The organism is Microbacterium songi (assembly GCF_042747925.1).
Classification (GTDB): Bacteria; Actinomycetota; Actinomycetes; order Actinomycetales; family Microbacteriaceae; genus Microbacterium.
The window spans coordinates 1-112,709 of sequence record NZ_JBHZIE010000001.1 but is presented as its reverse complement, the minus strand read 5'-3'; the positions used below and the strand labels follow the sequence as shown (position 1 = coordinate 112,709).

113 protein-coding genes and 1 pseudogene (1 of these 114 running past the window's edge) are annotated in these 112,709 nt (G+C 68.0%); 46 read left to right on the top strand and 68 right to left on the bottom strand.

Annotation, left to right across the window (positions count from 1 at the left end):
- The 7 genes from ACFM35_RS00570 to ACFM35_RS00540 form a co-directional block, all read right to left on the bottom strand.
- A protein-coding gene (locus tag ACFM35_RS00570) for a hypothetical protein (RefSeq protein ID WP_378837043.1) crosses the window boundary here: on the bottom strand, positions 1-196 show its start. The gene continues 383 nt to the left of window position 1, outside the view; only the first 196 of its 579 coding nucleotides appear in the window; its start codon is at positions 194-196; the stop codon falls past the left edge of the window.
- A 50-nt stretch (positions 197-246) separates the two neighbouring features.
- Positions 247-813: a hypothetical protein gene (locus ACFM35_RS00565; protein WP_378837041.1), complete on the bottom strand. Its 567-nt coding sequence runs from the start codon at positions 811-813 to the stop codon at positions 247-249.
- 81 nt (positions 814-894) lie between these two features.
- A complete protein-coding gene (yicI, locus tag ACFM35_RS00560; RefSeq protein WP_378837038.1) occupies positions 895-3,246 on the bottom strand; it encodes an alpha-xylosidase in 2,352 nt (783 codons plus the stop codon).
- Positions 3,246-4,172: a carbohydrate ABC transporter permease gene (locus ACFM35_RS00555; RefSeq protein ID WP_378838594.1), complete on the bottom strand. Its 927-nt coding sequence runs from the start codon at positions 4,170-4,172 to the stop codon at positions 3,246-3,248. Before ACFM35_RS00555 ends, yicI begins: the two co-directional genes overlap by 1 nt.
- The gene (locus tag ACFM35_RS00550; RefSeq protein WP_378837036.1) at positions 4,172-5,164 is read right to left on the bottom strand and encodes a carbohydrate ABC transporter permease; all 993 of its coding nucleotides are present in this window, start codon (positions 5,162-5,164) and stop codon (positions 4,172-4,174) included. Before ACFM35_RS00550 ends, ACFM35_RS00555 begins: the two co-directional genes overlap by 1 nt.
- Before the next feature lie 112 nt (positions 5,165-5,276).
- Positions 5,277-6,596, bottom strand: a complete 1,320-nt coding sequence (locus ACFM35_RS00545) for an ABC transporter substrate-binding protein (protein WP_378837033.1) — start codon at positions 6,594-6,596, stop codon at positions 5,277-5,279.
- Positions 6,597-6,721: 125 nt separating this feature from the next.
- Positions 6,722-7,744, bottom strand: coding sequence for a LacI family DNA-binding transcriptional regulator (locus ACFM35_RS00540; protein WP_378837031.1), 1,023 nt, complete (start codon positions 7,742-7,744; stop codon positions 6,722-6,724).
- 171 nt (positions 7,745-7,915) lie between these two features.
- Between ACFM35_RS00540 and ACFM35_RS00535 the strand changes: the two genes are divergently transcribed.
- A complete protein-coding gene (locus ACFM35_RS00535) occupies positions 7,916-8,473 on the top strand; it encodes a phosphorylase family protein (protein ID WP_378837028.1) in 558 nt (185 codons plus the stop codon).
- Here the strand turns inward: ACFM35_RS00535 and ACFM35_RS00530 are convergent.
- The 4 genes from ACFM35_RS00530 to ACFM35_RS00515 are packed head-to-tail and all read right to left on the bottom strand — an operon-like array spanning position 8,461 to position 14,542.
- Positions 8,461-9,987: an MFS transporter gene (locus ACFM35_RS00530; RefSeq protein ID WP_378837026.1), complete on the bottom strand. Its 1,527-nt coding sequence runs from the start codon at positions 9,985-9,987 to the stop codon at positions 8,461-8,463. The two genes, ACFM35_RS00535 and ACFM35_RS00530, sit on opposite strands and share 13 nt — an antisense overlap.
- 53 nt (positions 9,988-10,040) lie before the next feature.
- Positions 10,041-10,229: a hypothetical protein gene (locus tag ACFM35_RS00525; protein WP_378837023.1), complete on the bottom strand. Its 189-nt coding sequence runs from the start codon at positions 10,227-10,229 to the stop codon at positions 10,041-10,043.
- 4 nt (positions 10,230-10,233) lie between these two features.
- Complete coding sequence (locus ACFM35_RS00520; protein WP_378837021.1) at positions 10,234-13,371, bottom strand: AAA family ATPase; 3,138 nt, start codon at positions 13,369-13,371, stop codon at positions 10,234-10,236.
- Between the two features lie 16 nt (positions 13,372-13,387).
- Positions 13,388-14,542, bottom strand: coding sequence for an exonuclease SbcCD subunit D (locus tag ACFM35_RS00515; RefSeq protein WP_378837018.1), 1,155 nt, complete (start codon positions 14,540-14,542; stop codon positions 13,388-13,390).
- A 122-nt stretch (positions 14,543-14,664) separates the two neighbouring features.
- Between ACFM35_RS00515 and ACFM35_RS00510 the strand changes: the two genes are divergently transcribed.
- From ACFM35_RS00510 to ACFM35_RS00500, 3 genes are all read left to right on the top strand, one after another.
- On the top strand, positions 14,665-15,150 hold the full coding sequence (locus ACFM35_RS00510; RefSeq protein ID WP_378837016.1) for an 8-oxo-dGTP diphosphatase: 486 nt from the start codon (positions 14,665-14,667) through the stop codon (positions 15,148-15,150).
- 127 nt (positions 15,151-15,277) lie between these two features.
- Positions 15,278-16,153, top strand: a complete 876-nt coding sequence (locus tag ACFM35_RS00505) for a hypothetical protein (protein ID WP_378837013.1) — start codon at positions 15,278-15,280, stop codon at positions 16,151-16,153.
- Positions 16,154-16,167: 14 nt separating this feature from the next.
- Positions 16,168-17,178, top strand: a complete 1,011-nt coding sequence (locus ACFM35_RS00500; protein ID WP_378837011.1) for a hypothetical protein — start codon at positions 16,168-16,170, stop codon at positions 17,176-17,178.
- Here ACFM35_RS00500 and ACFM35_RS00495 read toward each other — a convergent pair.
- The 5 genes from ACFM35_RS00495 to ACFM35_RS00475 form a co-directional block, all read right to left on the bottom strand.
- Positions 17,130-17,441 carry a DUF2277 domain-containing protein gene (locus tag ACFM35_RS00495; RefSeq protein WP_378837010.1) on the bottom strand — a complete coding sequence of 104 codons (312 nt, stop codon included), beginning with the start codon at positions 17,439-17,441 and terminating at the stop codon, positions 17,130-17,132. The genes ACFM35_RS00500 and ACFM35_RS00495 overlap by 49 nt on opposite strands.
- Before the next feature lie 77 nt (positions 17,442-17,518).
- Positions 17,519-17,779, bottom strand: a complete 261-nt coding sequence (locus ACFM35_RS00490; protein WP_378837008.1) for a hypothetical protein — start codon at positions 17,777-17,779, stop codon at positions 17,519-17,521.
- Positions 17,779-17,979 carry a hypothetical protein gene (locus ACFM35_RS00485; protein ID WP_378837007.1) on the bottom strand — a complete coding sequence of 67 codons (201 nt, stop codon included), beginning with the start codon at positions 17,977-17,979 and terminating at the stop codon, positions 17,779-17,781. The genes ACFM35_RS00490 and ACFM35_RS00485 overlap by 1 nt, the downstream gene beginning before the upstream one ends.
- A gap of 79 nt (positions 17,980-18,058) precedes the next feature.
- Positions 18,059-18,517: a DUF1622 domain-containing protein gene (locus ACFM35_RS00480; RefSeq protein WP_378838591.1), complete on the bottom strand. Its 459-nt coding sequence runs from the start codon at positions 18,515-18,517 to the stop codon at positions 18,059-18,061.
- Between the two features lie 60 nt (positions 18,518-18,577).
- Complete coding sequence (locus ACFM35_RS00475) at positions 18,578-18,877, bottom strand: GNAT family N-acetyltransferase (protein WP_378837006.1); 300 nt, start codon at positions 18,875-18,877, stop codon at positions 18,578-18,580.
- A 436-nt stretch (positions 18,878-19,313) separates the two neighbouring features.
- Between ACFM35_RS00475 and ACFM35_RS00470 the strand changes: the two genes are divergently transcribed.
- The 3 genes from ACFM35_RS00470 to ACFM35_RS00460 all read left to right on the top strand — a co-directional run bounded on the left by ACFM35_RS00470 (position 19,314) and on the right by ACFM35_RS00460 (position 21,388).
- The gene (locus tag ACFM35_RS00470; RefSeq protein ID WP_378837004.1) at positions 19,314-20,087 is read left to right on the top strand and encodes a winged helix-turn-helix domain-containing protein; all 774 of its coding nucleotides are present in this window, start codon (positions 19,314-19,316) and stop codon (positions 20,085-20,087) included.
- A gap of 74 nt (positions 20,088-20,161) precedes the next feature.
- Positions 20,162-21,127 carry a DNA-3-methyladenine glycosylase family protein gene (locus ACFM35_RS00465; protein WP_378837003.1) on the top strand — a complete coding sequence of 322 codons (966 nt, stop codon included), beginning with the start codon at positions 20,162-20,164 and terminating at the stop codon, positions 21,125-21,127.
- A gap of 24 nt (positions 21,128-21,151) precedes the next feature.
- Entirely contained in the window at positions 21,152-21,388 is a 237-nt protein-coding gene (locus tag ACFM35_RS00460; RefSeq protein ID WP_378837002.1) for a hypothetical protein, read from the top strand.
- Positions 21,389-21,432: 44 nt separating this feature from the next.
- Here the strand turns inward: ACFM35_RS00460 and ACFM35_RS00455 are convergent, their stop codons facing one another.
- Positions 21,433-23,007, bottom strand: a complete 1,575-nt coding sequence (locus ACFM35_RS00455; protein WP_378837001.1) for a cation:proton antiporter — start codon at positions 23,005-23,007, stop codon at positions 21,433-21,435.
- 17 nt (positions 23,008-23,024) lie between these two features.
- Positions 23,025-24,719, bottom strand: coding sequence for a glycoside hydrolase family 13 protein (locus ACFM35_RS00450; RefSeq protein ID WP_378837000.1), 1,695 nt, complete (start codon positions 24,717-24,719; stop codon positions 23,025-23,027).
- A 227-nt stretch (positions 24,720-24,946) separates the two neighbouring features.
- Here ACFM35_RS00450 and ACFM35_RS00445 point away from each other — a divergent pair, with 227 nt between their 5' ends.
- Entirely contained in the window at positions 24,947-26,122 is a 1,176-nt protein-coding gene (locus ACFM35_RS00445; protein ID WP_378836998.1) for an alcohol dehydrogenase catalytic domain-containing protein, read from the top strand.
- Between the two features lie 32 nt (positions 26,123-26,154).
- On the opposite strand, the gene ACFM35_RS00440 is transcribed toward ACFM35_RS00445, so the two are convergent.
- Positions 26,155-29,520, bottom strand: a complete 3,366-nt coding sequence (locus tag ACFM35_RS00440) for a DEAD/DEAH box helicase (RefSeq protein WP_378836996.1) — start codon at positions 29,518-29,520, stop codon at positions 26,155-26,157.
- Positions 29,521-29,551: 31 nt separating this feature from the next.
- Positions 29,552-31,042 (bottom strand): DUF8189 domain-containing protein, encoded by a 1,491-nt coding sequence (locus tag ACFM35_RS00435; protein ID WP_378836994.1) that lies wholly within the window; start codon positions 31,040-31,042, stop codon positions 29,552-29,554.
- 137 nt (positions 31,043-31,179) lie between these two features.
- On the opposite strand from ACFM35_RS00435, the gene ACFM35_RS00430 reads away from it, so the two are divergent.
- The gene (locus tag ACFM35_RS00430; RefSeq protein ID WP_378836991.1) at positions 31,180-31,503 is read left to right on the top strand and encodes a hypothetical protein; all 324 of its coding nucleotides are present in this window, start codon (positions 31,180-31,182) and stop codon (positions 31,501-31,503) included.
- A 58-nt stretch (positions 31,504-31,561) separates the two neighbouring features.
- Here ACFM35_RS00430 and ACFM35_RS00425 read toward each other — a convergent pair whose 3' ends face one another.
- Entirely contained in the window at positions 31,562-32,407 is an 846-nt protein-coding gene (locus ACFM35_RS00425) for a helix-turn-helix transcriptional regulator (protein WP_378836989.1), read from the bottom strand.
- A 175-nt stretch (positions 32,408-32,582) separates the two neighbouring features.
- Here ACFM35_RS00425 and ACFM35_RS00420 point away from each other — a divergent pair, with 175 nt between their 5' ends.
- The gene (locus ACFM35_RS00420; RefSeq protein ID WP_378836987.1) at positions 32,583-33,545 is read left to right on the top strand and encodes an SDR family oxidoreductase; all 963 of its coding nucleotides are present in this window, start codon (positions 32,583-32,585) and stop codon (positions 33,543-33,545) included.
- 243 nt (positions 33,546-33,788) lie between these two features.
- Here ACFM35_RS00420 and ACFM35_RS00415 read toward each other — a convergent pair whose 3' ends face one another.
- Positions 33,789-34,544 carry an NRDE family protein gene (locus tag ACFM35_RS00415; protein ID WP_378836985.1) on the bottom strand — a complete coding sequence of 252 codons (756 nt, stop codon included), beginning with the start codon at positions 34,542-34,544 and terminating at the stop codon, positions 33,789-33,791.
- Positions 34,545-34,572: 28 nt separating this feature from the next.
- Here ACFM35_RS00415 and coaBC point away from each other — a divergent pair, with 28 nt between their 5' ends.
- Entirely contained in the window at positions 34,573-35,784 is a 1,212-nt protein-coding gene (gene coaBC / locus ACFM35_RS00410) for a bifunctional phosphopantothenoylcysteine decarboxylase/phosphopantothenate--cysteine ligase CoaBC (RefSeq protein WP_378836983.1), read from the top strand.
- On the opposite strand, the gene ACFM35_RS00405 is transcribed toward coaBC, so the two are convergent.
- A complete protein-coding gene (locus tag ACFM35_RS00405; RefSeq protein ID WP_378836981.1) occupies positions 35,765-36,586 on the bottom strand; it encodes a DNA alkylation repair protein in 822 nt (273 codons plus the stop codon). The genes coaBC and ACFM35_RS00405 overlap by 20 nt on opposite strands.
- 37 nt (positions 36,587-36,623) lie before the next feature.
- Here ACFM35_RS00405 and pgi point away from each other — a divergent pair, with 37 nt between their 5' ends.
- The gene (pgi, locus tag ACFM35_RS00400; RefSeq protein ID WP_378836978.1) at positions 36,624-38,303 is read left to right on the top strand and encodes a glucose-6-phosphate isomerase; all 1,680 of its coding nucleotides are present in this window, start codon (positions 36,624-36,626) and stop codon (positions 38,301-38,303) included.
- A 10-nt stretch (positions 38,304-38,313) separates the two neighbouring features.
- Here the strand turns inward: pgi and ACFM35_RS00395 are convergent, their stop codons facing one another.
- The 5 genes from ACFM35_RS00395 to ACFM35_RS00375 form a co-directional block, all read right to left on the bottom strand.
- Positions 38,314-39,306: a nucleoside hydrolase gene (locus ACFM35_RS00395; protein WP_378836976.1), complete on the bottom strand. Its 993-nt coding sequence runs from the start codon at positions 39,304-39,306 to the stop codon at positions 38,314-38,316.
- Between the two features lie 125 nt (positions 39,307-39,431).
- Entirely contained in the window at positions 39,432-40,976 is a 1,545-nt protein-coding gene (locus ACFM35_RS00390; protein ID WP_378836974.1) for an MFS transporter, read from the bottom strand.
- 118 nt (positions 40,977-41,094) lie between these two features.
- Complete coding sequence (locus tag ACFM35_RS00385) at positions 41,095-41,817, bottom strand: DUF1361 domain-containing protein (RefSeq protein WP_378836972.1); 723 nt, start codon at positions 41,815-41,817, stop codon at positions 41,095-41,097.
- A 26-nt stretch (positions 41,818-41,843) separates the two neighbouring features.
- Positions 41,844-42,659 (bottom strand): Cof-type HAD-IIB family hydrolase, encoded by an 816-nt coding sequence (locus ACFM35_RS00380; protein ID WP_378836969.1) that lies wholly within the window; start codon positions 42,657-42,659, stop codon positions 41,844-41,846.
- Between the two features lie 67 nt (positions 42,660-42,726).
- Positions 42,727-43,560: an SDR family oxidoreductase gene (locus ACFM35_RS00375; protein ID WP_378836966.1), complete on the bottom strand. Its 834-nt coding sequence runs from the start codon at positions 43,558-43,560 to the stop codon at positions 42,727-42,729.
- Positions 43,561-43,659: 99 nt separating this feature from the next.
- Here ACFM35_RS00375 and ACFM35_RS00370 point away from each other — a divergent pair, with 99 nt between their 5' ends.
- Positions 43,660-44,469: a hypothetical protein gene (locus ACFM35_RS00370; RefSeq protein WP_378836964.1), complete on the top strand. Its 810-nt coding sequence runs from the start codon at positions 43,660-43,662 to the stop codon at positions 44,467-44,469.
- A 12-nt stretch (positions 44,470-44,481) separates the two neighbouring features.
- On the opposite strand, the gene ACFM35_RS00365 is transcribed toward ACFM35_RS00370, so the two are convergent.
- The 5 genes from ACFM35_RS00365 to ACFM35_RS00345 all read right to left on the bottom strand — a co-directional run bounded on the left by ACFM35_RS00365 (position 44,482) and on the right by ACFM35_RS00345 (position 50,738).
- Positions 44,482-46,224 carry a long-chain-fatty-acid--CoA ligase gene (locus ACFM35_RS00365; RefSeq protein WP_378836961.1) on the bottom strand — a complete coding sequence of 581 codons (1,743 nt, stop codon included), beginning with the start codon at positions 46,222-46,224 and terminating at the stop codon, positions 44,482-44,484.
- A gap of 180 nt (positions 46,225-46,404) precedes the next feature.
- Positions 46,405-46,968 (bottom strand): CGNR zinc finger domain-containing protein, encoded by a 564-nt coding sequence (locus ACFM35_RS00360; RefSeq protein WP_378836959.1) that lies wholly within the window; start codon positions 46,966-46,968, stop codon positions 46,405-46,407.
- A gap of 218 nt (positions 46,969-47,186) precedes the next feature.
- The gene (locus ACFM35_RS00355) at positions 47,187-47,924 is read right to left on the bottom strand and encodes a YqjF family protein (protein WP_378836957.1); all 738 of its coding nucleotides are present in this window, start codon (positions 47,922-47,924) and stop codon (positions 47,187-47,189) included.
- A gap of 301 nt (positions 47,925-48,225) precedes the next feature.
- Entirely contained in the window at positions 48,226-48,852 is a 627-nt protein-coding gene (locus tag ACFM35_RS00350) for a DUF1684 domain-containing protein (RefSeq protein ID WP_378836954.1), read from the bottom strand.
- Between the two features lie 23 nt (positions 48,853-48,875).
- Positions 48,876-50,738: a DUF2207 domain-containing protein gene (locus ACFM35_RS00345; RefSeq protein ID WP_378836952.1), complete on the bottom strand. Its 1,863-nt coding sequence runs from the start codon at positions 50,736-50,738 to the stop codon at positions 48,876-48,878.
- A 75-nt stretch (positions 50,739-50,813) separates the two neighbouring features.
- Here ACFM35_RS00345 and ACFM35_RS00340 point away from each other — a divergent pair, with 75 nt between their 5' ends.
- The gene (locus ACFM35_RS00340) at positions 50,814-51,251 is read left to right on the top strand and encodes a MarR family winged helix-turn-helix transcriptional regulator (protein ID WP_378836950.1); all 438 of its coding nucleotides are present in this window, start codon (positions 50,814-50,816) and stop codon (positions 51,249-51,251) included.
- A gap of 16 nt (positions 51,252-51,267) precedes the next feature.
- Here the strand turns inward: ACFM35_RS00340 and ACFM35_RS00335 are convergent, their stop codons facing one another.
- The 8 genes from ACFM35_RS00335 to ACFM35_RS00300 all read right to left on the bottom strand — a co-directional run bounded on the left by ACFM35_RS00335 (position 51,268) and on the right by ACFM35_RS00300 (position 56,830).
- Complete coding sequence (locus ACFM35_RS00335) at positions 51,268-52,002, bottom strand: ABC transporter permease (protein WP_378836947.1); 735 nt, start codon at positions 52,000-52,002, stop codon at positions 51,268-51,270.
- Positions 51,999-52,718, bottom strand: coding sequence for an ABC transporter ATP-binding protein (locus ACFM35_RS00330; RefSeq protein ID WP_378838589.1), 720 nt, complete (start codon positions 52,716-52,718; stop codon positions 51,999-52,001). Before ACFM35_RS00330 ends, ACFM35_RS00335 begins: the two co-directional genes overlap by 4 nt.
- Positions 52,719-52,768: 50 nt before the next feature.
- Positions 52,769-53,059, bottom strand: coding sequence for a DUF4287 domain-containing protein (locus tag ACFM35_RS00325; RefSeq protein ID WP_378836945.1), 291 nt, complete (start codon positions 53,057-53,059; stop codon positions 52,769-52,771).
- A gap of 33 nt (positions 53,060-53,092) precedes the next feature.
- Entirely contained in the window at positions 53,093-53,701 is a 609-nt protein-coding gene (locus ACFM35_RS00320) for a TetR/AcrR family transcriptional regulator (RefSeq protein ID WP_378836943.1), read from the bottom strand.
- Positions 53,702-53,772: 71 nt separating this feature from the next.
- A complete protein-coding gene (locus ACFM35_RS00315; RefSeq protein WP_378836941.1) occupies positions 53,773-55,329 on the bottom strand; it encodes an L-serine ammonia-lyase, iron-sulfur-dependent, subunit alpha in 1,557 nt (518 codons plus the stop codon).
- A 27-nt stretch (positions 55,330-55,356) separates the two neighbouring features.
- Entirely contained in the window at positions 55,357-55,674 is a 318-nt protein-coding gene (locus ACFM35_RS00310; protein ID WP_378836939.1) for a hypothetical protein, read from the bottom strand.
- Positions 55,671-56,261, bottom strand: coding sequence for an Asp23/Gls24 family envelope stress response protein (locus ACFM35_RS00305; RefSeq protein WP_378836937.1), 591 nt, complete (start codon positions 56,259-56,261; stop codon positions 55,671-55,673). Before ACFM35_RS00305 ends, ACFM35_RS00310 begins: the two co-directional genes overlap by 4 nt.
- Positions 56,258-56,830 (bottom strand): RNA polymerase sigma factor, encoded by a 573-nt coding sequence (locus ACFM35_RS00300; RefSeq protein ID WP_378836934.1) that lies wholly within the window; start codon positions 56,828-56,830, stop codon positions 56,258-56,260. The genes ACFM35_RS00305 and ACFM35_RS00300 overlap by 4 nt, the downstream gene beginning before the upstream one ends.
- 144 nt (positions 56,831-56,974) lie before the next feature.
- Between ACFM35_RS00300 and ACFM35_RS00295 the strand changes: the two genes are divergently transcribed.
- The 13 genes from ACFM35_RS00295 to ACFM35_RS00235 all read left to right on the top strand — a co-directional run bounded on the left by ACFM35_RS00295 (position 56,975) and on the right by ACFM35_RS00235 (position 66,055).
- Positions 56,975-57,499, top strand: coding sequence for an Asp23/Gls24 family envelope stress response protein (locus ACFM35_RS00295; RefSeq protein WP_378836932.1), 525 nt, complete (start codon positions 56,975-56,977; stop codon positions 57,497-57,499).
- On the top strand, positions 57,496-57,684 hold the full coding sequence (locus tag ACFM35_RS00290) for a DUF2273 domain-containing protein (protein WP_378836929.1): 189 nt from the start codon (positions 57,496-57,498) through the stop codon (positions 57,682-57,684). The genes ACFM35_RS00295 and ACFM35_RS00290 overlap by 4 nt, the downstream gene beginning before the upstream one ends.
- Positions 57,684-58,079, top strand: coding sequence for a hypothetical protein (locus ACFM35_RS00285; RefSeq protein WP_378836927.1), 396 nt, complete (start codon positions 57,684-57,686; stop codon positions 58,077-58,079). The genes ACFM35_RS00290 and ACFM35_RS00285 overlap by 1 nt, the downstream gene beginning before the upstream one ends.
- On the top strand, positions 58,076-58,660 hold the full coding sequence (locus ACFM35_RS00280) for an Asp23/Gls24 family envelope stress response protein (RefSeq protein WP_378836925.1): 585 nt from the start codon (positions 58,076-58,078) through the stop codon (positions 58,658-58,660). Before ACFM35_RS00285 ends, ACFM35_RS00280 begins: the two co-directional genes overlap by 4 nt.
- The gene (locus ACFM35_RS00275; protein WP_378836923.1) at positions 58,648-59,274 is read left to right on the top strand and encodes a hypothetical protein; all 627 of its coding nucleotides are present in this window, start codon (positions 58,648-58,650) and stop codon (positions 59,272-59,274) included. The genes ACFM35_RS00280 and ACFM35_RS00275 overlap by 13 nt, the downstream gene beginning before the upstream one ends.
- Before the next feature lie 22 nt (positions 59,275-59,296).
- A complete protein-coding gene (locus ACFM35_RS00270) occupies positions 59,297-59,491 on the top strand; it encodes a hypothetical protein (protein WP_378836920.1) in 195 nt (64 codons plus the stop codon).
- 82 nt (positions 59,492-59,573) lie between these two features.
- Entirely contained in the window at positions 59,574-59,753 is a 180-nt protein-coding gene (locus ACFM35_RS00265; protein WP_378836918.1) for a CsbD family protein, read from the top strand.
- 102 nt (positions 59,754-59,855) lie between these two features.
- Positions 59,856-61,763 carry an alpha-amylase family protein gene (locus ACFM35_RS00260; RefSeq protein WP_378836915.1) on the top strand — a complete coding sequence of 636 codons (1,908 nt, stop codon included), beginning with the start codon at positions 59,856-59,858 and terminating at the stop codon, positions 61,761-61,763.
- Between the two features lie 183 nt (positions 61,764-61,946).
- Positions 61,947-62,186, top strand: a complete 240-nt coding sequence (locus ACFM35_RS00255; protein WP_378836913.1) for a DUF3072 domain-containing protein — start codon at positions 61,947-61,949, stop codon at positions 62,184-62,186.
- Positions 62,187-62,333: 147 nt separating this feature from the next.
- Positions 62,334-63,518, top strand: a complete 1,185-nt coding sequence (locus tag ACFM35_RS00250) for a MalY/PatB family protein (RefSeq protein ID WP_378836911.1) — start codon at positions 62,334-62,336, stop codon at positions 63,516-63,518.
- Positions 63,519-63,628: 110 nt separating this feature from the next.
- Positions 63,629-63,886, top strand: a complete 258-nt coding sequence (locus ACFM35_RS00245) for a BatC protein (RefSeq protein ID WP_378836909.1) — start codon at positions 63,629-63,631, stop codon at positions 63,884-63,886.
- Positions 63,883-65,106, top strand: coding sequence for a cupin domain-containing protein (locus ACFM35_RS00240; protein ID WP_378836906.1), 1,224 nt, complete (start codon positions 63,883-63,885; stop codon positions 65,104-65,106). The genes ACFM35_RS00245 and ACFM35_RS00240 overlap by 4 nt, the downstream gene beginning before the upstream one ends.
- A 10-nt stretch (positions 65,107-65,116) precedes the next feature.
- A complete protein-coding gene (locus ACFM35_RS00235; protein ID WP_378836904.1) occupies positions 65,117-66,055 on the top strand; it encodes a ferredoxin family protein in 939 nt (312 codons plus the stop codon).
- 50 nt (positions 66,056-66,105) lie between these two features.
- On the opposite strand, the gene ACFM35_RS00230 is transcribed toward ACFM35_RS00235, so the two are convergent.
- Positions 66,106-66,756 carry an NAD(P)-dependent oxidoreductase gene (locus ACFM35_RS00230; RefSeq protein ID WP_378836902.1) on the bottom strand — a complete coding sequence of 217 codons (651 nt, stop codon included), beginning with the start codon at positions 66,754-66,756 and terminating at the stop codon, positions 66,106-66,108.
- A gap of 76 nt (positions 66,757-66,832) precedes the next feature.
- Between ACFM35_RS00230 and ACFM35_RS00225 the strand changes: the two genes are divergently transcribed.
- Positions 66,833-67,231: a winged helix-turn-helix transcriptional regulator gene (locus ACFM35_RS00225; protein ID WP_378836900.1), complete on the top strand. Its 399-nt coding sequence runs from the start codon at positions 66,833-66,835 to the stop codon at positions 67,229-67,231.
- Position 67,232: 1 nt separating this feature from the next.
- On the opposite strand, the gene ACFM35_RS00220 is transcribed toward ACFM35_RS00225, so the two are convergent.
- Positions 67,233-67,577 (bottom strand): sugar ABC transporter ATPase, encoded by a 345-nt coding sequence (locus ACFM35_RS00220; protein WP_378836898.1) that lies wholly within the window; start codon positions 67,575-67,577, stop codon positions 67,233-67,235.
- Between the two features lie 264 nt (positions 67,578-67,841).
- On the opposite strand from ACFM35_RS00220, the gene ACFM35_RS00215 reads away from it, so the two are divergent.
- Together ACFM35_RS00215 and ACFM35_RS00210 are read left to right on the top strand one after the other, a co-directional pair.
- The gene (locus ACFM35_RS00215) at positions 67,842-68,957 is read left to right on the top strand and encodes an SDR family oxidoreductase (protein ID WP_378838586.1); all 1,116 of its coding nucleotides are present in this window, start codon (positions 67,842-67,844) and stop codon (positions 68,955-68,957) included.
- 49 nt (positions 68,958-69,006) lie between these two features.
- Entirely contained in the window at positions 69,007-69,732 is a 726-nt protein-coding gene (locus tag ACFM35_RS00210) for an SDR family oxidoreductase (protein ID WP_378836895.1), read from the top strand.
- Positions 69,733-69,767: 35 nt separating this feature from the next.
- Here the strand turns inward: ACFM35_RS00210 and ACFM35_RS00205 are convergent, their stop codons facing one another.
- Positions 69,768-70,412: a class I SAM-dependent methyltransferase gene (locus ACFM35_RS00205; RefSeq protein WP_378836893.1), complete on the bottom strand. Its 645-nt coding sequence runs from the start codon at positions 70,410-70,412 to the stop codon at positions 69,768-69,770.
- A 37-nt stretch (positions 70,413-70,449) separates the two neighbouring features.
- Here ACFM35_RS00205 and ACFM35_RS00200 point away from each other — a divergent pair, with 37 nt between their 5' ends.
- Entirely contained in the window at positions 70,450-71,940 is a 1,491-nt protein-coding gene (locus ACFM35_RS00200) for a dihydrolipoyl dehydrogenase family protein (RefSeq protein WP_378836890.1), read from the top strand.
- Positions 71,941-71,965: 25 nt separating this feature from the next.
- Here ACFM35_RS00200 and ACFM35_RS00195 read toward each other — a convergent pair whose 3' ends face one another.
- Together ACFM35_RS00195 and ACFM35_RS00190 are read right to left on the bottom strand one after the other, a co-directional pair.
- Positions 71,966-72,607, bottom strand: coding sequence for a CDP-alcohol phosphatidyltransferase family protein (locus tag ACFM35_RS00195; RefSeq protein WP_378836888.1), 642 nt, complete (start codon positions 72,605-72,607; stop codon positions 71,966-71,968).
- The gene (locus tag ACFM35_RS00190; protein WP_378836885.1) at positions 72,600-73,316 is read right to left on the bottom strand and encodes a TVP38/TMEM64 family protein; all 717 of its coding nucleotides are present in this window, start codon (positions 73,314-73,316) and stop codon (positions 72,600-72,602) included. Before ACFM35_RS00190 ends, ACFM35_RS00195 begins: the two co-directional genes overlap by 8 nt.
- A gap of 120 nt (positions 73,317-73,436) precedes the next feature.
- Between ACFM35_RS00190 and ACFM35_RS00185 the strand changes: the two genes are divergently transcribed.
- Genes ACFM35_RS00185 through ACFM35_RS00170 form a run of 4 tightly spaced genes read left to right on the top strand, consistent with a single transcriptional unit; the run spans position 73,437 to position 77,444 of the window.
- A complete protein-coding gene (locus tag ACFM35_RS00185) occupies positions 73,437-74,639 on the top strand; it encodes an ABC transporter substrate-binding protein (RefSeq protein WP_378836882.1) in 1,203 nt (400 codons plus the stop codon).
- Entirely contained in the window at positions 74,636-75,511 is an 876-nt protein-coding gene (locus tag ACFM35_RS00180; RefSeq protein WP_378836880.1) for an ABC transporter permease, read from the top strand. Before ACFM35_RS00185 ends, ACFM35_RS00180 begins: the two co-directional genes overlap by 4 nt.
- Positions 75,508-76,398 carry an ABC transporter permease gene (locus tag ACFM35_RS00175; RefSeq protein ID WP_378836877.1) on the top strand — a complete coding sequence of 297 codons (891 nt, stop codon included), beginning with the start codon at positions 75,508-75,510 and terminating at the stop codon, positions 76,396-76,398. The genes ACFM35_RS00180 and ACFM35_RS00175 overlap by 4 nt, the downstream gene beginning before the upstream one ends.
- Positions 76,395-77,444 (top strand): ABC transporter ATP-binding protein, encoded by a 1,050-nt coding sequence (locus ACFM35_RS00170; RefSeq protein WP_378836874.1) that lies wholly within the window; start codon positions 76,395-76,397, stop codon positions 77,442-77,444. The genes ACFM35_RS00175 and ACFM35_RS00170 overlap by 4 nt, the downstream gene beginning before the upstream one ends.
- A gap of 81 nt (positions 77,445-77,525) precedes the next feature.
- Here ACFM35_RS00170 and ACFM35_RS00165 read toward each other — a convergent pair whose 3' ends face one another.
- From ACFM35_RS00165 to ACFM35_RS00155, 3 genes are all read right to left on the bottom strand, one after another.
- Positions 77,526-78,899 (bottom strand): hypothetical protein, encoded by a 1,374-nt coding sequence (locus ACFM35_RS00165; RefSeq protein ID WP_378836872.1) that lies wholly within the window; start codon positions 78,897-78,899, stop codon positions 77,526-77,528.
- Between the two features lie 266 nt (positions 78,900-79,165).
- Positions 79,166-80,476, bottom strand: coding sequence for an MFS transporter (locus tag ACFM35_RS00160; protein ID WP_378836869.1), 1,311 nt, complete (start codon positions 80,474-80,476; stop codon positions 79,166-79,168).
- A 104-nt stretch (positions 80,477-80,580) separates the two neighbouring features.
- Positions 80,581-84,759, bottom strand: a complete 4,179-nt coding sequence (locus ACFM35_RS00155; RefSeq protein WP_378836867.1) for an nSTAND1 domain-containing NTPase — start codon at positions 84,757-84,759, stop codon at positions 80,581-80,583.
- Between the two features lie 112 nt (positions 84,760-84,871).
- Here ACFM35_RS00155 and ACFM35_RS00150 point away from each other — a divergent pair, with 112 nt between their 5' ends.
- Entirely contained in the window at positions 84,872-85,666 is a 795-nt protein-coding gene (locus tag ACFM35_RS00150; RefSeq protein ID WP_378836865.1) for a hypothetical protein, read from the top strand.
- A gap of 49 nt (positions 85,667-85,715) precedes the next feature.
- Here ACFM35_RS00150 and ACFM35_RS00145 read toward each other — a convergent pair whose 3' ends face one another.
- The 5 genes from ACFM35_RS00145 to ACFM35_RS00125 form a co-directional block, all read right to left on the bottom strand.
- The gene (locus ACFM35_RS00145; RefSeq protein WP_378836863.1) at positions 85,716-85,934 is read right to left on the bottom strand and encodes a hypothetical protein; all 219 of its coding nucleotides are present in this window, start codon (positions 85,932-85,934) and stop codon (positions 85,716-85,718) included.
- A gap of 192 nt (positions 85,935-86,126) precedes the next feature.
- Entirely contained in the window at positions 86,127-86,336 is a 210-nt protein-coding gene (locus ACFM35_RS00140) for a hypothetical protein (RefSeq protein WP_378836860.1), read from the bottom strand.
- A 185-nt stretch (positions 86,337-86,521) separates the two neighbouring features.
- A complete protein-coding gene (locus ACFM35_RS00135; protein ID WP_378836858.1) occupies positions 86,522-86,854 on the bottom strand; it encodes a hypothetical protein in 333 nt (110 codons plus the stop codon).
- Positions 86,855-86,909: 55 nt separating this feature from the next.
- Positions 86,910-87,650, bottom strand: a complete 741-nt coding sequence (locus ACFM35_RS00130; protein WP_378836856.1) for a GAF and ANTAR domain-containing protein — start codon at positions 87,648-87,650, stop codon at positions 86,910-86,912.
- 28 nt (positions 87,651-87,678) lie between these two features.
- On the bottom strand, positions 87,679-88,311 hold the full coding sequence (locus tag ACFM35_RS00125) for a GAF and ANTAR domain-containing protein (protein WP_378836853.1): 633 nt from the start codon (positions 88,309-88,311) through the stop codon (positions 87,679-87,681).
- A 362-nt stretch (positions 88,312-88,673) separates the two neighbouring features.
- Between ACFM35_RS00125 and ACFM35_RS00120 the strand changes: the two genes are divergently transcribed.
- Complete coding sequence (locus tag ACFM35_RS00120) at positions 88,674-89,075, top strand: ArsR/SmtB family transcription factor (RefSeq protein ID WP_378836851.1); 402 nt, start codon at positions 88,674-88,676, stop codon at positions 89,073-89,075.
- Position 89,076: 1 nt separating this feature from the next.
- Positions 89,077-89,739, top strand: a complete 663-nt coding sequence (locus ACFM35_RS00115) for an SRPBCC domain-containing protein (protein ID WP_378836849.1) — start codon at positions 89,077-89,079, stop codon at positions 89,737-89,739.
- A 168-nt stretch (positions 89,740-89,907) separates the two neighbouring features.
- Here the strand turns inward: ACFM35_RS00115 and ACFM35_RS00110 are convergent, their stop codons facing one another.
- Together ACFM35_RS00110 and ACFM35_RS00105 are read right to left on the bottom strand one after the other, a co-directional pair.
- Positions 89,908-91,758: a S16 family serine protease gene (locus ACFM35_RS00110; RefSeq protein ID WP_378836847.1), complete on the bottom strand. Its 1,851-nt coding sequence runs from the start codon at positions 91,756-91,758 to the stop codon at positions 89,908-89,910.
- A 506-nt stretch (positions 91,759-92,264) separates the two neighbouring features.
- Positions 92,265-92,945, bottom strand: coding sequence for an SDR family NAD(P)-dependent oxidoreductase (locus tag ACFM35_RS00105; protein ID WP_378836844.1), 681 nt, complete (start codon positions 92,943-92,945; stop codon positions 92,265-92,267).
- Positions 92,946-93,034: 89 nt separating this feature from the next.
- On the opposite strand from ACFM35_RS00105, the gene ACFM35_RS00100 reads away from it, so the two are divergent.
- Positions 93,035-93,889 carry a helix-turn-helix transcriptional regulator gene (locus tag ACFM35_RS00100; RefSeq protein WP_378836842.1) on the top strand — a complete coding sequence of 285 codons (855 nt, stop codon included), beginning with the start codon at positions 93,035-93,037 and terminating at the stop codon, positions 93,887-93,889.
- Between the two features lie 375 nt (positions 93,890-94,264).
- Here the strand turns inward: ACFM35_RS00100 and ACFM35_RS00095 are convergent, their stop codons facing one another.
- On the bottom strand, positions 94,265-95,179 hold the full coding sequence (locus tag ACFM35_RS00095) for a LysR family transcriptional regulator (RefSeq protein ID WP_378836839.1): 915 nt from the start codon (positions 95,177-95,179) through the stop codon (positions 94,265-94,267).
- A 71-nt stretch (positions 95,180-95,250) separates the two neighbouring features.
- On the opposite strand from ACFM35_RS00095, the gene ACFM35_RS00090 reads away from it, so the two are divergent.
- On the top strand, positions 95,251-96,183 hold the full coding sequence (locus ACFM35_RS00090) for a DMT family transporter (protein ID WP_378836837.1): 933 nt from the start codon (positions 95,251-95,253) through the stop codon (positions 96,181-96,183).
- Between the two features lie 836 nt (positions 96,184-97,019).
- Here ACFM35_RS00090 and ACFM35_RS00085 read toward each other — a convergent pair.
- From ACFM35_RS00085 to ACFM35_RS00065, 5 genes are all read right to left on the bottom strand, one after another.
- Positions 97,020-97,199, bottom strand: coding sequence for a hypothetical protein (locus tag ACFM35_RS00085; protein ID WP_378836835.1), 180 nt, complete (start codon positions 97,197-97,199; stop codon positions 97,020-97,022).
- A gap of 363 nt (positions 97,200-97,562) precedes the next feature.
- Entirely contained in the window at positions 97,563-98,624 is a 1,062-nt protein-coding gene (locus ACFM35_RS00080; protein WP_378836832.1) for a hypothetical protein, read from the bottom strand.
- A 350-nt stretch (positions 98,625-98,974) separates the two neighbouring features.
- The gene (locus ACFM35_RS00075; protein WP_378836830.1) at positions 98,975-101,719 is read right to left on the bottom strand and encodes an AAA family ATPase; all 2,745 of its coding nucleotides are present in this window, start codon (positions 101,717-101,719) and stop codon (positions 98,975-98,977) included.
- Positions 101,720-102,388: 669 nt separating this feature from the next.
- Positions 102,389-102,832 (bottom strand): HTH domain-containing protein, encoded by a 444-nt coding sequence (locus ACFM35_RS00070; RefSeq protein ID WP_378836827.1) that lies wholly within the window; start codon positions 102,830-102,832, stop codon positions 102,389-102,391.
- A 177-nt stretch (positions 102,833-103,009) separates the two neighbouring features.
- On the bottom strand, positions 103,010-103,408 hold the full coding sequence (locus ACFM35_RS00065; RefSeq protein ID WP_378836826.1) for a DUF4231 domain-containing protein: 399 nt from the start codon (positions 103,406-103,408) through the stop codon (positions 103,010-103,012).
- A 187-nt stretch (positions 103,409-103,595) separates the two neighbouring features.
- On the opposite strand from ACFM35_RS00065, the gene ACFM35_RS00060 reads away from it, so the two are divergent.
- Positions 103,596-104,303, top strand: a complete 708-nt coding sequence (locus tag ACFM35_RS00060) for a VOC family protein (protein WP_378836823.1) — start codon at positions 103,596-103,598, stop codon at positions 104,301-104,303.
- 59 nt (positions 104,304-104,362) lie between these two features.
- Here ACFM35_RS00060 and ACFM35_RS00055 read toward each other — a convergent pair whose 3' ends face one another.
- Positions 104,363-104,902, bottom strand: a complete 540-nt coding sequence (locus ACFM35_RS00055; RefSeq protein WP_378836821.1) for an RNA polymerase sigma factor — start codon at positions 104,900-104,902, stop codon at positions 104,363-104,365.
- Complete coding sequence (locus ACFM35_RS00050) at positions 104,895-105,485, bottom strand: hypothetical protein (RefSeq protein WP_378836818.1); 591 nt, start codon at positions 105,483-105,485, stop codon at positions 104,895-104,897. Before ACFM35_RS00050 ends, ACFM35_RS00055 begins: the two co-directional genes overlap by 8 nt.
- Positions 105,486-105,728: 243 nt before the next feature.
- Between ACFM35_RS00050 and ACFM35_RS00045 the strand changes: the two genes are divergently transcribed.
- Entirely contained in the window at positions 105,729-106,043 is a 315-nt protein-coding gene (locus tag ACFM35_RS00045) for a hypothetical protein (RefSeq protein ID WP_378836816.1), read from the top strand.
- Between the two features lie 100 nt (positions 106,044-106,143).
- Here ACFM35_RS00045 and ACFM35_RS00040 read toward each other — a convergent pair whose 3' ends face one another.
- A complete protein-coding gene (locus ACFM35_RS00040) occupies positions 106,144-106,557 on the bottom strand; it encodes a hypothetical protein (protein ID WP_378836813.1) in 414 nt (137 codons plus the stop codon).
- A gap of 1,476 nt (positions 106,558-108,033) precedes the next feature.
- On the opposite strand from ACFM35_RS00040, the gene ACFM35_RS00035 reads away from it, so the two are divergent.
- A complete protein-coding gene (locus tag ACFM35_RS00035) occupies positions 108,034-108,483 on the top strand; it encodes a hypothetical protein (RefSeq protein WP_378836811.1) in 450 nt (149 codons plus the stop codon).
- A gap of 714 nt (positions 108,484-109,197) precedes the next feature.
- On the opposite strand, the gene ACFM35_RS00030 is transcribed toward ACFM35_RS00035, so the two are convergent.
- Complete coding sequence (locus ACFM35_RS00030; RefSeq protein ID WP_378836809.1) at positions 109,198-109,650, bottom strand: hypothetical protein; 453 nt, start codon at positions 109,648-109,650, stop codon at positions 109,198-109,200.
- A 268-nt stretch (positions 109,651-109,918) separates the two neighbouring features.
- Between ACFM35_RS00030 and ACFM35_RS00025 the strand changes: the two genes are divergently transcribed.
- Together ACFM35_RS00025 and ACFM35_RS00020 are read left to right on the top strand one after the other, a co-directional pair.
- The gene (locus ACFM35_RS00025; RefSeq protein ID WP_378836806.1) at positions 109,919-110,164 is read left to right on the top strand and encodes a hypothetical protein; all 246 of its coding nucleotides are present in this window, start codon (positions 109,919-109,921) and stop codon (positions 110,162-110,164) included.
- 83 nt (positions 110,165-110,247) lie between these two features.
- Entirely contained in the window at positions 110,248-110,949 is a 702-nt protein-coding gene (locus ACFM35_RS00020) for a hypothetical protein (RefSeq protein WP_378836803.1), read from the top strand.
- A gap of 125 nt (positions 110,950-111,074) precedes the next feature.
- Here the strand turns inward: ACFM35_RS00020 and ACFM35_RS00015 are convergent, their stop codons facing one another.
- The gene (locus ACFM35_RS00015; RefSeq protein WP_378836801.1) at positions 111,075-111,446 is read right to left on the bottom strand and encodes a hypothetical protein; all 372 of its coding nucleotides are present in this window, start codon (positions 111,444-111,446) and stop codon (positions 111,075-111,077) included.
- 411 nt (positions 111,447-111,857) lie between these two features.
- Between ACFM35_RS00015 and ACFM35_RS00010 the strand changes: the two genes are divergently transcribed.
- Entirely contained in the window at positions 111,858-112,454 is a 597-nt protein-coding gene (locus tag ACFM35_RS00010; protein ID WP_378836798.1) for a hypothetical protein, read from the top strand.
- A 19-nt stretch (positions 112,455-112,473) separates the two neighbouring features.
- Here ACFM35_RS00010 and ACFM35_RS00005 read toward each other — a convergent pair.
- A pseudogene (locus ACFM35_RS00005) lies at positions 112,474-112,709 on the bottom strand (hypothetical protein); the annotation flags it as partial.

Here is a 112,709-nt window from a genome sequence, read left to right as displayed (position 1 = left end):
TCGCCAGCAGCCGCGTGTGATATCCGAAGTGCTGCGGAGCCTCCCGGTCGACCCGCACGTCCTTGTACTCGGCTCCGAGCTGGGCAGCGACCAGCTCTCGCGCCAGGAAGCGCCGCCGATCGTGCACACTCAGCTTCGGGTCCCACCCCAGACGTGCGCTGATGCCCTCCGGTGCGTCCAGCAGTACCGATTCCATGACCTACCCCGCGATCCGCGGCGCGCGCCGCACCTCATCCTCTCGCACCGTCACGACCGGGGGAACGGCCTGTCCTGCAGACCGATCCGATCGGGGATGTCGAACGGGAGGCCCGGGAGCCAGCTCGCCGGGCTCGGCCAGGGACGAGAAGACGGCAGTCTCGTCAGCACGGCGCGCAATGTCCGGTCGCCGGGGTTCGACGGAGCATGGGACGGCAGCACACGCCGCGGCGCGCGGTGTCCGAGCGCCCCGCACCACCAGTGCCGCCATGTCGAGTCCGCCTGATCGGGGTCGAGCACGATGTAGTAGTCCGGCATGATCGCGTCGCCCGCCTCGAACTGTGCGAGCGCGGTCTCGACCTCGAGTTCGAGTGTTCCGAGCGTCGAGCGTTCCTCGTACAGTTCGACCCAGGCCGCCGCGACGTGTTCGAGCGGGTCCGCGTCGTGCACGACCCACGGCGTCCCCGCGGCCGCGATACGGCGGGCGGCGACGGACGGGTCCGCGTCGCGAAGGGACAGGGCCTCCACGCCGGGCAATGCGCCCAGGGCCGCGAGCGCCTCGCCCGACGACGGTCCGACGACGGCCACGACTGTTCCGGTCTGAGAAAGGTGCGCCATAGCTCAGGCTACGACGCGATCCGTTTCCCGCGGGTGACACGCGCGCATCGAATGCGTATCGGCACCGCACCACGCGGGTGGTCAGATCATCAGCTCGGCGACTCCGTCCCGGGCCTGGACGCGTCCGTCGACGACCGTCCAGGGCACGGCGCCGGGCTGTGCGCTCCACGCCGATGGCGCGGCGCCCGCCTCGATCCGCGTGCCTCCGCCGCTCTGGACGACCTCGAAGACGACCTCCCGCCCGTCCAGCGCCGTGACCGTCGTCGACGTCGGCCCCGATCCGCCGGGGTACACCCGCAGCGTGACACCGTCGAGGTAGTCGTACTCGGGCCTGTCCTGGCGCGCTCCGACGGGCAGGACCGCGCCCGGGCGCACGTAGATCGGCAGGCTGGTGACGTCGTGCGTCTCACGCCGCCATCCACCGCCGGTCACCGTCTCGCCCGTCAGGAGGTGGGTCCACTCCCCCGCAGGGAGGTAGAAGTCCACGTCACCGCGCTCCGAGAACACCGGGGCGACCAGGATGTCGCGACCGAGCATGTACTGGCGGTCGAGGTAGCCCACCGCAGGGTCGTCGGGGAACTCCAGCACCATCGGCCGGAGCATCGGCGTTCCCGACCGCGACGCCTCGATCCCGGCCTGCCACAGGTACGGCATGAGCGACAGTTTGAGCTGCGTGAACCGGCGCGTCACCTCGACCGCTTCGTCGTCGAAGATCCACGGCACGCGGTAGGACGTCGAGCCGTGAAAGCGGCTGTGACTGCCGAGGAGGCCGAACGCCGTCCAGCGCTTGAAGACCGCAGCATCCGGCGTGCCCTCGAACCCGCCGATGTCGTGGCTCCAGAACGCGAACCCGCTCAGCGCGAGCGAGAGCCCGCCGCGCAGCGTCTCGGCCATCGAAACGAAAGTCGACGTGGAGTCGCCGCCCCAATGAACGGGCATGCTCTGCCCGCCCGCGGTCGCCGATCGTGCGAACAGCACGGCGTCGCCCTCGCCGCGCTCCTGCACGAGCACGTCGTGCACCGCCCGGTTGTACCGCTGCGTGTAGAGGTTGTGCATGCGCTCGGGGCTCGAGCCGTCGAAGTACTCGACGTCCACCGGGATGCGCTCGCCGAAGTCGGTCTTGAAGCAGTCGACGCCTTGGGCGATCAGTCGGCGCAGATGCGTCTGGTACCACGCCGTGGCGTCGGGATTCGTGAAGTCCACGAGACCCATACCCGCCTGCCAGAGGTCCCACTGCCACACCGACCCATCGGGGCGCTTCAGGAGGAAGCCGCGGGCCGCCGCCTCGGCGAAGAGCGGGGACCGCTGGCCGATGTACGGGTTGATCCACACGCAGACCCGCAGGTCCTTGTCGTGCAGTCGCGCCAGCATGCCCTCCGGGTCGGGGAACACGCGGGCATCCCACTCGAAGTCGCACCAGTTGAACTCGCGCATCCAGAAGCAGTCGAAGTGGAACACCGAGACGGGCAGCTCGCGTCGAGCCATCTCGTCGATGAACGACGTGACGGTGGCTTCGTCGTAGTCGGTCGTGAAGCTCGTGGACAGCCACAGTCCGTACGACCAGGCGGGCACGACGGGCGGACGGCCGGTGAGCGCCGTGTAACGGTCGAGGACGTCTTTCGGCGTCGGCCCCGCGATCACGAAGTACTCCAGCGCTTCACCGGCGACCGAGAACTGCACGCGCTCGACGGTCTCCGATCCGACCTCGTAGGACACGTGACCGGGATCGTTCACGAAGACCCCGTAGCCGCGGCTGGAGAGGTGGAAGGGGACGTTCTTGTACGCCTGCTCGCTCGAGGTCCCCCCGTCGGCGTTCCAGACGTCGACGGTCTGACCGTTCTTCACGAGAGGACCGAACCGCTCTCCGAGCCCGTAGATCAGCTCACCGACCCCGAGATCGAGCTGTTCGTGCACGTACGATCGGGCTGTCCGCGCCGGCGTACCCGCGCGGGCGTTCCGGACGATGCCGGGGTCGACCTGCGCGTCGGCCTCGAGCTGCACGTATCCCTGCGAACGCGGGCCGCTGCCCGTCACCCGGATCCCGTCGATCTCGAAGTCGAGCGCCCACGGGGCACCCTTCGCGATGCGGGCGGTCAGCGCTCCGGTACGCAGAACGCCGCCTTCTTCGGAAACGGATGCTTCGCCCGCGCCCCCTCCGTCGGCGCCCGGGAGCTCGAAGCCGGAGTCGTGCGGCCCGCCGTCGTGATGCACGATCCGCACGCGGACGATGCCTTCACGCGGCGAGGACAACGTCGTGGTGAGTACGGCGCGATTGAGCGTGTCGCCCCGGCCGCGGATCACCGCTGTCGGGGCCGTGATGACGAGGCCCCCGCCGTCCGGCGTGGCATCCGTCATGTCGATGTCGTACGCCTCTTGGGCGTAGAGCGCCGATACGCCGGGTCGCAGCTGCCAGAATCCGTCGGTGAACTTCATTACTTGACTGCTCCTGCGGTGATGCCGCGCGTGAGGGTGCGCTGGAAGATGAGGAAGAACAACAGGGTGGGGATGAGTCCCAGGAGGGCCGATGCGCTCGTCGTCGTGACATCCATCAGGCGGTCGCCTTGCAGGACGCTGATGGCGACCGGGACCGTCTGATTCGCATTGGAGACGAGGAACGTGAGCGGGATCAGGAACTCGTTCCACGTCCAGATGAAGAAGAAGATGAGCAGCACCGAGAGGGTGGGCCGGCTGATCGGGAAGATCACGCGCCAGAGGATCTGCCACCGGCTGGCCCCGTCGATCGACGCGGCCTCGAGGATCTCTTTCGGGAATGTGCCGTAGACGGACGACAGGAGGTAGGTGCCGAAGGCCGCCTGGATGACCGTGAAGACGATGATCACCGACCAGACGTTGTTGTAGAGACCCACGCTCTTGAAGATGAAGTACAGCGGGTACAACAGCGCTTCCTGCGGCAGAAGGTTCGCAAGCAGGAACAGCAGCACGATCCAACTGCGCCCCTTGATGCGCCCGATACCGATCGCGAAGGCGTTGAGCACCGAGATCAGCACCGCCAGAACGGCGACCATTCCCGATATGAAGAACGAGTTCCACACCTTCTCGGGGAAATTCACGCGTTCCCAGAACGCCGCGATGCCGTCGAAGTACAGGCTCGTGGGCAGAGACAGCGGCCCCCCGTTGGAGTAGTCCGTGGGCGACTTGAACGAGTTGACGAGGATGAGGTAGAAGGGCGCGATGATGAGGATCGCCGCGACGACGGCGAAGGCGAGCATCAGCCAGTCGACGCCCTTGGGCCGGCTCATCCCCCCGCGAGGCCGCGGGCGGATGACGCGGTTCTTCGGGCCGTCCGCCGTGGTCACGGCGCGAGTGCTGAGCACGTCGGTGGAGGTCGCGTCGACCATCACAGTCCCGCCCTTTCTTTGCGTTCCGCGCTGTTCTGGGCACGGATGAACAGGACCGAGACGACCGCGATCACGATGGTCAGGGCTGTGGCGATGGTGGCGCCGTACCCCACCTGCTGGGCCTGGAAGAACTCGCTGTAGGCGTAGTAGGCCGGCACGATCGTCGACGTCCCGGGGCCGCCGCGGGTCAGGACGTAGACGGGGCCGAAGACTTTCAGCGCCGCGATCGTACAGGTGAGCGTGACGACGTAGATCTCGGGTCGGATGATGCTCACCGTGATCGCGCGGAATCGCTGGAACCAGTTCGCACCGTCGAGCTCAGCGGCCTCGTACAGCTCGGGGTCGACCCGCTGCAGCGCGGCCATGAACACCACGACCGGATACCCGATCTGGATCCAGATCAGGACGACCATGATGCTCGCGAGTGCGGTGTCGGGGCTGCCGAGCCAGTTGTGCGTCAGGGCGCCGAGACCGATGTTCTCCAGGATCTCGTTCAGAGCGCCGTCCTGCGGCCGCAGGATCCACCCGATCACGATTCCTGCGATGGCGGCGGGGAGGATCTGCGGCAGGTAGTAGGTGGCACGCAGGAAGCTCGCGAATCTGCCGCCGAACTTGCGCCCCACGAGGTCGAACAGCAGGGCGGCGAGCAGCAGCCCCACCACGGTGGGCACGATCACCATCGCGATGATCATCCAGATGCTGTTTCCGAAGGAGGTCCAGAACTTGGCATCGCCCATGAGTTCGGCCCAGTTCTCGAGTCCGATGAACTCGGGCGGCCGGATGCCGCGGTACTCGGTGAAGCTGAGGTAGACGTTCCAGACGAGCGGGACGAGTACCACCGCGCTCAGCAGCACGAGACCGGGCACCAGATACAGCCAGTAGCCGGCGGACCCGCCACGGCCGCGTTGCGGGATCAGCGGTTCATCGGGGGGCAGCGGCGTGCGCGCCCTCTGAGGAGCTCGGGGGGCTCGCACGAACGGGACAGCGGTCATGACCGGCTCCTGAGGAGAATCGCGAAAGGGATGCGGAAGGGAGCTCGGGATGCCGCGACCGCGCGGGGCGCGGCATCCCGAGTCGATACGGCCGAACGCCGAATCGAGATGATCAGCGGAAGTCCGCCACGTACGACTCGTACTCGTCGCCCAGCGCCTGCTGCACGTCGGCCGGCGACTTCGTGCCGTTCACGAGCTCCTGCAGTTCGGCGACGATCGTGTCGTAGAACGTGGGGGTCGGCCAGTCGGGGTAGAACGCGAGACCGTCCTTCTCGTTGACGGCGTTGAACGCCTGGATGAGTTCGAGGCTCTTGGCGTCGGTGATGTCGGCCTCGTCCGCGGCCACCGGCAGGCCGCCGTTGTTGCCGATAAGCGCCTGGATCTCGGGACGCATCGTGATGTCGATGAACTCATAGGCGAGGTCCTTGTTCTTCGCGCTCTCCGGAACCACCCACATGTTGCCGGCGGAGCCCAGGCTGAGGTCGCTGCCGGGGAAGGGGAAGATGCCGAAGTCGAAGTCCGTGATCTCGTTCACGAAGCGGCCGTACCACCAGCTGCCGGACACGAAGATCGGTGCGGAGCCGTTGATGAACGACACGCCGGCATCCTCTGCCTTCTGGCCGGAGACGTCCTTCGAGATGTACCCGGCGTCGACGTAGTCCTTCAACGTCTCGGTCGCGTAGCTGATCTCGTCGCCCTGCCAGTCCACCGGGTTCTTGTAGAGCTGGTAGTCGTCCACGAAGCCGCGGTCCGCCTGGCTGAGTGCGAGCTGATACCAGAGCTGTCCGAGCGGGTACTCCAGGCCGGCCTCCGCCAGGGGCGTGACACCCTGGGCGACGAAGGCGTCGAGCACGTCGACGAATTCGTCGTAGGTGGTCGGGATCTCAAGACCGGCAGCGGCGAACATGTCCTTGTTGTAGTAGACCGTGACGAACTCGCCGTAGTTCGGCACTCCGTACCACTCACCCGAGCCCATGATGCCGTCGTCGCTGTACTTCGCCGTCGTCTGCAGAGCGGGTGCGAGTTTGTCGGCCCAGCCGTACTCTTCGACGGCCTCGGTCATGTTGGTCAGCAGGCCTTGACTGGCCAAGAGCCCCGCGGTGGCGTTGCCCTTGTTGTATTCGAGGATGTCGGGCGCCTCGTCGGAGTTCAGCACCTGACTTGCGGTCGAGCGGATCTGCTCGAAGCTCTTCTCCTCGAATTCGACGGTGGCGCCGGTCTCCTCTTCGAAGGTCTTGATGGCCTGATCCCACGCGATGCCCATCGCGCTGGTCTCGGACTCGTAGTGCCAGAGGGTGAGGGAGTTCCCGTCGCCGCTCTCGGCGGCGCCGCCGCTTCCGGAGCAACCGGCGAGAGCGAGCGCGCCGACGGTGAGGAGGCCGGCCGCCGCCGTGAGCCGCGCGCGGGTTTTCCGGGTGTGTAGCTGTGCCATCTTCGGCATTCCTTTCCTGGTGACCAACTCTGGTCGTGGGTGGGGTGGTGGTGCGGTGGTGCAGTCCGGGGAATTTGTCGAAGCGCTTCGATGATGCGCGAACGGCAGGGGATCCGTCATGAGGGTCAGTCCTCCGCCGCAGCGACCCGGCCGACGGATCCGTGATGTTGGTAGATCGGGGCGATGAGGTACACGCCCGGGGCGGGTGCCGTGTCGCCCAGGGCCCGCATGGCGAGGTCGACAGCCAGATCGCAGGATGCCGTGGGCACGAGCGGCACGCAGTCCAGGGCGATCGCGAACCGAGTGGTGTCGAAGGTGCCACCCACGGAAACGACCGAGACATCTCCCGGAACCTCGAGACCGCGCTCGGCGAGCTCGGCGAGCACCGTGATGTGCGCATCATCGCCGCAGTGCAGCACGAAGCCTGTGACCCCTGCATCCACGAGCTGACCGACGGCGGCCCTCGTGGCCGCGGCCGAGACGAGGGCGTCGCCGGTCGTGCGAAACGACGCGTCCATGTGCAGCTCGGCGGCACGCTGGACGAACCCGGCACGGACGCGCGGGGGGAAGTTCGAGTGCTCGTAGGCGGCCGCGGGGTGTCCGATCAGGCCGAGATTCTCATGCCCCGCCGATGCGAGTCGATCCACCGCGAGTGCAGCGGCGGCCTCGAAGTCGAGGTCGACGCAGATGAGCCCATCACGGTCGTCGGGGACACCGATGAAGATCGTCGTGATCTCGAGCTGACGCGCGAGATCGACGCGCCGGTCGCGCGGCGCGACGTCCAGGACGAGGATCGCGTCCACGAGACCGCTGTCGGCCACGCGCCGCATCCCCGCCGCGGCTTCCTCTTCTGTCAGGAGCAGGACGTCGTAGTCCTGGCGCCGCGCGGCAATGGAAGTCGCGAGGACGAAAGCCATGTGCGTGGGGGCGTGCGTGTCGAGCCGGAACGGCTCGGTGAGGGCGAAGATGTTGGTGCGATTTCCCGCGAGCATCCGGGCGCCGGCGTTCGCCCGGTAGCCGAGCTCCTGCACCGCGGCCTCCACCCGGAGCCTGGTCGAGTCCGACACCGGGCGCTTGCCGCTGAGTGCGTACGAGACGGTGCTGATCGAGACGCCGGCGGCGGTGGCCACTTCGTCGATCTTCACCATGGTGACTCCATCGTCGTATGAGTGTTCCGGCGGATGCGGATTCGTCGAAGCGCTTCGCGAAACGCTTCGACAGCCACTGTAGGCATTCTCGACCGCGAATGCAACGGGTATGTGGATACTCGCAACTTATCCCGGTCCGCTCCTCTCCTCGGCGTCACGGAGAATAGACGGGTGAAACTTCTCGTTGCCGCCCTCGACGCGGAACTCGTCGCCTTCCCGAACGATCTCGCGGGTTTCGACCGCCTCGTGACCGGCCCCGGAAAGCTGCAGGCCGCCTACGCGCTGACGAGAGCCCTCGACGCCGCGAACTACGACGAGATCCTGGTCGTCGGCACCGCCGGAGCGATCGACCCGCAGCTCGAGGCATCCGTCTATGACATCGAGGCAGCCATTCAGCATGACGTCACCGACATCGACGGCATCGTCGGACAGCACGTGTCGCTCCCCCGTCGCGTGGAGACCGGCCGGCCGGGCGTCACGATCGCGACCGGCGACCACTTCGTCGACGACGCGGTGGCCGCCCAGGCGATCCGCCCGCTCGGAGCGGGCATGGTCGACATGGAGACGTACGCCTACATCTGGGTCGCCGAGCAGTTCGGTGTTCCGATCCGCGTCCTCAAGTCGGTGTCGGATCGCGCCCAGGACGACGCGCACACGGACTGGCACGACACGGTGACGGCCTGCAGCGCGCAGCTGCGACAGCGCGTGCTCGACCTCTACGGAGTCTGAGCCGCGGCGGTCTTCGGCTTCTTCCCGGCCTTGCCCGAACGGCGACGAGCCGACAGGTCGACGACCGAGATGATGAACGCGCCGGCGATGAAGAGTCCGACCGAGATCATCCCGAACCCGTAGGCGTCGTGGTAGACGATGGCATCGCCGGTCGCCCCGTTCTCGCGGTAGATCGTCGCGTAGAAGAGCGCGAGCGCGACCGCGGTGCCGATGGCAGTGCCGATGCGTTGGCCGAGCTGTCCGACAGAACCCGCGAGCCCACCCTGCTTGACCGGGATGTCGGCGAGGGTCAGGGTCTGGTTCGGCGCGATCACGAGGCCACCGCCGATCCCGCCGATCACCATCACCCCGGCCATCACGAAGGGCGTGATCGAATCGGGCACGTACAGCGCCGTCAGGACCAGCCCGGCGATGCAGACGAGCACGAGCACCAACCCCCACACCACGACGGGGCGACCGTACTTGATGACGATATTGCCACCCACCCACGACGAGATGGCGCTTGCCAGCGCGAATCCGATGGTCACCATGCCGGCGAAGACGGGCTCGATCCCGAGGCCGCTCTGAAGGTAGAGCGTCGTGAGCAGGAAGAGCGACGGCGCGGCGGCGAAGTACATGGCCTGCAGCAGCGTGCCGTTGCGGAACGAGGACACGTCGAACAGACCGAACGGGATGAGAGGCTGACGGCCGGATGCCGCGTACCGGCGTTCCCACGCGACGAAACCGGCCGCGAACAGCACGAAGGCCACAAGCAGCCACCACCGCTGGGGGTTGTCGGCGGGTGAGCCGGTCGTGAACAGGAACGGCCACATCAGGGCGATGATCGTCAGCCCGAACAGCAAGACACCGACGGGGTCGAGCTCGATCTTCTTCTTCTTCCCCGCCGCCCGCGTGCTCGGCAGCACCCAGGCCGCGAGTCCGATCGCGGCGAGTCCGAGCGGGATGTTCATCCAGAAGATATAGCGCCATCCGTCGCTCGCGCCCCCCAGCGCGATCATGAGCCCGCCCAGCGTCGGACCGAATGCGGTGGCGACACCGATCGTCGCGCCGAACAGACCGAATGCCTTCCCGCGCTCTTTGCCTTGGAAGAGCTGCTGGATGAGACCGAGAACCTGCGGCATCTGGATGCCCGCCGCGATGCCCTGGATGAGCCGTGAAACCAGCAGCACGGTCGTGTTCGGGGCGAGCGCGCAGGCGAGACTCGCGAGCGTGAAGAGCGAGAGGCCGACGATGAACAGCATGCGTCGTGAGCGCTGATCACCCAAGCGCCCCATCGGAACGAGAAAAAGACCGAAGGTGAGGACGTAGCCGGAGACGATGAGCTGCAGCTCCGTCGAGCCTGCGTCGAAAGCCTGCTCGATGGACGGCAACGCGACGTTGACCTTCGACAGGTCGAGGATCGTGATCGCGGCGACCGTGACGCAGACCCAGAAGGCACGCCATCGCTTGGCGGGAGAGAGCTCGATCGTGAGCGTCTGCGGAGCGGCTGAGGCGGTATCCCGTGAGTTCGACATCACCCTCAGAGTATCGCCGTGCGACGATCTGCGCTCTTCGGGTCGCCTCGGGCTCAGGAGCGGTCGGACCGGCCGCTGACCAACGACCGCAAGAGGAAGAAGACGACCAGCGCGACGACGGCGACGATGAGGAGCTTGAAGACGAACGCGATGACCGAGAACAGGACGTTCACGAGAAACCACGCGACGACGATCGCGACGACCACGCCGACGATGGTCCACAGAGTACTGGTGTTCTTCACGGTGTCAGTTTACGCGGCCGGGAACGCCGCTCTCGACGGTGCCTGCTCCCGCCTGCTGGATGACGCTCGGCCCGTTGCGCGTCGCGGAGATGAGGAGCTGAGCCGGTATCTGCTCCTTCATCGCTTCCACGTGGCTGATGACGCCGACCGTCCGACCGCCCTGGCGGAGCTCGTCGAGGGTGCGCATCGCCAATTCGAGGGTGTCGGAGTCGAGCGAGCCGAACCCCTCGTCGACGAAGAGCGTGTCCAGACGCACGCCGCCGGCCCGCGCGGTGACGACCTCGGCGAGTCCCAGCGCGAGCGCCAATGACGCGAGGAACGTCTCACCGCCGGAGAGGGACTGGGCTGGTCGTGCCCTGCCCGTGTAGGCGTCGAGGATCTCAAGACCCAGTCCCGAGGCCGCATTGCGCGCGGCGCGGGCGTCACTGTGGGCGAGGCGGTAGCGGCCCGCCGACATGTCGTCGAGTCGGAGGTTCGCCGCCGCCACGATCTCTTCGAGTTCTGCCGCGAGGACGTACGTCTCGAGATCCATGCGCGCGGCATTACGGCCGCTGACGGCATCGGCGAGGCTCGCGACCACGGCATGATCTGCAGCGAGCGCCGCCGTGGATGCGTGATCCGTCTTCGCCCGGGCGATCAGCGCCGCCAGCGTCTCGGCGACCTGCACAGCGGACTGCGCAGCGATGACCGTCGCGTTCCAGCGCGAACGCACCACGTCGACGAGGGATTGCGAGCCGTCGAGGTCTACCAGCTCGTCCGGCACGCCCGCGAGCTCGACTTCGAGCTCCCGCAGTCTGTCCCGCTCCGTCGCGAGCAAGATCTCGTGAGCGCGGACGCGACGGTCGATCTGCGCCCGCGTCTCCTCGTCGAGGAGCGCGGCCGACGCTGCGGCGGTGTCGTCGAAATCGGATGCCGCGACCCGCGCGTCGCGCAGCGCGACGGCGTCGCGCAGCACGTCGTCGGAAGCCCGTCTCTTCTGCACCGCCGCAACCAGCTCCCTTCCGAGAGCTCGTCGGGCGGTCAGGTCTCCGATCCGCGCGCTCACCGAAGGGAACTCCCCACGGGCGGCATCGACGGCCTGTCGGGCGGCGGCGAGGCGCTCGGCGGTGACGGCGTCAGCGCGTGCCGCATCGGCGAGTGACGTGCGGAGGAGGTCGTGCTCCCTTTCGCACTCGAGTCGTTCCGCCTCGAGTGCGACACGATCGGCCTCGAGGCGCGAGCGCTCGACCGCGCGCCGCTCGGCCTCCTCGACGGCGCGGTGCGCCGCAGAGAGGCGGTCGGCCGCCTGCTCGAGATCGTCGCCTCCGGCGCGGAGCACCGCCGCGGCGTGGGCCTCTCGGGCGGCGCGTGCGGCGTCGGCCGCCGCGCCCTCCGCCTCGACCGCGGCGCTGCGCTCGTTCTCGCTTCGCGCGAGATCGGCGTCGGTGACGGGCTCGAGGTTCGGTGCTGCCGGGTGGGGGTGGTCGACCCCTCCGCAGACCGGGCATGGTTCGCCGTCGATCAGGGTCGATGCGAGTTCTCCGGCATAGCCGTCGAGGCGGTGGCGCAGCAGAGAGGTCACGGTGTGCCCGGCGTGCTCCGACGCCCTGATCCGCTCGGCGTAAATGCGCTCGAGGTCGCGAAGACTCTCGTGCAGGGTGCGTGCCTCGGTCGCCGCCGCGTGCGCCGCCTGCGCTGCCGCCGCCCCCGAGCGCGCAGACTCGAGAGTTCCGTCCGCACCCTCGAGAGGCGCGAGCGCACGCGCCACCTCGGCGAGACGCTCGGGGATGATCTCGCGGCGCGCGACGACCTCGGACAGACGTGACGTCGCTGTGTCGACTTCTGCGGACCGCAGGGCGGCGTCGTCCTCGAGGCGGACCAGCTCGCGCTCCTGGTCGGCGGCGGCCCCGGCGGTCGCGATGTCTCCCGTCAGACGGTCGATCACCCGTTCCAGCGACGCGGGATCCGGCGCCTCCGCGTCGAAGCCCCCACCGAACTCCGCGTCCATCTCCTCCCCGGCCTCCGACCACGATGCCGCTGCCGCGGCCTCGTGCTCCGCGGCCTCCGCGAGCGCGCGCGCTGCGCGTTCGGCGGCCCGGATCGGATCGCGCAGATTCTCGGCGCGACGAGCGGCGGCCAGTCGATCACGCTCGAGGGCGATCGCGGGCTCGTCCGCCTCCAGGCCGGCCAGCGACGCGCGCGCACGCGCGCGATCCGACTGACGCGCCCGCAGCGCGGTCAGGGCCGAGTGCTCTGCCGCCGCACGCGCGTGATCATCTTCGGCACGATCGCGCTCCTGCGCGAGGGTCTGTGCTCGATAGCGGGCTCGATCGACGGCGCGCTCGCCCCGTGCGATCCGCGCGCCGACGTCGTGCGCCGAGCGGGGAGAGTCGGGGACGTCCGCCTCTTCGCGGGTCTGCGCGCCGGCATCCGAGCGGGCATCCGTGTCGGCGTCCCCTTCGCCGACGGGGCGCGAGCGACCCTGCAGACCCTCCGCATCGATCAGGGATTCCGCCTCGTCGAGAAGGATCTCGACGCCGTGCCCCGCGCGAGCGAGGATCTGCTCGCCCTCCTTCCGACGGGCTTCGACCGCCGTGCGGTAGTCGACGTAGGTACGGGAGCCGAAGAGGGTCCGCAGCAGTGCCTGGCGATCGTCGTTGCCCGCCAGCAGAAAATCCGCGAAGCGGTTCTGGGCGAGCAGGATCACCTGCAGGAACTGCTGGTGGGTGAGTCCGAGGATCTCTTCGAGCAGGTGGGCGACCTCCCGGGCACGCGCTGCGCGCCCCACCCACTCCCCCGACACCGCCTCCTCGAGCAGGGCGGAGGGAGCCACCTTCGTCAGGCCCGTCCCCCGCGCGCGGGCGCGCTCGTACTCGGGTGAGCGGGTGACGCGCCAGTGCGTACCGGCCACGCTGAACTCGAGGCGCACTTCGGTGACGTCCTCCGGTGTGCAGTAGTCGCTGCGAAGACGCTTCTCGCCGCCGGCATACCGCGGCACGCTCCCGAAGAGCGCGAAGCTCACCCCGTCGAGCACGCTCGACTTACCGGCACCCGTGCGCCCGGAGATCAGGAAGATCCCGTCGTCGTCGAACGCGTCGAAGTCGACCGTCTGACGCGCGGCGAACGGACCGAACCCCTCGAGTTCCAGGCGGTGCAGTTTCACGAGCTCACCCGCGCGCTCACACGACGACGGCCGTGGCGACGCTCTCGTCGACGATCGCGCGGATCAGATCGCGCTCGGCGACCGTCGCACCGACGCCGTTGCGGACGTGGGCGAGGAATCCGTCGATGAGCTGCACGTCGTCGTGCGCCTCGCGCACTCGGTCGGCGTACGTCGCCCCTTCCCGCGTATGCAGGACGGCGGGGCTGTGAGCCACGATCGCGCAGTGAGGGAAGCGCGCCTGCAGCCGACGCATCGGATCGGGCTGCGCGGCCGTATCGGTGTAGCGCGCGAACACCCAGGCGTCCTCGAACGAGGCGAATCGCGAGTCGTGCAGCAGCTCATCGAGGGTGGCGCGCAGCGTGACCACCGCGCGCGGCACCGGAAGATCGAGCCATTCCACGCGGGCCAGGCCGTCGGCGTCGAGGTCGACGAGCCACGAGCCACGGGGTTTGCCCCCCTCGCCGAAGTTGTAGTGCAACGGCGCGCCGGCGTAGCGGACCGCATCCGACAGCCGCTGCCGGCCGTGGATGTGACCCAGCGCCATGTAGTCCATCCCCTCGAACACCGACAGGGGCACGACATCGAGACCGCCCTGCTGGATGTCGCGCTCGAGGTGCGGCGTCGGTTCGACACCCGCCGCGAAGCAGTGGGCGATGGCGACGGAGCGCCCGCCCCGGGCAGCCAGATCGGCGCGGACGAGCGACATCGCATGCGCCATCGTCTGCGCCTGGCTGCGGAGGTCGATCGGCGCCCATACGTGCCGCACGATGGCCGGCTCGAGGTAGGGGATGCCGTAGAACTGCACCTCGCCGTGGTCATCGGCGATCGTGATCGGTGTGCCGACGCCCTGCGGGTCGGTCAGCACGTGGATGCCTTCGCGCAGGAGGCGCGATTGGAAGCCGAGCCGTGCCGTCGAGTCATGATTGCCGCTCGTGACGATCACCCGCGCACCCGCGTCGCGCAGCGCGCCGAGCGCATCGCTGAGCAGTGTGTAGCACCCCGCGGCGGGGGTGGCGGAGTCGAAGACGTCGCCGGCGATCACGACGACGTCGACGTCGTTCTCTCCGACCTGCACCACGAGCGCCTCGAGCACACCACGGAGCGCGTCGAGCGTGGAGTGACCGTGGAAGGTCCGCCCGATGTGCCAGTCGGAGGTGTGCAGGATGCGCATGCTCACACGCTACGAGACACCGCCGACATCGCCGGCGAGGCGTGCGGCGGGTTCGCCCACAGCGATGACGGGACGGCATGTCGGGACACGAATCCGTAACACGCGCCGCGTAGCCTGCCGGGATGGAGCTGCCCGACGTGACCGTCGTCTACCTGCTCCGCCCGCGGGCGGACGGGGGCACCGACGTGCTGCTGGGGTACAAGCGCATGGGAATGGGACTGGGCCGGGTCGTCGGCATCGGCGGCAAGGTCGAGGAGGGCGAGACGATCCGCGGGGGCGCCGTCCGCGAGATGCACGAAGAGACCGGCCTGCACATCGAGGCATCCGATCTCGAGCCCGTCGGCGTGCTCGAATACCTCTTTCCCGCGCAGCCGTCGTGGTCGCAGCGCTCGCACGTCTTCACGTGCACGACCTGGAGCGGAGAGCCGCGCGAGACGGACGAGATCGTGCCGCGGTGGTTCACGCTCGACGACGTTCCCTACGACCGCATGTGGGACGACGCGTCCCGGTGGCTCCCGTCGGTGCTGCGGGGCGGCTCGATCGCGGCGACGTTCATCTTCGGGGACGACCTCGCCACCGTCGTTCAGGAGGAGCGCCGCACCGCGTGAAGATCCGGATGCCGCAAGATGGGAGCAGCGGAGTCGGAGGGGCGGCGTGATGAGTGTTGTGGGTGAGTCGCCCGAGCAATCCCCGCCCACCGTCGCACCCCGACGACCGGCGGGTCGTGGGAGTCGTGTGGCAGCGCTGATCCTCTCGATCGTCGCCATCGTTTGGGCGCTCCTCGCCCTCGGCACGTCCGTCCTCGCTCTGATCGGCGCGCTCGGCGGCGAGCTGTCGGCGGATGCCCTCGAGAACGCGCGGGCGGTGAGCACCGTCGCCTCGATCGCCACGAGTGTTCCCCTGGCGCTCGGGATCGTCGCGTTCGTGCTGAGCCTGCGGGGGGTGTTCCGAGCGGGCATCGTGCTGTCGCTGATCGCCGGCCTGCTCGTGGTCGCCACCATCGTCGTCGGCGGCGTGGCGGGCGCGCGCGCCGGAGAAACCATCGACGCCTCCGCCCCCGGCCCGACCGCGTCGGCCGGCCCCCGGCCGAGCGCGACAGGTGATGCGTGGCTGACGCAGCCCCTCACGTGGGAAGGGGGGCTCGATGTGCCCACGGACAGCACGCTGTCCACCCTCGACTCCTTCGCGACCCTCCCCGAATGGACGCGCTCCGCGTCGTCCGACACCGAGAACTGGACGAACGCGAGTACCGGCTGCACGGTGCAGTTCGGGCGTCTCCAGGTACCCGACGACGCGCTCGGGGCCGGCGACCGCGCGGCCAGCGTCCAGGCCATCGCCGGCTACCTGGGCACCGCGTTCGACGAGGCCGACGCCACCGACGTCCAACTCCACTACGCACCTGCGGCGACCGACACCGGACTGATCGCGGACGCCGTCGTGATCGCGGTCTCCGGTGCCGGGTTCTCGGAGTTCTACGTCAGCCGCGCGAGCACCGCGAACGCGCAGGCCGTGCTCGTCCTCAGCCGCTGCCCGTCCGATGACCTCGCCGATCAGACGCTGGGGATCATTCAGCAGAACATCGCGCTCTCGCTGGTCGCCGGCACGTTCTGATCGAAAGGCGCTCGATGACGTCCCCCGGCACACCCCCCGATCCTCTCCGGAGCACTCCCGCCGTCACGCCCACCGTTCCTGCGGAGCTGGCGCGATCCGCGCCGCTCGCGCGATGGGCATGCTTCCTCATCGGTGCGGGGGCCGCGATCGCGGGACTCGCCCCGTGGCTGGTCACCGGCATGCGGCTGCCCCTGCAGAATCTGTGGGAGGACGCCACGTCACCCGACGACATGCCGCTGGTGCTGCTTCCGTTCAGCCAGTACGCCGTCATCCTGCTCTTCAGCATCATCGTCGTCGGAGCCGCCCTCGCGGGTCTCTGCGCGCGGCCGTTGAGCGCTCGCATGCCCGTCGGCGGCCGCGCCCTCGTGATGGTCGGCGTGATCTCCGTCCAGCTGATCGCCGTCGTCCAGACCGCCGCGGTGGTGGGCGACGGCCTGCAGGACCGTACCGAGTCGGCCTTCTACCTCACGGCGCTCGTGGTCGGCACCGTCTGTTCGATGGCGGCGGGGGTCGTCGCATTCTGGCTCATCGCCCGCGCGCCGCGGGCGGGTGCGCTGCTCGGCCTGACCGTCGCGGCCATCGCCGTGAGCCCGTGGCTCACGCAGCTGGTGTCACCGTTCGGCACGGTCCCCTCCGACGTCGTCGTGTGGGTGCTCGCGGGTGCGCAGTGGATCACGCCTGTGCTGACCGGCATCGCCATCGGGTGGACCGGACTGAACACCGTGGGCCGGATGCTGTCGTCCCTGGTGGCTCTGGCACTCGTGTGGGTCGCACCGGCGCTCGTGACCGGGCTGGCGAGTGCGACGGGGACGCGCGTCCTCGCGAGCGATCTGGCCGGGATGGCCGACTACGGCGTGCAGATCTTCGTCACGGCGTTGTTCATCCCCGAACTGGCTGCCCGGCCGATCATCGCGGCTGTCGTTGCGGCGGCCCTGTCCTACGCCGTGTTCTTCATGCTCGGACGGCGACGAGCCGCTCAGCTCGCGGCTGCCACGTCCACGGCTGCGCCGACGCGCGGCGCGTAGCGGCCGGACGCCTCTGCCCGCGCCCGGGCCTTCGCGGCCTCCTCTTCGCGGTTCTTCGGCGGAGCGACGGCCACGAGATCCTGGAGGAGATGTCCGGTGATGTGGGCGATCTCGGCCACCGCGTGATCGAAGGCCGCCTGGTTGGCTTTGGACGGCTTGGTGGTTCCGGCGATCTTCCGCACGTACTGCAATGCGGCGGCCTGGATCTCGTCGTTCGACGCCGCGGGCTCGAAGTTGTGAAGGGTGTGGATGTTCCGGCACATACGTCGACGGTACGCCGACACCGCGCCCGAGAACAGGGCGGGTGCGTGGCGCACCGCGCGGGCGGGTCCGTCAGCCCTCAGGAGGACTCGGGCGTCGTTCCGCGCACTTCGTGCACCAGCGCCGTGCGCTGATCATCGGTGACATCGATACCCGTGTCGCGCAGCCGCTGGCGGAGTACCTCCTCGACCCGCTCATGGTCGCCGTCGGCGACGTCTTGACGTGTCTGCGCGACGATGCCGGCCAGTTTGTCGTCGATGGACGCGTCATGCATGTCCATCATCGGCTCCGTCTGCTGGTCCGCGGCTGCCGCGCTTCCCGTGCTCGCCGAGTCCGACATCAGGACTGCTCCTCGTGTTCCTCGTCGGTGACCAGGTCGGCATCGAGCCCGGCCGTGGCCTCTGCGCCCTCCACGGTGCCGTCATCCTCGGTCGCGGGCGCATCCCCGCCCTTGACCTCGGTGAGGCGGGTGGATCCGATCGCGTCGGCCATCGCGGCGTCGACCGCGGAATCCGCTGTCAGGTCCTTGTCGTCGCTCATGAGAGCTCCCCTCGTCTTCGACCACTCTCGCGCGTGAGACCGCGGCGGTGCCAGGGCTTGACGACCCCGGATGCCGCGACTAGGGCGTGTCAGAGAGATCCGGCGCCGCGTCGTACGACGTGCCCGAGCGCGTGCGGGCGGCGCGCGCCTTCGCGCGATCCGTCTCGATCGCGGCCCCGACGACCTGCCCACCGCTCGTCAAGAGGGCGCGGCGCCACGGCAGCACGCCCTCGATCTCGATCTGGATGGACATCGAGAGGATCGTCCGGATCAAGACGATGATGCCCAGGATCAGGGCGTCCTCGATCGACGGCTTCGACGTGATCGTGCGGATCAGATCGGCGGCGACCAGCACCTCGAGGCCGAGCAGGATGGCTCCTCCGAGGGTATTGCGGAGGGTACCGAACGCCGACGGACCGCCCTCGCCGCGGGAGAGGGCGCGGGCGCCCAGGACGACCGCGATGATGAATCCGATGACCATGGTCAGGGCGCCGATCGCCTCGAATCCGACCGCGATCGCGGTGAAACCAGGCTCCATGTCCACGACGTCAGTGTAGGGCGGTCGCACACGGCGCCGTTCCGCCTGATCCGCCGATCGTCAGGCCGAGCGACGGTGCTGCAGGATGGCGGCGCGGTCGGGGTGCGTGGCGAACCAGTCGGCCACGTACCAGCAGACGGGACTGACCTGACGGCCGCCCTTCTGCTCGAGGTCGGCGACCGCACGATCGACGAGCTCGCCCGCGTAGCCCGACCCGCGGAACGTGGGGATCGTGTACGCCCGCGTCATCGCCACCGTGTGGCCGTCATCCCGGTAGTCCAGCACGCTCACGAGGTCGTCACCGCGGTGCAGGGTGTAGCGGGAGGCGTCCTTCTCATCGGCGAAGCGGAGCTCGTTCATCCGTTAAGGCTACGCCGGGCGCGGACACCCCGCGTCGCGCGACCCGCACCCTCAGCGAACCCTTACCGCAGACTGAGCAAAGTGCGCAGCGTGGGGAGGAAAGGACCTCTGCAACATGGCGATTTGACGCATGGAGACGTATTCGGTCATAATCAGCCTCATGACTGACACCGCACGCTCTCTGTCCGCCCTGGAGGCGAACGGGACTGCCGGCATGATGATGCCCGGCAGCGTCGTCATGTGTTGTCGAATGTGCCGCTGACCAGCTGTCACGCCGGTTGCCGCGTCGTTTCTGAATACGACTCCGCACACCCCCGAGCTCTCCGGATCTGAAGCGCGAGATCGCGCGCCGGATGCCTCGTCCCCGCCCTTTCCGGGCAGACACCGTCGCACCCTCGAACCCCCGTGGGGTTCCCTCCGCAAGGACACCATCATCATGTCGAACACCGCCCTCCTCGAACGTCCGCTCCGCTCCGCGGTGGCGGCTTCCCCCGCCACAGCCGCTTCCGCCGCCGCTCCCACCGGTTCGGCGCGTCCCGCACATCTGCGTGCGGTGCCTCCACTCGCGGATGCGGCGCCCGCCGCGCCCGCCGCCCGCCACCTCCCCCCGGGGACCGCGCCGCGCGGCTTCGCGCTGTACGTCGGCATCGACGAGACGAAGGCCGCGGCATCCGGAGTGAATCTCGGCGTCCTCGTCGACGCGCTTCGCCGTACGCTCGCCGAGATCGCCCCCGACGCCGAGACGTACGCGACCGTCGCGCTCGCCCCGGTCGGCGCCGGCGGTCGGGACGTGGACGTGGTCCGTCTCGCCCTCCACGAGCCGTCGGCTGTCGCCCGCACCAAGGACGAGCCCGCGGAGGAGGACCGCGCCGGAGAAGGCGTCGTCGTGGACATCTCGCGCAAGCGCGTGCTGATCGACGGCGATTCGGCCGCGTTCACCTTCAAGGAGTTCGAGCTCCTGCAGTACCTGGTGCTGCGCGAGGGCCGCACGATCGAGCGCGGCGAGCTGGTCTCGTCGCTCTGGCAGGCCGGCGACGAGGACGCACCAGGCGAGCGCACGATCGACGTGCACGTGCGCCGGCTGCGCGCGAAGCTCGGTCGGTACGAGGACATCGTGCGGACGGTGCGAGGCGTCGGGTATCGGTTCGATCGGCATGCCGACGTGGCGATCCGGTACGGACACGGAACCCCCTCGCCCGACCGCTTCTGACAGGTCCCTCGCAGAGGGCGCCGGCGGGGGACGACGTCGCGTGGGATGTCGCGGGTCCCGCGTAGGGTGTCGGCATGACCTCGCACACCGAGGCCCCGCGCACCGAGACCGGGCGAGGGGACAGCTCTCGACTCGAGACGGAGTACCGACCGCGGCATCCCCTCGAGATGCGGCGGGCGGTGATGTACCAGCGACACGGTGCAGGCGACCCGACGATGTTCGAGCACGCCGGCGTGATCTGGCGTGCCAGCCGCACGCCACTCGGGGTCGCGACCCTCGCCATCCGCGAGAGCACGCCCGGGGTCATCCGTGGCGCCGCATGGGGACCGGGAGCGGCGTGGGCACTCGACCAGCTGCCTGCCCTGTGCGGGGCAGAGGATGACCCGTCGGGGTTCGACCCGTCGGCGCACCCGCTCATCGCCGATGCCCACCATCGGCATCCGGGCCTGCGGATCGGGCGCACCGATCTGGTGTTCGACGCGCTCGCCAGCGCGATCATCGAGCAGAAGGTCACCTCCGTGCAGGCTTTCGGTGCATGGCGGCGCATCGTGTCGTGGTACGGCGAGAGGGCACCGGGCCCGACCCCGCGCGCGATGTTCGCACCGCCGTCGACCGAGGGGTGGCGCCATGTGCCGTCGTGGGCGTGGCACCGTGCGGGCCTCGAACCGCCGCAGTCCCGGACCATCGTCGCGGCTGCGCGTCGCGGCGACACCATCGTCCGAGCGACCCATCGAGCGGAGGACGGCGAGGGACGCGACCGCGTGCTGATCTCGCTGAAGGGCGTGGGAGCGTGGACGTCGGCCGAGACGCGCATCCGGGCGTTCGGCGATCCTGACGCCGTGAGCGTCGGCGACTTCCACCTCGCGCACGAGGTCGGCTACGCCCTCACCGGGGAGCGCACCGACGACGACGGCATGGTCCGGCTCCTGGCGATGTGGCCGGGTCATCGTCAGCGCGTGATCCGCCTCATCGAGACGACGGGAGTCCGCGAGCCGCGGCGGGGGCCGCGGCTCCATCCGGAGGATCACCGCGATCGCTGAGAGCCTGGACCATAAGCTGAGTCCATGAGCACTCCCCCGTCACGGTCCCGCACCGGCTTCCCCCGAGGACGACTCGGCTGGATCGTCGGGACCGTCGTCCTGTTCGGCGTCGGTGCCCTGGTGGGCATGGCGCTCGGCAGCGTGTGGCTCGGGCTGTTCCTCGCCGCGATCGTGTCGATCGGATGGCTGATCGCCTACGAGTCCTGGCGTGGACGGACCGTCGGTCTCGACGACCCGCACGACGACGGCGCACAGATCTAGGAGGGCAGGCGCACGGCGCTCACCTGCACCTCCGCGCCGATGACTCAGCCGTCCTCCGGTTCGTGCGCTCCGAGCGACGTCTCCTCCGCGTCGATGGCCTTCAACGCGGAGACGATCGCCGGCTCCTGGTAGCGCCCCTCTCGACGGGCGCGAAGGATCGCCTCCCGCTGGGCGGCGAGCATCGCCTTGCGCAGACGCATCTGCGATTCCAGCTGCGGCCACGCGGCGTCCGGCTCATAGGCGTCGATCGTGTCGCCCAGGAACGCGGCATCCGCCCGCAGCAGTTCGACGACGCGGGTTTCGTCTGCAGGGGTGGCGACCTCATCGAGGCGCTCGATTCCCGCACGGCGCGCTTCGGCCATGAGCATCTTCAGTTCGGTGCGCTCCTGCTGGCGATTGGGCGGCGGCAGTTTGAGCGCGCGGATGATGGCCGGCAGTGCCAACCCGCCGAGGAGGCTCGCCACGACGACGATGAACGCCAGCAACTGCAGGTACGACCGCTCGGGCGTGCTCTCCGGGAGGAGGAAGACCGCCGCGAGCGTCACGACACCACGCACGCCGGCGGATGCCACGGCCACGCCGTTCGGGTATGTCCAGCTGCGCTCGCGCATGCGCTGAGGGCCGTGCCGGTAGATCACGGTCGTGGCCATGACCCAGGCGAAGCGCGACGCGACCAGCATCGCGAGGATGCCAGCCACGATCAGGACCGACGGCCAGAACCCCGGCCCCGCATCCACCGCACCGTTGAGGATGCCCGCCAGATTCAGGCCGATGAACAAAAAGACGGCGTTCTCGAGCAGGAACTGGATCGTCCGCCAATTGAGCCTGACGGTGACCCGGGATTCGGCCGACGCCACCGTGGGCGACCGGTAAGCCATGTAGATCCCGACCACGACGACCGCGATCACGCCCGAGCCGTGCAGGGTCTGGGCGACCAGGAACACCGCCCACGGCACGACCAGCACCAGGCTCGTGTCGAGGACGGGGGCACGGAGGTGCTGGCGCACGAGCGAGATGAGCCAGCCGGCGCCGAGGCCCACCCCCACCCCGACGATGATCGCGATCGCGAAGTCGATCGGGATCGTGATCGGGTCGACGACGCTCACGATCGCCGCGATCGATGCGTTCAGGGCGACGAGCGCGGTCGCGTCGTTGAGCAGGCTCTCGCCCTCGAGGATGGTGACGACGCGTCGGGGCAAGCCGACCTTGCCCGTGATCGCGGTGACGGCGACCGCATCGGTCGGAGCGACGACCGAGGCGAATGCGAAAGCGGCAGCCAGGGTGATGGAGGGCACGAGCGCCCAGGTGGTGAAGCCGACCGCGACGACGGTGAAGGCGACGAGCCCGACGGACAGCAGCAGGATGCTGTCGCGTCGGGCGCGGATGTCGATGAGCGACGTCCGGATCGCGGTCGCGAACAGGAGCGGCGGAAGGATCGCGTAAAGGATCACGTCGGGTTCGACGTGCACTTCGGGCACCCCGGGGATGAACGAGGCGACCCCGCCGACCACGACGAGGGCCACGGGTGCCGAGAAGCCGATGCGGCCGACCAGGCCCGTGACGATGACCGTGACCAGGACGAACGCGACCGACCAGGCGATGATCTCGATGGGATCCATGCAGCCAGTATTGCGGGCTACTCCATCCGTGCGATCCACGCCGTCGCGGCGGGCGGCAGCGACCCGCCCACGATCTCGGCGCTGGCGATCAGCACCTCCGCCCCGCGCAGATCGTACGACTGGTCGCCGAAGTTCGTGACGATCTCCCAGCCGCCGGGGCGGGAGAAGCTGAGGACGTCGTCATCGCCGGTCTCGATCCATTCGAGGTGCTCGGCGCTCTGCAGCTCGTGGCGGAGAGCGAGTGCCGCCCGGTACAGCACGAGCGTCGAGTGCGGGTCCTCCTCCTCCGCCTCGACGGACGCGGCGCCGAACCACGCGGGCTGCGGCAGGTGCGCGCCACCGGCGCCGAAGCCGAACGACTCGCCCTCCCGCGTCCACGGCAGCGGTACGCGGCATCCGTCCCGACCGATGTCGACCCCGGGGCTGCGGAAGTAGGTCGGGTCCTGGCGGTCGCGACCGTCGATCTCGACGACTTCGTGCAGGCCCAGCTCCTCGCCCTGGTAGAGATAGGCGGAGCCGGGGAGCCCGAGCACGAACAGTGTCGCCGCCCTGGCGCGACGCAGGCCCTGCTCCCGGTCGAGTCTCGGCGACTTCCCCTTCGAAAGCAGCCATTCGTTGCCGTGCTTGAGCGTGGGTCGCCCGTCCGGCGCCCGGTCGGGGTCGGGCAGGCCGTAGCGTGTGGCGTGCCGGACGACGTCGTGGTTGGAAAGCACCCACGTGGTCGACGAGCCGCTGGACTCTGCCAGGTCGATGTTGTCGGCGACGATCGCCCGGAACTGGGCAGCGTCGAAATCGGCCTCGAGCAGGTCGAAGTTGAACGCCTGGCCGAGCCCTTCGGCGCTCGCGTAGCGCTGACGGCGGTCCCGCGCGACCCAGGCCTCGGCGACGGCGGTCCGTGGCGGGTCGTACGAATCGAAAACCTGGCGCCACTCGGCGTAGACCTCGTGCACGTCATCGCGGTCGGTGATGGGGTGCCGTCCGTCGATCGGGATCTCGGCGAGCTCGGCACGCATGGGCAGCGGTTCGGTCAAGTCCTTCGTCAGCATGTGTGCGACGTCGATGCGGAATCCGTCCACCCCCCGATCCGACCAGAAGCGCAGCGTGGTGAGGAAGTCCTCGCGCACCTCGCGGTTGCTCCAGTCGAAGTCAGGCTGTTCGACGGCGAAGTTGTGGAAGTACCACTGGCCGTCCGCGACGCGCTCCCACGCAGGACCTCCGAACGCCGACTCCCAGTCCGTGGGCGGCTCGGCTCCGTCGGGTCCGCGACCGTCACGGAAGATGTAGCGCGCCCGCTCCGGAGAGCCGGGGTCCGCCGCCAGTGCGGCCTGGAACCACTCGTGCCGATCGGACGAGTGGTTCGGCACGATGTCCACGATGACGCGGATGCCCACGCGATGGAGCGCCCGCAGCATCCGATCGAAATCCGCGAGCGTGCCGAGACGCGGGTCGACGTCGCGATAGTCGGCGACGTCGTAGCCGCCGTCGGCGAGTTCGGACGGGTAGAACGGGCTGAGCCACACCGCGTCGATGCCGAGGTCACGGAGGTACGGCACGCGATCGGTGATGCCGGCGATGTCGCCGATCCCGTCGCCGTCGGCGTCGGCGAAGCTGCGGGGATAGATCTGGTAAACGGCCGCCTGGCGCCACCAGGTGGCGTCGCCGGCGAGGTGCACGTCACGGTCATCGGTCTCGACGCTGGGTTCGATGGTCATGCTCATCAGTCTGAGGGATCCTCGACTGCGGGATCAGCAGCGTCTCCCGCCCTCGCGTGTCATCGCCTCGCGTGTCGTGGCCTCGGGCGGCGGCGTGGGCGGCGGCGAGGGGACCCGCCGTCTGATCGGGAAGCGACCGGTTTCGGCCCGCGAGCCGTGCGGTGAACATCCCGTGAATGGCGGACCGGGGGCCCGTCCGTGTACGCGGACGCTGGCATCGTCGAGGCATGACCTCGATCGCACGTCCGCAGAGCGTCGTGCGCAGACGCGGCGACGATGCGCTGATCTCTCCCGCGCCGACCGCGATGGTGTGGGAGAAGCCGCGGGCCGCTCACGAGCCGATCGCCGTGCCCGGCATCGTGCTCGCACCCGGTGATGCACTCGTCGAGGTCGAGCTCGCGCTCATCTGCGGATCGGACGTCGAGGCGGTGTCCGGCCGACGAACCGTTCCCGCTCCGCTGGTGCTCGGTCATGAGCAGGTCGGTCGCGTCGTCGCGGTCGGCGGGGCGGCGCGGCGCTCGGACGGGACCGCTCTGGGGATCGGAGACCGCGTCGTGTGGTCGTCGACCATCTCCTGCGGGTCGTGCGACCGCTGTCGGTCGGGGATGCGTCAGCGCTGCCGCGCCCTCGCGTCGTACGGCCGGGAGCGGATGGCGCGAGGCTGGGAGCTGAGCGGCGGCTTCGCATCGCATGTGCACGTGCGTGCCGGGACGACCGTGGTCGCCGTCGACGCCGAGACGCCCGCGCCGGTGATCGCGCTGGCGTGCTGCAGCGGCGCGACGGCGGTCGCCGCGGTGGATGCCGCGGCGCAGGTCGTGCCGCTCCGAGGGGCCAACGTCCTCGTCACCGGCGGCGGGCCGACCGCGCTCACGGCGGTCGCGCTGGCCTCCCGGTCGGGCGCGCGCGTCATCTTCGCCGACGGCGACCCGGGGCAACGTGATCTCGGGCTCCGATTCGGCGCGACGCGCGCGGTGAAACCCTTCCCCGATGTGGTGGCCTCCGCGCTGTCGCCGGCACGCCGCTGCGACGGCCCGAGCATCGTGATCGAGGCATCCGGCACGTCTTCATCGACCCAGCTCGCGCTGGATTCCGCAGCGGTCGGGGGCGTCGTCGTGCTCGTCGGCGGCGGACATGCACCGGACGCGGGAAACGCGCCGATCATCCTGCCGGCGGTCGATCCGGCGGGCGTCGCGCGGCGGCTGCTGACGATCCGGGGAGTGGAGGGCTACCGTCCCGAGCATCTGGTGACCGCCGTCGACTTCCTGCAGCGGCATGGCGATGATCACCCGTTCGCGGAGCTGGTCAGCGACTTCTTCGCCCTGGAGGACCTGGATGCCGCACTCGCGGCGGCCGCATCCCTCGCTCCCACTCGGGTGGGCGTGAGCGCGGGCGTGATCACCTAGCAGGAGGGACGCGCCCGACCCGACCGCCTCCGTCACGCGAGAAGGCTGCGGATGTCCTCGGCGGTGAGCGACTCGCTGAAGAATGCATCATCGTCGAGCACCGCCGAGACCAACTCGGCCTTCTTCGCCTTCAACGCCATGACCTTCTCCTCGATCGTCCCGGCCGCGACCATGCGGTAGACCATGACCTGCCTGGTCTGACCGATGCGGTGGGTCCGGTCGACGGCCTGCGCTTCACTGGCGGGGTTCCACCACGGATCGAGCAGGAAGACGTAGTCGGCTTCGGTGAGGTTGAGACCGAAGCCGCCCGCCTTCAGGCTGATGAGGAAGACCTTCGCGTCGCCGTCCCGGAACCCGTCGATTGCGGCGTCGCGCTTGCGCGTCGCGCCGTCGAGATACGCGTACGGGATGCCGGCCGCATCGAGCCTCGCGGCGGCCCGCCGGAGGAACGAGGTGAACTGGCTGAAGACGAGCGCCTGATGTCCCTCACCGATGACATCGTCGAGCTGCTCGAGCAGGGCGTCGAGCTTCGCCGAGGGCACGTCGGCGTACGCGACCGGGTCGATGAGTCCCGCGTCGAGGCTCAGCATCCGCAGAAGGGTGAGCGAGCGGAAGACGATGAACCTGTTGCGGTCCAGATCATCGACGAGCCCCAGGATCTTCTGCCGCTCCCGTTGCAGGTGCGTGTCGTAGATGCGGCGATGCTGAGGCTCGAGGGGGATCTCCAGCACCTGCTCCTGCTTCGGGGGCAGCTCCGGCGCGACCGCTTCCTTCGTGCGCCGCATCATGAACGGGCGCACGCGGCGACGCAGACGTGCGAGCCGCTCGACGTCCTGGTTCACCTCGATCGGGCGTCGGTACTTCTCCGCGAAGTCGCGCGCCGACGGGAAGAGTCCGGGCGCGACGATCTGGAAGAGCGCCCACAGCTCCGACAGGTTGTTCTCGATCGGCGTGCCGGTCACGGCCAGCCGGAAGGGCGCGCGGATGCCCCGTGCCGCTTCATGCACCTTCGAGGCGGGGTTCTTGGCGAACTGGGCCTCGTCCAGGACCAGGCCCGCCCAGGCGCGTCCGGCGAAGTCGTCGGCGTCCAGGCGCAGGATCGCGTACGTCGTGAGGACGATGTCGGCGCCGGCCGCGGCATCCGCCATGCTCCTCCCGCCCTTCGCCCGGGTCTCGGTCACTTCCGCGACCGACAAGCCGGGCGTGAAGCGTGCGGCCTCGCGGGTCCAGTTCGACACCACCGAGGTCGGCGCCACCACGAGGAAGGGGGCGCCCTGGGCACCCGCACGGGCACGGGCATGCGCGATCAGCGCGAGCGTCTGCGCGGTCTTGCCGAGGCCCATGTCATCGGCGAGGATGCCGCCGAGCCCGTGATCGTGCAGGAAGGCGAGCCACGCGAATCCCTCCCGCTGGTAGGGGCGCAGTTCGCCCACGAACCCGTCGGGCAGGGGCGCCGACTCCTCGGCCGCGTCCGCACCCTCGGCGCGTTCCCCGACGCGCCGTAGGCCGTCGACGGTCGCACGCCACGCCACGGCGGCCTCGCTCTCGTCGGCGAGATCCTCGAAGTCACTCCACAGCGCGGTCTGGTACCGGCTGATCTGCATGCCGGCCTCCCACTCCTGCAGAGTGCCCGCCTCTTCGATGAGCTCGCGAAGCGGTTCGAACACCGGCTGGTCGAGGCGCAGATAGCTGTGGTCGATCAGCAGCAGCTTCTTCGCTCCGCGGGAGAGAGCCTTGAAAAGCGGCCCGAACGGGATGGTCCGCCCCTCCACGGTCACCATGACTCCCAGATCGAACCAGTCGTTGCGCTCGGATTCGACGGCGCTCACCTTGAGGACCGGCGCTTCGACCACCTCCCGGTAATCCGGCTTCTCGCCGACGATCTCGACGCGTACGCGGTCGAGGTCGTCCAGCGCAGGGAGCACCCGCGCCGTGAATTCGGCGGCCTCCAGCGCCCGCATGAGGGTGGTCGCGCGCAGCGCTCCGCCCGAGGTCAGCGCCGGGGAGCCGGCCGGGTCACTCCGCAGCGCCTCCGCCACGGCGGCGGCGGGTCTCCGTTCCTCCACCGGGTCGAGGAACGCCGTGTCGGGAATGCTCAGCGGAAGCCGTCGCCCGTCGGCGAGCTCCCACTGCGCATCGAAACGCAGCAGCTGCGACGGTTCGAACCTGGCAGTGAGCAGCAGGGTGGCCGGCGGCACGGGCGGCGGCGAGAAACTGTCGTCTGCGCTGGTCACCCGTACCGACCTCGCCAGCGTCGGGAAGTGCTCGCCGACGAACTCGTCGACCTCCGCCTCGGCGATCTGCACGGTGCTCGGATGCTCGATGATCGCGCGTTGCGCCCGGGTGAGCGGTGTCGCCAGACGGGCGAGCACCACGTCGGGTCCTTCCGTTCCGAACTCGTAGGCGTAGACGCCGTGCGCGCCGATCAGACCGACGTTCCCGGCATCCCGCGCGACCCCGTCGATCGTGACGCTCGGCGTCAGTCGCAGCCCGTCGCTCCCCCGATGGGCGTCGAACCCGATGATCGCGGCATCTGCGATCGTGATGAGCCCGGCTCGCGCCCTCGACGTCCCGCCCGAGCCCACGAGGGGGATGCCGAGCGCCTGCGCGTCGGTCAGCAGTGCCCAGAGCAGGCTCGATTCGAACGTGTCGAGGGTGATCCAGTCGGCGCCGTACTCGATGAAGCCGCCGAGCGACGCCCCCTTCAGCATGTTCAGCTGAGCGAACCACCGCGCATGCGCGGGGTCGTAGCCGCCCGCGGTGCCCTGGTATCCCACGTTCTGCCAGGTCAGATCGCCCTTCACCCATCCGCCGCGCGTGCCGGTCGTCACGGGTCGGACGGCGAGGCGGTCGACGGATGCCGCGTCCTTCGCGGTCTCGTCGCGTGCGGGCGCGCGCGAGCCCGCAGTCAGGCCGCCGCGACCGGGGCGGCGCGCCTCACCTCGCCGGCGCAGCTCGAACTGCAGCGCGAGCGGCCTGGTCGGCTCGCCGAAAGCCGCCGGCACCCGGTCGAGCGCGGCGACGAGCCCTCGCCAGCCCGGTTCGGCCGCTTCGTGCTGATCGGCGGTTGCGCGGGCGGCGACTCCGGCGCGGTGCAGTTCGTTGCCGGCGAAGAGCACCGCCGCGACGTGCTTGCAGTTGATGCCGATCGGGCAGGAGCAGACCGCCCTGCGCACCATCACGCGGGTGGTGTTCGCGCCCGCCAGCGTGACCGAGACGCGGTAGGGCGACGGCTCCGAGCCCTGCACGTCCGCGGTGAAGCGCTGATCTGGCGCGTCCCAGTGAAGGTGATGGACGCGCCCGCCGCTGGCGTAGGCCTTGCCCCGGCTGTGCGACAGGGGCCCGACCAGGCGGGCGATCGTCAGCTCTTCGACGAGAGGGACGAGCGGATCGGGCATCCTTCCATCGTTTCACGACCAGCCGTTCGTTTCACGACCAGCCGTTGTCGAACCACCCGTGCCACACCGCGTTGTCGAGTCCCCGACCGACGATGTCGAGCCGGTTCGTCCCCCACGATGCGATGTCGATCGACGAGCTGAATCCGCCGCCCAGCGTCTCCCAGTCGTGCCAGGTGCCGTCGAACCACTTGTGCCAGCACGCGTTGTCGAGCCCGCGCACCACGACATCAAGGCGGCGCGCCCCCCACGAGGCGACCCCCGGAGACGCGGAGAGACCGCCGCCGAGGGACTCCCAGTCATGCCATCCGCCGTCGAACCACTTGTGCCACAGCGCGTTGTCCGTGCCGCGGACGAAGACATCCAGGCGCCCCGACCCCCATGAAGCCACGGCGGGATCGCTCGTCAGACCGCCGCCCAACGACTCCCAGTCATGCCACCTGCCGTCGAACCACTTGTGCCACAGCGCGTTGTCCGTGCCGCGGACGAAGACATCCAGGCGACCGCTGCCCCACGATGCGGCCGCCGGCCCCGACGACAGTCCCCCGCCCAACGACTCCCAGTCGTGCCACCCGCCGTCGAACCACTTGTGCCACAGCGCGTTGTCCGTGCCGCGCGCGAAGACATCGAGCCGGCCAGACGCCCATGATGTCGCGGCCGGGTCCGACGTGATGATGCCACCGAGCGACTCCCACTCGTGCCAGCCTCCGTCGAACCACTTGTGCCACAGCGCGTTGTCGGTGCCCGCCGCGAAGACGTCGAGGCGGCCGCTCCCCCACGAGGCAGCGCCCGGACCAGTGTTGGTCGCTCCGCCGAGAGACTCCCACCCGATCGATTGCCGAGCACGCGAGACTCCTCCGGTCACGCGGTAATCGACACCGCTCGACGTGTACGACAGGTTCAGAGGCTGTTCGGTGAGAACGGCGACCGGCAGCGCCATCGAGCTGTCGACAGCGGCGAAGATCAGCGGCCGCACCCCCAGGAAGTCGTCGGGATCGCCCCACGACTGCAGGAAGAGCCCGATCTTGCCGATGGTCGACGGTTCGATCGCGGCCATCACGGCCTTGATGGCCTTGTCGATATCGGGCTGAGGATTGAGGAGATTGAGTTGGCCCTTTTCCACGAGGGCGGTGAGTTGTGTCCGGGTCGCGGCGATCAGGTCGTTCACCAGACCCTTGATCGCACTGAAAGGCGTGGCATCCGATTCGAAGACCAGCGCGAAGGTGCCCAGCAGCTCGGGAAAGTCACCCGCGAGAACCTGCGCCTGCGTCGGCCGGTCGACGTTGTCGAAGCGCACGATGCCCTGATTGGCCGGGATCGGCCGGGAGCCGCCGGTGTCGATGCCGTTCGCCCAGTCGTCGTTGAGCACCCCGCTCCAGAACACCTGCGTCGAACCGGGCGTGCGGAACTTCGACCGGAAGCCGATCATGATCAGGTACGGCTCATCCCCGTCGCTCAAGAAGCCGTCTTCGTCGGCATTGTTCACCTTCAACCGATCGAGCGCGATGGTCCAGGATTCGGACATGGTTCACCCCTTCGTTACGCGTCTGGTCCGTGCGATCAGGCGTCGAAACAGGAGAGGACCGCGCCACCCGTCGTGATACCGCCCCGCAGCGGAGCTCTTCTCGCCCCTCCCCCTCGACCGCACGGGAGAATGGGGGCGTGACCGCGAACACCGATGAGCCGCTCTACGTCGTCTCGATCATCGTCGATGCGCCGATCACGAAGCTCGACGCCCTCGACGTCGTCGCCTTCGTCGCCGACAGCGCGATCGAGGGGGCCGGAACAGCGCATCCCCGGGTGAGGATCGGGGCGCACGCGTGGGCCGAGGTCGAGATCCCCAAGTTCGCCGACCCGCCGCCGCTCGCCATCGACATCTATTCGCACGTCTCCCTCGCAACCGCCACCGCCGAGGCCGCCCGCCTGCAACTCGGGCTCGAGCGTGTCGGTTGGAGCGCGCGCCCGGATCGGCCGTCGATGGGCTAGCCGTTCGATCGGCGGGGACCCGTCCCTTCGGCCGTGCGGTTCCGCTGAGACGGCGTCGTCATCGCAGCGGCTGCGCTCCGATGACGGACAGCAGCTGCAGCCGCCCGTGGCTTTCGCTCCCCGGAATGGCGGTGTACACGAGGAGGGAGTGCGCGTTACCCGGGTCGACGAGTCTCTGGCAGTAGAGCTCGAGTGCGCCGACCTCCGGGTGGACGAAACGCTTGACGTCGTGCGGCCGCAGGCCGACTTCGTGCAGCGCCCAGATGCGTCGGAACTCCTCGCTGCGATCGAGGAGGAGCTGCGACAGCCGGGCCGCGTGGGAGTCGGGCCCGCGCCGGGCGGCGACCTCCCGCAGACCGGACGCGTACAGACGACTCAGGAAGTCGTGTTCCTCCGGCGCGTAGAGCCGACGCGAGTCGGCGTCGGTGAACCACCGGAAGCCGATGCTGCGCTCTGGTCCGACGCGACCCGCACCGTCACCGGTGAGCGCGACCCCCAGCCGTGACTGCCTCAGCGTCTCGCCGAGTTCGGTGACGATCTCCGCCGGCGTGTCATCGAGTCTGTCCAGCACACGCAGCAGACCTGGGCTGATGTGGTCGCTGGCCGCACCGCGCACGGGCGGCGGGTGACCGGCCAGCACGAAGAGATGGTCGCGCTCCTCATGGGTCAGGTGCAGCCCTTGGGCGATCGACCCCAGCATCTGCTCGGAGGGCTGCGGACCCCGTTCGCGCTCGAGACGGGCGTAGTAGTCGATCGACATATGGGAGAGCATGGCGACCTCCTCCCGTCGCAAGCCCGCGGTCCGGCGACGCGCGCCACGCGGCAGACCGACGTCCTCCGGCTGCAACGCCTCGCGCCGGTTCCGCAGGAACGCCGCCAGCCCCGGACGATCGATGGTGCTCATTCCTCCTGTCTACCCTTCTTCCGTGAGCGGATGCCACGGCCTGCCGATCCCCCGATCACGGTGTCGCATCCGGGGATGCCGAATCCGCGGATCGACAGGCCCTGGTTGTCTGCGTCCTCCCGCTGCACGCTGGTGGCAGGCCCGCGACAGCAGCGGTTTCCCTCAAGGAGCAGACATGACACCCGCACGATCACCTCGTACCGCCGACATCCGGTTGCCCGACCTCAACGGCACCCGGGCACTCGTGACCGGAGCCAGCGACGGAATGGGGCTCGTCATCGCGCGGCGTCTGGCCGCCGCCGGCGCACACGTCATCATGCCCGTGCGCAACCGCCGGAAGGGCGAAAGCGCCGCCGCGTCGATACGCGCGGCCGTGCCGACCGCCGCCGTGCACGTGCGCGACCTCGATCTGTCTTCGCTGCAATCGGTGGCGACCCTCGGCGACGCTCTGCGTGAGGAGGGCCTGCCCATCCACATCCTGATCAACAACGCGGGTGTCATGACCCCACCGAGCCGGCAGACGACCGCTGACGGCTTCGAGCTCCAGTTCGGCACGAACCATCTCGGTCACTTCGCGCTGGTGGGCCACCTTCTCCCGCTCCTGAGCGCGGGACGGGCCCGTGTCACGTCGCAGATCAGCATCGCGGCGCGCTCCGGGGTCATCCGATGGGACGACATCAACAGCGAACGCCGCTACAACGCCATGCAGGCGTACGCGCAGTCCAAGATCGCGTTCGGGCTGTTCGGTCTCGAGCTCGACCGGCGCAGCCGAACCGAGGGCTGGGGCATCACGAGCAATCTCTCGCATCCGGGAGTCGCGCCGACCAGTCTTCTCGCCGCCCGGCCGGAGCTTCAGCGCGACGGAGACACCCCGCAGGTGCGTGTGATCCGTTGGCTGTCAGCACGCGGGATCCTGGTGGGCACGGTCGACACCGCAGCGCTTCCGGCCCTCGCGGCGGCGACGGCGCCCGACGCGCAAGGCGGCACCCTGTACGGACCGAACGGTTCCGGACACATCGGTGGGTCTCCCGCTCAGCAGGACCTTTATCGGCCGCTGCGCGACGTCGACGACGCCACCCGCCTGTGGCAGCTGTCGGAGACCCTCAGCGGCGTCGTGCCGTCCCCCGTACGGCGGTAGACGGACGGGTCCGCCGCCCGCCGATCTGTGGGTTTTCGATGATCACGAACGGATAACGGAAAAACCCTTGCCGTCGTTATCTTCTCGTTATACAGTTCAGGAACGGTCGATGTTTTGCTGTGGCAGAGACCGGACATGTGATTGCAGGACACTCTTGGTGCAAAGGGAAAAGGGCCGGCCGGATGCCTCTCCGACCGGCCCTTCACCATTCCCGACACCAGCCGCACCCCCAGCCGCACCGACTCACCCGAGCTCGAGGGCGTTCCACCGGCCGGGCTCGGTGAGTTCGCCGTAACGCACATCCACGCCCGTCGACGCGATCGTCGCGGCGCAGACCAGCAGCGAGAGCGTCGGGTAGCCGTACGGCCGGTTGTCCCGCACGATCGCCCGCTCGTCCGTGGGGTCGAGGGCGGAGCTCCGCGCGAGGATCTCGAGCCAAGGCCGCCACCACTCCGAGCTCGCGGCATCCGGAACCTGCGCTTCGAAGGCGGGAAGCCATTCGACGATGCGCGCGGTCTCGGGGTCGTCGATGTCGTCGTGAGCGATCATGTGCGTGCCCGGCGCGAGCGGAGTCCGCCGGACCACATCACCGTCCCAGGTCACGATCGCGGCCCCGATATCAGGGGAGGCGCCTGCTGCGGTACCGGGAGAGGTGCGGGCCACCTCGACGAGGTTGAATCCGTGCATGCGCGGCCGTTCAGCAACCGACCGTCCGGCAACCGAGTCCAGCACGACCTCCCCGCGCGACCGCAGCCCCTCGGCGGGCAGCTCGGCGACGTCGGCGCGGTTCAGCAGCACGGCGAACCGGCCGGTCGAGGAGTCCGCCGCCAGCCATGCGCCGCCCGACCGCTGATCGCGCACCCCCACGACATCGGGGTACTCTTCCGGCCACCGTCGCCCCAGCGGGTCCCATGCCCGGCCCGGGTCCTCGTCTCGGATCGCGAGGACCCGCGTCGGCTCGTCGCTCGAGACAGGAACGTGGATGATCACCGTGCACACTGCAGAAATCTCCTGACAAGATCGAGGCATGTTCGTCGTCGTGGGAGTCACCGGTGGGATCGCGGCCTATAAGACCGTGCATCTCGTGCGCCTGCTGGTGCGATCCGGGCACGACGTGCATGTCATCCCCACCGAAGATGCCCTCCGCTTCGTGGGTCTGCCGACGTGGGAGGCGATCAGCCGCAACCCGGTGACGACGTCCGTGCACGACGATGTCGCGAAGGTGCGGCATGTCGCGCTCGGACGGTCGGCGGATCTCGTGATCGTCGCACCGGCGACGGCGAACTTCCTGGCCAAGATGACCGCCGGGCTTGCCGACGATCTCCTCGGAACCAGCCTACTGGCGACCACCGCGCCGGTGATCGTGGCACCGGCCATGCACACCGAGATGTGGCGCCATCCCGCCACCGCGCACAACATCGAGGTGCTGCGTTCGCGGGGGGTCCGCATCGTGGGGCCGGAGACGGGCGAGCTCACCGGTGGCGACAGCGGGCCGGGACGGATGTCGGAACCCGAGATGATCCTCGAGGCGGCGTCCGTCGTCCATCGCCGGGACCTGGCGGGACTCCGCGTGGTCGTCACGGCCGGAGGCACCCGCGAACCCCTCGATCCCGTGCGGTTCCTCGGCAACCGCTCCAGCGGCCGACAGGGCGCGGCGGTCGCCGTCACCGCCGCCGCACGCGGCGCCGACGTGCGACTGATCGTCGCGCATGTCGACGCGGGAGTGCTGGCCGAGGCATCCGCTCTGCCCTCGATCGAGATCGAGACCGTCGGCACGGCCGCTGAGCTCGCCACCGCCGCGCGGACGGCTGCGGTCGGTGCCGACGTCATCGTGATGGCTGCGGCCGTGGCCGACTACCGCCCAGCCGAGGTGTCGGAGCGCAAGCTCACGAAAGAGTCGTCCCCCGACGGTCGGCTCACGCTGGAGCTCGTCGAGACGGAGGACGTGGTCGCGGCACTCGTGCGGGAGCGTCGGGCGGGGCAGACGATCGTCGGTTTCGCCGCCGAGACGTCGTCCGATCAGGCTGATCTCCTGGCACGCGCCCGGCGCAAGCAGGCACGCAAGGGCGTCGACCTGCTCGCCGTGAACGAGGTCGGATGGACACGGGGCTTCGAGTCCACCGAGAACGAGCTGACGATCATCGGGCCGGGCGGCGAAGTGCTCGCCGATGCCGGCGGTCACAAGCGGGCGGTCTCGGATGCACTGTGGGACGCCGTGCTCAGCGTCCGGGAGCGCTGACGCGCGCACTCCTCCCCTGGATCGCCTGCCCTGCCTCACCCGTCGAACGCACGGGTCGGCGCGGAATCGCGCGCAGGCGAGCCCGCTCCGAGGGAGCGAGGTGCTCGACGGCGGAGGAGAGCATCGTGCGCGGCATCCGTCCGGCATTCTCCTCGAGGAACGCCAGCAGTTCGCCGCGGTCCACCCGTTTCCCGACCTCGCGCAGCATCCATCCGACGGCCTTGTGGATCAGCGGCTCGCGGTCTCCGAGCAGCGTCTCGGCGAGCCGCAGCGTCGGTTCGGCGTCGCCCGCCTTGATCCACGCAAAGGTGGCGATGACGGCGACACGACGCTCCCACAGCGGTCCCGCGGCCAACCGATCGAGTCGGGCGAAGGCTTCGACGTCATCCTGCTCTCGCAACCATCGCCCGACGATCTGTTCGGCGGTCGAGTCGACGAGGTCCCAGTTGTCGACCTCCCCCCGCGAGACGGCCGCCAGGTAGAGGTCGAAGATCTTGCGACGGGCGTCGTCGTCGCCCGTCCGTGCGGCGCGTTCGGCCTGGGCGACGAGCACGAGCAGCGCCGCAAGCCGGTGCTCGTGGACCGGGCTCGCGAGCAGCGCGGTGGCCTCCGCCGCGGGCAGGGCCGCGAACTCCTTGACAACGGTTCTCGTCGCCGGCACGCGGACGCCGATGAACTCGTCGCCCTCGGCGTATCCGCCCGGCCCCGTCTGGAAGAAGCGCTGCAGGATCTCCGCGTGGGCAGGGTCACCGAGCGCATCGAGGCGGGCGGCGAGGTGCGCTGCGGTCAGCTCGATCGACACGAGTGCAGGTTACGCCGCACGGCGCTAGCGTGGATGCATGACCTCTCCGATCGACCCCACGTCCACCGCTGCCTGGTCGGAGCTCGACGCTCTTCGAAGCTCGTTCACCCCTGATCTGCGCGCGTGGTTCGCCGAGGACTCCGGGCGGGTCGAGCGCTTCAGCTTCCCCCTTGCGGACCTGCACGTCGATCTGTCGAAGAACCTCGTGACCGATGAGATCCTCGCCTCGCTCGTGCGGCTCGCCGAGCAGACCGGGGTGGCTGAGCGTTACGCGGACATGCTGGCCGGCGCCCATTTGAACACCAGTGAGAACCGTGCCGTGCTGCACACCGCGCTGCGGCGGCCGGCCGGATCATCCCCCGCCCTCGTCGTGGACGGGCAGAACGTCGATCACGATGTGCAGGAGGTGCTCGATGCGCTGTCGGCCTTCGCCGATCGCGTGCGATCGGGCGAGTGGCGGGGCATCACCGGCAAGAAGGTCACGCACGTCGTGAACATCGGTATCGGCGGCTCCGACCTCGGTCCGGTCATGATCTACGAAGGACTCAGGCCCTACGCCGACGCCGGCATCCACGCGATCTTCGTCTCGAACATCGACCCCACCGACATCGCCCAGAAGACGGAAGGGCTCGACCCCGAGACCACACTCTTCATCGTCGCGTCCAAGACCTTCACGACCCTCGAGACCCTGACGAACGCGCGGCTCGCGCGCGACTGGCTGTGGGCGCAGCTCGAGTCCTCCGGCGCGATCGGGTCGGACGAGGCATCCCGCACCGACGCCGTGGCGCACCACTTCGTCGCCGTCTCGACGGCTCTCGACAAGGTGGCGGCATTCGGCATCGATCCGAAGAACGCGTTCGGGTTCTGGGACTGGGTGGGCGGACGCTATTCGGTGGATTCGGCGATCGGCCTCTCGCTGGCGATCACGCTGGGTCCTGACGCGTTCCGCGAGCTGCTCGGCGGATTCCACGCCGTCGACGAGCATGTCCGCACGACACCGTTGGCGCAGAACGTACCGGTCCTGATGGGGCTGCTCAACGTCTGGTACAACAACTTCCTCGGGGCGCAGTCGCATGCCGTGCTGCCCTACGCGCAGCAGCTGCACCGATTCGCGGCATACCTGCAGCAGCTCACGATGGAGTCGAACGGCAAATCGGTCCGGTGGGACGGCTCACCGGTCACCACCGACACCGGTGAGGTGTTCTGGGGCGAGCCGGGCACGAACGGCCAGCACGCGTTCTACCAGCTCATCCACCAGGGAACGCGGTTGATCCCCGCCGACTTCATCGCCTTCGTGAATCCCGCGTATCCGCTCGAGGACGGCGGGCGCGACGTGCACGGTCTGTTCCTGGCGAACTTCCTCGCGCAGACGAAGGCCCTCGCCTTCGGCAAGACGGCCGAGGAAGTGGAGGCCGAGGGGACGACGGGTGCACTCGTGGCGGCGCGCACCTTCCCGGGCAATCGTCCGACGACATCGATCTTCGCGGCCTCGCTCACGCCGCGGGTGCTGGGCGAGCTGGTGGCGCTGTACGAGCACATCACGTTCACGCAGGGCACGATCTGGGGCATCAACTCGTTCGATCAGTGGGGTGTCGAACTCGGCAAGCAGCTCGCCCTGCAGATTGCTCCGGCGATCGAGGGTGACGCCGATGCGCTGGCTTCGCAGGATGCCTCGACCCGCGCGCTGCTCGAGTACTACACCGCGCACCGGGCCTAGGCGAGCGGCCTCACACGCGTGCAAAGCCGCCCGAGCCGGGCTGAACCTCGGGTCCGCGCCGAACGTGAGGTCGCTGGGCGAGGAGGTCGCGCATCAGTGTGAAGAACGCGGCGGAGTCGACCTCTTCGATCGCGGTGGCGTTGGGCACGGCGTCCGCTCGCCAATCGAAGACCGTGGCACCGCGGGTGTGCTCGCCGCGCAGTTCGACGGCCACGCGGTAGGGCCGTTCTCTGCGGGTGAGTTCGGGCGCGAGGGCGATGGCCACCGACAGCGAGTCCGGGTGCGTCGACCCACCGAGACCTGCGGCGTGATCGAAGGCGAACGTCGCCCGGTTCGCTCGGACGAAGAACCTGCTGAGGGGTGTGTCGAGGGCCTCGATCTGAGCGATGCGCTCGGGTCCGAAGACCGTGGATGCGATGGTGAGCGGATCCCACGTGACGAAGCGCAGGCTCGGGAAGCCGGCGCTCACGACGATGTTCGCGGCCTCCGGGTCGACGAAGATGTTGTATTCCGCGGCGGGGGTGACATTGCCTCGGCCGTTGAGGGAACCGCCCATCACGACGAGCTCACGGACGTTGGCGGCGAAAGCGGGGTCGCGGCGCACCGCGAGCGCGATATTGGTGAGCGGCCCGATGGCGACGATGGTGAGCTCACCGGCGTGGCGGCGCGCGAGGCGGACGAGGGCATCGACCGCGTGCTCCTCAGACGCGGGCTCGGCGTTGGTGCGACGCTGTCCGCCGACACCGTCGAGTCCGTGCACCTCGGTCGCGCCGACCCACTCGCTGACGAGCGGCACGTGGGCCCCGGCGTGCACCGGGACGTCGCCGAGGCGACCGGCGAGCTCGAGGGTCAGGAAGGCGTTGTCGACCTGCTGCGCGAACCCCACGTTCCCCGCGACGATCGTGATGGCCTTGAGGTCTGCGCGGGGGTCGAGCAGTCCGAGCAGCAGCGCGAAACAGTCGTCGGCGGCGGTATCGGTGTCGATGACGAGAGGGATGGGCACGCTCGATCTTTACAGGTGGTGCGCGTTTCGACTCGCTGCTGCACGTTGAACGGCCGGATGGGGCGAACGAAGAGACCTTCGGGTAAGGGAAGACGCGGCAGCGACCGGCGTGAGGCCGTCGCCGGTCACTGATCGACGGACTCGGCGCTGCGGCGGGGGGCGCTGCGCCCGGCCGCGGTCGCGCCCTCGGACGCAGCATCCATCGCCCTCTCGCCGGCGGTCCCGCGAGAATCGCGGATCTCGCGAGTGTCCTCGAACGCGGAATCCTTGCCGTCGACCGCAGCGCCGGCTTCTTCGTCCGGCGCCGTCGCAGGCGCCGCGGCGTACGCCGCGGAGAGACGGCGGTACGGCCGCGACACGAACGCGAGCAGCACGACCACGAGAAGCACGAGACTCGCCGCGGTGAACGCGAGGGCGATGCCGCGAGCCTCCCCCTGGCCGAGCAGCCATCCGAAGGCGTCGTCGCCGGCGTCGCTCCGCATATACGGGATCAGCCAGAACTCCGCGATCGGGCCGATGATGAACGACGACACCGGCGCGGCCGCCGACTCGATGCTCGCCGCGAATCCGAACACGCGCCCCTGCTTCTGGAACGGCACGACCCGCTGGATGATGGTCTGCTCGGATGCCTCGGCGATGGGCATCAGGCACATGAACACGAGAATGCCCAGCGCGTAGACCCACCACAGTTCTCGGATCGCGAACGTCATGCCGAGCACCGCGATGCCGACGTTGACCAGCAGCATCGTCCGCACCGGATTCTTGCCGAGCCCGAACTTGGCGACCAGAAGTCCACCGATGATGAACCCCGTGCTCGTGACGCCGAGCACCACCCCCCAGAGCTCGACCGAGAACAGCGTGAGCCCGTACGGGTCCATCAGCGCCATGAAGATGCCGCCGACCAGATTGTTGAACGTGCTGAACAGGAGGAGGGCGAGGAGCCCCGGAACAGCGACGATCGCGGGGATCACGCCCCGGAAGTCGAACGACGTCGTCGCGCCCTCGACGTGGGCGATCGTGCGCTCTGGGATCGGAACGAACATCAGATGCGTCAGCGCGAGGGCGGTCGCGACGATCGCGATCACGACGGTCCATCCCATGCCGAGCAGCCCGATCGACAAACCCGAGAACACGCTCGTGACCATGAACGCGATGCCCTGCACCGTGCCGACCAGCCCGTTCGCCCGGTCGCGGCGGTCGCCGGGCACCAGCAGCGTCACGGTCGTCGACAGCGCGATGTTGCGCATGTTCTCGACCACCCCGCCGACGAGGATGACTGCGGCGAACACCCAGAACCACGGACCGCCCCAATCGACGAGCACCGATTCGGGGAAGGCGAGGTAGAGCGCCCCGGCGAGGAGATAGGCAGCGAGCGTGATGACGCTCGAGAGGACCATGACCGCCTTCTTCTTGGTGCGGTCGACGATCACGCCGAACACCACGCCCAGAAGCGCGACCAGCAGCATGTACGAGCCGCCGATGATCGCGGTCGCCAGCACCGAACGCGTCTCGAGGTAGACCCAGAACGTGAGCGCCCACCACAGATAGCTCGATGTGACGTTGGCGATCGCGGTGTTCAGCAACACCCCGTAGAAGCTGCGCAGGGTCGACGGCCCCGGCGCGAACTGGTCAGGCTCGCTCGTCGAGGCATTGCGGGGCGTATCGGACATCGTGGGTCACTCCCGGTTCGGCACAGCTCGGTCTGGCACAGCTGGATCTGGTGACGGTTCCAGGGTCCCACGACCCCCCGACATTCGGCCAGGGGCAGCCGACGACGAGCAGCTGCGCTCAGCCGCGCAGTGCCCCGAACCCGAGCAGGAAGAGCGGGACGTAGATGAGCGCGATCAGGATCGCGTGGGTCAGGACGAATCCGAAGGCCTCGAGCGCTTTGCCGCGCTGCCGCAGGTGGCCCGTGATCTTCGCGATCATCGATGAGGGGTGCCGCACATCCCAGCTGTTCACGCGCAGGTACCTCCCCATGTAGACCCCGACGGCGCCGAGGACGATCACGACGCCCGCGAACACCCACGACGCGGCCGGCGCGCCGGCGTCATCGGGGTCGAGCACGACCAGGATCACCCCGGTCTGGATCACCGCGAGGCTCAGCACGGCGTTGCCGATGCCCGACAGCGTGAGCGCCAGCGTCTGCACGATGTCGTACCAGAGCGGCACAGGTGTCTCTTCGGCTCGATGGCTGAAGTTCAGCTCGGTGATGAGGTAGACCGAATTGGGGAAGAACAGCAGCCACAGCAGCGTCCCGACCGCGATGTAGCCCCAGACGAAGGTCGCCGCGATCAGTCCGGGGATCACCGCGAGGCGGTCGAGGGCGGCGCCGAGCAGGAACAGCCCGCCGATCGCCGTCAGCGCGAGCAGCACCGGAGCGAACGACAGGCCGATGTTCAGCAGCATGGGGCGGTACAGGGACACCTTGTAGACCCACGAGCGCAGCAGGATCAGCGCCGCGGCATAGAGGTTGAGCACGACGACGCTGCTGACGGCCACGAGGATCACCCCGTCAGCTTTTCACGCGAGCGCCGTCACCCCCCGAAGACGAGCCGCTCGATCGTGGTGATCACGCCGTGCTCCAGATTCGACGGTGCGCGGTGCGCCGCCCGCGCAGCGACCTGCTCGTGCGCGTTCTCCATCGCGAACGACCACTCCGCCGCATCGAGGAGCTCGAGATCGTTCAGGTAGTCGCCGAACGCGGCGGTCTGCGATCGCGTCACGCCGAGAGCGCGCTGCAGGGTCTGCAGCGCCACCCCTTTGTTGACGCCGAGCTCCATGACGTCGATCCAGTGGTGTCCCGAGACCACCACCTGGTGGCTCTCCGCAAGGTCGGCGAGCGCCGGCGCCGTCCGTTCCTCCGCCGACCCGAAGTCGTAGATCGCGATCTTGAGGATGGCGTCGTCGGGGGCGAGCAGGTCGTCGACGACGGTGAGCCTGGCGTAGTACTTCTCGGCCTCACCGAGGAATGCGGCATCCGCCCTCTCGATGTAGGCGGACTCCTTCCCGCACACGACCACCCCGATGTCGAGGCCACCGAGCGCGAGCTCCCGGAGTCGTCGCACCAGCGCATCGACGAAGACCGGGTCCATCGCGTCGACGCTGACCTCTTCGTGGCCGCGCACGACGAACGCGCCGTTCTCAGCGATGAAGGACATGCGGTCGGATGCTGCGCCGAACGTCCTCCGCAGCGTCGCCAGCTGCCGGCCCGAAGCGGGCACGAACTCCACCCCCGCAGCGCTCAAGCGCTCGAGCAGCGGCCACAGGGTGTCGGGGACCTCGCCGTCACCGTCCAGCAGCGTGCCGTCCATGTCTGCGGCGATCAGGCGGATGTCGGGCCTCGGAGTCATCAGACCATCCTCACAGAGGCCCGACATCGCGCCGGACCGGCGCCGGACCATTCCCCGGCGTGCGTCGCTAGCGGGCGCCGCCCTGGGCCAGCAGCGAGACGTCGTTCCACTTCTCCCAGGTCTCGATGCGACCGGCGTAGTCGGCCTTCGCGATCGCGAGGGGGGCCGAGCCGAAGAACACCCGCAGGGGCGGCTCGTCCGCGTCCACGATCTTCAAGACGGCGGCCGCGGATGCCTCGGGATCGCCGGGCTGTGCCGAACGCTGCGCGCGCGACTTCTGCATGGCTTCGCGGGCGTCGTCGTACGCCGCGAGAGGGTCGGCGTGACGCGCGCTCGATCCGCCCCAGTCGGTGGAGAACCCGCCGGGCTCGATGAGGGTGACGTGGATGCCGAACGCCGCCACCTCGCCGGCGAGCGCCTGCGAGAAGCCCTCGAGCGCCCACTTCGATGCGTGATACGCGCCGATCCCGGGGAACGCGCTGATGCCGCCGATCGACGACACCTGCAGGATGTGACCGGCGCCCTGCTCGCGCAGGAAGGGGAGCGCGGCCTGGGTCACCCAGAACGCGCCGAACACGTTGGTCTCGAGCTGATCGCGAAGATCGGCCTCGCTCAGCTCCTCGACGAAGCCGAACTGCCCGTACCCGGCGTTGTTGACGACGACGTCGAGTCGGCCGAACGTCTCGTGCGCGAGCCGTACGGCCGCGAAGTCCGCCTCCCGGTCCGTGACGTCGAGCTCGATCGGCAGGATGGCGTCGCCGAACCGTGCGACGAGATCGTCGAGGGCGTCGAGGCTGCGTGCCGTGGCCGCGACCTTGTCTCCTCGCTCGAGGGCTGCGATCGCCCACTCGCGACCGAACCCGCGCGATGTCCCTGTGATGAACCAGACCTTGCTCGTCATGATTTTTCCTTTCGACGACGTACGGGTGATAGCGCGGGCGGGCGGAGGATATTCCCGCTGAAGGCGACCCGCCTCCGGTCGCGACGTAGACTGCGCCGTATGCCGTGGCTCGTACATGCGTGGTGGTGGGCCCTGGATTATCTCTACGCCGGCACCCGCCAGCTCGCGATCTTCGCGCCGCCCTGGACGCGCGGGCCCCGTCGAGCGCCGACGGCCTGGAACGAGGGTGCGTCGCGCCTCCCCGAGATCGTCCTGCTGCCCGGCGTGTACGAGCACTGGTCGTTCCTCCGGCCGCTGGGCGACGCGCTCAACGCCGCGGGCCACCGTGTGCGCGTCGTGCACGGACTGCGCACAAACCGTCTGCCGGTCGGGGCCACCGCGGCGAAGCTCGAGAAAGCCCTGGCCGCATCGCCCGCGCCGCCGGCCGGCCGTGTCCTCGTCTCACACAGCAAGGGCGGACTCATCGGCAAGCATCTGCTGGTCACGACAGGCGCGGCTCAGGATGCGGCGCGCGCGGCGGCCTCGGGCGAAGACCCCGCTGCCGCCGCCGCGAGCGCGACGCCCGCGACCGCACGGGATGCGGCATCCGCTCGCCCCCTCGGTGTGCTCGGCATGGTGGCCGTGTGCACACCCTTCAGCGGCTCAGGGCTCGCCAAATGGGTGCGGGTCCCGAGCATCCAGGCGTTCCGACCCACCGACGAGACGATCGTGATGCTCGGTCGGTCGACGTCGGTGAACGGACGCATCGTGTCGGTCTACGGGCGCTACGACCCGCACATCCCCGAGGGGAGCGCGCTCACCGGCGCGACGAACGTCGAGGTGGCGGCCGTCGGTCATTTCCGCGTGCTGGGCTCGTCGCTCACGCACCGCGCGGTGATCAACGGCGTCGCCCTGCTCACCGGCGGATAGCCGGCACCGCCGTCACGCGCTCTCGTCCATCAGTCGCTCGCGGACGATCCGGCGCAGCACCTTGCCGATCTGCGATCGGGGGAGGTCGTCGATCTGCACGACCCGGCGGGGGATCTTGTAGGCGGCGAGGTGCGACCGGGCGAAATCGCGCAGCGCATCCTCGTCGAACCTCGCCCCCGATCGCACCGTCACGGCGGCGACGACCTGCTCGCCGCCGGACGAGCGCGGGAGCCCGACGACGGCAGCCGACTCGATGTCGGGATGCATCGTCAGCACGTGCTCGACCTCGGTGGGACTGACGTTGAAGCCGCCCGTGATGATGAGCTCCTTGACCCGGTCGATCACAGTGACGAAACCGTCCTGCGATACCGTCACGATGTCGCCGCTGCGCAGCCAGCCGCCGGGGAGCAGCACTTCGGCCGTCTCGGAGGGACGGTTCCAGTACCCCTGGAACACCTGCGGACCCCGGATGAGCAGCTCGCCCGCCTCACCGATCGCGCGATCCTCGGACGGGTTCTCGGGGTCGACGACGCGGATCTCGGTACTCGGGAACGGGATGCCGACCGTGCCCGGGCGGCGGGTCGGCCCGATGGGGTTGCCCAGAGCGACCGGCGACGTCTCGGTCATGCCGTAGCCCTCGACGAGCAGACCACCGTTCTGCTGCTCCCACCGCGAGACCGTCGCGACCGGAAGACTCATCGCCCCCGAGATGGAGAACCGGATGCTGCGCAGGTCGGCGTTCGCGCGCGACAGGGCGTCGTAGATCGGGGGGACGGCAGGCAGGAAGGTCGGCGGCGTGCCGCGGGCCGCCCGGAGGAACAGGTCCACGTCGAATTTCGGGAAGAGCACGACCCGCGCGCCGATGGAGATGGCGAAGGTGAGGCAGAGCGTCAGCCCGTACGCGTGGAAGAGCGGGAGCACGGCCGCGAAGACCTCCTTGCCCTCCTCCAGGCCGGGAACCCAGGCGCGTCCCTGCGCGGCGTTCGAACGCAGATTGCGGTGCGTCAGGATGGCGGCCTTGGGCTGCCCCGTGGTCCCACTCGTCAGCTGCAGCAGGGCGATGTCGTCGAGCGAGGGACGCGCCCACTTCTTGGGCAGGCGGCGGGCGTCGGAGATGCGCGACCACTCGATCACCGACTTCACCTTCGGGGTGGCGGTCATCGCGTCGCGGGACGCGCGCGCCTTCGCGACCGGCAGCCTCAGCGCGAGGCGCTTGCCCAGCGGCAGCGCGTCGGTCATTCGCACCGATACGACGGCTCCCGGCGCGGCATCGGCCGGAAGACCCGCGACGACGTCGGCGACCTTGTCCCAGACGATCGCGACCACGGCGCCGTGCTCCTCGAACTGGTGACGCAGCTCGCGTGGGGTGTAGAGCGGGTTGTGCTCGACCACGATGGCGCCGAGGCGCAGCGCCGCATAGAACGCGACGACGTGCTGCGGACAGTTAGGCAGCACCAGGGCGACGCGGTCGCCGGCCACGACGCCCAGCTTGCGCAGACCGTTCGCGGCTCGCGCGACCTGCTCGCCGAGTTCTGCATAGGTCGTCTCCGCCCCGAAGAACTCGAGGGCGACCTGGCCGTCGTAGCGCGCAACGGCGGAGTCCAACATGTCCACGAGGGTCTCGTCGACGGGCGTGATGTCGGCCGGCACGCCCTCCGCGTAGGCCGCGATCCACGACCGGTCCGCCAGGGACACATCGCCGCCCGAGGTGGCGGACACGTCGCCGGGTTCGTTCGAGGGGTCCGGGTGATCCATGCGCAGGCTCCTCAGTATTCGGGGATCTCCAACCTACGCCGCGGGCGCGGGGCTCGACCTGTGAACGGCGGAACGTCGCCCGCGAATCGCGCCGCTGCGATCGACCCTTGCCGGCATGCGGAGAGGTGCCGTATTTCGGAGCACGTCGGGTCGAGGCATCCGCTCTTCAGCAGATCCCCGTCACCCGGCGGGCGACGACCCGGTCCCCTGCGTCGGTCGGCGCGCGCGATGCCGCCGCACCGCCGCGCGGTTCGCGCATCGGACCGAGCAGTACCGCTGGCGGCCGTTGCGCGTCACATCCACGACGACATCGCGGCAGGTGTCCCCCGGCGCCGCGCCGGCCTCGCAGCGTGCCAGGCGGCTCATGCCCCGCGTCGTCAGGTGGAGCGCCGTTCCCACGCTGAACACGGCGAGGAGCACATCGGGTAGGGCTCGCCCCTCGTCGCGGTAGTGCAGATGCCACCCCTCGCCGTCGTGGTCCGTCATCCGCGGGTACGCGCCGACTTCTGCCATGAGGTCGTTCAGCAGGGCGGCCTTCGTCCGCCCGTCACCCGCATCGACGACCGCGAGCCACCGGTCGACCACACGCCGGGTGCGCTCGTGATCGCGGCCGTCGGGCTGGAAGGCCATGGTCATCCCGAAGTCGCGCGCGCGCAGCTCGATGCCCGCCCGGTCGACGGGCCAGTCGTTCGCCAGCGACGCGGCGAGCAGTACCGCGTATTCGCCGTAAGGGTTGAGGTGCATAAGGCCATTACATCATCGTGGACACGTGAGCCCGATCGAGCAGCAGTCCTCCACCCGCCCCCCCGAGCACGCCGAGTGCTCGGAGCACGCGTGGACGACCGAATCGCGCCATCGCGTGAGCTCCGGCTCTGTCGTCTACGCGAAGTGTGCCGGCTGCGGATGTCGACGCGTCGACATGCAGGGCGCCACGGACATCGCCCCGTTCGCTCTCAGCGAAATCATCGATCGAGCAGAGTCCCCCGGCCGAATCGGGCATCGACTCCGGGGCTGAACAGCACCGAGTCCGGCGCGCGGTCCACGATGCCCGGGAGGCCCGCGGCCGCGCAGAGCTCGTCGTGGAGGGACGTCACGGACGCAGGATGCAGCACCCACGGCTCGTGCTCGTTCGGCAACCACTGTGTTCGCCCGAAGCGACGCTGGAACAGGCCCCATCGGGCGGTGAGGAACTGCGAGAGCCCGTCATCCACGGTCTGCGACCCATCGACCGCGACACCGAGACGGAAGCCCGGGCCCCGCCGGGAGGGCGAAGCCGACATGCGGCGGGCGGCGTACTCCCACCCGTCCACGCGTGGGCGCTGCGCGGTGCGCGCCCACATGTAGGGGAGCGAGAACAGGGCACGGGCGGCGAGGACGGCCGGCAGGCTCGATGCCTCGAGCGACCGGAACACCACTCCCCGGCGTCCCTCGTCATCCACGCCGTAGAGGCGCACGTTCACCTCCGTGAACGACCCGCCGATCGGTGAAGGCGGCAGCGGTCCGATCCGGGCGTCGCCGAGCCGGAACGCGATGAGCCCGACCCACGTCGATCCTCCCCACACATCGGGGACGACCCCGGGCGGGAGCAACGGGGCCACGTCCTCGACCGCCGCACGCCAGTGCACGAAGGCCACCTGTCGCCACTCCTGCGCCGCTACGATCGAGCCCCCCAGCGGGGGCGCTGTCCTCGAGATGTCCACGACGTCCAGTCTGGGCGTCGCCGAGGTCGATGGCTCCGTCCGCGGCCGTCGGAAGAACCCGAATCTTATGGGTTTTCGATGATCACGAACGGATAACGGAAAAACCCTTGCCGTCGTTATCTTCTCGTTATACAGTTCAGGAACGGTCGATGTTTTGCTGTGGCAGAGACCGGACATGTGATTGCAGGACACTCTTGGTGCAAAGGGAAAAGGGCCGGCCGGATGCCTCTCCGACCGGCCCTTCACCATCTCCGACACCGTCCGCACCCCCAGCCGCACCGGCGTCGTCACCGCCACCCGCTCAGCTGCGGAAGAACTCCCCCACCGGCACCTCGATGTCGAGCACATCGCCCGGCGGCGCGAGCGGGCAGGCCCAGGCCGGATCGTAGGCGCACGACGGGTTGTAGGCGAAGTTGAAGTCGACGACGATCCTCCCAGCTGCCGCATCCGCCCCGAGATCTGCGCCTTTGACGGTGTCGAGCACGTAGCGACCGCCGCCGTACGTGCCATCCTCGCGACCGGCGAGCGCATCCCGCACCGGCAGGAAGATGCCGCCCCCGTACGTCATCAGCCGCCAGACGTCGAGCGAGCCCGCGCCCGGCAGTTCCACGACGCCGATCCGCTCGAAGGGCACGATGCCGTCCGTGCCGGTCGCAAACTCGAAACCGCCCGGCTCAGCCGGGACGAGGGGCAGCTCGAATCGCCATTCGGGGTCGTAGGGCGCGATCGGCAGCCCCTCGAACAGCAGCCGATCGTCGGCGAGCATGGGAGATGCCGGATGCCGCGACATCAGGTCATCCCGCTCGATGCGCCAGAGCTCATGCGCGTCTTCGGGGTCGACCTCGGCGCGGACGGCCGCGTAGAGCGCGAAGACGCGGCGGCGCCAGTCCGCGGTCTCCAGAGCAGTGCGAGCGGATGTGTGAGCCATGGGTTCAGGCTATGCGCCGGCGGTCACACACCGCCCCCGCCGCCCCCGCCGCCGCCCCCGCCTGCCCCGCCGCCACCGGAGGAACCTCCTGACGTCGACGAAGAGGAGGACGCCGTCGCCGACAGCGTGCCGATCCCGCTCGAGAACGCGGCGGCGCTGAACCCGCCGGTGCCGTAGTACCAGGTCGGCGTGTAATCCGGCCCGTAGAGCACCGCCAGGCGCTCCGCCCACTGCTTCTCCAGGCCGAACACGACCGCGTACGGCAGCAGGGTCTCGTACAGGTCGAGCATCTGTCGCGGGTCGCCGGTGTCGACGGGTCGGCGTTCCGCTCCCGCCGGGGATTGCAGCATCCGGATCCGGTCGGCTTCGGCCCACTCCATGAAGACCTTCAGACCCTGAAGGTGGTCTCGCGTCTCTGCGCCGAGCGGTGTCAGCGGGGTGTTCGAGACGAGACCGATGGCGACGAACGCCGCGATGACCGCGAAGACCAGCACGAGGACGGGGAAGAGCGGCGACACCCCGCCGAAGATCGCCACCATCGCGAAGACCCCCGCCGCGATCGCCAGAAGTATGGAGAGGACGATCGGCAGCATGCGAGGCCCCGCGCCCACCTTGCGGCGCAGTCCGCGCGCATAGATCTCCGTGCCGGCCTCGGCGAGGATCGCCTGCGCGGCCTTCGAGAAGCGCGTATCCGAGCGGCCGAACTCGAAGACGGCACCGGGCGCGAGGTCGGGGAACAGCCCGTCGAGCAGCATCCGCCCGTCACCGTCCGCCCGCGACGGATCGATCAGCTCGGCGCGCAGCGGAGCGCCGCCGTACCAGCGCTTGTCGCCCTCGACGATGCGGATGCTGCCCACCACCGCCTGCTCGAGCACCTCGGCGGGGATCGCCTTGGCCGGCTTGCCGAGCAGCACCGCGCTCTCGAGGGCGTCCACGCCCGACGGCGGCGTGTACTCGGCGATGATCGTCGGTCGCCCCGCCGCATCGCGGAGCTTCCGCGAGCGCGTGATGGCGGCGAGCACGACGACGGCGGCGGCGCCCAGCCCGGTGAGGGCCTGCACCCAGCCCCACGGCGAGGCCAGGTACGACGAGTCGAAGGGCGTGAACGTCCCCCGCGTGAAGGCGACGGCCATCGTCACGGTCTGATACGCCGCAAGCCCGGTGGCGGATGCCTCGACCACGGTCCCCCCATCGGCGTCGGAGCTCGTGCCGATCTCGCACGGGTCGTTCGACCCCTGTGAACCCACATAGCAGGCCGTGTTTCCGGTGAGGGAGCCTTCGAGATCGGCGGGCACGTGCAATCGGGCTGTCACCCGGCCGAACGGCTGGGGCCACTGGACGCCGTTGACGTCCCAGTAGAACTCCTCGGCTTCGGTGTCGTCGAAAGTCCACGTGACGTTCTCGAGCGTGTAGGTGAAGACATAGGTCTGCGCCCCATGCACGTAGTCGTCGGCGCGCGACGTCATCTGGAAGGTGCCGTCCTCGGAGTCCGTCTCGGCGGGCCGGGCATCGCCGCTCTCGTCGGTGATCGACACCAGACGCGGAAAAAGGGGCTGGCCGTTGTAGGTGTCGGGGATCGCGCGACGCATGCCGCGATTCTGGTCGCTGTCGGGGAAGTCGGCGACGAAGGTCTCGACGACGGTCAAGGTGCTCGACCCGTCGTCGGCTCGGCCCAGGGTGTAGTCGGCGTCCATGCTCTGGAACGTGAAGTCCTCGACGGACGCGGGCGCACCCCCCGGGCCGACCGCGGTCACCGCGGCCGCAGTGGAACCGGTCTGGCGGGGCGCCTCCGGCGCGACCGTGGCCAGGGCGGGACCCGCGAGCAGCAGTGCGGATGCCGCACCGGTAGCCATCGCCAGACCCAGACGTCGCAGCATCCGTCTCATGCCTCCCACCCTAGGCGGGGTCGACGCGGGGTCCCGCGCCCGCCGCAGAAGCCCTGCGCGGCATATTCTTGTGGCATGACCGATCGACGCCTCGCCGTGGATGCGTGGGAGAGTCTTTTCCGCGCTCAGCACGAGGTGTTCAACGAGATCAGCAGCGACTTCGACGGCACCGAGCTGTCGCAGGCCGAGTACGACGTGCTGCTCACGGTGACCCGCGGACCCGACATGACCGCGCGGCTGCGTGACGTGACGGCCAACATGCTCATCAGCCAGCCGAGCGTCTCGCGCCTCGTCGATCGAATGGTATCGCGGGGCCTCATCTCGAAGTGCGCCGACCCCGACGACGGCCGCGGATCGATCGTGCGGGCGACGGATGTCGGGGCCACCGCGTTCCGTCGCATCGCCACCGCCCACGGCAAGGCGATCGCCGAGCGGATGTCGCAGCTCAGCGACGACGAACTCGAGCATCTGCGCGATCTCACCGCGAAGCTGCGCACCCCGCGTTCCTGCTGAGCGCCGACCTGCGCCGTCAGGCAGTGCGGCGACGCAGGGTGAGCGAGGCGAGGATGAGGGCGCCGATCGCGAACGCGAAGACGATCAGGAGCGGGCCCGAGACCTCTGCACCACCCTCGCCCGCGGTGACCGCGTTGATCGCGTCGATCCCGTAGCTGAGCGGCAGGACATCGGAGACGGCCCGGAGCACGTCGGGCATCTGATCGCGCGGTACGAACAGCCCGCCGAGGATGATCTGCGGGAAGATCAGGACCGGCATGAACTGCACCGCCTGGAACTCCGTGCGGGCGAACGCGCTCGCCAGGAGCCCCAAGGCGGTGCCGAGGATCGCATCGGCGACCGCGACGAGCCCCAGCTGCCACAGCGGACCGTCGACGGCCAGTCCGCAGACGCCGACCGCGAATGCCACCGTCACCAGTGCCTGCACCGCCGCCACCACCGCGAAGGCGCACGCGTAGCCCACGATGAAGTCCGGTTTACCGAGTGGCGTGGACAGAAGTCGTTCGAGGGTGCCCGACCGCCGTTCGCGCAGTGTGGTGATCGACGTGACGAGGAACATCACGATGAACGGGAAGAGCGCGAGGATCGCGGCGCCGAATCGGTCGAACACGCCCTCCTGATCGACGAAGAGCCACGCGAACAGCCCGATCAGCAGGCTCGGGACCAGCAGCATGAGCGCCAGGGAGCGGGGGTCGTGGCTCAGCTGACGGAGCACACGACCGGCCGTGGCCAGGGTGCGCCCGGGGTTCACCGCCCCACCCCGCCCTGGAGGAGCGCGAGGAACGCGGCATCCGCGTCGGCCGTCCCCGTCGATTCGAGGAGACCGCGCGGAGTCGTCTGCGCGATGACCGCTCCACCGTGGATCAGCACGATCTCATCGCACCGCTGCGCCTCGTCCATGACGTGACTCGAGACCAGCAGCGTGGTCCCGTCGTCGGCCAGGGCACGGAAGATCGCCCAGAGACTCTCGCGCAGCACGGGATCGAGCCCGACGGTGGGCTCGTCGAGAACGAGGAGTCGGGGGCGGCCCAGCATCGCGGTCGCGAGCGACACCCGCCCGCGCTGGCCTCCGCTGAGCGACGAGACGAGCTGGCGCCGGGCGTCCCCGAGATCGACCGCGTCGATCACGCGCGCCACGTCGCCGCGCGGGACCGACAGCACCGTGGCGAAGTAGCGCAGATTCTGCTCGACCGTGAGGTCGTCGTAGACCGACGCGGCCTGCGTGGCGTACCCGACGTCGCGGCGGAGGCCTCGTAATCCTGCCGGTTCGCCGAGCACGGTGACGCTGCCCCCGTCGACCTTCTGCACGCCCACGATCGCGCGCATGAGGGTGGTCTTGCCCCCGCCGCTCGGGCCGAGGAGCCCGGTGATCCGGCCGGCCGGCAGGGAGAGATCCACGCCGTCGAAGACCGTCCGCGGCCCTCGTCGCACGGTAAGGCCGGCGATCTCGACCGCGAATTTATTCATCACGCGATGAATTATCCGGATGCCGCCAGGTCAGGTCAAGGGACCCGGCCTCACGTCCCCGGGTTCGTCGCCGTGCCGTCGAGCCACAGCGTGTCGGACGGGTCGCTGTGCGCCCGTCCCGAGTCGACGTGCGTCGCGCCGATCTGGGGACCTTTCGTGATGACATGGACGAGCGCCATGGCGTGGCCGCGCCCGAGGCCGTAATCATCGGCGAGCCAGGCGATGATCTCGACCGCCTTGGTTCCCGGCCCGAATCCCCTCTCCGTGGCCAGATCGATGAACTGCCGAGGCGTCAGACCCGTCTTGCCCTCGATGTTGTCGAGATATGCCTGGAACGACATGAGACTCCTTCCGCCGCTCTGCGGCACGTGCGATCAATCGAACAGGTAGCGCTGCACCGTCGGGCCGACCCGCTCCACGAGGTCGTCGACGGTGGCCTCCGCCAGCGCCGGAAGCTGCAGGACGTAGCGGGCGATCAGCAGGCCCGCGATCTGGCTCGCGACGAGGGACGAGCGGAACGCAGCATCCGGCGCTTCCACGCGCGCGGCGATGCGGCCGATCAGCTCCCGTTGCAGGAAGGCGGCCATGAGCGGCGTGGTCATACGGTTCCCCAGCGCGGCCCGCAGCAGCACGACCCCGCGCTTGCTCACTTCGGGGCGCTCCCACGATTCGAGGATGTAGCGTACGAAGCGCTCCCCGAGCCCGTCGTCGGGCCCGTCGAGCAGGGCGGGGATGTCGACCTCGGGACGCATCGGGGCACCCACCGTGTGGGCGAAGAGGTCCGCCTTGGTGCCGAAGTAATGGTGCACGAGCGCGGAATCGACGCCCGCCCGCACCGCGATGCCCCGCATCGTGGCGCCGTCGTAGCCGAGCTCGCCGAATTCGTCGATCGCAGCGGCGCCGATGCGCGCCTGGGCATCGGACTCCCCCGCCTTCGGCCGCCCCCGCCGTCGCGGCGGAGTGGGGACGGCGTACTCCGGCATGCGGTCAGCCTAGACCGCGGCCCGCATCCGGGTGAGGTGCTCTGTGATCCGCGGGTTCTCGCCCGCCGCCGTCAGCACTCGATGACGTTGACCGCGAGCCCGCCCTCGCTGGTCTCCTTGTACTTGGTCGACATGTCGATGCCGGTCTGCCGCATGGTCTCGACCACCATGTCGAGCGAGACGAAGTGCGACCCGTCACCTCGCAGCGCGAGCCGGGCGGCCGTCACCGCCGTCGACGCCGCGATCGCGTTGCGTTCGATGCACGGGATCTGCACGAGCCCGCCCACCGGGTCGCACGTGAGGCCGAGATGGTGCTCCATCGCGATCTCGGCGGCGTTCTCGATCTGGCGATTGGTACCGCCCATCACCGCGGTCAGCCCGCCGGCCGCCATCGCGCAGGCCGACCCGACCTCCGCCTGGCAGCCGCCCTCCGCGCCCGAGATCGAGGCGTTCGCCTTGAACAGCGACCCCAGCGCGGTGGCTGTGAGCAGGAAGCGACGGATGCCTCGCCGGCGGTTCGCCTCGGCGATCGCATCCTCGTCTTCGGGCTCACCGCTCCCGAGCGCGCCGGAGGAGACGTCGACGGAGCCGCCGAATCCGAGGAGCGCGCTGCCGACCAGCTCGCCGTGAGGGGTGACGGCGTTGCCCTCGCCCAGCCCGGAATCGGCGAGGAACCGCCACCAGTACATCGCCACGGCGGGCAGGATCCCCGCCGCGCCGTTCGTGGGCGCGGTGACGACGCGGCCGCCCGAAGCGTTCTGCTCGTTCACCGCGAGGGCGAATGCGCCCAACCACTCCCCGGGCAACTCGCGGTGACCGCCGGCCTCGGCCTCCTCGAGCTGTGCCCGGATGACGCCGGCCCGACGCTTCACGCGCAGCATGCCGGGAAGGACGCCGTCGTGATGCAGCCCCTCGTCGATGCTCGAGGCCATGGCGTCCCAGATCGCGTCGAGGCCCGCGGCGATCTCCTCGGGAGTCCTCAGCGCCTCCTCATTCCGGCGCGCGGCCTCCGCGATCGTGATGTGGCGTTCGTCGCACAGTGCCAGCAGGGACGCGGCGTCGTGGAAGCCGAGGGGGAACGGCCGAGACCCGGGAGCGGAGACCTCGCCCTCGCGGCGAATGAACCCTCCGCCGACCGAATAGTAGGTCTCTGCGAGGAGCAGCGCGGGCGTGTCGTCTCGCTGCGCTCGCTCGACGGCCGGATCCGACTCGAGAGCAGGAGCAGCCCAGGCCTCGAGAGTCATCGCGTTCGGATGCCCCGGCAGTCGCGTCCGGGGTGCGAAGACGACGTCCGTCTTCGAAAAGGGCACGTCGTGCCGGCCGTTCAGACGCAGCTCGGCGCCGGGGATCCACAGGGTCCAGGCCTCGCGCACGGCATCCGGATCGACCGTCTCGGGGTGCAGCCCCTGCAACCCGGCGACGACCGCGTCAGGAGTACCGTGCCCGATCCCCGTCGCACCGAGCGATCCGTAGAGGGTGCAGGTGATCCGGGCGACGCGTCCGAGGATGCCGTCGGCGTCGAGACGCGCCGCGAAGTCGTGCGCAGCCCTCATCGGGCCGACGGTGTGGGAGCTCGAGGGTCCTATGCCGATGGAGAACAGCTCGAACGCCGAGATGTAGGCGCTCATACTGCCAGGCTAACCGCGAGGTCGCCGTTACTGGATGCGCGCGACGCGGATCTCGATCTTCACGGAGGGATCGGGGAACATCTCGGCGAGCCGCTCGCCCACGAGATAGGCCGTCTCACGCACGGGAGTGTCCATCGATGCCGAGATCCGCGCGGTGATCAGGGTCGAGTCTCCCCGCGTGACGAGGGAGACATCGCTCGGAGCCTCGGCGCTCGTGACGACGGCGGCGACCCGTGCGGGGATCTGCGGCAGCGTCCCGTGGGCGGGGAACAGTCCCGTCACGCCGGGGACGGCGAGCACGGTGGCGTCCAGGCTGGCGCCTGCGGGGTCGACGACGATGCTCATGCTCGGTCCTTCGTGTGGTCGTAACCGTGGATGTCCTCCACGGTCACGTCGACGGATATGACGTTCAGTTCAGTATGTTCTTCGAGCACGCTGAAGATGTGGGCGCGCAGCGTGTCGGCGACTTCCGGGATCGACGTGCCCCATCCGACAGTCGCGGTGAGGCGGATCTCGATCGGGGCACCGGCGATCTCGGCGTCTCCGATGATCTCGGTCCGACCTATGAAGAGGCCGTCGATCGCATCGCCGGTCGCGCGCAGGAGGGAGCGCACGGCACCCTCCGTGACCGTGATGCGAACGCGCGGATCGGGATGGCGCAGCGGCAGCTCCCGGCCTGCCCGCAGTTCCGCGTGCACGGAGTCCATGATCGACTTGAGCCAACCCTCCGGGGGCGGCGGGAGCTGCGTCGCGTCGTCGTCTATCAGGTCGCGTGAGAGTCGTGCGACGCGCGCCAACGCGTCGAGGGCGTTCAAGCACACTGGGCATGTCTCGATCGAGGCATCCCACGGCTCGCGTCCGCGGTCGAGGTAGTCGCTGAGTTCGTCGATCGTCTTCCCGCAGTCCAGGACCGTGGAGTCGTCGTCGGTCATCGCCATCCCTCCATCTGCGTCGCGATGCTCGCCCGCGCCCTCGCGAGGTTCCCGCGAACGGTGCTCGTGGGTAGGTCCATTTCTTCCGCAATCTCGGTGTAGCTGAGATCCGCCACTTCTCGCAGCAGCCAGCATCGGCGTTGGTTCTCGGGCAGATTGTCCAGAGCGAGGGACAGGGCGTGCAGTTGTGCGTTGCGGATCGCGCGCGCCTCGGGCTGGGCATCGGCGGACACGGATCCGTCGTAGCCGTCGAGCGGGGCGTTGTCGGGGCGCTTCCTGAGGAAGGAGAACGCCTCGCGGCTCGCGATCCTCATCAACCAGGCGCGCACCGCGGTGTGATCCCGCAGACCCGGCAGCTGTCGCCACGCCTGCACGAACGACTCTTGCACAACGTCGTCGGCTTCGCTCAGCGAACCGACTATTCGAGAGACGTAGGCACGCATGAGAGGCGAGTGCCGACGGACGATCTCGCCGAACGCCTGGGTGTCCTGATCGAGAGCGCGTTCGACGAGGATGCGGTCGGGAACCTGCGCCAGAGAGCCTTCCTCTGCGGTGCGATCCTCGCTCATCGACGCTCCTGAAACTTTTTTCGCGACTTTTTCGTGACACATCGGCGCCTCAGCGCCTCTCATCTGTAGAGCGAACGTAACGCTTCCGAGACCGGCCGCGCGAGCGGTTGATCTCGGCCCAACATACGAGGTAAAGGATCAATCATGGCTAACGAAGCCCAGAACACCACGCCCGCAGCTCCGGCCACCGGAACCCCCTCGTCGACGCCCGCAGCCGCCGCGGCGAAGGCTCCTTCGAACTCCCGCGTCGACCGCAGCTTCTCGTCGTCGCGCATCCCCGCGGACGAGAACGCCGCCGGCAGCACCACGATCGCCGATGGTGTCGTCGCCAAGGTCGCCGGCATCGCCGCCCGTGAGGTGGCCGGTGTGTACGCGCTCGGTGGTGGCGGCGCTCGTGCGTTCGGCGCCATCCGCGACGCGGTGAACGCCACCGACCTGACGCAGGGCGTCAAGGTCGAGGTCGGAGAGACCCAGGCCGCCGCCGACGTCACCATCGTCGTCGAGTACCCGGCCCCGATCCAGGAGGTCGCGGCCAACGTGCGTGCCGCCGTCGCCGGCGCCATCACGCGCCTGGTGGGCCTGGAGGTCGTCGAGGTCAACGTCGCCGTCAACGACGTGCACCTGCCCAGCGACGACAACACCGACGACACCGAGTCGCGCGTCTCGTGAGCACCACCGTCACCGGCGCCCTGATCGGCGCCGTCCTCGCGGTGGCCGCGCTCCTGTTCGGGTTCTGGGGCTTCCTTCTGGTCGCCCTGTTCATGGCCATCGGCGCGGTCGTGGGTCGCATCCTCTCGGGCGAGCTCGACGTCCGTGGCGTCGCGAACGCGTTCTCAGGTCGGCGCACGTCATAATGCGCGTCGACCAGATCGGATCCGCCGGTGGCGGCCCCTCGGGGGCCGCCGCCGGGGAGCCCACGTACCCCGGACGAATCGATGTCGAGGAGCGGGTGTTCCGGAAAGTCGCGGAAGAGGCATCCGTGTCCGTGATCGGCGTGAGCCGCAGCGACGTCTCCGTCGAGGTCGCGGACTATCGCGGTGGCATGGCCGTGCGCCTGTCGACGAAACTGCCGATCCCCGATCTGGAAGACACCGCGGCGATCAACGCCGGCCCCAAGGTGCTCGACCGTGCGAGTGCGCTGCAGGAGCAGTTGCAGCAGCGCCTCTCGCATTTGTTCGGCAAAGAGATCCACCGCATCAACATCACGATCACCGGGGCGACCACCCCGAAACGAAGGAGAGTGAGATGACCAGTCCTGCACTGGCCCGCGTCGTGCGACGCGAAACGCACTCCCCGCGCACGGTCGCGATGTTCGTGGCCGTCATCATCCTGATCCTCGCGCTCGCCTACGTCGGGCTCGAGATCGTGCTGCGCCTCCTCGGGCAGCCTGCACTCCTGCTGGGGCCCGGAGCCGGCCTCGCGTGGCTCGTGGGCCTTCCCACGGCTACGCCCGGCGGGGTCCTCGCGACCGCCGGCGCCGTGCTGGCCGTCATCGGACTGATCTTCGTGGTGCTCGCCATCACCCCGGGACGCCTGTCGAAGCACGAGATGACGTGGGACAACCGCGCCGTCGTGGTCGACAACGGCGTCATCGCCGCCGCGCTGGCGCAGCATCTGAGCGACGAGACGGGGCTGCCCCGAGACCAGATCTCGGTGGGTGTCGCCCACCGCAGCGTCGATGTCACGGTGCGGCCGGGAGCGGGAATCCCGCTCGACGAGTCGAAGGTGCGGAGCATCGCCGACGCCGAGATCGCCGAGTACCGGCTCGTGCCGTCCGTCAAGACGCGCGTCCGGGTCGATCGACCCAAGGAAAGCGAGTGGGAGAAGTGAACAACACCAATCGAGCCGCCAACAGGATCCTCCTGTTCGTGATCGGGCTGATCATCCTCGCCATCGGCGCGGCGCTGATCACCGTCACCGTGTGGCCGGCGGCCGTGGACGTGTGGACCGGAGCGGGCGAAGCCGGCCAGTCCTGGCTCGAGCAGGCCGCGTCGGCCACCGCCATGGGGGCGGCCGCCGTCAGCGGACTCGCGCTCGGCGTCCTCGCGCTCATCATCCTGCTGATCGTGCTGCTCATCGTCGCCGTCGTGCGGTCGGTGGCGGGACGTCGCTCGAAGACGGTTCTGCGCTCCAGCGGGTCCGAGAACCCGATCGGCCGTGTGACCGTCAACGAGTCCTTCGCGTCGGATGCGATCACGCACTCGCTCTCGGGTCGCGAGGACATCCTCGTCACGCACGTGACGGCGAACGACATCCGTCGTCAGCCGGTCATGCACGTCAGCGTCACTCCGCGGCAGAACACGTCGCCGCGCGAGGTCGTCGCAGACGTCGATCACCTGGTCACGAACCTCGCCACCCTCACCGGCAGCGATGTTCCGACCTATATCTCCATCCACAGCGGACTGCGGGCGAAGCTCGCACACGATCAGCGCCGGCTGGCCTGATCCGCACCCCCCGAGGAAACTCATGACATTCCTACGCATCCTGTTCATCGCGGCGATCGCCTTCGCCGCGTACCTCCTCGGCGCTCGCGCCGGGCGGGCGCGCTACCGACACATCAAGAAGAACGCCAAGCGCTTCTGGGGATCCTCAGAAGTCCGCGGCGCACGCAAGACCACCCGCCGCACGGCGAAGAAGCTGGTTCGCGCCGCACAGCGCTGAGCCGCCTCACGCCTGTCAGGTCACGCAGGACCCCGCACCACCCACCACGACCCGACCGGGTCACCCTGAGAAAGGAGATGCCATGGGCATCGGAGACAGCATCAAGCACACCGCGGAAGAACTCGCCGGCAAGGCGAAGGAAGCCGCTGGCAAGGTCACCAACAACGACAAGCTCGTTGCCGAGGGCAAGGCAGACCAGGCGAAGGCCGACGTCAAGCAGACGGCGGACAACGTCAAGGACAAGCTCACCGGCGACAAGTAGGCCGTCCGTGCAGAAGCCCCGCCCCGACCAGGGCGGGGCTTCTTCGCGTCCGCAGCGGACCCACTAGTCTCGGCGGAGAAACGCCGCCGCGGAGGAGCACGCATGACCCAGCTGAGTGACGACACCGCCGCAGACATGGCCTTCGTCAGGACCGTCGCAGGAGAAGTGGTGGGGGCGCTCGACGACGACTTCGAGAGCCGGTTCGCCGTGCATTTCCCCACGCTTCACCGTCTCTTCTGCGAGCTGTACGGCGAGCACACGAACGGACGAGAGGCCCTCGCCGACGTGGTCGCGCTGGCCGCGGCATCCTGGAACGCACGCCCTGTCGAACTGAAGGCCCGCGACGCCCAGCGCGAAGCCGCCCCGGATTGGTTCCTCAGCGAGCGGATGCTCGGCGCCGTCTGCTACGTCGATCGCTTCGCCGGCACGCTCGCGGGAGTGCGCGAACAGATCCCGTACTTCCAGGAGCTCGGTCTCACGTACCTCCACCTGATGCCCCTGTTCGAGAGCCCGGAGGGCAACAGCGACGGGGGGTACGCCGTCTCGAGCTATCGGCGGGTCGACCCCGCCCTCGGCTCCATGGACGAACTCGGCGCTCTCGCGGCGGACCTGCGGCTCGCCGGCATCTCCCTCGTGGTGGACTTCATCTTCAACCACACGAGCAACGAGCACGAGTGGGCCCGCAAGGCCGTCGCGGGCGAGCCGGGGTTCGAGGACTTCTACCTGATCTTCCCCGACCGCACGATGCCCGATGCCTACGAGGAGACCGTCCGCGAGATCTTTCCCGACGATCACCCGGGCAGCTTCGTTCAGCTCCCGGACGGGCGCTGGATCTGGGCGACCTTCTACCGTTTCCAGTGGGATCTGAACTACGCCAACCCCGCCGTCTTCCGCGCGATGGCGGGAGAGATGCTGTTCCTCGCCAATCAGGGTGTGGAGATCCTGCGCATGGACGCCGTCGCGTTCATCTGGAAGCAACTCGGGACGCCGAGCGAATCGCTGCCCGAGGCCCACCTGCTGCTGCGTGCCTTCAACGCCGTGCTGCGCATGGGTGCGCCCTCCCTGCTTTTCAAATCGGAAGCGATCGTCCACCCCGACGAGGTGATCCAGTACATATCGCCCGAAGAATGCCAGCTCTCCTACAACCCGCTGCAGATGGCGCTCACGTGGGAGGCTCTCGCGACGAGGGACGCGCGGATGCTGCAGCAGGCCCTCGAGCGCCGCCACGGGCTGCCGCCGGGGACCGCCTGGGTCAACTACGTGCGCAGCCACGACGACATCGGCTGGACGTTCGCCGACGAGGATGCGGCGGAGCTGGGCATCGCGGCGTACGACCACCGCATGTTCCTGAACGAGTTCTACGTCGGCCGGGCGCCGGGCACTTTCGCACGCGGCGTGCCGTTCCAGGAGAACCCCAAGACCGGAGACGCCCGCGTGACCGGAACCACCGCGTCGCTCGCCGGTATCGAGGCCGGCGACCCGGCCGGGGAGGACCGCGTCATCCTCGCGCACGCCATCGCCATGTCGACCGGTGGGATCCCGCTGATCTACCTCGGGGACGAAGTCGCGCAGCCGAACGACTACGCGTTCCGGGACGATCCGCACGAGGCGGGCGACACCCGGTGGGTGCACCGCCCGCGCCGCTCGGTCGCGCGCTACGCGCAGCGGACGGATGCCGCGACCACCGCCGGCCGTGTCTTCGCGCGGATGACCGAACTCATCGCCGTGCGCCAGGCGACGCCGGAGTTCGCGGGGAACGAGCTGATCGACTTCTTCACCGGCATCGCGTCGGTGCTCTCGTTCCAGCGACCGGGAGTCGGCGGGGCGGGCGTCCTGGTGCTGGCGAACGTCGGCGAAGAGCCCGTGCACATCGATGCGCTCACGCTGTCGGGATTCGCCGGAGAGGCGCACGACATTCTGACCGGCTCGGCGATCGACCTCGCGGCCGGAGTGCAGCTGTCCGCACACGGCTTCGCGTGGCTGCGGGTGACCGCTCCCCCATCGTCGTGACCGTGGGCCCGCGGCACCGTGGGCCGAACTCCGGAGATCCGACCGGCGACGTCCGGATTCTGCCGGGTACCGCGCCGATGAGCCCGAGACCTGAGGAGTTCTGCGCGACGCGTATTCAGAAGCAGCCAGCCGACCTCTGTCAACCCCTCTGCCGGCGGACGCCCGGTCACTACCATCGAACACATGTCTGAATCCAACACGTCCGGCGAAATGCTCGGAGCAACCACCCCGTCCGATGACCCCGCCGTCAAAGACCCGTCCGACTGGGTCACCGGCGACGAGCCCATGACCGCCCCGCAGCGGAGCTACCTCGACACCCTGGCACGGGAGGCCGGCGAGGAGATCTCCGCCGACATCACCAAGGGCGAGGCATCCCAGGAGATCGACCGCCTGCAGGAGAAGACCGGCCGCGCAAGCGACTGAGCTCGGCGCAGCCGGCGGCGTACAGGAGGGGCACCCGATGGGTGCCCCTCCTGTACGTGTACCGTCGATGACTCCGGATGGTGACTCCGGATGGTCGCGAAACGGCCTGGCAGGGCGAGATCGAGGGCGAGGGTGAGGGTGAGGGTGATGACGGGAACAGAGTACGACCAGATCACGCAGGAGCAGCTGCGGTGCATCGGGAGCGTCAAGTGGTCGATGTTCCCCGACACGATCGGAGCCTTCGTCGCCGAGATGGACTTCGGGCTCGCTCCTCCGATCCGTGACGCCCTCACGAAGGCCGTCGACCAGGGCGCGACGGGGTATCTCCCCGCGCGGCTCGCCGACGAACTCTCCGCAGCGACCGCCGCGTGGAGCGCCGAGACCTACGGATGGCACGTGCCGGCCGAGCGCGTCCACCACGTCCCCGACGTGATCGCGGCCTTCGAACTGGCGATCGACCGGTTCACGGCTCCCGGGTCCGCCGTGATCGTGCCGACCCCCGCCTACATGCCGTTCCTCGTCGTGCCGCCCATGCACGGGCGGGAGGTGATCGAGATACCGAGCATCGAGCGGGACGGGCGCATGGGGATGGACCTCGAGGGCATTGCCCGCGCCTTCGACGCGGGCGCCGGCATGTTGGTGCTCTGCAACCCGCACAATCCCCTCGGCACCGTTTTCACGCGCGCGGAACTCTCGGCGGTGTCCGATCTCGTCGCGCAGAAGGGCGGGCGCGTGTTCTCGGACGAGATCCATGCGCCGATCGTGTACGCCCCTGCTCGGCACATCCCCTACGCCTCGGTCTCCGCAGCCGCGGCATCCCACACCATCACCGCCGTCTCGGCTTCGAAAGCCTGGAACCTCGCCGGGCTCAAGTGCGCGCAGGTCATCCTCTCCAACGACGCCGATGCGGCCGCGTGGGAGGAGTTCGGCTTCTGGGCGGGCCACGGCACGGCCACCCTCGGGGTCCTGGCGAACACCGCGGCGTATTCGGCCGGGCGCCCATGGCTCGACGAGGTCACCGAGTACCTCGACGGCAACCGCCTCCTCCTGGCGGAACTCGTCGCCGAGCACCTTCCCGACGCCAGGATGTCCCTCCCGGAGGCCACCTACATCGCGCTGATCGACTTCCGCGCCTACGGCCTCGACGGCGACCTGGGTGAATGGTTCCGCGATAACGCCCACGTGGCGATGACGGACGGCGCGGCCTGCGGCGAAGCCGGCATCGGTCACACCCGTTTCGTGTTCGCGCTCCCCCGTCCCATCATGCGCGAGGCCATCGAGCGCATGGGCGCGGCGCTCGCCGCACGGGCAGCCACGGCGACGCCCACCTGATCGGCGCACGAGCGCGTGAACAGACGGTGTCAAGGTCTCGTCCGCGCCCGTCCTCGCGAGTATCGTCGAGGTCGGCGCATCCGCGCCACCCGACACCTCCGGAGGTTGCCATGAGCATCAACGACGACGACATCACCACGACGAGCTCGACCGGCGGCGAAGGCCCGGCCGACGGCGGCGCCAACCCCGGCGGTCACGACGGCGGCGCCGACGGATCCGCCTCGGCGGGCGAGGGCACCGCAGACGGCGGTGCCAACGCGGACGGCCACGACGGCGGCGCCGACGGCTCGGCCGACGCCGGCGAGGGCACCGCTGACGGCGGCGCCAACCCCGGCGGTCACGACGGCGGCGCCGACGGATCCGCTTGAGCCACGACACCGGGCGCGGGTCGAGCGATCGACCCGCGCTCGCCCGTCTCGCGGGCATCTCGACCACCGACTTCCGCGCATACTGGGGGGAACGACCGCTCCTGACGCGCAACGCGGGCGGCTTCGACGACCTGTTCAGCCCGGCAGCCGCGGATGAGCTGATCGCCGACCGCGGTCTGCGCACCCCGTTCGTGCGCATGGCCGCCGAAGGCTCGGTGCTCTCCCCGTCCCTCTTCACCGGATCAGGCGGGTTCGGCGCCGAGATCGGCGATCAGGTGGATTCCGCCAAGGTGCTCGAGCAGTTCGCCGGCGGTGCGACCATCGTGCTGCAGGGGCTCCACCGCACGTGGGAGCCGATCGCGGCGTTCACGCGGCAGCTCGTGGGCGATCTCGGTCACCCCGCCCAGGTCAACGCCTACATCACGCCCGCGTCGTCGCGGGGTTTCGACCCGCACTACGACACGCACGACGTCTTCGTCATCCAGATCGCGGGTGCGAAGCGATGGACGATCAACGAGCCCGTGCACACGCATCCGCTCGCCGACCAGCCGTGGACCGACCACCGCGACGCCGTCGCCGAGCGCGCAACGACCGCCCCGGTCATCGACGCGGTGTTCGAACCGGGCGACGTCCTCTACCTGCCGCGGGGGTGGATCCACTCGGCGGTCGCGCAGGGCGGCACCTCGATCCATCTGACGATCGGAGTGCGGGCGGCGACCCGGCACGATCTGCTGATGCAGCTGCTCGCCGACGCGGGCGCTGACGCCCGACTTCGTGCGCCGCTGCCGCTGGGAGTGGACTACACCGACGGCGCGTCGTTCGCGGACGACCTGGCCGCGACGGTCGTCGCAGCCGGTGCTCTGTTGAACGGTGCGGCCCGCGACGGGCGCGTGGGCGTATCCCTCGAGCGGGACCTCCGCCGCGCCACGCGCCCCGCCCCCGTGCGACCGCTGGCGACGGTGGATCTCATGGCGAGGCTCGACCCCGAGACCGTCGTCGGCTGGCGCGGTGAGCTGTCCGCGCGCATCGAGGACGATGAGCGCACCGTGCGGATCGTCATGGCACGGAAGACCGTCGCGCTTCCCGCCGAGGCGTCGACCGCCGTCCATACCCTGACGACGAGCGACCATCCCGCGGGGCGGCTGCCCGGGCTCGACCCCGAGTCCTCGCTCGTCATCTCGCGCCGCCTGCTCCGCGAAGGGGTGCTGGTGCCGAGATGAGTCGACGAGCGTGAGTGCGACCGCTCTACCGTCGACTTCGGGTCCTGTCGACGGGTGGGAACCCTGCAGCGACCGCTCGCTCGAGCGGGGCGACCCGCTGGCGGGCACGGGCGGCTTCGGTGCGCGCTGGCTCCTCGTCGAGATCGACGGCGCCTGGGGCACGCATGCGTTCTTCCAGTCGCGCCTCGACCCCGAGATCGGGCACGCGCTCGTCCGCCGCGCCGAGTCGGCCGGCATCCGACCGGTGGCCATCCGTCGGTTCGGCCGCCGCGGCGACGAACGGCGCTCGCAGTCGACGTGGCGGTGGGCGCTGGCCGACGCGCGCCCCGGTCGCGAGTCCCTGCGCTGGGGCGTCGTCGACGACCCTTCGCGCCTGCTCGACCTCCCCCTGGACGGCAGCGCGGGCACGCCGACCGATCAGCCCGTCGTGCTCGTGTGCACGCACGCGCGACACGACCAGTGCTGTGCCGTCCGGGGCAGGCCCGTGGCGCAGACGCTCTCGCGCGCGTTCACCGACGAGACGTGGGAGAGCTCGCACCTCGGCGGAGATCGGTTCGCGGCGACGATGATCCTGCTTCCCCACGGTCTCTACTACGGGCGCGTTCCGGCGAGTGATGCCGCGACGATCGTCGACCGCTACCGGAACGGCGAGATCGTCCCCGACTTCTTCCGTGGCCGGAGCTCCCTCACGAATGTCGTGCAGGCCGCGCAGTCGTTCGCCCGGGCCGACACCGGCGACCGGCGGATCGAGGCCTTCCCGCCGCTGCACGAGGAACGCGCGGCCGACGGCCGCTGGCGCGTCGACCTCGGGCACGGTGCCGACGTGGTGGCCGTGACCATGCGCGAGCAGGCCTCGGAGCCGCTGCTGAGCACGTGCGGTGCGACGCGTCCGGCATCCGTGCGGGAATTCACGCTCGAGACGCTGACGCGTCGCACCGCCCCGGTCTGATCACGACGCAGGCTTCCGGCGGCGTCGGCGCATGCGAGGTGCTCTGCCGATCAGTACGCGACGCTCATGTGCTCGCGCCGGTGGGCGGGCCGTTCGATCTCATCGACGACCGCCCGCGCGAAGTCCGCACCGCTGATGGCAGACACGCCCTCGTCGTCGGTGAACACCACGTCGCCGCCGGTGCGATAGCGCCCGAGCGCCTCGCCGGGAACGTAGGCGCCGAACTGCTGTGCCGGGGAGAAGAACACCCAGTCCACGGATGCCGGCGCCTCGAGCAGTTCCGTGAGGATGGTGTTCATCTGCTTCGCCTCGTCGGCGAACTGCGGCGGGATGTCGTCGCCGTCGGCCATCCGCGGGCCGCCCTCCTCGAGGCGGAGCGAGCTGAAGCCACCCACCACGGCGATGCGCACGCCGCGCTGCTCCGCAAGAGCGGCCAGCTCACGATCCACCTCGACCAGTCGTCCGTCGAGCTCCCCGCGGGGAGAAAGCGCGGAGACGACCACCTCCGCGCCGGCGACCGCTCGATCGCGCACGTCCGCGTCAAGCATGGATCCGGTCTCGTAGGCGACCGCGTTCACGCGGGTCGCGGCATCCGGCTCATTCCTGCTGTACGAGACGACCTCGTGGCCACGAGACGCAGCCTCTCTGACGATGTTGCTGCCGGCGTAGCCGGTTCCTCCGATGACGGTGATGCGGGTCATGACGTTCCTCCGTAGTGCTTTCGATGTGCGGACGCTACGCTATTCGCAAAGGTCACTTTCGGGAAGTAGGCACCTCTTGGTAACCAAGACCACCGCCGCATTCCGCGCGGACGACCTCGATCCGTACGCGGCGGGATGTCCGAGCCGCCGCCTGCTGGACCGGATCGGCGATCGCTGGACCGTGCTGATCATCGGGACGCTCAGCGACGGACCTCGCCGCTTCTCAGAGATCCGACGTGAGGTCGACGGCATCTCGCAGAAGATGCTCACTCAGACGCTCCGGGGTCTGGAGCGCGACGGTCTGGTGTCGCGTGCGGTCTTCGCGGAGGTGCCGCCCCGCGTCGAGTACACCTTGACGGAAGCCGGCCAGACCTTGCGCGAGCCCCTCAAGGCCCTCGAGCGATGGTCCATCGATCACTTCGGCCAGGTGGCCGCATCCCGGGAGCGCTACGACGAGACGCTCGCGCAGGCGTAGCTCAGAGGTCTTCCGGCGCGAGATCGCCCTGTCCGTCATCGCCGAGCTCGGCGTCCAGTGGGCCGGCACCCTGCGCCTCGGGCTGCAGTCCGTCGCCCGGAAGATCGAAGGCCGGAATATCGTCGTCGTCGGCGGGGAGCTGAGCCGGGTCATCGCCGGTGGCGGTCTCGATGTCGAGATCCTCGGGATCGGCACCCTCGTCGATCGCCGTCGTGCGATCCCACTCCGCCTGGGCCGGGTCTGCCGCGGCATCCGGCTCGATCGACGTGTCGCCGTCGCGCAGCGGCTGCAGCGCCTCCGCGTCTTCGGTCACTCGGATGCTCTGGTCGCCCACGTCGCTGCTCATCTTCCGAGTCTGGGGGGCCGTGTCTCTTTCCGCTGCCCCATTGCCCGCACGGGGCCGAGAGGCTATGAGCTGTCCCCAGGCCCGAGGCGCGAATCCGCAGGCTGGTTCCTCGTCATTCGCCGGAACAGTGGGGCTGGAGTCTCCTCGGCGGCCGCCCGAGGCGACGACCGTCCCACCTCCTGCAGATGGACGCGCTCTCATCTGCTCGGCAGGGAATGGACGCCGGACGAGCACGTTGGGGTGGGCATGGCTCCCGCACCCGACATGTCCGACGAAACCCGATCTGGTTCTTCCGGCACCGGGGTCGATCCTGACGAACGCACGGCCCTCGTCGTGGGCGCGACGGGTATCGGCGGTTCCGCGCTGGTGGATCTTCTCGCCGCGGACGGATGGGACGTGATCGCGCTCTCGCGGCAGCCCGGCGTCGCACGTTCCGGGGTGCGCCCCCTCTCCTCCGATCTGCGCTCCGCCGAGGACCTCACGCGCGCACTCGCCGACGAGCGCCCCACGCACGTGTTCTTCACCGCGTGGTCGCGTCAGCCGACCGAGCAGGAGAACATCGTCGTGAACGGCGGCATGGTCCGCGATCTCCTGGCCGCCCTGTCGCATGCGCCGCTCGAGCACGTCGCCCTCGTCACGGGACTCAAGCACTATCTGGGTCCGTTCGAGGCGTACGGGCAGGGCGGCATGCCCGATACCCCGTTCCACGAGGACGAAGCCCGCCTGGACGCCCCCAACTTCTACTACGCGCAGGAGGACGAGCTCTTCGCCGCGGCCGGTCGCGGCGGGTTCCACTGGTCGGTCCATCGTTCGCACACGGTGATCGGTCACGCCGTCGGCAACGCGATGAACATGGGCCTGACGATCGCCGTCTACGCGTCGATCTGCCGTGCACTGGGCACGCCCTTCGTCTTCCCGGGCTCGCTCACGCAGTGGAACGGGCTGACGGACATGACGGATGCCACGATCCTGGCCGATCAGATGCTGTGGGCGGCCACGGCTCCCGAGGGGCGGGACGAGGCCTTCAACGTCGTCAACGGCGATGTCTTCCGCTGGCGGTGGATGTGGGCGCGCATCGCCGAGTACTTCGGCGTGGAGCCGGTCGGTCCGGGCGGCGAGCTGCAGCCTCTCGAGCAGCAGATGGCGAACGCCTCGCCGACGTGGCAGCGCCTCGTGGACGAGCACGGTCTCGTCGGGCCGGAGCTCGACCGTCTCGCGTCGTGGTGGCACACCGATGCCGACCTGGGCCGACAGATCGAGGTCGTGACCGACATCAGCAAGTCGCGTCTCGCAGGCTTCACGTCGTATCACCGCACGATCGACTCGTTCACGGCGCTGTTCGACCGCTACCGCGCCGAACGCCTGATCCCCGCGGGCTGATTCGGCCCCTACGATCGGTTGCGCCCACCTTCGACCAGGAGAGATCCGGATGCCTCACACTTCGAACCCGTCCGACCCGACGCCGCCCTCGGAGCGTCCCGTGGCGATCGTCGCCGGCGCGACCAGCGGGATGGGTCTTGCCATCGCTCTCGATCTCGCCACGACGCACGACGTGGTCGCCGTCGGGCGCACGGCCGCCTCGGTCGAGGCACTTCGCCTCGCCGGGATCACGGCCGTTGCGGTCGACCTGACCGACGACGGTGCGCGCGCCGCCCTTGCGGCGTCGGTGGACCGCGTCGACGTCGTGGTGCATTGCGCCGCCGTCGGACAAGGGCTCTCCATCGACGAAGCGACGCCCGAGGTGTGGCGGTCGTATCTCGAGCTGAATGTGATCGCGCCCGCCGACCTCACGCGACTGCTGCTCGCTCCCCTGCGGCGTGCGCGCGGCACCGTGATCTTCATCGGCTCGGGGGCGAGCACGAAGGCGGTGCCGGGAAGCGCCGTCTACACGGCGTCCAAGCACGCCCTGCGCGGATTCGCCGACGTCCTGCGCATCGACGAGGCGCCGCACGGCATCCGCGTCGCCACCGTGGCACCCGGGCAGACCGACACCCCCATGCTGCAGCGGTCGATCGCGGCCGCCGGCGCGGCGTACGAGCCCGAGCGGTACATCACCGTGGAGTCGGTCGCCCGCGCAGTGCGGTTCGTCGTGGATGCGAGCCCCGACGTCCATCTGACGGACGTCGCCGTCCGCCCGCGGACGGAACTGCGGTGACATCGCGCAGCTGAGGCGACGGTGCGCTCGGCGGGCTACGCGAGCCGACCCGCGACGGCGACGATGTGGCCGCCCTTCCGCTCCGACCTGCGCAGGCTGCCCGGCTCGGCGTCCCGCTCGAGCATCTGCCACGGATGGGCGGTGATGTCGGCTCCACCGGCTGAGCACGCAAGCCGCGCCAGGGGCGAGAGAACTCTCCACGTGCCCCGTGGGGGCTGCATGTCGACGATGCAGGCTCGACCGCCCGGCCGCAGGCTGGCGGACGCTTGACGCCATGCCTCCTCACGTCCGTCGATGACACTCAGCGAATAAGTGGCCAGCAACGCATCGGGCGAGGCACCGGCGAGCGCAGCGACGTCTGAAGGGCGCAGCGCAGTCGCGTCCGCCTGGAGGATGCGCACCCGTCCGCCCCAGCCCGCGCGTTCGACGCGACGGCGTGCCATCTCCAGCATGTCGGGGCTGCGGTCGATTCCTACGATCAGACCGGTCGGCCCCACGGCTTCGCTCAGGGCGGGGAAGTTGAGGCCCGTCCCGCATCCCAGATCCACGATGACCTCCCCCGGCCGCGGGTCGAGCAAGGCGACCCCCGCCCGGCGTCCGGCCCGGTACACCCACCGTTCGCCCGAGAGGACGTCGTACCAGCGGGCGCCGACGCCGTACCGTCGCAGCAGTGCCGCCATCGGACCCCCCGTTCCGCTTCCACTCTAGGCTTCGAGGATGATCCCTTCCCCGAGCAGCTCCGGCTTCACCCTCGACGCCGAAGAAGCGGCAGGTCGCGCATGGGACCTCGTCGTGATCGGAGCGGGAAGCGCCGGGCTCGTCGGGTCCCGCACGGCAGCGGCACTGGGCGCGAGTGTGCTGCTGATCGAGGCAGGACGCTTCGGCGGCGAGTGTCTGCACACCGGATGCGTGCCCTCGAAAGCACTCATCGCGGCGGCCGCAACCGCCCACGCCGCCCGGCAGGGGTCGGCAGTCGGCGTGCGAACCCAGGGCATCGACGTGGACTTCCCGGGTGTCATGCGGCACGTGCGCACGGCGATCCATCGCATCGAACCGGTCGACTCGCCCGAGTCGCTCGCCCGAGACGGCGTCCACGCTCTCGTGGGTCGAGCCCGGTTCGACGGCCCGCGCTCTCTTCTCGTGAACGGGCACCGGATCGAGTTCCGCGATGCGCTTCTCGCTTCGGGGAGCACGCCCGTGCGCAGCGACGCCGAGGGCTCGGCATCCATCGACATGCTCACGAATGAGACCTTCTGGGATCTGGACGAGCTGCCGCCGCGATTGCTCATCCAGGGAGGGGGCGCGATCGGATGCGAGATCGCGCAGGCGATGGCACGCCTGGGGAGCGCCGTCACCCTCGTTCACCGTGGTGAACGACTGCTGCCGAAAGAAGACCCGGATGCCGCCCGAGTGGTCGTGGCAGCCCTGCAGGCCGACGGCGTCGACGTCCACCTCAGCGCCACCGTGTCGTCCTTCACCTCCGACGCGACCCCCGCGGCCTCGTCCCACTCGGGCACGGCGCTGCTCAGCGACGGCTCGGTCATCGCCTTCGACCGTGCGCTCGTGGCGCTCGGGCGTCGCGCGAGAACGGAGGGGCTGGGACTGGATGCGGCAGGCGTGCAGCTCGACGAGCGCGGCGACGTGGTCGTCGACGATGCATTGCGGACGTCGAACCCACGGATCCGAGCCGCCGGGGATGTGACGCCGTTGCCCCGATTCACCCACACCGCGGGGATGTTCGCCAGCGTCGCCGCGACGAACGCCGTGCTCGGACTGTCGCGCAAGGCCGACCTGGAGGTCGTGCCCCGGGTGACGTTCACCTCACCGGAGGTCGGCGCGGTCGGCGTCGCACCGGCTGACGCCGACCGGCGGAAGATGCGGGTGCTCGTGCAGCAGCACGCCCACGTCGACCGTGCGATCGCCGACGGGCATACCGATGGCTTCACGAAGGTGGTCGTCGATGCTCGCGGACGGGTGCGAGGCGCCGTGATCGTCGGTCCGAGGGCGGGCGAGTCGCTCGCGGAGTTCACCACCGCGACGCGTCTTCGGACGCCGGTGCGCACCCTCGCCACGACGATCCACGCTTACCCGACGTACTCGGACGCGGGATGGAACGCTGTCGTGAAAGATGCGCAGCACGCGCTGAGCACGGGCATCGTGCGCCTCGGCGTCCGCGGGCTGTCTGCGGCTCGCCGTCGGCGCGGCTAGGTCGTCGACCCGCACCGTCCGCGGATCAGCGGAGGCGCAGGTACCCCGCGACGATGCGCTGAACGGCGCTCACCGCGACGAAGGCAGACCACACGAGAGCGATCTGCCAGGCCCAGAAGGGCAGGATCAACCAGAGGGCGTGCACCACGATCGTCTCGGTCCCCTCGGCGAGGCGACCGAGGAAGGACAGCGAGCGCCCGTCGTCGATCGTGCGTCCTGTCTTCTCGGCGATCGACGAGAACGCCAGAAACGCCGTTCCATTGACGTAGTACGCGAACAGGACCAGCAGGAACGGCCACCACGGCCCGTCGAACTGCGCGGTCGCCCCGATCGCGATCCCGACCACCGATGCTCCGTAGACGACGAAGTCGGCCGTGATGTCAAGGAATCCGCCCGCCTCCGAGGGCGGGGATGGCGCGCCCTGAAGCTGTGCACGTCCGCGCCGGCGCCGCGCGAGCGTGCCGTCGAGACCGTCCAGAACCCGGGAGATGAGCCAGAGCGCGAGCGCCACCGCCCACAGCTGCAGCGCCGCCGTCGTCGCCGACGCGACGCCGAGCACGAGCCCTGCGATCGTCAGACCGTCGGGGGTGACGCCCGGGCGGTCGATCGCCGCCGCCGCCGCCCCGAGAGGTCGCGCGAGGAATGATCGAAGGGCCCGGTCAAGCATCGTCGGCCTCCACGGAAGCAGCATCCGATGAGCTTCCCGCCGCGCGATGTCCGCGACGGCGGACGATGACTCCGGTGATGACTCCGGCCAGCGCGAGCACTCCCAGCACCGAGAGCGCGATCCAGAAGGGCGGTCCGAACTCGACGCCGAACGCGCCGAGGGCGACGTAGGCGACAGACCCGGGGATGATGCCCAGAGCCGTCCCGACCGCGTAATCTCGCGGGCGCACCGCCGTCAGCCCGGCGCCGTAGTTGATGAGGGTGAAGGGGATGATCGGCACCAGCCGAGCTCCCAGCACCGCGAGAAAGCCGCGATTCGCGAGGGCGGCATCCAGACGCGCGACCCGCGCACCCGTCAGCCGCTCCACGGCTCCGCGCCCCGCCCACCGCCCGATCACGAAGGAAGCGGCCGCGCCCAGCAGCGCACCGACGTACACCATCCCCAGCGCCGGCCAGAAGCCCCAGACCAGACCTGCAGCGATGGTGAGCACGTTCTTCGGAGCGGGCGTCAGTGTCAGCGCTGCATAGCCGAGGACGAAGACGATCGCCGCGCCCGGCCCCAGACCCTCGACCCACTCCCGTATCTCGTTCAGGTCGGTGGGGACGAGAAGAAGTCCGACCACGGCCGCAAGCGCCACGAAGAGTACGAAGAAGGCCAGCCTGATCCAGGCCCATCGCACGGAGGAGACGTCACGGAACACGCGCACCATCAGCGTTCACGCATCCTCTCCGACATCCCATACCCTAGTCCGACGTGACACCGCCGGTCGCCGTCCTGAATAGAGGAAGCAATGCCCCGATCTGGACCTCGATCCCGCTGCGCCTCCGCTGTGGCAGTCGGCGTTTCGCTCCTCACCCTCGCCGGGTGCGCGGCGCCGGAGACCAGCTCCGCCACAACCTACGACGACTGGGAGAGCGTGCTGGCCGATGCCGAAGGGCAGACGGTTCAGCTGTGGATGTACGGCGGCGATGACCAGGGCAACGCGTACGTCGACGATGTCCTCGCCCCCGCCGTCGCCGAGTACGGCGTCACTCTGGAGCGGGTTCCCGTGACCGACACCAGGGACGCACTGAATCGCGTGTTCACCGAGCTGCAGGCGGGCCGCTCCGATGGAACAGTCGACCTCATCTGGGTCAACGGAGACAACTTCCGCACCGGAAAGGAAGCCGACGCGTGGCTGTGCGGGTGGACGGACCTGATGCCTTCGACCCTCGGCACCGACCCCGACGACCCGCTGCTCACGTCGGACTTCGGCACGCCCGTCGATGGATGCGAGGCCCCCTGGCATAAGGCGCAATTCACGCTCGCGTACAACGCCGAGGCCATTCCCGATCCGCCGACCACTCTCGAAGGAGTGCTCGAATGGGCGGAGGCCCACCCGGGCCGGTTCACATATCCGGCCCCGCCCGACTTCACCGGCTCGGTCTTCCTGCGCGAGGTGCTCGCGAGTGTGTCCGGCGGCGCTGACAACGTCCCCGCCGCGTACTCCGACGAGGCATTCAGCGAGCTCGCACCCCGGCTGTACGAACGACTGGGCACTCTCGCTCCCAGCCTGTGGCGCGGGGGTGACACCTACCCGGCGAACGAGGCGGAACTCGGGCAGTTGTTCGCCGACCGTCAGATCGACATCACCATGACCTACGGACCGGCGACGTTGACCGACCTCGTCGCTGACGGCACCTACCCCCCGGCGACCACGGTGCTCACGCTCGAGGACGGGACCGTCGGAAACGCGAGCTTCCTCGGCCTGCCCGCCAACTCCGACTCCATCGCCGGTGCGATGGTCGTCGCGAACACGGCACTCTCCGTGGATCAGCAGGTCGCGAAAGCCCAGCCGGATGTCTGGGGTCAGTTCACCGTCCTCGACATCGACGGATTGCCGGAATCCGATCGCGCGCAGTTCGACGATCTGCCCGACTCCCCCGTCGTCCCGGGCTATGACGTCCTGTCCCGCAATGCCCACGGCGAGCTCGCCGCCGAGTGGGTGCCCGCACTGGACGAAGGCTGGCGCGCCGGCGTCCTCGATCGATGAGCTTCGCGCCCGTCGAGCGGCGCGGTGGCACCACCGCCGAGCGACTGCGCGGAGCGATGCTCGTGCTCCCGGCGGTGCTCGTGACGCTGTTCGTGGTGGCCGGCGGGGTCATCGCGACGATGCTGCAGGCCTTCGGCCTGATGCCCATCGCGGGACCTGTGGCACCGAGCCTCGATGCATTCCTCGCGCATCCTCGTGACCTCGGTGCCGCCATCGTCGTGTCGGTGGCCATCGCGACCGTTTCCACATCCATCGCCGTCGTGGTCGGAACCGCGGCGGCTGTCGTCATCGTCTCGAGTCGGGCGGGGAGTCGCCTCGTCGCCGCTCTGGGTGCGACGACGGTCACCGTGCCGCACCTCGTCGGCGCCGCGACGATCGGCCTCCTGCTCTCTGACGCCGGGGTTCTCCCGCGGCTGCTCGGCATCGCTCCCGAAGCATGGCCGGCCTGGGTGGGTGGGCCCCTCTGGGGTGCGGTCATCGCCGAATTCGCGTGGAAGGAGTCCGCCTTCGTCGCCCTCGTCGTGACGGGTACGCTCGCCACGCGTGTCGCGACGTATGACGAAACGGCCGCGCTGCTGGGCGCGGGTCGGTGGCGTCGCTTCCGGCACGTGCTGCTTCCCCTGACCACGCCGTCCATCGTGATCTGCGCAGCCCTCAGCTTCGTCTACGCCCTCGGGTCGTACGAGGTCTCCTGGCTGCTCGGGCGCACCTACCCCGAGCCGCTGCCGGTTCTCGCGGTGCGGCTGTTCCAGGGCGTGTCGCTGGCGTCTCGGCCGGAGGCGGCGGCGGTCGCGATCATCACCAGCGCGATCGCCCTGATCTTCGTCGCGTGCACGTTCATGGCCTTGCGCCGTACGGCGGTCTGGCGGTGACCGGTGCGAATGCGAGCACGCTCACCTCACCTCGGGGCCCTGGACGGATCGTCCGCCTCGCGGCGACGACCGCCCTCGTCGTGTGGTTCGCACTCCCGTTCCTCCCTCTGGCGATGTGGTCCTTCGCCGACGCATGGTCCTACCCGTCGCCGGTGCCGACCATGTGGGGTGTGGCGGGATTGCAGGATGCCGCCGGGTTCGGCGCGCTACCCGCGTTCGGCCGCTCCGTTCTCCTCGGTCTGGTGGTCGCGGCCATTGCGACGCCACTGGGTGCGCTCGCTGCCCGCGCGCTCACCTTCGGCGCCGTGCCGTTCCCTCGCACGGTGTCGGCGCTGCTCCTCGCGCCGATCGCGCTCCCGCCGTTCGCGGCGGTGCTGGGCGTGAATGTCGTCCTCCTGCGCGCGCATGTCCCCTCCATCGCGGGGGTGGTTCTCGTGCTGGTGGTGATGGCCCTGCCCTACACCGCGTTCGTCCTGCGCGCCGCGTACGGCTCCTACGACCTGTCGTTCGAGGAGGAGGCTCGACTGCTCGGCGCGGGCCGCGCTCAGGTGATGCGCCGCGTGCACCTTCCGATGATCGCGCCGGCATTGGCGCGGGCGGCATTCCTGGCATTCCTCGTTGCCTGGAGCGACTACATCGTCACCCTGATCGTGGGCGGCGGCGAACTCGTCACTCTTCCGCTGGTCGTGGCAGGCGCGGCCGTAGGGCTGGGCAACGATTCGGCCGTCGCGGTGATGTCACTCGCAGCGACCGTGCCCCCCGTCGTACTGCTGGTCGCAGTGCTGGGGCTCCGCGGGCCGCGCCCGTCGCGCAAGCGGCGAGCGCGATCCGGCGTTCCGATCGTCGAGTCCTCTGCCGGACGCGCGCGCGGAGGGATCGCCGCATGAGCGCCGACCTCGTCCTCCAGGGCATCGACAAGACGTTCGCCGACACAGGTGCGCCGGTGCTCCGGGACTTCTCCCTCACTGTCGCTGCCGGCACCTGCACGGCCATCCTCGGCCCGAGCGGATCGGGCAAGAGCACGCTGTTGCGCGTCATCGCCGGACTCGAGACAGCGGACGCAGGGACCGTCCGGATCGGGGGTCACGACATGGTCGCCGTCGCCGCCGAGCGTAGACGCGTCGGCATGGTCTTCCAGCGGTCCCTCCTCTTCCCGCATCTCTCGGTTCTGGACAACATCGCCTTCTCGGGCAGGGTCTCGGGCGTGGGACGGGCCGCAGCCCGCGCCCGTGCCGCGGACTATCTGGCGATGGTGCAGCTCGACGGGTTCGGCAACCGTCGGGTGCACGAGCTGTCCGGAGGCCAGGAGCAGCGCGTCGCGATCGCGCGTGCGCTGGCCGCCGAGCCTGCGGTGCTGCTGCTCGACGAACCATTCAGCGCCCTTGACGCTGCGCTCCGCGGTGACATGCACGATCTGCTCGAATCGGTGCGGGCCGTCGCGTCGCCCACGATCGTCCTCGTGACTCATGACCGGGACGAGGCGTCGCGCGTGTCGGACCGAATCGCCCTCATCGAGAACGGTGTCCTCCTCACCGAGGGGACCGTGTCCGAGGCATACCGCCGGCCGCGCAGCCTGCGCGCGGCGCAGCTGATGGGTGGGCGCAACGAGGTACCGGGCACCGTTCGGGGCGCCGTGCACCACAGCGCTCTGGGCGACGTGCCCTTCGGCTCGGGTGCATGCGAGGGCGCCAGCATCCTCGTCATCCGTCAAGAGGACGTCGTCCTCCATCGCGGCTCGGCAGCGGACGTTCCCGCAGCATCCGTCCCCGGCGTCGTGGAATCTGCACGGGTCTCGGGAGCCCGCATCGAGGTGGGCGTCCGCTGCGGTGAGGTGCTGCTGAGCGCGGAGATCTCGCCGACGCAGCCGTGCGCGGTCGGCGACCGCGTGACCCTGTCGCTGCCCGCCGACGCCGTGCACGTCGTATCGATCTGAGAACCGGACACCCGAGCGCGGCCGACGCGCCACGGGCGTCGTCTGGTGTGACGCCCCCGGGCTGCGCGCGCGTCCCCCGGTTCAGGTGGCGCGCGCGGGGCCGGTCTGGCGCACAGGGCTCAGACCCGAGGGGCGCGCGACCACCTGGGCGGCAGCCCCGTCTCTCAGCGAGGGCAACGGCAGCAGGCGGCGCAGCTCCACATTCTCGATCGGGTCGAGGACGGAGTGCTGCACGCACGCGGGGACGAGGCGCCCGCTCTCGGGGTGCGCCATCGCGTACATGCAGGACCCGAGCCGCTCTTGCGTCTCCTTGAGGAGGGGGTCGGTGGCGACGACGCCCTGCTCCATGAGTTTCCACGCGGGATCGACTTGTGCGGCGTCCATGAAGTTGTGGACGACGAAGGTCTTGAACGAGACCTTCCCCCTCCGCGCCTCGCGCAGCACTCGCGGCAGACCGCCCGCCCGCCGCAGAACGCGGCGGCCGAGACCGACGAGCGGGACGATGTCAGCCGGGTGCGCCGCGAGGGCACGCACGACTTTGACGAAGAGGATCCGCCGGGGAATATCGCCGAAGATCATCCCGCCGAAGTGGTCGAGGAAGCGATCCCGGGCCGCGATGTCCTTCGGCTCCTCCGGGTCCAGGAGCGCGGCGAACCCGCCCCCGACGCGGATGCCGACGGTCGAGCGGTTGCACCGGGGGTCGCCGAACTGCGTCGCCTGCCACGGGAGCTTGTGACCCGCGCCGCGCTCGACTCGTTCCCAGACCGCATCGATGGTCACCTCGCCGAAGTCCTCCCGCCAGCGGCGATCGTCTCCGATGAACGCGGCAGGCTGGAACGACATCATGTCGTACGGCATCTTCAGAACATCACGGGTGACCTGCTCCACCTCGTCGACATTGGACGGCGTGACGGTCATGTTATGTGCGAGGTATCGCTCGACCCCGTGGTCGCGCTTCAGATCGACGAACATCTGCGCGAACTTCTCGCGGAACGGATTGAGCTCGGCCTCACTCCGTGGCCGGACGGCCCCGCGCCGTCCGCGCATCAGCGAGTCGAAGTGCGCCGCGAACGACACTTTCTGAAAACGTGGCTTCCCGTGCTCGTCCAGGACGAGGTCGCGCAGGTACTCGTCGTCGAAGTCGCCGTGCGTCATCGACATGGGCTCACGGCCGACCGCCCGCATCGCGAGCAGGGCCTGCGCATGGTCTTCGGCGGACAGGAGACTGACCTCGCCGCCGATCAATTGTGCATGCGCGCGCGGCCCCCTCACCTGCCGCAGGTAGTCCATCTGCTTCTTGACGTTGTCGACCGTGTGGTCACCGTCGATCCGCACCTTGTTGGCATCAGCCGAGTGGTAGCAGGGCGAGCACGTCAGGTCGCATTTGGGGAACACGCCGTGCGTTCCCTCGCAACCCACGGCGCAGCGGCCGAGCAGCTGATTCGGAGTCTTCACGTGGTCTGGCAGCTCCGCCCAGCGCAGGTCCAGCGCGCGCCGAGTATCCGGATGAATGGGTCGTGTCTCGAGTTCGAGCCGTCTGAGCGTCGTGGCCAGGTGCATGGCGTCCTTCCGTACCGAGGTGGAGGGCTTCCGGCCCCGCGGCGTTGCAGGCGGTTCGGCGCTCGCGCGCCCGTCGATGGATGACGAGTGCGGATGTCTCTGCATTCTGCCCTACGTCAGCCCGATCGGCGCCGACCTGGCCTGCGGCGGACGATGAAAGGTCACCCGCGCGCGCGGAGACGTCTTTCCACCACGAACATCGTCGCGATCGACACCAGCGCGACACCTGCCAGCAGGATCGTGAGCAGTGCAAGCCCGTCGAAGAGGAGCCATTCGGCGAACACTCCGCCGAGAACGTTGCCGAGGAGGTATCCCGCGCCCACGACGACGGAGTAGACACCCATGATGAGCCCGCGATTCTCGCGATACTCGGCCGAGATGTCGCTGAGGTGCGTGAGTGCCGCCGGAGTGAAGCCTGCTTCGAGGAACACGCCCACCAGCACGATCGGGAGGGCGATGACGAGGGGCAGCCCGCGGTTCGCCAGCAACAGACCGACGGAGGCGATGATCGCACCGATCACCGTGACGAAGAGGACCGGCACGGTGGGTAGGCGCCCGATGAAGAAGGACCAGGCAACGATGCAGACACTGAAAGCGAGCACGTAGACGCCGAGAACGGCTGACAGACCTCCCTCATTGTCGACGAACGCGCCGGGGAACAGTTGGCCGGCGGCGCGCCGATCGCCCGCCAGAACGAAAGTGATCTGTGATGTGACCCACGTCCCGAGGATCGCGTTGACGGCGATCCACGCCGGCAGGAAAGCGAGCAATCGTGGCTGCGCGAGCACCCGAACGCGATCGCGCACCGATGCGGACTCCCTCGAGGTCCGGGTCACGGCCCTGGGACGGACGAAGACGAGCACGAGTACTGATGCGACGATGTAGACCCCGGCCAACGCGACGAACGACCACAGTCCGAGACCGGCATACAGAAGCGGTCCGGCCACGGCGCCGAGCGCGATCCCGCCCGACGAGGACAGCTCGTACAGGCTCGTGACCCGACCGCGTCGCATCCTGTCGCCGTCGCTCGCGTCGGCGAGAAGTCCCAGCGTGGCCGGCGCGGAGATCGCGGCACCGGCCCCGTCGAGCAGTCGCGACGTACCGACGACGACGACGACGAGCGCGATCGAGGGGACGGCGGCGAGCACGGATGCGCCGGGGGCGAGCAGAATGCCGACTGCCGCGAGAAGCGGAGCGGCGACGAGGAAGACCCGCCGTCCGCGGCGGTCGCTGGCCGAGCCTGCTGCCGGGGCGAGGATCAGCTCGGCGAGAAAGCTCAACCCCGACAGGACGCCCAGCAGGAGAGCGCCCACAGGGGCACCGTTGCGGGACAGCTCGACGAAGTACGATCCCAGCGCCAAGGCCCCTGCGGCCGATGCGGTCCGCAGAAGCAGCTGGGCGACGATGACGGCGCCCGCTCCGTGCCCGGCGTCGTCGATCGCCGATGCCGGACCGGCGGGTGCGGGTGTCATGTGTACAGACTGGCCGACGGTGGGCATGATCCGCTCATCGGCGCGGGTTCAGCGACGTCTACCGGGCACTCCGTCCGGTCAAGCGTCTCCCGCCGAGGGCGGCTTCACGGCCGGTCGGCACAGGCATCGGCGTACGGCTCGTCGGCGAAGTGCGTCGCCCACTCAGCGGATGTGAGCGACCGCCCCGCGATGCGGCACGCGGCCTTCAGCATCGCCGCGGGATCGAGGTCCCACACCAACACCCCGTTCAGCGCATTGGTCACAAGCGTGCTGCCGTCGGGACTGAGGTGAGCGGATTCCCAATCAGGCGATGCGACCACGATGTCCTTTCCCATCTTTGTGAACGTCGGCAGGTCGTAGATCGCCGCGTCGCCGTTCCAAGCTTCGACGAGCAGCGTTCGACCGTCATCCGAGAGTTCGAAGACGTTGGCGGAGTTCTCGGGTTTGGCGAACACCTTCAGCGGTTCCAGATCGAGGTTGTTGAGCGTGAGACTGGAGTAGTTCACGCTGAGGATGTTCGTGTCGGGCAGAGGAATGGACGCTACGTCGCCGGTCAGCCCGCGATCGAGCTCCTCGCCGGTGGTGAGGTCGAAGGACGCCGTGTGCAGCTGCGAGTCCTCCCGGTCCCACCAGGTGATGACGGCACGGTCCATGCCCGGCACCTCGTGAACCATCACCCACCGCCAGTGAAGCTGTTTGCCTTCGAAATCGATGGGCGGCCCGGTGATGTGGCCCGTGCGCGGGTCGTAGGGCACGATCCAGTCGTTCGCGATCGCGAAGGATCGTTCGCCTGCACCCCCGGAGACGGGAACCAGTTGATCCCCTGGCTCATCGAAGTCTCCCGTGATCGGCCAGCCTCCCTCCGCCTGCACGTCGGCGAGGACGGTAGCCGCAAGGTCGGTCGTCCACAGATGCGCGCGCCCTTGGCTGACGACGAAGAGGTCGCCGTCCTGGGTTGGCCCGGCAGCATCCAGAGCGATGTCCCAGCGGGTCAGTTCTCCGTTGCCGGGGCTGGTGATGATGGTGTGCGCGTCGATGAAGTCGCCCGCCGCCTGTTGCCCTTCCGCGACGAGTCGCGTCAGCGGTCCGGTGCCGTCCAGTGGGAACCGAACCAGAGAGGGTGCATCCCGCTGGTTGACCGCGACCACCGAACCGTCGGACAATTCGTCGAGATTCGCCGTCCATCCGCCTTGCGTGTCGAAAGATCGACCTGTGGGGAGCCCGTCACTCAACCGCAGTTCCCAACTGGTGTTGCCGACACACAATGCCGTATCGGGTGAAACCGCCCGAACGCGTGAGCACGGTCTGCTGGGAACGGAACCTTGTTGCCAGACGATTGCTCGCGTGGTGACGTCTACGAGAGCGAGCCCGTCGGGGCCGGCGGCGAGCAGACGTCCGTCACCGGCATCCGCCATCGACGACGTCGCGAGGTCGGCGCGAAGGGGAATGAGGGCGATCGTCGCGTGGGACCGATCGTCGTAGATGCGGATGCCGGCCCGCTCGCCGATCGCGACGTCACCGCCCGGAAGCGCGGCGATGGCGTCCGAAACGAACGGCGCGTTGTCATGGCCCGCGGGCATCGCGGCCGTCTCGGTTTCGAGAGTGACGGCGTCGACCCACACGGGCTCGCCCGAGTATCGATCGAGGAGGGTCAGGCGACTGCCGTCGGGCGCCATGGCCGCGTCCCGCGAGAGTGCGAGTCCGAGCTCATCTGTCGGACGCGTCACCTCACCTGTGCGGAGATCCATCGCGGATACCGTGGCTATGCAGCAGTCACCGGGATAGTCCTCCCACCACGCCGGCGTGATGACGATGGCACGCTCACCGCGGGGGTCGATGAAGATGTTGCGGTCGACCTGTGTCGCGTTGACCGGGAGGGGCGCGTCGAGCGATCGTTCACGCGTTCCTTTCACCGCGTCCCATATCTCCACACGCGGTGTCGCGGTGCCACCCCCGGTCTCGGGGACCGGATCTATCACGACCAGCATCAACGAGGTCCCGGGAACGGCCGTCGCGGAGAGTCGCTCGTCTCCGGCGAAACTGATCTTGGTCGTCGGCAGCGTCGGCGCCCCCAGCACGTCCATCAGTGCCGCACGAGCGCGCGGGTCGTCCGGATCCCGGCGATACAGTTCGGCCGCCAGGAGAGCGCCGACATCCCGGTCGGTTTCCACGAGGGAACGCGCGCTCGCCGCGACGGCAGTCGTACGCGCGTCGCGCTCCGCCGCCAGCGCATCACTGCCGCGGACAAGAGCCATTCCGCCCGATACGAGGGCAACGATGAGCGATGCCGCCGCTCCGCCGAGCGCCCATTGCAAAGAGCGAACACGCCGACGGTCACGAGCAGCTCGATCGGTGAGGACACGCATCGAATCTTGTTCTCGAGCCGAACCGGCATCCAGGAAATCCCGTTCCGTGGCTGTCAGGTCGGGACGAGCGGATTGCTGCCACGCGAGATAGGCGTGCAGCCGCGCGCCCCGGGCGACCTCATCGTCCGACCGCGCACTCTCCACCCATCGTGCAGTGGACGCCTGGAGATCTCGAAGCATCCGGTCGCCGTCTGCGTTGTCCTGCAACCAGCGATCCAGACGCGGCCACGCTTGTGCGATCGCCTCATGAGTGAGTGTGATCGTCGAGCCGTCGACCGACAGCAGCCGCGCCGAGACCAGCAGATCGATGATCTCGCGGCGTCGCGGATCTTCGACCAGCGGACCGATCTCGGCGTCACGGCGGACGGATGCGCCTTCGACTGTTCGCTCGACGAGCCTGAGCAGCACGGACTGGCAGATCGACCTGTCGGTGGCGGGCAGCTCGGTGTAGAGATCTTCAGCCGACTGTGCGATCGCGCCGGCGATACCGCCTGCGGCCTCGTACCCCGCGACCGTGAGTGTGTTGCCCTCGCGCCGGGCCCACGTCTCCGAAAGTGCATGAGACAGATACGGAAGCGACGTGGCCAGACTTCCGCCGTCTCGAAGCATGAGCTCGGTCAGCCCAGGCTCGACGCGGAGCCCCGCCCGTTCCGCCGGCAGTTCCACGGCTCGCCGAAAGTCGCTGTTGGTCAGCGGGCCCACAGCGAACACGTTACGTCCGATCCCTCCGCCGATATGGGGCAGCGCGGTCGCCCTGTCGAGGAAGTCGGAGCGGACTGTGACGATGAGTGTCGCGCGGCGGTCACTGACCGTCTGCAACGCTGCGCAGAACGCGTCGACGAAGAGCTTCTCCTCCCGCCACAGCTCCTCGAACTGGTCGATCACGAGCACGTCGGCGAGCGCGTCAGTCCGATCCCAGGACCGCAAAGTGGTCAGCGACTCCCGCGAGGGCTGGAGCACGGTGACCGCCCGGTCGTCCCCGACGATCCGAGGCAGTACTCCTGCGCGCACAAGAGATGACTTCCCCGAGCCCGAGGGACCCGCGACTGTGGTGATCTCCCCGGGCGCGAGGCGGTCCACCAGAAGGTCGATCTCACTTTCGCGTCCGAAGAACATGTCGGCGTCGTCGACAGTGAAGGCGCGTAGCCCCGGATACGGACACATCTCGCTCGTCCGGATCTGCGACGCAGGGGCGGCGATGTCAGGCGAGTGGCGGAGAATCGCCGCCTCGAGTTCGCGATGACGACTGCCGGGGTCGATGCCGAGCTCCGCCCGCAGGCGGTCTCGTCCCGCACGCAGCACCGCCAGCGCTTCTGCTTGGCGGTCGCTCTGATAATTGGCGAGGGCCAACAACCGCCACCGCTCTTCCCGGAGCGGTTCCCGGCGCACGAGGCGTTGGGCATCGGGAAGAACGTCGGCAGCATGGCCGAGGCGCAATCGCACCACCAGGTGCTCCTCTTCGGCGGTGGCGCGTATCTCGGCCAACCGGTCGGCCTCGATCGAAGCGAGAGCCCAGTCCTCCAGGTCCTCGAACGCCCTCCCGCGCCACAGGGCCAACGCCAGCTCGAACGCATGGGCCGCGCGGTCGTCCTCTCCGCGGATCGCGTGCTCCCGGGCACGATTCACGAGCCGTTCGAATCGCACGGCGTCCACGCTGTCGAGTTCCCACCCGAATGAGTAGCCCGCCGAATCGGTCAAGATCGCGTTGCCGCCCAGAGCTCGGCGGATCCGCGCAACCGACGTCTTCAGCTGCTGATACCACGTCGCCGGCGGCGACTCGCCCCAGCAGGCGTCGGCGAGTTCACCCGGCGACGCGGCGGCGCCCCGCTTGAGAACGAGAGCGCACAACAGTCGACGCTCCTGCGGTCGGAGCGTGACGTCGCCGACCTGGAGCAGCCCGAGCACACCGACTGCCATGGAAGAAGTGTGAATCTCCGCGGTATCCAGGTCAACCGGAGCGCCGACGCCGCGTATCGCACGCGTATCGGTGCGCAATCGGGCGCGTATCGTCCCGCACGAGAGTCGAGGTATGAACAGAACACACCGTCATCGCACCGCCTCTCAGATCATCGTCGCCTCCGCCGTCCTGGCTCTCGCTGCAGGCTGCGCCGCTCCTTCACAGACCACCGCGCCGCCCGCTTCCCGGTCCACGTCCGCCGAGCCGGCAGCGGAAGGATGCCTGAGAGATGATGGCGGTTGCCTCGGCGTGCTGGCGCCGGGAACGTATGCCAGTGAGCAATTCACCATCTCCGGCGAGTCGTCCCCCGGCCAGCTCACGTACACCGTCGCCGACGGATACTGGGCGAACGCGCTCGACCACTCGCCGGCGTACTGGTTCCAACCCGCGGACCCGTATGCCGCCGGCACCGGCGATGACTTCTTGCCGGGCGTTTACGTCTGGGCGGACATCGCCGGGGCGCTCCAAGAATTTCCTGCTTGTCCGGAGGAGGCCGACCCGAGTGCCCCCACCGACGCCGCAGGACTCATCGCCTGGATATCCGCATTGCCGGGTGTCACGACCGCTTCCCTCACGGAAGCCGCGATCGGGGATCTCTCCGTCGCAGGAATCGAACTCGAGCTGGATCCCGACACGGCCCCATCGTGTTCATGGGGCCCGTTCGTGCCTCTCATCGCGGGACGCGCAGGCGCCGAGGACGCGTACATGTGGGGCATCAGTGGCGGAGAGCGGATGCACTTCTATCCCCTCGATCTCGGAGGGGGCCACACCGCCGCCGTCATCATCGACGCTCCCGCCGCGGACTTCGACGCTCTCCTTCCCCACGCTCAGCAGCTGATCGCGACCCTGACCTTCGTCACGCCGTGAACAACCGGCCTGTCCCGGGCACATCGAGGCTCGGCGACATGGCAAGCTGTCACGCGTCGTCCACCCGCACGATCTTTCGCACCGCGCTTGCACTCATGATGAACACCGTCTCGGATTTTCCGGCTTTCTCGTTGGTGAAGTAGAGCACGCCCTCGGAATCGCGGACGGTGTTCGCGCCCGCGAGCTCGAACGGGCAGCAACTGTCATCGTTGATGATGTAGCTCGCCATTTCTGCATCCTCCCGGCGGAAACCGCCCACATACTGCACGTGCCCCCTTGATCACAAGGGGGTTGTGCAATATCGACGCTACAGACATACCGTCAAAACATCTGTCCCCATTTCGGTGGACACCATCCGGCGTATGCCATGTCTCCGCCTCGCGCGTCATTACGCCACGCGAGGGAGATGTTTCGTCCGAATCCCGCCCACAGGGTCACCGTCAGACATCCGGCAACGCTGTCAGTCCGTTCGGTGCGGCCCGTCGCGCAGTGCCTGACGGATCCTCCAGATCGGAAAGCCGCTGAGTTGCGCGATCAGGTCGACATCGAACCCATGACCGAAGTAGGCCACGCGTACTGCTTGGATGCGCGCGGGGTTGTCGGAGAAAGCAAGCGCGAGTTCCGTGGCGTAGCGCTCCCAGACGCTGATCTCGTACCCCGGTGTCGCCACGCCACCTTCTCCTCTTCTCGGGGGTGAACTCTCAGAAGCCGCCGTACTTCGGCGATGCTACGACACCAGTGTTAACGCGATGAGACGCGCAGATTCCGAGCGCTCGTTTCGGGCGAGAGCCACGACGGATCCAGCGGCGAGGGTCGTGGAGGTGAGCGCCATCCCCGAGGTGGCGACCAATCGGACTAACCGAAGTACAGAAGTCCGAGGGGTACCAGCATCAGGGCACCCAGCACGACGGCGATGAGTGACCACACATAGCGAGACCGACGCCTCACGCCGACGATGATCCCGATCGCGCCCAAGAGCAGTCCCGTCACGCCGCCGATGCCGAGGATCGGGATCGTCACGATGAGGAGCCAGAAGATCGCCTGCATGTCGGGCAACAGCCCGATGAGGAAGATCGCCAAAGACGGCAGCAACGCGATGAGTCCGATGGCTACCGCGACGACGCCCAGCACATCCGAGCGACGCGACGACGCAGAGTCGGGTGTCTCGGAACGGGGCATCCCTGTCATTCGTCGACGGTACCGCAGGGTGATCAGTCTGCGAGCGGACCACCGACCGCGCGGGTTACGCGGTGGACACGGGAGCGAGTGCCGGAATGATGAGCGTGCGTTCGGCGACGTCTTCGGCGACGATGCTGAGCTTGAGTTGATTGCGGCGTGCGTAGTCGCGGAGGATCGTGAACGAGGTGTGCATGTCAGCGCCGGTCTGCGCGGCGATGACGCCCTTGGCCTGCTCGATGGTGACCCGGCTGTCCAGGGCGCGTTGCAGCTGGTCCGTGACGATGGTGCTGTCACGCAGCGAACGCTCCTGGAGGATACCGATGGTGGCAACATCGGCCAGCGCCTGAGCGATCGCGAGATCCGGCTCGCTGAGCTCCCCGGTGGTCACGCTGAAGAGGCCCATCGCGCCGATGGTTTGACCACGCAACCGCAACGGGAATGCGTGCATCGACTGAAATCCGTGTTTGGTCGCCGCGTCACAGAACGCCGGCCACCGATCCTCCTCGGAGATGTCCGCGACCGTCACGCCCTTGCCGGTCTCGAATGCGTCTACGCACGGCCCTTCGCCCGCGTTCAGCTGAATGATCTCCACGAACTCGGCGTCTTCATTGGTGGAGGCGATCAGCTGCAACCACCCATCCGTATCGGCGATCAGCAACCCGCCCGCATCGGAATCGACCAGGACGGTGCACTGTTGCACCAGCGTGTCGAGCAGGTCGACCACGTCGTAGTCATCGACCAACGTGTCGGCAAGCTTCACAAAAGCTTCGCTGAGCCGGGCGTCCCGCGATTTCTTGGCCATCATCTCTTTCCTTCGTCCAGTGTCCTGCGGATCACGCTGTCTCGCTACCTGCCGAGGGCTCGGAGAAGTCCAGGGTCCGTCCGACCACGTCACGAGCCACGTCATCCACGCTCCGTCCGACCACGTACGCATGCCCGCGAAGCCGGGCGAACGCGTCCGTCATCGACGTGTCGAGTTGGACGGACATCATGCCGGTCGCCTGGTGGACGTGCCGGCGCGTGCCCGCCACCAGCTCCGAATCCTGCCGTTCATCGCTCTCCGCATCCGCAACCGCGTACGCCGCCGCCTTTCCTGCGGCAGCCCCGCTGAGAGCAAGTGCGTGGGCGACATCGAGGTCGGAAAGACCACCCGGCGCGAGGCGGTACATGTCGACGACTCCGACGGTCGCCGCGCCGATACGCAACGGGAAGGAGAACAGCGCCCTCGCCTCGGTGTCCACGACGGCGTGTCCGAACATCGGCCACCCTGAGTGATCGGCGGTGTGCACATCGGGCACCAGCACGGGCTTGCCCACGTCCAGCACCCGGAAATGCGGTCCTTCTCCGAGGTCGTATTGAAGCTGCTCGAGACGGGCGGCCAACGGATCGCTGGAAGACACCGTGGAATGGCTGCCTGCGATGGTCACCACGGATACCGACGCTCCATCGACGGGGAGGCGCGTCACGAAACCAGCGTGCAATTCAACCGAACCCGGCTGGTCGACGCCGCCGGTACCGCTCCCCGCTCCGACCATGACCCCCTCGTTTCCCTGTCGGCAGAGGCGGTTACGCCTGGTGCCGGGACGCGGGGGCTGGGCGTCGTGGGCCTGACTCTACCGGCTGGTCGCTGCCTTCCGTGGCCAGACCGTGTAGCCGGTGGCCGTGATGAGCTCGATCGCCGAGACTCCGGCCCTGCCCGCGCTCCGCGGGATCGGTGACGAAGCGCATCACGAGCTCGCCGGGATGTGCGTTCTCCTCTGCGAATCGGTGGTCCGCCGCTCTCTCATATCGATATTGACTTATATAAGTGCTCATGCAAGCATGAAGCATGCACGCACTCGACGTCCTCGGCGATCCGGTGAGGCGTCGCGTGCTCGAACTGATCGCCGACGGCGAACTCAGCGCGGGCGATATCGGGGAAGTCATTCAGCGGGAGTTCCAGATCTCTCAGCCCGCCGTCTCGCAGCATCTGCGTGTCCTGCGAGAGTCGGGATTCGCCAGCGTCCGCCCCGAGGGGGCGCGCCGGCTGTATGCCGTCAACCCCTTACCGCTCGCCGCAGCCGACGCCTGGTTCGACCCGTTCCGGCGGCTCTGGCAGCCGCGCCTCGATGCGCTCGGCACCGAGCTGGCCCGAGGGCGCCGTACTCGAAGGACATCGGCTGCGGATGCGGCCGAGGCGGATGCCCCGGCCGGGGTGTCCGATGACGACAATCCCGACAAGGAGAACTGACATGGTGGATGTCGATGCCCAGGTAGCGGCTGTGACGCGGAGCCTGCGTGACGAACGAGTCGATGGCGAAAGCCTCTTCACTCAGACGCTGTCGCAGAGCTATCCCAGTCCGATCGACGACGTCTGGGATGCCGTCACGAGCGCTGAGCGGGTCCCTCGATGGTTCCTGCCGATCTCAGGTGACCTGCGGCTGGGGGGCCGTTATCAGCTCGAGGGCAACGCGGGCGGCGAGGTGCTGGAGTGCGCGCGACCGCAGGACGGTAGCGCGCACTACCGGGTGACCTGGGAGTACGGCGGCGGCGTGACCTGGCTGACGGTGCGCCTGACCGCGGTCGCCGCTGAGACGACCACCCTCGCGCTCGAGCACACGTCTCGGGAGTCCGACATCCCGCCGGGATTCTGGGAACAGTTCGGACCCGGGGCGACTGGTGTCGGGTGGGACGGCGGCCTGCTCGGCCTCGCGCTGCACCTGTCCAGGAAGTCGGATCACAATCCTGAGGCCGCGCCGGACTGGGCCTTCACCGACGAAGGCCGTGCGTTCTATCGGGGTGCGGCGGACGGCTGGCGCGACGCGCACATCGCGGCCGGCACAGCCCCCGACGATGCCGCTCGGGCGGCGGATGCAACGTACGGGTTCTATACGGGCGCCACGATGACCGAGTGAACGCGAAAGCGAATTCCGCTCGCCGATGACGCCCTGCGTGAACGGATGCTCGATGCGCCCGGTTGTCTCCACGATCAGGGTGCGAAGAGACCTGCCGTTCGAGACCGGCCCGGGGCCTCAGGGGCGGCACGGCGGCCCGTCATTCCGCAGAACCCCGTCCGTTGAGCGTCAATCCGCGTTCCACCCGTCCTGCGGGAACCCTCCGACGTAGGCCAGGGCCCGGGAGAGCGTGAAGGCACCCGCGTATTGCGAGATCGCCTGGAACTTGTCGGTGATGTCCCCCTCCCGCGCGACGCCCGCCTGCTCGTAGGCACCCGTTGCGAGGACGGCGTCGGTGTCTTTCGTACCGAGCAGCCCAAGACCCCGCGCGGTCTGCTCACGCCCGATGTCAAGGGCGCTGCTGAGGATCGTGTCGCTCGCGACGTCGATCAGTTGGAGGTCATCGCCGAGCACGCCGTTGTTGTAATACTTCTCCAGCAGGACGGCATTACGCGCGTAGTTGACATAGCCGTACCCCATCGCGGCAAAGGCGGCGTTGTCGCCCGCGCCGATATACGCCTCGATGGATGGCACCGATTGTTGCGCGGTGTAGGCGAGGGCGACGTCGAAGTCGACACCCGCGAGGGCGGTGCGGAACACATCGTTCGATTGGCCGCGCGATTCGGCGGCAGGTTGGATCACGCCGGTCTCGAAGGCAGCCCAGTCGGCGTTCGCGGCCCGGCGGAAGAACGATCCGATTGCCGCGAGATCCGCGTCTTTCGCGATCGGCGCGCCCCCGTTGTCACGGCCGATCTCGAACACGGCCTTGGAGAAGGCAAGGTTGCCCCGGGCGAAGTCGTAGTAGATCAGGGGAAGCAATACATCCGTCAGTAGCTGCTCGAAAGAGGTGTACGAGGCTGCAGCGATCGAATCCGCGACATTCTGCAGCGCCCCGGTCGCGTATTGCAGCAGCGAGTAGGAATCGAAGCCATTCCCGTACGCGGCGGTCAGCGCCTCCACGTCGCCGAGCGACTGCGGATCGTACGTACCGAGCTGATCGAGAAACGCCGTGAACTCGCTCTCCGCGCTCGACGCTCCCGCGATACGCGCGTCGATCGCCGTGCCACCGGTGGTGATGAGGTCCTGAACGGTGCGGAATGTGCTCGTCAACGCCTCCATCAGCACGGCTGCCTGCGATGCCTCGAAGAAAGCGCCGCCCTGAAGGCCCTGCACCTGCAGGTCGCGAGCGCGCGCAGCAGAGTCCGCAGCCTGCTGCACGGTCGTGCCGGCCGCCGTCTGAAGACTCGGGTCGAGGGCGAGGAAATCGGCCGCTGCGCGATCGTAAGCGGCCAGCATGGTGTCGGTCTGGCTCTTGAACTTCGTGTACGCGTCGTCGGTGATCGCGGGGTTGGACGGCGACTCCGGCCGCGGCAGTTCTTCCCCTGTCAACAGCGGATACGCCTGGTATAGGTCCGCAACCTCCTTCACCTCGACGTCGTTCTGCGCGCCGAGCTGCACGACGTCGACGAGTTGGCCCGAGGAGTCGGGCACATTCCGCTGTCCGGCGGGAATGAGGACCGTCTTGATGTCGCCCTGGTCTATGACCCCCTGTATCTTCTGTGGAATTCCTCCGACAGTCCCGATCGTGCCCATCGGGTTGATGGTTCCCGTCATCGTGACGGTGTCACTGATCTTGTGCCCGTAGTAAAGCGACAGCAGCCCCACGGTCGTGATCGCCCCGGCACTTGGACCGTCAATCATCCCGTCGAAGGCGAAGCGGTAGGCGACGTCCAGGGGTGCTCCGGTCAGAAGCGTCGCAACCGAGACGGCGTTCCATGATGCCGCCTGCGTCATCTCACCTACTCCGGAGACCTCGTCCTCCGAAATGTCGATCGAGAGGTCGCCGTCGTCGGACGGCTTCACCGAGATGCGCTGCGCAGCCACACCGCCGGTATCGCCCGCAGCGTACAGGACCTGCAACTCCGTCTCCGAGGACTTGAAGCCGGTTCCTTCGGACTCCTGGGCCCCATCTGTTCCCACCGGGATAGGTAGCGAGAAAGTACATCCCGAAAGTGCCAGCACGAGCACCGCGGCGATAGCCGCGTTGCTTCTCCTCCGGCGACGGCGGCGCGACAACGGGATCTTGGCGGGGATGGCGCGGCTGTTCAAGGGATCCTCAGCATGCGTTGGGGTCGGGGGTCAGATCCCTGATCATCGGGCGTGGGTCCCCCGATGTCAACAGAACGATCGGTGAACCCGGCAGACCAGGGAATGCGATGGCGGACGGCCTGCACGAATGCGTCTGCGTCGCCGACCCGCGGGCGTAGTGGTCCCGACGTCGTGTCTCGCTCTTACGGTCGCTGGCTGGGTAGATGCCAGCCCCTCCAGCGGGTACATCTCCGAGTTCTCAACCTTCTGATGCGTCGTTCAGAAGACCTTGCCCGCCACCGCGACGGGGCGGCGCACCCGCCCGGTAGGGCGCTGAGTCCGAACTCGCACTCGAGCGGTTGAGGTCGGGCTGCTCACGTCTGAGCGTGGCTTGCGCTTCAGTAGTCGATTCGACCGTTCCGGTTGTGAAACTCCCCCGTCGGTCCGTCGGCGTCGACGAAGGCGAGGGTGACGGTCGCGTCGGTTCCCTCGGTCACGGTCTGGTGTCCGCCGTGACCGTTGAAGTCAGTGGCGGTGTATCCGGGGTCGGTGGCGTTTATGCGGAACGTCGGCAGGTTCTTCGCGTACTGCACGGTGAGCGCGATGACCGCGGCTTTGGACGCGGCGTACGGGATGGCAGCGACGGGGAACTCGTCGTGCCCCTCAGTGCTCAAGAAGCGGGGCCATCCGACACCGGACGAGACGTTCACAATGACTGGTCGAGCGGACCGGTGGAGCAGCGGCAGCGCCGCCTGGGTGACGCGGACGATACCGACCACGTTCGTGTCGAGGACATTCTGCATGGACTCGGGGGTGAGGTCGTCGACGCCGAAAGAGGTTCCCAAGATGCCCGCATTGTTCACCAGCACGTCGAGCTCGGGCAGCGAATCGATCGCGGCGTCGACGCTGACCGGATCGGTGACGTCGAGCTGCACCGGAATCGCCCCCAGCGCTCGGGCGGCCTCGCCGTGTGCGGTGTTCCGCATCCCCGCGTAGACGGTGTGACCGCCTTCTATGAGCCGACGAGCGGTCTCGAGACCGAGGCTCTTGTTGGCGCCGGTGATCAGTGTTGTTGTCATGCGTCCACCCTGCCGCGCAACCGCAAGACCACACAGGCACCCCCTGACGGGAGGACCGCGAGTACCACGATCATCGCGAACGTTGAAAGATGATGAGTGTTATGAGCGAATTTGCGAGCGTCTTGAGAGCGTGGCGCGACCGAATCAGCCCAGCGGATGTCGGCATGCCGGCTGGTTCAGGTCGTCGCGCCGTCGGTCTTCGCCGCGAGGAACTCGCCGCCCTCGCGGGTGTCAGCGTGGACTACATCGTCCGCCTCGAGCAGGGGCGAGCGACGAATCCCTCCTCGCAGCTCGTCCGGTCGCTTGCCATCGCTCTCCGGCTGACCGACCTGGAGCGCGACCATCTCTACCGGGCGGCGGGGTTGGCGCCCCCGTCTGCCGCGATCGTTCCTCAGCACATCAGTCCGGGCGTGCAGCGCATCGTGGATCGGCTCGGCGATGTGCCGTTGGCGGTGTTCACGGCAGCCCATGACATCCTGATGTGGAACCCTCTCTGGGCGGCCATCAACGGCGATCCTTCCCGCTACGTCGGCCTAGATCGGAACCTCGTCTGGCGGCATTTCACGTCCGGCCATGAGGGAACCTCTTTCGATGAGCAGCACGAAGAAGACTTCGCCAGCGATCTCGCCGCGGATCTGCGGGCGGCGACCGGCCGTTATCCGCACGACGGCGCCCTCTCCCACCTCGTGTCGCGCCTCCGTTCCGAGTCACCGGAGTTCGAACGACGTTGGGCGGAGGCCAGGGTCGCGGAACACCGGTCGAGCCGCAAGACGGTGACGAACACCCGGGTTGGCCCCATCACCGTCGACTGCGACGTCCTGACCGCGCCCGGGAGCGACCTCCGCATCGTCGTCTATACGGTCGCACCCGGCGGCACTGATCAGGCGAGGCTCGACCTGCTTCGTGTCACGGGTCTGCAATCGGTCGCAGCGACACCGGCCTAGGACGACTCGCGGCGGATGTCCGGGCTGTGTCATCTTCACTCGCACGCACATGCGCGGCATGCGTTCTGCGGGCCACGGCTGCCTGGACGGGAGCACCCCGCCACGCACGCTTGAAGCGCTCAAGAGCGAGCGGGGGACCCGCTCGTTCAGGTCGCCTACGCCGCTATAGCCCGGAGAAACTCATCGATCACGAAGTTGGCCGCACCGGTCTGCTCGACGAGAAGGAAGTGCCCCGCCCGTTCCACCATGCACAGCGTTGCTCGCGGGATCGAGGCTGCTGGTTCGTGCGCCATTGTCGGGTCGATGAGTCTGTCGGCGTCCCCGTGAATGACGTACGTGGGGCAACGGACACCGGTCAGAGGATCTCCCGAGTCGCTATGGTGTGCTCGCTTGTCGTGTGGCGACGGTGGCGACTTCTTGCAGTGCCACCAGCGCCCTGCGGACGGGGGCGTGCGCCAACGCGTCTGGGCGGGCCAGTGCGTCGACGTGGCGGACGAGTGCGACGCCGGTGACCGGGCGCAGCACCATTCCGTTGACCGCGAGTGGGGCGGCGGTCGTACGTGGCATCACGGCGATCGCTGCGCCGGTGCGGACGACTTCCGCGGCGACGGAGAACTCGTTGATGCGGTGATCGACCTGGGGGGCTTGACCGATCACGGCTCCCAGGTGGGCCAGTACACCGGTGAGGGGGAACCCTTCGTGGGTGGAGATCCAACGCTCGTCTCGCAACTGCTCAGGTCTGATGCCGGGCTGCGCAGCCAGGGGGTGGGCGGCGTGCAGGGCTATCTCGAGTGGTTCGACGAGAAGCGGTGTCACCACGAGGCGTCCGGTCGGCCATGTGGGGTCGTGCGCGAGACGGTGCGCGATCACGAGGTCATAGTCCGCGGTCAGGCCGGCGAACTTGTCTTGGGCGACGTCGGCGTCAGCGAGGGAGACCTGCGTGCCGGTGCCCAGCTCGGTGAGAAGCGGGCCGAACAGGGCGAGACCGGCACTGTGAAACGCGCAGACCGTAACGGGTCGCTGCTCTTGTTCGAGGAAGGACCCGACAGCGTCTCGGGCTTGGGCAAGGGCCTCGTCGACACGTGCCGCGGCGACCGCCAACGCTTCACCGGCTTCGGTGAGCACGAGTCGGCGCCCGTGCTTGGTAGTCAGCGGCACCGGTATGCCGGCCTGCAACGCACTGAGCTGCTGGGAGACGGCCGACGCGCTGACGTGCATCGCGGTCGCGACCGCAGCGACGCTGCCCCGGTCGCCCAGCTCGCGGAGAAGACGGAGGCGAGCAGCATCCATAAGGTTTCCTAAATCGTCGATCAAGACACTGGCCGTTGTTCTTCCGCATTGGTTCTCTAGAGAGTAGTGGCATGGCACCTCGTATGCGTTCCGAACCTCTCGTCGATCTGCTCCTGGTCAGCGTCGCCGCAGTCTGGGGCGCCAGCTTCCTGGCAGCGAAGGATGTCGCCGCGGAGACGGGCGTACCCACGGCCGTCGCCCTCCGCTTCCTCGTCGCCGCAGCCGCGACATGGCTCATATGCCTCGCGCGAAGAGAACGACTCCCCCGGGGGCAGGGCCTCGTGATCGCGGCCTGTCTGGGCTGCTCGCAGGCTGTCGTCATCGGGCTCGAGACCTGGGGCGTGCACCTGACCTCAGCGACCAACGCGGGGTTGTTGATCAGCCTGGCATTGGTGATGACGCCCGTCCTCGATGGCATCGCGTCGAGATCGTGGCTTCCCCGGTCCTACTTCGTCGCCGCCGTCGCTGCCGTGGTCGGCGTTGCGCTCCTCGTCTCTGAGGGCGGCCTCCGCACACCGACGGTCGGTGACGGCCTCGTGATCGCCGCAGCGATCGTCCGGGCTTTCCACGTCACAGCAAGCGCGCACCTGACGCGCGACCGCGCAGAAGGCACCTTCGGCGTGGTGCTCGTCCAGATGATCGTCTGCGCGGCCGCATTCACCGCGATGGCCGGCCCCGACCTGCCCACCGCCGTCGCGAAGCTCAATGGGCAGCAGTGGGCGAACGTGCTCTTCCTGGGTCTGCTGTGTTCCGTATTCGCCTTCATCGTGCAGCTCTGGGCGGTGAGGCGGACCTCGGCTTCCCGCGCGAGCATGCTGATGGGGACCGAACCGGTGTGGGCGCTCCTCGTCGGAGTCCTCATCGCCGGCGAAGCGATCGGGGTGCTCGGAATAGGCGGGGCAGTCTTGATCATCGCCGCGAGCTATGCCGGGCAGGCCATCGAGCGCCGGCACCGACAGCCATCACTCCGGTCCGCGCGTTCGGCGGCGAGGAGCTGCTCATGAGCCGTCCGCTCGCTGGACGCTCGACAGCCCGCCCCCCCCAAGACAGAAGGCCAGCACCACGCGATCCGCGTAGTCCCGGCCTTCTTACTGTCTCAACACAGTGTGCGCCTGAAGAGACTCGAACTCCCAACCTTCTGATCCGTAGGCCGACACTGATGGGCTCGATAGGCCCGCAAATCCGCGAAATGGCAGGTGAAGTGCACACATTTGTGCACACATGCGCCGACATCTACTTGTCGCCGGTCGACGCAGCTAGTGTCGCCCCACCCGCTCACCAATGTGCGACGAAGTCTGGGCCGTGATCGGTTCGCTCTTTCCCAGTGCGAGGGCGACGGGTCGGCCGCCGGTGGACCGTCGTATGGTGGTGGAGGCGACGGCGTGGCGGTTCCGCACCGGCGCGCCGGGCGGGACGGCCCGGAGCGATCCGGGAACTGGAACACGATTTACAAGAACTTCAACCGCTGGGCTGAGCAGGGCGTCTCGGCGAAGCCTTTACTCTCGTGGACGTCGGTCAAGGACGGTGGGACGTGCAGATTCAAAATTCGCTCCGCATCGCCGGGCACATTTCGCGTACGCGCGAAGGCTTCTCTCTCCACGACTGGCTAGAGCGTCCGTTGGGTATCTTTCTCACCACCGACGAGGCCCTGCGTCAACTCTTGCGTGAAGGCCGAGGCGACTTTCGCTAGGGACGATTCACTATAAATCCCCGCGAAGTGCCGTCTCGATCCGCCGCTCGCGGGGGTAGGCGGTAGGCGCAGAACGATTTGTCGGACGTTGCGAAGTTGCCACGGGCGAATGCAAAGCGAATCTCGCTTTCGCCTGAGATCTGCGGTGTGTCACTGGGTGGTAGGCAGGACGGATGATGGTTCGGTCCACGTGATGACGAGTCGGGCGGCGGCCGCCCGACTGCCCGCGGCCTGTCGTATGTGTTGCGTCACGATCGCTCGCAGGACGGTCGTGTCCGCGCCCGAGGCACCGGTGATGGTGAGGATGACCTCCGCGGGCTGTTCTGTCACGATCATTGCCGCGGCGGGAGTCATTGAGGTCGGGACATCGCATCCCGATCGCATTTCTTGACTCAAGGCTGCACCCACCTCAGCGAGCACCTTGCGTGCGGCGCGGGAGGCGGGTCTGATGGTCGCGGTGAGACTTGCCACCGTCACAGCATTCCCTTGAGGGCGGGGAGAACGGATGAACTACGCATGACGATCGGGCGGATCTTTCGAGTTCTTGAAGCACCCACTGCGATGGATCGGCACACGCGTCTCGCCCAGACCTCGAAACGAAACAGGTATCGGTCCAGGCGTTTTTCTGGTCACCCCCGACGAATCGATGGGGCACCTATTACACAGCTCCCCCTGACCGCGTGCGCCGAGTCGTCAGGCCCGGGTAGAGGCCGTTTTCGCTCGATAGAGGTCGCTGACCGTCTTGTCTTGAATGTTCTTCTGCGCGGCAGCTCTTCTTGCTTCTAGCTTTGCAATCTCGGTCTGGCTTGCCGCGGAATCCGGTGCATTCTTCAGATCCGCGATGTCTGTTTCAATGTCCCCGATCTCACGAAGCCACCTGACGTCGTTGAAGAGGGAAAAGGCTTCGAGGGCATCACCCGCGCCCCCACTACTCGCGTTCAAAAAGGTCTCGGTGAGCGCGGCCGATACCGCAGCCGCCGCCCACCCCTCCAGCTTCGGAATCTCCGCGCCATTGATGTAGAGCAGCACATAGGAATCGCCCTCCAGAACTTGCTCCCCGGGGCGGTCTCGCCAGTACAGCTTGCGGTCCCGAACCACAAACTGGTCGCCGTCCTTCTGGAATCCGCCATCGCTGACGTCTGCGGGAGTGAGAGTGTTCCCGTCGGGGTAGAGGAGAACGTATCCGGACTTCGTAAGGGTCTGGCCGGGCGTGTTCAGGTTGATGCGCCAAGTCATCACGCGGTCGTTGTTGCCATCGATAGCACCGTCAACGACTCGCGACACCAACTTGGCCGCGGTCTTGGCCACCGCGACCCACGCGGCTCCGGTTGGCCCGGACACCGCGAAAACAGGCAGCCCCGCAGCCGTCGCGGCCGCATCAACCCAGGAGTCGAACGTCCGCTTGTCGAACCTGTCGAAAGCCAACCGCATCGTGACTTCGAGGTCATCACTCAGTTCGCCCGGTGAGTAATAGACGACGTCGGAACCGGGCTGGTCTGCCCGCGAGCTCAGGAGCGAGCCATATGCCACATTTTCGTAGAGGTAGTGCATGGCCAGCGGCGTTGCATCTGACACCATCGGACTTCGCACGGCGGACGTCAGGAGCGCCGATCTCCCCCGCTGGTGTTCCTCATCACCGGGGAACACGCTCACGATTCTGATACTCAATGGCGCCCCCGGTCGGATCGGCGTCGCGGCCGGCCCGTCGTCCTCACCATCAGCAACCTGCACTCCCACTGGCACGAAATCGAACATCGTGACTCCCGTTGTCGTTTTTCGATGCGCGCGCATCAGCGTCCGTTGCCGTGCGCGGGTCCCCACCTTGTAGGTACACCTGCACCGACCCGCTTCGCAAGCATGTGAACCACCCGGCCCCGTCCGTGGCGTGCAGTGGCCCGCGATCATGTCGAGCACCAGACCGCGCGGATCTGCGCCGCATCTTGCGAGACTATGGGCATGGGCGCCCGTCCGAAGCTGCCCGCCGAACTCTTGGGCGCGGACTGAGCCTGGTCATCATCCGCTGATGACAGAGTGCATCGAAACACAATCGACTCCCACTCCTGAGCCAGCTGTGTTCGACGCCGAACGGCGAACGCCTGCCTCTCTCAGAGCGACCAGCCCCTGGATGAGGTGGGTTCAGTTTGAGAGACCGGCGGAAGTGACGCGCGTTTCAGCGCTGAGCGGCGAACCTCGGCGTCGGCAGCGCGAATCGCGTCTTGCAGGCTCACTTCGGGTACTCCGCGCGTCATCGTTTCTGCGATGATGGCGCGCGCTTGGTGATCGGTTCCCGCGATGGTGACCGCTGTGTTGCGCAGGCGTCCGCGGGTGAGGCCGACATACAGGCCGGCGGCGTCGACTCCCGGCCCGACGATGCTCACGTCTGCGGTCTCGCCTTGCACGCCGTGGACGGTCGAGGCGTAGGCGAGTTGGAGGTGGTCGAGAGCATAGCCGCGGCTCACTCGGCGAAGTTCGCCGCTGTCGCGTTCGGATCGGAGCGTGATGTGCTCGTTGTGGATCTGTTGGACGATCCAGCCCGCGCGGTTTTCGACTCCGACGGCGGCATCGTTTCGTCGGGTTTGCACGGCGTCGCCGACATGAACCCGCTGCTCACCCCTCCCGAGCGCGACCACCCTCGGGTCGAGTTCCCCCGCAGCGATCCGTCGCTGTTGGATCGCATCGTTGATGGCGTCCGCCTCCGCGTTGGTGGCACAGACCAGCGCGACTTTCTTACCGTGAGCGCGCTCATCGAAGTAGGTATCGACCATGAAGTCGCGGGCTTGTTCCGCATCCGCCACGCGTCGGACATGGCCCTGGACGAACAGCTCCCCCGCGGTTGCGGTTGCGGCATCGATGCTGCCGGGGTCGCGGAGTCGGAGGGTGAGGGCGGCGTACTCCGCGTCCCGGAATCGGTGCACGGTGTCCAGTTCGACACAAGCGTTCGCCGACCGGATGGCGGAGGCCATCGCGCCGCCATGACCGACGGGCAGAGCTTGGTACGGGTCGCCGACGAACGCGACACCCACCCGGTACGTGACCGCCAGCTCAGCGAGGGCGTTCGCTGCGTGGAGGTCCAGCATCCCTGCTTCGTCGACGACGATCCGGTCCCCCGCCCGGAGGACGAATTTCGACGGCCCCGGATACGCCGACCCGGTGGAGGAGTCTCGATCACCGACCGCGAGACGCGTCCACACCTCGCCACCCGAAGCGGCGATACCCCACCGATACCCGTGGTCGTGGAGGAGCGCATGCACGCTGGTCGCGGCCGCGCCGACCTCCCGGGCGGCGACGGATGCGGCTTTCCGGGTCGGTGCGACCACCAGCATCCGGCGCCGTTGAGGACTCAGGGCAGCACGCGCGACGCGGAGCATGGTCGTCTTTCCTGCGCCAGCGGGCCCAGTCACTGTGATGAGCCCGCCTGTGCCGGCGATCGCTCCAGCTGCAGCTTGCTGAGACCCATCCAGCGAGTCGACGATCTCCCGTGATGCGGCTACGCGACCCAGCTCGGATGGAGTGAGGGATCTCCCAGGAGTCGCCAGCGCGTCGAGACGTGCAGTGAGGCGGATCTTCTCGCGTACGACCTCTGTCGCCATCAGCGCCTTCACGTGGGCTGGAACGTCCGTGGTCGGAAGGAGCGCGGTCACGCGGCCCACCGCTCTGCCGGTGACGTCCTCGATGAGGGCGCTCAGTTCATCGCGGGGCGCGACGACCCCGCTCGCAGACACCGCACGGATCACCCCTGCCCGAACATCGAACAGGCTGAACCGCCCGCCTGAGCGCGTCGATCGCGCATCGGCGTCTACGACCGCCTGACTCGCAAGCAGGTCGAGATCGAGGTCCTCGAGCGCCGCCGACTTCGTGGTTACCGGCGTGCGCGATCTGACCAGCGCCGGATCGATACTCCCCAACTCGTCGCGGACGGCCGCTTCCCAGGACTGCTCATCAAGGTGGTGCGGTTTGTCGGGGCGTGCCAGTGCCCACGCGCGGCGGTCGATCTGCTCCAAGATGGTGATGCTCGGGGTGGCACCATCGTGCGCGAGCGTCCATTCGGCGATCAGTTCTGCCCGGTTTGCCTCGATCTGCGCGGACCTCCGAGAGAGCGGGCGAACCGCAGCGGCCAGCTGGGCGATCTCGCCGTGCGCGTCCAACGTGTACCCGTGGCGTGCGAGAGCGCTGATCCAGTTGGGATCCGTGCGGGCGGCGAGCTCCCCTTCCGCGTTGATGACGGTCTGCAGTTTCATCGCGACCCGGGAGTCGACGTTCGACCATTTCCCGTCCGCGCCGAGGACTTTCACGTTCAGCCACAGATGGCGGTGCGCGTGCGGGTCCAACGCCCGGGACCGGCGGTGCTGCAACTCGACGACCTCGATCCGGGCGACGTCCTCCCGCACCAGCCCACCGTGCCCTCGGCGCACGTTCAGCTCCCGCTGCCACGTGAGAAGGATCTGATCCCGAAGTCGGTCTTGCATCGCTTCGAACTCGACCACGAGCTCCGGGTGTAGGAGAGCGGCGATGCTGAACGACTTCGGGTGGTTGATGGTTCCGTCCAACACCAGGTCCGCGTCCGCGCTCAGGCGTTGCCGGCCCCGCTCCTCCCCCGTCACCGGGTCTGACCCGGACAGCCACACCCGCAACCCGCCCGCGCTCAATGTGTCCCTGCCGATTAGGCCAGCCTCGACCACGAACCGTAACACGCTCGCCCCAGCGACCTCGCTATACGCCTCGAGAGCATCAGTACCGACGGGAGCAGGCAAGTGGTGGGAATCACAGGTGCCCTCGAGCGCGTAGCCGATGGCGTTACGGATGCCGCGGGAATCCACACCCCGCTTCCACCGCTCCAAGCCCCCACGCATGCGCCTAGGCTACTCCCAATCTTGCATATCCGCGCCACCAATTCACATTGGTGCCTGCGTGCATCGCTGTTTTTTTCGCTGGGAGTGCATAGACGGGTTTGACGAGATAGCTCGTCGGATGGGCGTCGGCCGGGCTTGAGGGTGGACTGATATCCCTCGATCGATTGCGGCGCCGTAAGACGCACCTTTCTGCGAATCTCTTCCGGGCGGGTCTTACGGGAATGGGGGTGGTCTGGGACACCCGTCGGCGCCGAGTGAACCCAGTCCCGAGCAACCGAGCCATGGCCGACCGGTCAACGGGGCCTCGTTCTGAGGCTCACGGAGTGCGGGCCGAGTTCGGTCGGCTGCACAGAAGCCGCTCAGATTTGTGAAGTTATGGGCGATAGTGAGGGCATGCGTAAAGGGTGGTCCGAGCTAAACCGGCGTCAACGCGTGATGCTGATCGCGTATGCGATTGTCGGCTGCGCGTTCCTCGCCGCCGCCTTGGTTTTCCTGCTGACCAAAAGCCATTGGCTCAGCTGGACCCTTGTCGCTACGCCAATATGGGTCTTCATCTGGCTTGGTGTAACGTCTCTGCCAAACTGGCGGAGGTCAACCCGCGCCCTCCGCCGTGAAGACACCCCGACACCTGAGGATTGACACGCCAAGCCATGCCCGCGCGAGGATCGTCTAGCGGACGTTGTTGATTGCGTTGATGAGGTACGAACTCCGCACCGCGACTTCGTACCTCTGCTCAGTCGGAACCAACGCCGGATCCGCTAGCGCCTGCCGGAGATCGTCGGCATCGCATCCAGTCAGTTGAACGAGGTTTGGATTCGTCAAACGGCACTCGACGGTCAACGACTCGAGCATCCCTCGGAGGCGGTCGTCGTCGGCTATCTCCAGCCCGTGCGTCAGCTGCGCAGCAAGGATCGACACGCGACTGCTTTCCTCAACTGAAAGCGCACCCGGCTCTGCTGACAGCCCCGGTCCGTGCGGCGTCGTTCCGTTCAGAAATGACCTGAGCCTTCCCTGATCGATACGCGTGATTGCCTGCAATGCCGCTTCGGAGATGCGCCCATCCGCGATGAGTCGCCGAAGGTCATCCGCGGGACCGTGCTGATGCGAGGTCATATCGTTGTCCCTTCCCCTTGTCCGATCTGGAGAACACTTCGAACCATAGGAGGGACGCTTGACACCAATGCCCTTCGGGTCGCACATGCGGATCCTCAAACACGACGACCGCCGAGGCCTATCCGAACCCTTCCAGGCTCTCGACACAGAGCTCGCCCGGGCTTGGCAACGGCTCTTCTACTTGGCTGGGGGTAGCTCCACCCACTCGGCTGTCTCGCGACTTTCGATCGCCTGCACCCGGAGCAGGAGCAAGCCATCTCGAGTGGTGCTGTTGTCGTACGGTTTGACGTCGTGCTTATAGAGCTCGATTTGATTGCCTATTGCGAGACGCGCCGCCGCAAATCGGCGCCAGTTGGCGTGAAAGTGAAGCACGATCCTGAGCGCCGTGAGGGCGGCGACAATCGCGCCTAACCATGCACCTGGTATCGGATCTTTCGGGAAGTAGAGAGCTACCACAGGGATCGCTACGCCGGCTAACACGACGAGCAGTTCCGTGCAGACGTAGCCTGTTCGAGCCAATAGTTGGTGCTTTATATACCAACTCAGCCTCTTTTCTACGTGTTCAAGGGCACTCATCTCGACCTCCTTCGCTCGCTGCCCCCATCGTGGCCTACTGGCGATCTCCACGCGACAAAGTCGTCGCTATTCGGTGCCCTCGGCAGGGATTCGCCCACGCGACGAAAATATTGCGTTCGAGGGGCGCCTCCCGGGGCGGTTGAGTTGGTGTCGTTTCGACGATGGGTGGGGCGTGTACGCTCGCCGGATGGGTGTCACTTTCGATTCTGTGCTTTTCCGATCACCGGATCCGGAGCGCGCCGGAGCGTTCTGGGGTGACATTCTGACTCGATCCGTCGTGGAGGAGGGCGATGAATGGCACCTCCCTGGAAGCGACGGTCAAATCGGCCTGCGCTTCGCTCCAGGTGGCCGCCACGACGACCTGCGGAATCGGCTCCACCTCCATCTGAGCCAAGCAAAGCGAGATCAGCACGGCACCATCGCAACCTGTGTCGGTGCCGGCGGGCGGCTACAGGGCAACGGGCACGTGCCACCGAACAGCTACGCCGTGATGGCCGACCCGGTAGACGACGAGTTCTGTGTCATCGAAGACGGCAACGCTTACCTTTCTGGTTGCGGCCCTCTCGGCGAGGTCACGTGCGAAGGCACCCGCGACGTAGGCAGGTTTTGGAGCCTCGCACTCGGGTGGCCCATGGTGTGGGAGGAGGGAGAGGAAACCGCGATCCAGTCGCCGACGGGCGGAACGAAGCTCGCCTGGAGCGGTGACAATATCAACCCGGCGCGAGACAACACCCGCCAACGCTTCATCCTCTCCGTCGACCGCACCGAACTCGACGCTGAACTCCACCGCCTCGCGACACTCGGAGCAACAAATGCCATCCGCGTTCCGTTTGGCGCGGTCCTTTGCGATCCCGATGGAATCGGGTTCGAAGTGCGCGTGCTCACTGTCCGTTGAAGGACCCGCTAGCGCGACTGAAGTAGATACTCGGCGTGTTGGTTCGCAGATCGCTCAGGCTAGTGAGGTCGCTCGGTTGTGTTGTCGTTAGATAATTCAGTGTTCTGGAGCAAGATCCCCAGCTCGCGTCTGATTCGCGATAACCGGGATCGCGCTGTCGATGGGTTCAGGCAGAGGACTCCCGCGGACTGCTCAATGGAGAGACCATCCCAGTAGACGAGACGGATCAGCTCGGCATCGTCGCGCGCCAGCTGGGTGATGGCCTCGCGTACGACTGTCTGCGCGTCGTCTTCGACCGAGCGAGCAGTTGAGCGTGCCTCGTCCACGAAGCGCTGCACGGCCTCTGAGCGGCGGCTAAGACTACGGCGTGCGTTGTAAAGGACGTTCCGGGCAGTGGTGAACAACCACATGCGCGCCGCAGTGTCCTCGTCGGGCATCTTGCGACGCTTTCGCCATGCAGTCAGCAGCATCTCTCCAAAGGCCTCGGCAGCATCGGCGGGATTCGACATCCGCAGTTCGAAGTACCGGAGGAGGTCGTCGTCGTTGGCGCGAACAATCTCGTCAAGCGTGCTGCGTCCACACCGATGCGCATCAATCACACACCGTGGACTGGCTGGAGATGCTGACCTCGTGACCCGGCGACATGGCGTGACCCCGTTCCAGGAGGCCATCGAAGACAGTTTGAGCGACGATACGGCTGATCGCATCACGCTTCACCTCAGCATCGCTCGCGTAAATCGGTGACAGCTCCCCATTCGGACCTATCGCGTTCGCGTAATCCTCACGAACGACCGTCTCCATCGCGGTGGTGTCGAGCGTCGTCAAGTCCAGACCTCGAATGAGGTCCTGCGCGTCTTGGACGATCGGGTCCTCTTCCGCGAGCCCGTCTCGGCGGATCTCCCAGCCCTGGAAACAGGTCGTTCCATCCCCATTGACTGATGTGAGCACATTGTCCGCGATCCAACCCCACGGGGTTTCCATGCCGGCCCCTGCCATCGCTGCGGTGCCACCACCGACCAGGATCACCGTCGCCGCCAGGCTTACGCCCCACAGACGAATGACGTGGCGCCGACTATTCCTCGCCTCCGCAAGAATGCGGTCGCGGTGGTAGGCCAGACGCGGAGCGCCCGACGTTGGGCGGGCTGCGGCACGCAATTCTGAATCAAGGTCAATCTCGCCCACGATGTCTCCTTTGCTACGGACTACTACGTATATGTCCGCAGACCCCCAGATCGTCCAACGCCGACGCAAATTGGTAAAGCTTGGGACTCGACCGCCGGGACAACACGCACCAGTCCGCGTGCCCATCGGCCCACGGATTAATCGTCTCTTTGGCCGGCGGCCTCCTGGGCGAAGGTAGCTACCTTTTAATGTTTAGGGATGCAGACTGATCAGCTAAGAAATCCGGACACGGGGGGTCGCGCTGTGGAACGGGTCACCTGCGCAGCGTGGCTGCTAGCCCTCCTGTTTTTCGCGACCCTTGCCGCCGCCGGGTTGATGTATCTCGTACCGCTCAGCGTGGCTGGTTGTGGCGACAGGTGCGACTACTTCACCCTCTCCGCAGCCCTTCGAACGTTCTTCATCTTGGTGTTACTGCCGCTGATGCTCGCCATTGCAGGAACCTACTTTCTGCGTCGGCGTGGCTGGTGGGTGATCCTCGCCCCGATAACCGGCTTCCTCTTATTGGGCATCCTGTACGGCATTACTTACGACGTCGCGCGAACCGCCATGAGGATTTGACGCTCACATCACCGACCGGTCACGGGAGCGGGAACGCACAACATAGCGACCCCAGGCGGTTCATTACCCACGAAAATGGCGGCGCCCGCATGCCCATCGTCTACTGCACTCGATTCGCAATCTGCGCTCGAGCGTGGCGGATTGCGGCTTTCCAGCCCCACACGCGGTGCTTCGCGCCGACCTGGTAGTCGCCATGGTTGGAATCGAACGTCGTAGCAACGGCTCCCACGTTGCCGACCACGGCTAGGCCGCCCTCGGTGAATAGCTCCGTGCGGGTGAGTGCCTGGGCGATAACAGGTAGTCCCGCGACGTCAGGTTCACGGGGAGCTTGCTCGCCAGACCAATCCACGACGCCGACGATGAACGTCGTTCGCGCACCCGTGCCCCGTCGCCACACCTCTACGACAACAAGACACGCCCATCCGGTTGGTTCGCCTGGCACGGCGATGATGTCCCCAACCTTCAGCTGCAACGTGCTGCGCGGTTGAAGGGGAAACAAGCGGTCCGTGGCCATCCAGATCCTTCCGCCAGCCTCGCCGCTAGCGTATCAACTCACGCCGGCCGCATTGATGGATCCGTATACGCGACATCCCCTCCCTGACGATCCGCTGAGATACTTGGGCCATGGCAACAAAGCGCTCCACGCTCGAGATCTTCTGGCTTGTCATGACAGCTGTACTGGTCGCTGGCGCTATCTGGGCAGTGACCTTTGTGGCCTCCGGCAACGAGTTAGGCGTCGTTTCGATAGTCGTTATCGCGTGCTCGCTATTGCTTGCCGTCGTCTGTTGGTTTGCGTACCGTCAAGCGCGCAAGAAGCAGACGTCCGACTAGACGGCCAGCGACCTCAAATTACTTGCTGCGCTGTCCCAAGTGAGCCGATCCCGACGGGAACTGACCAAATCAAGGTTTCCCGCATGTGGATCCACGTGCGGTCACGACGAGGACCCGCCGGTCAGGCGTATGGTTCGCGTGTGGCAGATCGTCTACGTCGCTCAGTCGTTCTCAGTCCGGTGACTCGTATCGGTGATCCTGCCGCGTCCGGATGGTTGATCATCCCGTCTCCCATCGAGGATGTCCGTGATGCGTTGCATACGGTCGCGAAGGCAGCGAGCGGCCTGACGACGATTGAGTCCGATGCCGATGGACTCTTGCTGGGTGTGCGGACATCCGTAGCCGGGCATGCCATGGCGGTTCGGTTTGATGTTCGCGAAGAACCCGCCGTAGGCACTCGGGTCGACGCTTCTGGTCGGACACCGCGCGCCATCTTCGGAGTCGACGCACGACGACCTCGGGACGTCATCGAGACGGTCTTCGACGGTTTAGAAGACTGGCATCGTTCAGCGTCTCGTAGAACCATGGGTAATCGCGCATCCGGTCCTTGACCGGTCGGTGCGCGCACGAAAGTATCGAGTTCGTGAGCGCGAATCACGGCACCGTTCCCTCCGCCTCTCTCGCCCAACGGCGGATGAGTCTGGAGCGCCGCAAGAATTGGCAAGCGACTCTTGTCGCCGTGACTGCGCTTCTTTTCGCATGGACTGCATGGATGCGGTTTACCGATGAGGGTGATGTTCCCTGGGTATGGGTGCTCCAAGTGTTTCTGATCGTGTGGGCCGTCGCCGGCGCATTAGCGACGATTCGTTGGAGACGAGCTCGCGCCGCAATCACCCAGTTCGAGCTCGAGCACGGCCGCGACGCTGGCCGTCAGTAGCGCAGTACAGACGACCCGATTACCTAGGCGCCCCGCTGCTCCCTTCGCCGCGCAAACGGATCCGCATACGGCCACCAGCAGCAGCCGACAACTAGATCACAGCCCTGCGCGGAGACCAATTCTTCGAGCAGACTTAGCCGCATGACAGCACCTGGGTGGATGCCCTCGTCTCCCACGTCGGACGGTGAGGCGATCCTGCGCTATCGAGGCTTGCGACCGTGGAGGTCAGCGATAGCTTCAACAAGCCTCCTAAGCCTGCCCTTAGTCCTTGCCGGCTGTTTCTTGGTGAAGGCGCCGGTGGCGCCTGTCGCGCTCAACTTCTCGGGGGATGTTGCCGCGGTGGTGATCTGCCTGAACGACATCGACGTGAACGCCATCAATGTGAAGTACCGCGAGACTAACGCCGACTGGGTGAGCGCCATGGAGACGTCGACCGACCAGATTCAGAGCGGGCTAGAACTGCAAAGAGGCGACGCGATCATCGTTGGCGAACCCCTCGGCGCCCTCGAGTTCGCCACACTTGCACCAATCCCGACTGCGGAGCAGTATGACGCCATCTCCGTACAGATCGAGTATCTCCAGGGTGACGAATGGGGCTACGTGTGGGTCACCTTCCCCAACGTCGAACGATCTCGAATGAGTGAAGACCAATACCTCTATGAGGATGGCACCCTCGCTGATCGCCCCTGCGAGATGACATCAACTGATCAATCGCAGGGACGTGATCACTGAACGGTCGGCCACCGCGACAGACTCCGGCCCGTATGAGGATCGGCCTACGGGGACCGCCCTTCGACGGCTGATATCCGGATCAACTGGTCACGTCGCCGGTGTCAACTGACGATCGCGTAGACGACCGTGCGATGCGATCGCAAATGATCATGCACACGGCGCAAATGGATCCAGCGACTACCGCTATTGGTACAGCGATGAGCAGAACGACAAAAATACCACCAAGCCCTCCGACCCCAATAAATACCGGGGTCAGCGCGAGCCACAGTGCACCGACGCCAGCCGCCGCACCCAGAGATCCCCCCAATGCAAAGAAGAAGTGGTCCTCAGTTCGCCGACTCGCCAGGACGGTACCAAGAATCGCTCCAAGTGCTGCAGCTAACGCGGTCAGGCACCCCAGGAGGAGGCAGATCATCGCATCGGGATACAAGTAGGCAGGCTCAGCCTCGCTGAAGACTCGGCCGAGAGCGAGACCGATCACGGCGCCGATTGGAATCGCGACAGCGACCCCCGGCCAATACTTCCTCCAAAGCATGGCCAAACCCTACGCCCACGTTGATCGGGCTGATCAGTCCGCAGAAGGATCCCTTCACGGTAAAGTAGCGGCCACGTGTCTGCGATGGGAACCCACACTGACGGGCCAGGAAACGCCGTACAGACGCGGCATCGATCCACTTCCCGATAGAGGCCTGAATCGAATCGTCAGGCTGGACGTTAACCGTCGCCGGTGCTTCTCTGAAAGGTCTGCCTCACGCCGGGGGCATCAGGATCGCCGACAATAGCTTGCAAGCTCACTCCTCCAATCGGCGAGGACATGACCAGAAGCGTCCATCTAGATTCCTCACCATCGAGAGTAAAGTCCACCGCCAGGTGGTCGCCAGCGAGCACCCACTGGCCCGAGGAGTTGATGCTTTCCCCTAACACGGCCACGGAATAGAAGTTGCTCTGATCGAAGATGGTCAAGTCGCGCAACTCTGCCTGTGCGCCGGGTTGCAGCACCAGATTCCCTGGACCTTCGGCCGTGGTACTTATCCAGGTTCCGATGAGGTCTTCAGCGGCGAGAGTGTCGACCGTGCGTTCAGTGTTTCCGACAACAGCAGCGGCGGCAACGACACCTGCGAAAACGACGGCGCCCGCAATCGCGACGACCCGCGTCTTGGTTTCCATTGACGCGCACCTTTCATCACTTGACGCGCTCGCGCCGACACACAATCTTCCTATCTGATATTGACGCAGACGCCCGGTTTTCGCTGCATTCACTCCGCGTGAACAATAGCGCCGCCTCTGCGCCGTCCGTCAATCGGCGGGTGCCGGTCGGTGTGCTGAGGTGGACCCATTTCGCGTCCGTCCTAAATGGATCCCCCATCGGGGCTCGCTGATCACGAGTAGGCAGCGTGCGGTCGGTGATTCTCTGTGGGTCTGTACGCTGGGCGCCATGGCATGGAACGGTCGTGCCCCGGCAGACCGGGCGTCCGCAGCGATCGGCATTGTCATGGGCAGTTTGGTTCTGCTGTTCGGCCTGGGCTTCGCTATCACGTCCGCTATCAACGACAAGCTTGACGACCTAACCTTTCTTGGCATCCCGGTTTGGATCTCGGCGGCCGGTTGCGTTGTTTTCGGTATTGTCGCGGTATGGCGAAGCATCATCATGTATCGCCGAGACCAGTCACCCCGGCGCTAACACCGCGTCAGGTGCGGCAGCGCTAGGTGTCCGAAGCGGGTCGGCGGTTGTGACGCGTGGGTGGCATGATCCTTCCTGTGGGGATGGATGATGAGGCGGAGCTGAGTTCGCTCCGCGGTCGAGCCTTTGGCCCTGCTGCTGACATAGCCGATGACCCGGAGGCGCTTGCTCGGTTAGAACAGCTTGAGCAAGCCGCGCGTACCGATGCGCCGGCGATCAAAAACGGTGCCATGGGCGTCCTAACCGCTGGCGAGACCTTCGTCGCCCAACCGGCACCAACGGTGTCGGTGGAACCAAAGACGGATGCGCCTGTTGCAGGGCGACGCGACAGGTCTTGGTGGTGGGTGTGGGCTGCTTTGATCTGCGTCGTGTGTTTGGCTGTCGGTATCGCCGTGGGATGGCTCATTCCACGTCACACGTCGCCGACGGGACTGCCAGCCGAGTTGCTGCTCCCGGCAACCGACGAAGACCGTATCAGCGTCGACGTTGGCCCTCCCGTGGAGCCGGGAGGCCGCATCCGCTACATCGCCACATTCGAGGGCTACTCCATCTACCTCGCGACAAACGAAGATCAATCGCTGCTCTGCGTGCTCACTTTCCTGGATCGGGCCGATCTGTCCACCACGTGCATGTCCTGGGCGGCAGACTCCAACGAACCCGGCGCTTACGGCATCACCGGAGACTTGACGATCGTTGTTGGCGACGTCGCCGCGAGTAACGTTTCCGGCGAACGGGTCAAGCTGTCACAATCAGTCACGGCCGTCAAAGGATCGATTTCGCCGTAAAGAAAATGCTTTCACCCTCTGCGCGACATTCGCGGCGGTGCGTCCGGTGACCGATCGGCTTTCGGACACCTAGTGCACGTGGGCCGCCGCGTAGACGACCGGCATGGGGACGGTGTGATTTATGGTCAGCCGCCCATCGCTGGCAGTGCGCCGACAATGACCACAGACCCGGTGGCGTCGCATGCTGCGTTCAATTGGGCGATGGATTCTGCAAACATGGGATTTCCCTGCCCGATACCCTCTGATGCCGCGGCGATGGTCGCGCGGACAGCGGATGTCACTTCGGAGGTCCCAATCGGCAAGTACGTCCACGCGTCGATCAGCGCGGCTTCGCGAGAATCGAATGCCCCTTGGTCGATGACCCCGTTTGCAAGCTCCCACTCCGAGCGTTGCTGCATGCCCAAAAGAGCGCTGGCCTGCCCGCACTCCCAATCCGCGTCACCGGCAGGTGGGGCCATAAGGGGAGTTGTCGTATCTTTCGTCGCGTCGGGCGTCACGCTCACTGCTACAGCGGGCTCATCTGCTGCCCCGTTTGGTGCCTGAGCGCTGCATGCCGTGAAACCGCAGCTGACTCCTCCGGCGACTACAAATACGACCACTCGTAGGCGGACGTCGCGGCCACGAGGATGGGAGTTTGCGGACGTACAGGTAGGAAACACTCGAAGCACCGGCGAATCTCCTTTACGTCACGGAACGCCCCTAGCGTGCCACAAGAAGATGCCGGCACTCGCGAAGACACCGTACGCGAAACCCGTAGATTGCCGACTCACCGCGCGGTTGAGTGGAGAGCTCACCGTGGTCGCCGCGGCCGCGCGTCGCGCTTAGTCAACCGAGCCGCGTGCTTCGTTAGCAGAGCGGGCGAAGGTACGGCATTCCATTTCGACAAAGGCCACGCAAGTATGGATCACATGCCAACACTTCAATCGCCTCATCGCAGTCTCTCTACTGGCGCGATCCTCGGGCCGATTGCGTGGGTCGTCGCGGTTATAGCGACCTTTTCCGGGTTTGTCGCAGCCTGCGACCTTGGACTACATCTGTCCGCCGCGGCCCTCACCGCCACGAGTACGGCCGACTTCCTCAGGGCGGGTTGTATTTACGCCTTTCTCGTCCTCGTCAGCTTTATCGGAGGAATCCTCGCTATTCGTTGGCGCCTGAGCAGCGGACGGTCCTGGCTCTGGGCAACATCGACCGTTGTTGGCACACTCGGAGCGGTGACAGGGACGTTTCTCGCCTGTGTTGCGGGAATCCTCCTCGCCAGCTCTTCTTGGGGCAATCTCGCGACCAACTACTCCGCTCGCAACGATCTCGTAATTGCAACCACCCCGTATTGGGGTCTACATCTCTTAGGGCTCCTAATCGTCACCATTTCCGGATCCGTGACCTTGAGCATGGACGACGCACACGAGACTTCACGCCTACGAGTCGTTCTCGGCTGGGCGAGCGCTATTGCCATGCCAGTGCTCGTCACGACGGTTTTCGCCTCCACAGCACTCATCCAGATCTAGGCGCCCGCCGATCGATCGGCTACTGCGAATCGAAGTCAGGGCGTACTTCAGCGACGTCTTCTAGTTCTTCCTGGAGTCGGCCGTGCAGCTCGCGGCCCCGCTCGGTCCATCCCAACGGCAAGGGGTCAGTCTCCTGCCGGTTCTGCCACTCCGAATTCCAGTCGTGCAGATCCGACGCGAGCTGCGGACTGAGGTGTAGCTCGTCGGCAGTGAGTGTGTACTGGTCGGTGAACGATTCCCACAAGGGCCAGTCGC

Coding starts and splice junctions, on each gene's coding strand:
- ACFM35_RS00265 (WP_378836918.1), top strand. CDS start 59,574: ATGGGCATCGGAGACAGCATCAAGCACACCGCGGAAGAACTCGCCGGC.
- ACFM35_RS00215 (WP_378838586.1), top strand. CDS start 67,842: ATGTCCGACGAAACCCGATCTGGTTCTTCCGGCACCGGGGTCGATCCT.
- ACFM35_RS00210 (WP_378836895.1), top strand. CDS start 69,007: ATGCCTCACACTTCGAACCCGTCCGACCCGACGCCGCCCTCGGAGCGT.
- ACFM35_RS00370 (WP_378836964.1), top strand. CDS start 43,660: ATGCCGTGGCTCGTACATGCGTGGTGGTGGGCCCTGGATTATCTCTAC.
- ACFM35_RS00160 (WP_378836869.1), bottom strand. CDS start 80,476: ATGACACCCGCACCCGCCGGTCCGGCATCGGCGATCGACGACGCCGGG.
- ACFM35_RS00460 (WP_378837002.1), top strand. CDS start 21,152: ATGAGCACTCCCCCGTCACGGTCCCGCACCGGCTTCCCCCGAGGACGA.
- ACFM35_RS00170 (WP_378836874.1), top strand. CDS start 76,395: ATGAGCGCCGACCTCGTCCTCCAGGGCATCGACAAGACGTTCGCCGAC.
- ACFM35_RS00360 (WP_378836959.1), bottom strand. CDS start 46,968: ATGCACCTCAACCCTTACGGCGAATACGCGGTACTGCTCGCCGCGTCG.
- ACFM35_RS00470 (WP_378837004.1), top strand. CDS start 19,314: ATGTCGAACACCGCCCTCCTCGAACGTCCGCTCCGCTCCGCGGTGGCG.
- ACFM35_RS00530 (WP_378837026.1), bottom strand. CDS start 9,987: ATGTCGAACTCACGGGATACCGCCTCAGCCGCTCCGCAGACGCTCACG.
- ACFM35_RS00500 (WP_378837011.1), top strand. CDS start 16,168: ATGACGTCCCCCGGCACACCCCCCGATCCTCTCCGGAGCACTCCCGCC.
- ACFM35_RS00010 (WP_378836798.1), top strand. CDS start 111,858: ATGCCAACACTTCAATCGCCTCATCGCAGTCTCTCTACTGGCGCGATC.
- ACFM35_RS00255 (WP_378836913.1), top strand. CDS start 61,947: ATGTCTGAATCCAACACGTCCGGCGAAATGCTCGGAGCAACCACCCCG.
- ACFM35_RS00390 (WP_378836974.1), bottom strand. CDS start 40,976: ATGTCCGATACGCCCCGCAATGCCTCGACGAGCGAGCCTGACCAGTTC.
- ACFM35_RS00025 (WP_378836806.1), top strand. CDS start 109,919: ATGGCATGGAACGGTCGTGCCCCGGCAGACCGGGCGTCCGCAGCGATC.
- ACFM35_RS00540 (WP_378837031.1), bottom strand. CDS start 7,744: ATGGTGAAGATCGACGAAGTGGCCACCGCCGCCGGCGTCTCGATCAGC.
- ACFM35_RS00260 (WP_378836915.1), top strand. CDS start 59,856: ATGACCCAGCTGAGTGACGACACCGCCGCAGACATGGCCTTCGTCAGG.
- ACFM35_RS00345 (WP_378836952.1), bottom strand. CDS start 50,738: ATGAGACGGATGCTGCGACGTCTGGGTCTGGCGATGGCTACCGGTGCG.
- ACFM35_RS00440 (WP_378836996.1), bottom strand. CDS start 29,520: ATGCCCGATCCGCTCGTCCCTCTCGTCGAAGAGCTGACGATCGCCCGC.
- ACFM35_RS00365 (WP_378836961.1), bottom strand. CDS start 46,224: ATGGATCACCCGGACCCCTCGAACGAACCCGGCGACGTGTCCGCCACC.
- ACFM35_RS00485 (WP_378837007.1), bottom strand. CDS start 17,979: ATGAGCGACGACAAGGACCTGACAGCGGATTCCGCGGTCGACGCCGCG.
- ACFM35_RS00105 (WP_378836844.1), bottom strand. CDS start 92,945: ATGACAACAACACTGATCACCGGCGCCAACAAGAGCCTCGGTCTCGAG.
- ACFM35_RS00245 (WP_378836909.1), top strand. CDS start 63,629: ATGAGCATCAACGACGACGACATCACCACGACGAGCTCGACCGGCGGC.
- ACFM35_RS00065 (WP_378836826.1), bottom strand. CDS start 103,408: ATGAGTGCCCTTGAACACGTAGAAAAGAGGCTGAGTTGGTATATAAAG.
- yicI (WP_378837038.1), bottom strand. CDS start 3,246: ATGAAGTTCACCGACGGATTCTGGCAGCTGCGACCCGGCGTATCGGCG.
- ACFM35_RS00515 (WP_378837018.1), bottom strand. CDS start 14,542: ATGCGCATCCTGCACACCTCCGACTGGCACATCGGGCGGACCTTCCAC.
- ACFM35_RS00180 (WP_378836880.1), top strand. CDS start 74,636: ATGAGCTTCGCGCCCGTCGAGCGGCGCGGTGGCACCACCGCCGAGCGA.
- ACFM35_RS00270 (WP_378836920.1), top strand. CDS start 59,297: ATGACATTCCTACGCATCCTGTTCATCGCGGCGATCGCCTTCGCCGCG.
- ACFM35_RS00100 (WP_378836842.1), top strand. CDS start 93,035: ATGATGAGTGTTATGAGCGAATTTGCGAGCGTCTTGAGAGCGTGGCGC.
- ACFM35_RS00475 (WP_378837006.1), bottom strand. CDS start 18,877: ATGAACGAGCTCCGCTTCGCCGATGAGAAGGACGCCTCCCGCTACACC.
- ACFM35_RS00465 (WP_378837003.1), top strand. CDS start 20,162: ATGACCTCGCACACCGAGGCCCCGCGCACCGAGACCGGGCGAGGGGAC.
- ACFM35_RS00340 (WP_378836950.1), top strand. CDS start 50,814: ATGACCGATCGACGCCTCGCCGTGGATGCGTGGGAGAGTCTTTTCCGC.
- ACFM35_RS00230 (WP_378836902.1), bottom strand. CDS start 66,756: ATGACCCGCATCACCGTCATCGGAGGAACCGGCTACGCCGGCAGCAAC.
- ACFM35_RS00435 (WP_378836994.1), bottom strand. CDS start 31,042: ATGTCCGAATCCTGGACCATCGCGCTCGATCGGTTGAAGGTGAACAAT.
- ACFM35_RS00190 (WP_378836885.1), bottom strand. CDS start 73,316: ATGGTGCGCGTGTTCCGTGACGTCTCCTCCGTGCGATGGGCCTGGATC.
- ACFM35_RS00080 (WP_378836832.1), bottom strand. CDS start 98,624: ATGTTCGATTTCGTGCCAGTGGGAGTGCAGGTTGCTGATGGTGAGGAC.
- ACFM35_RS00490 (WP_378837008.1), bottom strand. CDS start 17,779: ATGTCGGACTCGGCGAGCACGGGAAGCGCGGCAGCCGCGGACCAGCAG.
- ACFM35_RS00455 (WP_378837001.1), bottom strand. CDS start 23,007: ATGGATCCCATCGAGATCATCGCCTGGTCGGTCGCGTTCGTCCTGGTC.
- ACFM35_RS00295 (WP_378836932.1), top strand. CDS start 56,975: ATGGCTAACGAAGCCCAGAACACCACGCCCGCAGCTCCGGCCACCGGA.
- ACFM35_RS00115 (WP_378836849.1), top strand. CDS start 89,077: ATGGTGGATGTCGATGCCCAGGTAGCGGCTGTGACGCGGAGCCTGCGT.
- ACFM35_RS00325 (WP_378836945.1), bottom strand. CDS start 53,059: ATGTCGTTCCAGGCATATCTCGACAACATCGAGGGCAAGACGGGTCTG.
- ACFM35_RS00305 (WP_378836937.1), bottom strand. CDS start 56,261: ATGACCGACGACGACTCCACGGTCCTGGACTGCGGGAAGACGATCGAC.
- ACFM35_RS00195 (WP_378836888.1), bottom strand. CDS start 72,607: ATGCTTGACCGGGCCCTTCGATCATTCCTCGCGCGACCTCTCGGGGCG.
- ACFM35_RS00205 (WP_378836893.1), bottom strand. CDS start 70,412: ATGGCGGCACTGCTGCGACGGTACGGCGTCGGCGCCCGCTGGTACGAC.
- ACFM35_RS00450 (WP_378837000.1), bottom strand. CDS start 24,719: ATGACCATCGAACCCAGCGTCGAGACCGATGACCGTGACGTGCACCTC.
- ACFM35_RS00075 (WP_378836830.1), bottom strand. CDS start 101,719: ATGCGTGGGGGCTTGGAGCGGTGGAAGCGGGGTGTGGATTCCCGCGGC.
- ACFM35_RS00280 (WP_378836925.1), top strand. CDS start 58,076: ATGACCAGTCCTGCACTGGCCCGCGTCGTGCGACGCGAAACGCACTCC.
- ACFM35_RS00420 (WP_378836987.1), top strand. CDS start 32,583: ATGACACCCGCACGATCACCTCGTACCGCCGACATCCGGTTGCCCGAC.
- ACFM35_RS00250 (WP_378836911.1), top strand. CDS start 62,334: ATGACGGGAACAGAGTACGACCAGATCACGCAGGAGCAGCTGCGGTGC.
- ACFM35_RS00550 (WP_378837036.1), bottom strand. CDS start 5,164: ATGACCGCTGTCCCGTTCGTGCGAGCCCCCCGAGCTCCTCAGAGGGCG.
- ACFM35_RS00445 (WP_378836998.1), top strand. CDS start 24,947: ATGACCTCGATCGCACGTCCGCAGAGCGTCGTGCGCAGACGCGGCGAC.
- ACFM35_RS00155 (WP_378836867.1), bottom strand. CDS start 84,759: ATGGCAGTCGGTGTGCTCGGGCTGCTCCAGGTCGGCGACGTCACGCTC.
- pgi (WP_378836978.1), top strand. CDS start 36,624: ATGACCTCTCCGATCGACCCCACGTCCACCGCTGCCTGGTCGGAGCTC.
- ACFM35_RS00375 (WP_378836966.1), bottom strand. CDS start 43,560: ATGACGAGCAAGGTCTGGTTCATCACAGGGACATCGCGCGGGTTCGGT.
- ACFM35_RS00095 (WP_378836839.1), bottom strand. CDS start 95,179: ATGGATGCTGCTCGCCTCCGTCTTCTCCGCGAGCTGGGCGACCGGGGC.
- ACFM35_RS00060 (WP_378836823.1), top strand. CDS start 103,596: ATGGGTGTCACTTTCGATTCTGTGCTTTTCCGATCACCGGATCCGGAG.
- ACFM35_RS00220 (WP_378836898.1), bottom strand. CDS start 67,577: ATGAGCAGCGACGTGGGCGACCAGAGCATCCGAGTGACCGAAGACGCG.
- ACFM35_RS00425 (WP_378836989.1), bottom strand. CDS start 32,407: ATGAGCACCATCGATCGTCCGGGGCTGGCGGCGTTCCTGCGGAACCGG.
- coaBC (WP_378836983.1), top strand. CDS start 34,573: ATGTTCGTCGTCGTGGGAGTCACCGGTGGGATCGCGGCCTATAAGACC.
- ACFM35_RS00315 (WP_378836941.1), bottom strand. CDS start 55,329: ATGAGCGCCTACATCTCGGCGTTCGAGCTGTTCTCCATCGGCATAGGA.
- ACFM35_RS00480 (WP_378838591.1), bottom strand. CDS start 18,517: ATGGAGCCTGGTTTCACCGCGATCGCGGTCGGATTCGAGGCGATCGGC.
- ACFM35_RS00150 (WP_378836865.1), top strand. CDS start 84,872: ATGAACAGAACACACCGTCATCGCACCGCCTCTCAGATCATCGTCGCC.
- ACFM35_RS00495 (WP_378837010.1), bottom strand. CDS start 17,441: ATGTGCCGGAACATCCACACCCTTCACAACTTCGAGCCCGCGGCGTCG.
- ACFM35_RS00090 (WP_378836837.1), top strand. CDS start 95,251: ATGGCACCTCGTATGCGTTCCGAACCTCTCGTCGATCTGCTCCTGGTC.
- ACFM35_RS00130 (WP_378836856.1), bottom strand. CDS start 87,650: ATGATGGCCAAGAAATCGCGGGACGCCCGGCTCAGCGAAGCTTTTGTG.
- ACFM35_RS00555 (WP_378838594.1), bottom strand. CDS start 4,172: ATGGTCGACGCGACCTCCACCGACGTGCTCAGCACTCGCGCCGTGACC.
- ACFM35_RS00510 (WP_378837016.1), top strand. CDS start 14,665: ATGGAGCTGCCCGACGTGACCGTCGTCTACCTGCTCCGCCCGCGGGCG.
- ACFM35_RS00285 (WP_378836927.1), top strand. CDS start 57,684: ATGCGCGTCGACCAGATCGGATCCGCCGGTGGCGGCCCCTCGGGGGCC.
- ACFM35_RS00310 (WP_378836939.1), bottom strand. CDS start 55,674: ATGAGCATCGTCGTCGACCCCGCAGGCGCCAGCCTGGACGCCACCGTG.
- ACFM35_RS00320 (WP_378836943.1), bottom strand. CDS start 53,701: ATGCCGGAGTACGCCGTCCCCACTCCGCCGCGACGGCGGGGGCGGCCG.
- ACFM35_RS00200 (WP_378836890.1), top strand. CDS start 70,450: ATGATCCCTTCCCCGAGCAGCTCCGGCTTCACCCTCGACGCCGAAGAA.
- ACFM35_RS00545 (WP_378837033.1), bottom strand. CDS start 6,596: ATGGCACAGCTACACACCCGGAAAACCCGCGCGCGGCTCACGGCGGCG.
- ACFM35_RS00040 (WP_378836813.1), bottom strand. CDS start 106,557: ATGGCCACGGACCGCTTGTTTCCCCTTCAACCGCGCAGCACGTTGCAG.
- ACFM35_RS00380 (WP_378836969.1), bottom strand. CDS start 42,659: ATGACTCCGAGGCCCGACATCCGCCTGATCGCCGCAGACATGGACGGC.
- ACFM35_RS00330 (WP_378838589.1), bottom strand. CDS start 52,718: ATGAATAAATTCGCGGTCGAGATCGCCGGCCTTACCGTGCGACGAGGG.
- ACFM35_RS00030 (WP_378836809.1), bottom strand. CDS start 109,650: ATGGAAACCAAGACGCGGGTCGTCGCGATTGCGGGCGCCGTCGTTTTC.
- ACFM35_RS00120 (WP_378836851.1), top strand. CDS start 88,674: ATGCACGCACTCGACGTCCTCGGCGATCCGGTGAGGCGTCGCGTGCTC.
- ACFM35_RS00135 (WP_378836858.1), bottom strand. CDS start 86,854: ATGACAGGGATGCCCCGTTCCGAGACACCCGACTCTGCGTCGTCGCGT.
- ACFM35_RS00300 (WP_378836934.1), bottom strand. CDS start 56,830: ATGAGCGAGGATCGCACCGCAGAGGAAGGCTCTCTGGCGCAGGTTCCC.
- ACFM35_RS00070 (WP_378836827.1), bottom strand. CDS start 102,832: ATGACCTCGCATCAGCACGGTCCCGCGGATGACCTTCGGCGACTCATC.
- ACFM35_RS00350 (WP_378836954.1), bottom strand. CDS start 48,852: ATGGCTCACACATCCGCTCGCACTGCTCTGGAGACCGCGGACTGGCGC.
- ACFM35_RS00565 (WP_378837041.1), bottom strand. CDS start 813: ATGGCGCACCTTTCTCAGACCGGAACAGTCGTGGCCGTCGTCGGACCG.
- ACFM35_RS00020 (WP_378836803.1), top strand. CDS start 110,248: ATGGATGATGAGGCGGAGCTGAGTTCGCTCCGCGGTCGAGCCTTTGGC.